The sequence below is a fragment of the Bradyrhizobium oligotrophicum genome (assembly GCF_051168495.1).
Lineage (GTDB): Bacteria > Pseudomonadota > Alphaproteobacteria > Rhizobiales > Xanthobacteraceae > Bradyrhizobium > Bradyrhizobium oligotrophicum_A.
Window position 1 is genome coordinate 166,292 of the sequence record NZ_JBNPVB010000009.1, and the last position, 109,716, is coordinate 276,007.

Sequence of the window (109,716 nt, forward strand, 5' to 3'; positions counted from 1 at the left end):
AGGCCGACGAGCCGATGACGTCGCTGAGACTGGGCGCGGCCGGGCCGCCGCCGCCCTTCTGCATCTGCTCCGCCACAGTGCAGACCTTCTGCTGAATGCCTTCGGTGCCCTTGTGGTTGGTCTTCAACTGCTCGGCGATCTGGCTGGGGATGCCACACTTCGTCGCGTTGGCCTCGACATATTTGATCATCTTGATCTCGGCCTGGCCGAAGCTCTTGAACAGCTTGCAGGCCTCGACCGGCGTGGCTTTGCGCTTGCTCGCGGCCTGGATCAATTTGCCGCGCCGCTCGGCTTCCTCGCGCAGTGGCACGAATTCCTTCATGCAGTTTTCCCCAGGACCACCCTGGGGAGGTGCCGCTGCGAAGCCACCCCCGCCGCCGCCGAAAGCCGCCGGACCGGGGCTGGGAAACGCATTGGCCGGCGGGGCCGAGTTGCCGTTGATGGGCGGAAACGGCGACGCGTTCGACTGGGTCTGGGTCTGCGTCTGGCCCGGCAGCGGCGCTGGAAATGCGCTCTGCGCCGACGCTTGGCCTGCGGTCATCATGACGGCGGCGACGATGAGCGGCGCGATGCGATGGCGGACGATCAAGGCTGGTTCTCCGGCAAGACCAAGAATGCTCAACACTTCCGGACGAAAGCACGATCCGATCCGGGGCTTTTACGATTCCCGCCCGCCAGGCACAACCGGGGATTTGGGCAGCCGCGGCGGAGAGACGCAGCCGCCCGTCGGATAAGGTCCGTCTCGGGACTCGAATCATGCGGTCCACATCTGAGGATGCAACCAGCCGCAAATTCTGCCGATCAAATCCTGGTCATCACGCTCGCAGCCGGCCGGTTCCCGCTACCGCCAATCATTCCGATATGCGGTTCCAGACTCAGGTGGCGGTACAGACCTTCCGCATCACCGTCAGGGTGTTCTCGTGATTCGCCTTCAGCTGATCGGTGATCTTGGCCGGAATCCCGCACATCGAGGCATGCGCCACGGCGTAGTCGAGCATTTTCGTCTGGGCGAGCTCGTAGTCATGCACCAGCTGGCAGGCCTCTCCCGGCGCAAAGCGGCGCTCGGTCGCCGCCTTGAGCAGCTTGGCGCGGCGGGCGGCTTCGTCCCGCAGCGGCGTGAATTCCTTCAGGCAGCTTTCGGGCGGGCGAAAGCCGGGGGCGGCGATGGCCGCCCCGGACGCCGCACCGGGGTTGGACGTCTGGGGTGCCGCGCTCTTGTCGTCGGCCCGCGCGGATCCCGCGGCCGTTCCCGCGATCACCACAGCGAGCCCCCAAAGGCGCCAGGTCCGATGTCTGCAGATCACGGCTGTTCTCCTCATCAAGGCTTCCGACGCCGTCCGGAATCCCGCCCGATTGGATGGCCGCCATTCCGGCCGGCATCCAATCGGTAAAATCTGTCGACAGCGCGACCAAAAGGCGCCACGCCAGGGCAGCCCGCCTGACGGGGCTCCGGCGTTCCGCGCCGGCGCCTCGTTCAGCCGGCAACGTCCATCATCCACACCTCGTCGCGCCATGCCCGAATACGACTTCACCGCCCCGCGCCTGTTCGTCGATGCGCCCCTGCAGGAAGGGGGCGCCGTCGCGCTGGAGCGCCAACAGAGCAATTATCTCGGCAACGTGCTGCGGCTCGGCGCAGGCGATCACGTGCTGGTCTTCAACGGCCGAGACGGGGAGTGGCAGGCCGCGATCGGCGGCCGCAAGCGGCCGGACGGCCTGACCATCGAGCAGCGGACCCGGCCGCAGGACCGCCTCCCCGACATCGCCTACGTGTTTGCGCCGCTCAAGCATGCCCGGCTCGATTACATCGTGCAGAAGGCGGTCGAGATGGGCGCGGCGCGGCTGGAACCCGTGCTCACCCGACATACCCAGGTCTCACGGGTCAACGGCGAGCGGATGCGCGCCAACGTGATCGAGGCGGCCGAGCAATGCGGTATTCTGAGCCTGGCCGAGGTCAGGGATCCGGTGCCGCTGGAGCGCTTCCTCGGTCAGCGCGCGGCGTCACGGCTGTTGGTGTTCTGCGACGAGGCCACCGACCTCGCCGACCCCGTACAGGCGCTGCGCGACGATATGCATGCCGGCATCGACGTGCTGATCGGCCCGGAGGGCGGCTTTGCCGCCGACGAACGCGAGCTGCTGCTGCGCCAGCCGCGCGTGATCAGGCTGGCCCTCGGGCCTCGGATCCTGCGCGCCGATACGGCCGGCGTTGCCGCCCTCGCCCTGGTGCAGGCCACGCTCGGCGACTGGGCGGCACGCGGTTAAGCCATCCGGCCAATTGTGGCTGATCCCGGCCATTGCCAGTCGAAACCGCCGGACGGCCATGCTAAGGGGCTGCCGCCGCCCTTCTGGGGCGCCAATCCAGCTTGGAACCTGATCGACATGACCGGACCCGCTCCGACCGGACCCGCCGCGTGGGCGGACACGCTGCTGCAGTCGTTCGCCGAGGCCGGCTATCAGCGAGCCCAGCCGGCCATCCTGCAGCCGGCCGAACCGTTCCTCGACCTCTCGGGCGAGGACATCCGCAAGAGCCTGTATCTGACGACGGATGCCGGCGGCGAGGAGCTGTGCCTGCGGCCCGACCTGACCATTCCCGTCGCCCGCGACTATCTGGCTTCGCCCCGTGCCGGGCAGCCGGCCGGTTTCAGCTATCTCGGTCCCGTATTTCGCTACCGCGGCGGTCGGCCCAGTGAGTTCCTGCAGGCGGGCATCGAATCGTTCGGGCGCAAGGATCATCCGGCGGCGGACGCCGAAATGCTGGCGCTGGCGATCGAGGCGACCGCGGCCGCGGGCCTCGCCGAGGTCGACATCCGCACCGGCGACGTCGCGCTGTACACCGCCCTGATCGACGCGCTCGATCTCTACCCGGTCTGGCGGCGGCGGCTGATCAAGGACTTCAACCGCAAGCGCACGCTGGCCCAGGACCTGGAGCGGCTGGCGATCGCCGCGGTGGCGCCGCGCAACGAATATGAGGGCGTGCTCGCCGCGCTGGCCGGCTCCGACCGCAAGGCGGCGCTCGCCCTCGTCACCGACCTGATGTCGATCGCCGGCGCCACCGCCGTCGGCGGCCGCACCGTGGCCGAGATCGCCGATCGCTTCCTGGAGCAATCGACCTTGAAGAGCGGCGCGCTGCCGCGCGACGCGCTCGACCGTATCAAGCGTTTCCTGGCCATCACCGGCAGTCCGACCGAGGCGATCCAGCAGCTTCGCGCCCTCGCCGCCGACGCCAGGCTCGACATTTCGGCGGCCATCGACGCGCTGGAGGCGCGCACCGGCTTCATGGCCCAGCGCGGCATCGACATCGCCAAGGTGCGCTTCGCCACGGCGTTCGGCCGCGGCCTCGACTACTACACCGGCTTCGAATTCGAGCTGCATCGTCCTGACAATGGCGACGAGCCGCTGGTCGCGGGCGGCCGCTATGACGGTCTGCTGAGCCAGCTCGGCGCCGCCTCGTCCATTCCCGCCGTCGGCTTCTCGATCTGGATCGAGGGCCTGGCCCAGAGCAGCGCCGCGGGCCAGAGCCCGCGCGGGAGAGCATCATGAGCGGCCCCCTCGTCCTCGCCGTTCCCTCCAAGGGCCGCCTGCAGGAGAATGCCGAGGCGTTCTTCGGCCGCGCCGGCCTGACGCTGTCCAAGCCCGGCGGCGCGCGCGACTATCGCGGCACCATTGCGGGCCTCGACAATGTCGAGATCGCCTATCTCTCCGCGAGCGAGATCGCCTCGCAATTGGCGCGCGGCACCGTGCATCTCGGCGTCACCGGCGAGGACCTGGTGCGCGAGAGCATCACCGATGCCGACCAGCGGGTGCTGCTGATCGATACGCTCGGCTTCGGCGGCGCCAACGTCGTGGTCGCCGTGCCGCAGGCCTGGATCGACGTCCGCACCATGGCCGATCTCGACGACGTCACCACCGGCTTCCGCGCCCAGCACAATCGCCGCATGCGGGTCGCGACAAAGTACATCAACCTGACGCGCAGCTTCTTCGCGACCCACGGCATCGTCGACTACCGCATCGTCGAGAGCGCCGGCGCTACCGAGGGTGCGCCCGCGGTCGGCACCGCCGAACTGATCGTGGACATCACCAGCACGGGATCGACGCTCGTCGCCAACGGGCTGAAGGTGCTGGACGACGGCGTGATCCTGCGCAGCCAGGCCAATCTGGTCGCCTCCCGCGACGCCGACTGGTCGGACGGTCCGCGCGAGAGCGCCCGAATCATTCTCGACCACATTCACGCCCGTGCCCGCGCCAGCAAATACCGCGAGGTCCGCACGCGATTCAAAGGATGCGACGCAGCAATGCTGACCGAGGCGCACAACCGGTTCGGCGTCGTGGCGCCGTTCGGCGGCCCGACCTCGTCGGGCATGCTGACCCTGCACTGCCCGCCGGCGCAGATCTACGCGCTCGGCAGTTTTCTGCGCGGACATGGCGCCGAGACGGTATCGGTGGCCTCCCTGGACTATGTGCTCGACCGCGAGAATCCGCTGTTTGCCCGCCTCGAGGCCTTCCTGCGATCATAAATCGCCGTTCATCGTAGCGACAGGTGAACGGGACTACCCTATGTTGGCAGGAGAACGAGGACTCTGAGCGATGCTGGGAACTGACGTGTCCGACCTGACCACGACCGCGGCCGACGCCGCGTCGCAGGGGCTGTCGATCGTTATCCCCGTCTACAACGAGGGCGCGGGACTGACGGCGCTGCACGAGCGGCTGAACGGCCTCGCCCACACTTTACGGCAGCGCTTCGGCCTCGCCTGCGAGCTCGTCTATGTCGACGACGGCAGCCGCGACAACACGCTCGCGATCGCCCGCGCCTTGCAGGCCGATGCGCTCGACGTCCAGGTGGTGTCGCTGTCGCGCAATTTCGGCAAGGAGGCGGCGCTGATGGCCGGCCTCGATCACGCCCGGCGCGGCGCCGTGCTGTTCATGGACGGCGACGGCCAGCATCCGCCGGCGCTGGTCGAGCAGCTCGTCTCGCATTGGATCAAGGACGGCTATGACGTCGTCTATACCGCGAAGGCGCATCGCGACAACGAGCCGTTTCTGCGCCGCGTCGCGGTGCGCGGCTTCTATTCGCTGATCAACTGGGGTGCGCGGCAGAAGATCCCCGAGGATGCCGGCGACTTCCGCCTGCTGTCGCCGCGCGCCGTGGCCGCGCTGCGCCAGCTGCCGGAGCGCAACCGCTTCTTCAAGGGGCTGGCGAGCTGGATCGGCTTCCGCCAGATCCGCGTCGACTACGAACCCGCGGCCCGTGCCCACGGCGTCACGACCTTCAACGTGACGAGCCTGCTCGGCCTGTCGATCGAGGGGCTGACGTCGTTCTCGGTGGCGCCGCTGCGCGTCGCCAGCCTGCTCGGCATCCTCTTGGCGTCGGGCGCGTTCCTGTTCGGCCTCTCGATTCTGTGGGAGACCTTCACCACCGGAAAATCGGTGCCGGGCTATCCCTCGCTGATGGTCGGCCTGATGACGATCGGCGGCGTGCAGCTGATCATGATCGGCATCATGGGCGAGTATATCGGCAAGATCCTTTCCGAGCTGAAGGCGCGGCCGATCTACTTCGTCGCCGAGCACAGCGAGAAGCGCGCCGCGCTCGACGCGCGCAGCGACGGCACCGAGAGGAATGCCGCCGAATGAGCGAGGCGCCGCACCGGCGCATCTGGCTGTGCGCCGATGATTACGGCATCAGTCCCGGGGTCAACAGCGCCATCCGCGACCTGATCGCGCGCGGCCGCTTGAACGCGACCTCGGTGATGACGGTGGGCGCCGCGATCGGACGCGACGAGGTCAGCGAACTGACCAAGGTCGCGGCCGACAGCCCGCGCTGCGCCATCGGTCTGCACGTCACGCTGACCGCGCCGTTCCGGCCGCTGACGATGCACTTCCGTCCCGCTGAAGGCGGCATGTTCCTGCCGTTTCCCAAGCTGCTGCGCGCCGGGATGACCCGCCGGCTCGACCCCGAGATGATCCGCGCCGAGGTGATGGTGCAACTGGCGGCGTTCGGCGAGCTGTTCGGCCGCGCGCCCGATTTCGTCGACGGCCACCAGCATGCCCAGCTGTATCCGCAGGTGCGCGAGGGCTTCCTCGCCGCCGTCAAGGAAGCGGCCCCGTCGGCCTGGGTGCGCCAGGGCGGCCGCAACGTGCCGCTGACGGAGCGGCTGCGGGCGCCGAAGGCGCTGCTGCTCGACGTGCTCAGCGCGCAATTCCGCCGTCACGCCAGCCGCGCCGGGATCGCCTTCAATCCCGCCTTCGCCGGCGCCTACGACTTCACCAGGGCGTCCGACTTCGGCAGCCTGATGGACGGTTTCCTGAACGAACTGCCCGAACATGGGCTCGTGATGTGCCATCCCGGCTTCGTCGACGACGTCCTCGTCGCGCTCGATCCGTTGACCGCGCAGCGCGAGCATGAGCACGCCTATCTCGCAGGCGAGCACTTCCCCGCACTGCTGGACCGGCGCCGGATGACACTCGCCTGAGCCGATCTTTTGCCCCGGTGACGAACAAACGCCTGTCGGCGACGTTTCATCCTGAACGCAGCCGGCGTGAAGCTCGAAAGTGCCTCGCAAACTCACTGACGCTTTGTCGCATACGGAAATTTAATCCGCGGCCCGACTGGCCGGACCACAAAGTCCCCCTAAATCTTGGCCGCGCTTCGCCGGAACAAGGCAAGCGGCAGGAGAACCACATGACACCGCAAGAACGCCAACTCATCGACGATCTGTTCGACCGGCTCGCCAAGTTGGAGAGTGCGCCGCGTGATCCCGAGGCTGCCGCCGCCATCTCCCAGGGGCTGCAGCAGGCACCCCATGCCGTCTACGCGCTGGTGCAGACGGTGCTGGTGCAGGACGAGGCCCTGAAGCGCGCCAACGCCCGCATTGAGGAGCTGCAGCACGCTCAGGCCCCGCAGCAGGCCCCCTCCGGCGGCTTCCTCGATTCGATGCGGGACAGCATCTTCGGCTCGAACAGCCGCGGCTCGGTTCCCAACGTGCCGCCGCCATCGGCCAGCCGGCCGGTGTGGAACAGCGGCCAGGCCATGCCGCCGGCCTATCAGGGCCAGCCCGGTTATCCCGCTCAGCCCGGCCCTTATGATCAAGGCGGCTCCGGCCAGCCGCGCGGCGGCATGTTCGGCGGCGGAGGTGGCTCGTTCCTCGGAACGGCGGCAGCGGCGGCGGCCGGCATGGTCGGCGGTTCGCTGCTGCTCGGCGGCATCCGCTCCATGATGGGCGGCGGTCAGCACCAGGCCTTCGGCGACACCACGATCATCGAAGAGCGGGGCGGCGGCGCCAGCCCGTGGAGCGGCGACCAGTCCGGCGGCTCGCTGGCGCAGGATGCGGGCCTCGGCGATATCGGCCGCTCCGGCGACGGCGGCGGCCGTGCCGGCCTGTTCGACCAGGCCTCGTCCGACAATAGCGGCAATGACGGCGACGATGCCGATTTCGACGCCGACGACGGCTATGGCAACGATGACGACGGCGGCAGCGACTACGCCTGACGCATCGTCCTCATCACGCCCGAAAATCGCGCAGGCCGCCCGGTGGGCGGCCTTCTTGCGTGAGGATCACCGTCGGGCCGGCGGTCGTCAGAGCACGATCACCCGGGCGCCGACGTTCACGCGTCCATAGAGGTCGATCACGTCCTCGTTGCGCATCCGGATGCAGCCCGACGAGACGTTGGTCCCGATCGTCCAGGGCTCGTTGGAGCCGTGGATCCGGTAGAGCGACGAGCCCAGATACATGGCGCGGGCGCCGAGCGGATTCTGCGGTCCCCCTTCCATGTGCCGCGGCAAATCGGGCCGGCGAGCGAGCATCTCGGCGGGCGGCGTCCAGTCCGGCCATTCGCGCTTGGCGGAGATCGTCTTCACGCCCGACCAGGTGAAGCCGGGACGGCCGACGCCGATACCATAGCGCAGCGCCCGGCCCTCGCCCTGCACCAGGTAGAGGAACTTGTTCGGTGTATCGATGACGATGGTGCCCGGCCTTTCTTTGCCGTCATAGTCAACGATCTGTTTCTCGTATTTCGGATCGAGCGGCCGCTGCGTCTGCTCATAGGCCTCCTCGTCCGGATATCCCTGCGGGGCTGCTGCGCCCGGCATCGACGGCTGCGGCCCGTAATAGGACGGCTGCTGCTGGTACATCGGCTGTCCCGACTGCGGCACGGCGCGCCCGCCTTGCGGATCGCCGAACAGGAATTCGATGAAGCCGCCGCCCATGCGCGAGCGCTCGACATAGGCGGTGCGCACCGGCGCCGTCTGCTGCGGCGGGCCGCTATAGATCACGGTCGGCTGCTGAAAACCCTGGGCCTCGGCCCGAGCCAGACCTGCATAATAAACGCATGCGCCGGCCAGCAGCGCTGTGGAGAATGATCTGAACATCGACGTACTCTGTACTGTTTCGTCTGAAGACTGTTCGTCGCGCGAGGCTTCGAGGCCGCCGCGTATCGTCAATAAAGAGCAAAACCCGATCGCTTTGGTAAACGCAGACCGCCGCGGGATTCACCATCGCTCCGGATGGGGGCGGATTCGGTCGCTAGCGTTTATTTTGCATGAAGGCCCGGGCCGCATGGTTAATCGTCGATGCACGGCGCACGCGGGCGTTGTGCAACCGCGGTTCCCGGGCGTGAACGCGATGTTAAATAGCCTCCGAGTAGAACTGACGTCAGTAAAAGGTCAGGGACACTCTCATGCCGGTTCGCAAGCGTTTCCGTATCGAAGAAGCCATCGTCGGCCATATGCCGGAGCCCGAGTTCGTGGGCGGCGAGATCGGCCCCAACCACAAGGAAATCATGGACGAGCTCCGCGCGATCCGCGCCCAGATGGCCAACGCCATCCGCAGCGGCGGAAACAGCAATGCCAACGCCGCCATCGAAGAATCGGCGGCACGTGAGGTCGCCGAGGCGCGCGCTCTGCTCGAGACCTATCGCGCTCAGATCGAGCAGTGCGAGAAGCTGAAGGTCGAGCTGGACCTGATCCATGACGCGATCAACCGCACCAAGGGCGAGATCGCGACGCTCCATGCCAAGAGCTTCAACGGCGAGGAGATGGCCAAGGTCAACGGCGAACTCGGCGCGGTCGTCGGTGGCACCGAGCAGGCCACCCAGCAGATTTTGGAGGCCGCCGAAGCGATCGACAATGCCGCCAGCGCGCTTGCCAAGGTGGACTCGGCCGATCAGCAGAAGATCCTGAGCGAGGACATCCAGGAGCGCGTCGTCTCGATCTTCGAGGCCTGCAACTTCCAGGACCTGACCGGCCAGCGCATCAACAAGGTCATGACCACGATGAAGTTCATCGAGCACCACATCGTGGTGATGATGGACATCTGGGGCGGCGTCGACGCCATCAAGGCGCATGTGCCGCCGATCGTCGACACCCGCGAGGGCGACGCCAGGCTGCTGAACGGTCCGAAGGCGGAAGGCGACATCGGCCACGCCTCACAGGACGACATCGACGCGATGTTCAACTGAGGCCAATTCAGCGGCCGAGGCAATGCCTCCGTCAAGCCAATCAGAGCATATGAAGCGCCGGCGTCACCGCCGGCGTTTTTCGTTCATCCTGTGAGGGAGTGGACGATGCGCCTGGATCTCAGGCGCGCGGTCCGCAGCGGACATAGACCATCGTCTGGTAGCGGGTCGCCGCGTCCTTGTCGATGAAACGGGTGATCAGCACCCGGCCGTCGAACGACACGACCTCGCGATCCTGCTCACCGCCCGGAGGGCCGGCGGGACCGATGTAGTTCTTGCCGCTGGCGGAACCCTTCAGCCGCAGTTCCTGCGGCGTTGCCTGGTCGGCCAGATGCATCACGACACCGCCGGACGAGCCGGCGCCGATCGTATACGGCTGTCTGCACTGTGCCAGCGCCATCTTCTCGGTTCGCGCGCGGTCGTTCGGATTGTTGTAGGCGGCAAGGCCCCATTTGCCCACGAGATCTTCAGCCCGGATCGTCGCCGGCACCTCCGGCTCGACCGGGGCCTCGGTTTGCGTAGGCGTCGACGGCGACAGGTTGAAGCCGCCGGCGCACGCCCCCAGGAAGATCGTGAGCGTCGACGCGATACCGAGATTGGCGATCGGCCGCGCGCACCGTGGACTCGTCATGGCATCCCCTTAGGAACAAGATCGTGGCTGCCCCCGTCCGGCAACCAAGCGCAAAAAGCGCGTCGGAGCAACGACGTCGGATGGCGACGCCGCTCCACTAACATGTCTGGCCCGGGACAACATCCCCTAACAGCCTCAAGAAGGGCTTAACCGCCGGCCTTTGCTTGACAGGATCGGCGCCAAGCCATATTTCCGGCAGCGGTCTTTAGCACTCGGAGGGCATGATTGCTAAGGCCGCGAGTCAGTTGGTGTCACGTGGGCGCCAAATGTGGCCGGATTCAGATTTCCTCCGACAGCAACCTACCGAAACACCCCCAAAGGGATCCGTCATGGCTAAATCGAAGTTTCGTCCCCTGCACGATCGCGTCGTGGTTAAGCGCATCGACGCCGAAGAGAAGACCAAGGGCGGCATCATCATTCCCGACTCCGCCAAGGAAAAGCCCTCGCAGGGCGAAGTCGTCGCCGTCGGCCCGGGCGGCCGCGACGAGAGCGGCAAGCTGATCCCGATCGACGTCAAGGTCGGCGACCGCGTGCTGTTCGGCAAGTGGTCCGGCACCGAGGTCAAGCTGGACGGCGAGGAGCTCCTCATCATGAAGGAGTCCGACATCATGGGCGTGGTCGCCTGATCCCAACCGTCCAGGGCGGCGCCCTGCCGCCTTGGACGATAGCGCTCTGCAACCTCGTCGAGGCTACAGACGGGCGGTCACGCCCCTGGCCTTCGTGGTCCACTCCAGGAGAAATTTGAAATGGCAGCCAAGGACGTCAAATTCGCCGGCGACGCACGCGACCGCATGCTGCGCGGCGTCGACATTCTCGCCAACGCCGTCAAGGTGACGCTCGGCCCGAAGGGCCGCAACGTCGTCATCGAGAAGAGCTTCGGCGCTCCCCGCATCACCAAGGACGGCGTCACCGTCGCCAAGGAGATCGAGCTCGAGGACAAGTTCGAGAACATGGGCGCGCAGATGCTGCGCGAGGTCGCTTCCAAGACCAACGACCTGGCCGGCGACGGCACCACCACCGCGACCGTGCTCGCCCAGGCCATCGTCCGTGAGGGCGCCAAGGCGGTTGCGGCCGGCATGAACCCGATGGACCTCAAGCGCGGCATCGACACCGCGGTGGCCGCGGTCATCAAGGACATCGAGAAGCGCGCCAAGCCGGTCGCCTCCTCCGCCGAGGTCGCCCAGGTCGGCACCATCTCCGCCAACGGCGACGCCGCGATCGGCAAGATGATCGCCCAGGCGATGCAGAAGGTCGGCAACGAGGGCGTGATCACGGTCGAGGAGAACAAGTCGCTCGAGACCGAGGTCGACATCGTCGAGGGCATGAAGTTCGACCGCGGCTATCTGTCGCCGTACTTCGTCACCAACGCCGAGAAGATGACCGCCGAGCTCGACGACGTCTACGTGCTGCTGCACGAGAAGAAGCTGTCGGGCCTGCAGGCCATGCTGCCGGTGCTCGAAGCCGTCGTGCAGTCGGGCCGTCCGCTGCTGATCATCGCCGAGGACGTCGAGGGCGAGGCCCTGGCCACGCTGGTCGTCAACCGCCTGCGCGGCGGCCTCAAGGTCGCGGCCGTCAAGGCGCCGGGCTTCGGTGACCGCCGCAAGGCCATGCTGGAAGACATCGCGATCCTGACCGGCGGTCAGCTGATCTCGGAAGACCTCGGCATGAAGCTCGAGAACGTCACGATCAAGATGCTCGGCCGCGCCAAGAAGGTCGTGATCGACAAGGAGAACACCACGATCGTCAACGGCGCCGGCAAGAAGGCCGACATCGAGGCGCGCGTCGGCCAGATCAAGGCGCAGATCGAGGAGACCACCTCGGACTACGACCGCGAGAAGCTGCAGGAGCGGCTGGCCAAGCTCGCCGGCGGCGTCGCGGTGATCCGCGTCGGCGGTGCGACCGAGATCGAGGTCAAGGAGAAGAAGGACCGCGTCGAGGACGCCCTCAACGCGACCCGCGCCGCGGTTCAGGAAGGCATCGTCCCCGGCGGCGGCGTGGCCCTGCTGCGCGCCAAGAAGGCGGTCGGCCGCATCACCAACGCCAATTCGGACGTCCAGGCCGGCATCAACATCGTGCTGAAGGCGCTCGAGGCTCCGGTGCGCCAGATCTCCGAGAACGCCGGCGTCGAGGGCTCGATCGTGGTCGGCAAGATCCTGGACGAGAAGTCCGAGACCTTCGGCTTCGACGCCCAGACCGAGGACTATGTCGACATGGTCGCCAAGGGCATCATCGACCCGGCCAAGGTCGTCCGGACCGCGCTGCAGGACGCCTCGTCGGTCGCCGGCCTGCTGGTCACCACCGAGGCGATGGTCGCCGAGCTGCCGAAGGAAGCAGCTCCCGCGATGCCGGCCGGCGGCGGCATGGGTGGCATGGGCGGTATGGGCTTCTGAGGTCCATCGATACCACCTGACGCATTCAGAAGGCCGCCTCCGGGCGGCCTTCTTTTTGGCCGAGTGTCCGCACCGGGGGTGCAGCAAGGGCAAATCGGCGCTACAGCTTGAGGCCGATTCAGTCCCACGAGGATTTTTAGATGCGCGTGATTTTGCTTGCGCTGGCCGTCATTGCAGTGGCCGCGCCGGAACTCGGTTGGGCCCAGACCAAGAGCGGGACTAAGCCCCCCGCCAACGAGATACGCTATTTCACCGCGATCGACGGCCTGATGGACGGCAATGCCGACGTGATCCTCAAGGAGACGCGCCAGGGCAAGGCCGTGACCGCGGCCACGCTGGACGTCTGCTATCCCGTGGCGAAGAATTCGGACCGCAAGGACCGGTTCGTCGTCACCCTCACCGCCAACGGCCAGACCTTGACCGGCGCGACCCAGAGCAACGGCGCCAAGGAGCCGGTCACGGTGAAGCTGACCCGCAAGCCGAACGGCGACACGTTCGAGTTCCGCGGCCAGATCACGATCGGCAAGAGCGTGACCGAGGTGGCGTCGACCGACAATTCGGACGTCAGCGAAAAGGAGTTCCTGGAGAGCCAGTCGACCGACGACGGCATCAGCGCCCAGCCGAAGGACTTCACCGACGTCTCGCCGGAGGCGGTGTCGGTGCGCCTGAAGCTGGAGGCGGTGACAGACTTCCTCAAGAGCCTGAAGGGCCAGGATGTCGAGGTGTCGCTCTCCAGCCTGATCGTGACCTGCGATGCCTTGCGCGCGGGCGAGCAGACCGTCAGCGTGACCGTCGATCCCGAGCGCGCCGGCGCGTTGATCGCGAAGGCGCGGGCCATGAACGGGGTGGTCACGGCGGGCTGGACCGCCGGCACCGTCGAAATGGACCGCACCATCCGCTTCGCCGCGACCGACTGGCGCGACGGCGACAAGATCAACCGGGAGAAGCTGGCGGGCGCGATCTCCGACGTGCTGGCCAAGACCTACAGCGCCAAACCGACGAGCGCGGTGTGGAACCCGATCACCGGCAAGCTGAAGCTGAGCCTGAAGCGGCCGAGCCAGTTGATGCCGGCGCTCGAACTCACCGACGTCATCGAGGTCACCGGCCTCGTCTCGGCCGACAAGCCGGGCGGCGCGGACGCGTTGATGCTGTGGATCAGCAGCCCGACGACGACCACCATCGACGAGGCCTCCGCGGCCAAGCTGGTCCTGTCGGACGAATCGTCAGGCGACGAGGAAGGCGATACGCGCGACGATGGCGGCGCCATCGACGAGCTGGCCAAGGTCTTCAAGGCCAAGCGCTGGGACGCAGACAACTCGGTCTGGAAGTGAAGCCGCCCAATCCCAGCGCCGTTGCAAACAATGCTGGGAGTGCCTAGCGGCCAGCACGCTCGAGATAAGCGTCAACGCGTGCCTGAATCAGGGCATCGAGGGCGCTTTGCCCGGCCGAAGACATTGTCACACTGTCCTTTTGCAGCGCTGAACGTGATGCAAAGCCGGGAAGCGCCGCCGCGCCGGTGATCGCTTTGTCCTTCGGCTCGTCGAGGGACAAGGCAACGATGAGCCGGTCCAGAACGTTCGTCGTCCCGCATGAGAAACAGCAATCGCCCGTTTCGCACCCACACCTCACGCGCTTACTGTGATGTTTTTGCCCGCGCCCACCGGATGCAGACGGCTCGCGCCTGTCTCGGCTGAGCACATCACGACCATGCCGTCGAAGATTTCCGGTTAGTCGAGCGCCGCTTCAAGGCGAGCGAGTTCGCGCTCGTTGCCGCAGTCATCGAGTATCGCTGGGAACTTATCCCGCAGCGGCTTCGACAGAACCCAGCCCAATGGCGGCACGATCGATGGTTTGGGGCGGCCGGCCGGGTCCACGTTGTCCGAGATCGCGCACATCGCAAGATGTGAAAAATGCGGCGCCTCCGCGGCGGTGAGATCAGGCTCCGATTTTGTCTGGCTTGCGCTGTCGCTCGCGGCCTGGCTGGCCCTGGCTGTCAGGCTTGAGTTCGGGCGCGCGTTCGAACCCGTAACCTGCGGGTCTCGCGTGAACCAAATCGTGTTGCGCTCGGCGCAGATGGCGGAGGCCAACGCCGCGGCGGCCAGCCGGCCGCGTGCCTCGCGCACAGCGGCGATCCCGATCAGCGGCGCGGTCAGTTCGTTGATGAACGAGACGACCGGGCCCTCGCCATCATTGGTGTTCCATCGAGGCGGAAAAAGACCAATCTGGGCATCGTTGAAGCGTAGGACCGACTCGTTTGCCGCCGCAACTCCTCCAGCCCTTTCGGTGCTGAGGAAGCAGGCCCCATCTTCCTCCAACGTCCGCACTCGCGTCCGGCCTTTGGTGAGTTCGGGATCGCTGCTGATCTGCAGCACCACGAGCTTGACCTCATGGCCTTTCCGCCTGATAGCGCTGCGCGCATTTCGCGCGAGCTCCAGCGCAGTCGCTGCACCGTAGTTCTCGAAATATCCGCCGTCGATCACATAGCCACGATTGATCGTCTCGGTGGCTTTCCCCTGACCGGTCCGGACGAGAAGCTTACCGGCCGGAGACACATAGGTGAAGCGCGCGCTGTTATGCGCGGCAGTGCTGGCGCGAATGTCGGAGGCCAGCACGCTCAGTTCGTCGAAGCTGTCCAGGAAGGTGTCCTTCTCGATCATGAGATTGCTCGTGATGATGCGACGGCCCGTTTCCTGATGCGTGGCGTTCAGGAAAAGCGCCGGCCGCCAGTTCGTCTGCAGATCCTCGCGGCGCGGAAAAAAGCTGAGGAAGGAATGGTTGAGCCGCCCCTTGCTGCCGCGCTCGAAAGCGAGCTCCAGCGCGGCGCCGCGATCGAACTGCCCGAAATCGGGCAGGAAATTGGAGGGCGCATCGGTGAATACGAGGCTGGCGATGGCGGGGGCGAGAAAGTCGTCGTGCAAATGGCCGGTCGGCTGTTCGCCGAAGTGCCGCGCAGCGATGTAGTTCATTGCGCCGACACTGCCGCCGGAGACGCCGCTGATGGCGAAGACGAACTTGTCCAGCGGCAAGCCCTTCGTAGCAAGGTCGGCCTCCAAACGACCGAGCACGGTTGCCGTCCAATAGGCCGCTCGGATGCCGCCGCCCGCGGTTGCAATGATGAGCATCGGCACCGGCTTGCCGGCGTTCTTGCCGCCCTCGTGATAAAGCCGGTCGGCCTGCTCATACCAGGCGAGCGCGGCCTCGGCGATGCCCGGCCTCGCGGCGACGTCGGGGATCGGCTGCCAGCCCTTCGACGGGGCGGGAGCCGCCGCGCATGGGCTCGTCGCGCACAGGCGGACGCGATGATACGAGCGCATCATCGAAGTGAGCGAAGCCAGCAGCAGCAAGAACAGCATGCATTGCCCGGCAAACTTGAAACGCTGGGCCCTGTCGTTCATATCCTCCACCACGAACGTGCCGAACCAACCGATGCCGTTGATCGTCGCCAGCACTGCGCCAAAGGCAAGGAAGCAGACGTTGAGCGAGCCAAGCGCACTGCCAACCACGGTCGGGGCGAACCACACGACAGGCAGGATCAGCACTGTGGGGATGATGAGATAGAGGGTGAGATCGGCATGACTTTCGGCAGCCGCATTGAACGTGCGGCGTCCACGGCTGACGCAAAACAGGAAGATCGCCGCCGATGCAGAGATCGATAGCGTTGCCAAGGTAAGGCCAGTCACTGCTTCGGTGACGTATTCAAAAATGGCGACGACGCCCAGCAGGACGACCACAAGGACCATGATCCACAACAAATGCCGCTTGGCGCGGTCCGGCTTGATCAGCTTCTTGCGCTTGGAGAGGTAGGCGACGTCGACGGTCCACATCGCCCAAGTCACGAGCGCAATGATGATCGGCGCCGCGAATACGAGGCAGTTCACCAGGCTGGGCATGTTTGTGCCTGGACCGGTGACGATGCTCCACGCAGCGAGTGCCAGACTGAGCGCGGCCGCCATGTGCGCGCAGACGCCCAGCACTCGCGGCGGCCAGAACACCCAGAATTCCTCGCCCGTGAGTTCACCGAATTCGTAGTTCAACCCGAGGCGCGCGGAATGCCAGTTGTTGAGCGCCCAATAGATCAGGATCGGGCAGAGCATGAAGATCTGGAAATAGCGCTCCCCCAGCAGCCCGACGCCTAGATCCCGGCCTTGTCCCTGATAGAACAGCAGCGCGGCTGCACCGATGGTGACAGCGAGTGGCATCCACATCGCCCGCATTGCCCGCGCAAACTCGCTGCGGAACCAGGGCCCAAGCTTGAGAAGCAGCAGGCAGATCGCAAGCAGTGTGACGAAATTGATGAGACTGACGATGGCATTGTCGATACCCAGGCCGCGCAGCACCGCGCTCAGCGCGAAACAAGCCAGTGCGATGCCGGCGATCTGCCGGGTGGGGATCTTGTCATAACGCTGCTTTAGCCAGCCGCTCGTGGCCTGCTCAGCAACAAAATCACGGCCGCGCGCGACGAAGGCGCGGCCGCGCTGGGCCTGCCTTGCGACAAACGCGCCGGCGGCGGTCTCGCGCGGCGGCTGGCCGCCACCGCGGTTGTCCTGGTCTTTGAAAGGCCCGTGGAGATCCGCGGTTTGGCGTTCGTTGATTTGCGGATCTGTGACCTGCGGATCAGCAAACCGCGAATCCGACCCATCCGGATTTCTGTGCTCGCCGTCTTCATTGGCCATGGCAGGCCTCAAAAATTGACGATCTGCCAGCGCCTCTGGCTGATCAGGACGACTAATTTGCTATCTGTAATTGCATCTCTTTATCATGCCGACGCGATCGGCGGGAGAGCATTCATAGGAAAAACGTCTTCGTAAATTGACGGACGCGCCGAATGGTAGATCGGTGGTGTCCTGGTATGCAAAATCTCGGAGTCGGTTCGCGCAAAGATATGCGTCGAACGAGAGTTGGAGCTCTCTCCGATTCGACCGAACGCATGATCACGAAGATCGGAAATCCGTTTTCCCGACGGATCATGCTCCGGCGTTGTCAGATCATGCTGCGATTTCGACAATCTGCAGCACGATCCCGCCGCCTCTCAATTGGTGTTGAGCCGGAAGCGCAGCGTCTTCGGCCCGCTGAAGGTGATCAGGTCACCCTGGCGCTTCCAGTTCGTCGCCGCGCTCAGCGCTGCGATCAGTTCGTCATCCGCCTGGGCGCGCGCCGCGGGGCAGTTGCGATCCTCGATCTTGCCGGCGATGAACACGATGGTGTTGCCGGCGACCGAAAACTGGCCCTTGCCGCCCTTGCACCAGAGCTCCAGCACGGTGTCGCCCTTGTCGCCGATGTCGAGATCGGGCACCCGCTTCGAGCCCGGCTGCGGCAGCGCATCGAGCGTCATCTCCATGCCGAACGGAAAGTCCTCTGCCGCCGAAGCCGGCCGGAGCGCCGGTGGTGCCAGCAGAAGAACCGCGGTGCAGCCGGCCGCGAAATGTCTGAACGTGAGCATGCCCCCTCATCAAGCTGTCGGAACGCGATCGGCGACGATTCGCGCTGGCCCTGCACGGCTCTCCCACAAATGTGACGCAAACATAGCAATCTCCGCGTCGCTGCCGCGACGCGGGGATTTTGTTTCAGACGACGGCGCTACTTCAGCACCATGGCCGTGAACGGGTAGACATAGGCCTGCAACGTGACGAACAGGCCGACCAGACAGGCCAGCACGATCGAATGCAGGAAGACGTAGCGCAGGATCGAGCTCTCGTGGCCGTACCAGTTGGTGGCGGTCGAGGCGACCACGATCGATTGCGCATCGATCATCTTGCCCATGACGCCGCCGGAGGAGTTGGCCGCGGCCATCAGGATCGGCGACAGGCCGAGCTGCTCGGAGGTGATCTTCTGCAGATTGCCGAACAGCACGTTCGACGCCGTATCCGATCCCGTCAGCGCGACGCCCAGCCAGCCGAGCAAGGTGCCGAAGAACGGATAGAACACGCCGGTCGCCGCGAAAGCGAGGCCGAGGGTGGCGTCGACGCCGGACAGACGGGTCAGCGTGCCGATTGCGAGCATCGCCGAGATCGTGATCAGCGAGATCGCGCAGAGCCGGATGGTGCGGCCATATTCGGCGATCAGCCGGCCGGGTCCGACGCCCATCAGCACACCGGAGATGATCGCGGCGATCAGCATGCCGGTTCCGGTGAAGGTCAGATAGGTGAACGAGAACACCGCGCCCTCCGGCGTCGGCTTCGCGGCCACCGGCGGCATCTTGTTGATCAGCTTGTCGAGCTCGGGCACCGGATAGCTCCAGGTGAAGATCGAGTTCGCCCAGCTCTTGAAGGCGCCGTTGCCCCAGATCAGCATGATGACGCAGACGATGATCCAGGGCAGCAGCGCGCCCCACAGTTCGCCTTGCGTCAGCGGCGTACGGTCCAGCGGCTTCGCAGCCGCCATCGTGGACGCCGACTCGTCACGGCCGCGCAGTGCCGGCGACAGCCAGAGCTGACGAGGCTGCCACACTTTCAGGAACAGGATCAGCGCGCCCATCGAGATCAGCGAGGCGCCGATGTCGACGATCCACGGATTGATGTAGTTCGAGATCAGGAATTGCGGCACCGCGAAGGTGACGCCGGTGACCAGGATCGCCGGCCAGACGTCCTTCATGCCTTTCCAGCCGGCAAACGCCCACACCACCCAGAACGGCACGATCAGCGAGAATACCGGCAACTGGCGGCCGACCATCGCGCCGAGGATGTAGGGATCCAGCCCCGTCACCGAGGCGAGGCCCTGGATCGGCGTGCCCAGCGCGCCATAGGCCACCGGCGCGGTGTTGGCGATCAGCGACAGGCCGGAGGCCGCGAGCGGCGAGAAGCCGAGACCGATCAGCACGGCGCCGGTGATCGCCACCGGGGTGCCGAAGCCGGAGGCACCTTCGAAGAAGGCACCGAAGGAGAAGGCGACCAGCAGCAGCTGCAGGCGCCGGTCTTCGGTGACGCCGCCGATGGCCCGCTTAAGGAGTTCGAAGCGGCCGGTCGAGACCGTGACCTGGTAGAGGAAGATGACGTTCAGCACGATCCAGCCGATCGGGAAGAAGCCGGTGACGACGCCGAGCACCGTGGCGCGCAGCGACATGTTGGCCGGCATCGTGAAGACGAAGATCGTAATCAGGTTGGTCAGGATCACAGCGATGATCGCCGCGATATGCGCCTTCACTTTGCCGCTGGCGATCAGCACCAGCAGCGTCACCACCGGGATGGCAGCCGCCAGCGTCGACAGCGCCGAACTCCCCAGCGGGTCGTAGATTTGATTCCACATCGTCACTTCTCCCCCCACGTTCTTGTTGTTGGACCCGGTCCGGCGGGGCGGACCAGATCTGCCTCGCCCCGGGCCCAGCCGGGCAAGAAGCCGAGAAAGGAGATCACGAAACCGGCAATGCCCAACTCTGCTCAAATTCTCGCGAAATCTGGCAAGGCCGCGGGTCCCTCTCCTCGGCCGCATGCTACGGTTTGCCACAGGCGACCGACAAGCAGGTGGTCGCCGGGCATCTTACGACTTTAGTCTAGACAGCCGACCAAGACTGAGAAATTCTCTCATACATTCAAACTGTTAAGACCTTCGCTCAGGAGCAGCCTCTCTGTGAACAATCTGCGCTCGACCGTCGCCATCGTCTGGCGCATCGCCATTCCCTACTTCCGCTCCGAGGACAAGGTCGCCGGCCGCACCCTGCTCGCCGCCGTGATCGCTATCGAACTGGCGCGGGTCGCGATCGACGTGCTGGTGAACCAGTGGCAGAACCGTTTCTACAACGCGTTGCAGGAATACAATTGGGACAGCTTCATCTGGGAGATCGGCGTCTTCGTGGTGCTCGCCACGAGCTTCATCGTCCTGTCGATCTATCAGCTTTATCTTAACCAGTGGCTGCAGATCCGTTGGCGGCAGTGGATGACCGAGACCTATCTCCGCCGCTGGCTCAGCGGCGCCAATCACTACCGCATGCAGCTCAAGGGCGACGCCGCAGACAATCCGGACCAGCGTATTGCCGAGGACGTCAAGCAGTTCATCGAACAGACGCTCGCCATCACCGTCGGCCTGCTGAGCTCGATCGTGACGCTGGGCTCGTTCGTCGTCATTCTCTGGGGCCTGTCCGAAGCGGCGCCGCTCACGCTGTTCGGCCTCGAATATCAAATTCCCGGCTATCTGGTCTGGGCCGCCCTGCTCTATGCGATCCTCGGCACCGCGCTGACGCATTGGATCGGCTCGCCGCTGGTCAATCTCAATTTCGAACAGCAGCGCTTCGAGGCCGATTTCCGCTTCAGCCTGGTCCGGGTCCGCGAGAACTCCGAGCAGATCGCCGTGTTGCGCGGTGAAGGCGCCGAGCAGAGCCTGCTGTTGAACCGGTTCGGCAGCGTGGTCGGCAACTGGTATCAGATCATGAGCCGGACAAAACGGCTGACGGCGTTCACGAGCAGCTATTCGCAGGCCGCCGTGATCTTTCCCTATCTCCTGGTCGCGCCGGCCTATTTCAGCAAGAAGGTCCAGCTGGGCAGCCTGATGCAGACGGCCTCGGCCTTCTCGAGCGTCCAGGGCGCGCTGTCGTTCTTCATCTCGGCCTATCGCACGCTCGCCGACTGGCGCTCGACGGTCGCCCGGCTCGACGGTTTCGAGATGTCGATCGACAGTGCCATGTCGCTCTCCAGCGAGCCGCAGACGATCGACGTCGTCAGCCATGCAGGAGACACGATCAATCTGGGCCAGCTGCTGCTGAAGCTGCCGAATGGCCTGCCGCTGATCGCGGCCGAGGATTTCCGGATCGGCAACGGCGAGCGGACCCTGTTCACCGGGCCGTCCGGCGCCGGCAAGTCGACGCTGTTCCGCGCTATCGCCGGGGTGTGGCCATTCGGCAGCGGCGCGATCAGCGTTCCCGCCCATGCCAAGCTGATGATGCTGCCGCAGCGGCCCTATTTCCCGATCGGCCCGCTCAGGGCGGCGATCGTGTATCCCGCGGCGGCGGACGCCTACGGTGTCGAGCAGGTCAAGGAGGCGCTAGTGGCCGTCGGCCTGCCGCAGCTGGCCGACCGGCTGGACGAGGACGGGCATTGGAACAGGATGCTGTCGCTCGGCGAGCAGCAGCGGCTGGGGATCGCTCGCGCGCTGCTGCATCAGCCTCAATTCCTGTTCCTCGACGAGGCCACCGCCTCGCTCGACGAGCCCAGCGAGGCCCGGCTCTACCGCGTCATCGCCGAGCGGCTGCCGCAGACCACCGTGGTCTCGATCGGCCACCGCTCGACCCTGCACGAGTTCCATGACCGCAAGGTCGAGCTGATTGGGGACGGCGACCGGTTCTCGCTGCGGCCGACCGGAACGACCGCGGAGGCTCCGGCCGGCGGTGCCGAGTAGCCGAGCGGACCGACCTCCGTTGGCCGGCGCCCTGGCCCGATCGTATCGATGACACCGGCACGCGGACGGCCCGATGAGCGACTGCGCACAAGCAAAAGGGCGGCAGATCGCTCTGCCGCCCTTGCTCGGAAATGTCGATCCGCCCCGGCGATGATTACTTCAGGTTGGTCATCGCGGTCAGGTCGAAGGAAAGCTTGGCGATGCCGGTCGCACCGCACCACTTCGAGCCGACGCCGGTCGGGTTGATCGGCGAGAAGCTGTTGTTGGCGGTTGCCGTGTAGTCGCTGGTGAAGGCATTGCAGTTGGCCTTCGACAGGTTGGTGTCGGAGTAGCGCAGGTCCAGCGTCATGACCTTGTAGGTGAAACCGACACCGATGTTCCAGGTGTTGTAGTCGGCGTACTTGATGCCGTTCGGGAACGGTCCGCCGCCGGTCGGGCTGGCAAAGCCGGTGCCGTAGAACGAGTCTGACGTGCCCAGCCACTGACGGCCGAACTCACCCGACACGTACATGCCGACGCCGCTGGATCCGAAGGTGGTGCTCGGCGCGGTCCACTTGCCGGTGACCGAGGTGTAGTTGCCCCAGGCGCCGGAGTTCAGGTAGCTCGGGGTATAGAACTCGGTGACGCCGAACGTCCAGTTGTCGTTCACCGTATAGTTCATCTTGCCGTAGACTTCGAAGAACGACAGGTCCTTCTTGATCACGTTGCCGTTCAGCAGAGCGTTGGTGGCACACTCGGCGCTGAGCGGGCGGCCGGCCGTATCGACGGCAGCGCCGTAGTAGCAGGTGCCGCCCGGATACAGGTAGCCCCAGACGCCGATGTCGAAGGCGAAGGCGCCGAAGGTCGGGCGGATACCGCCGTAGATGTCGATCTCGGCTGCGGCGCGATTCGGGAACGAGATGCTCTCGCCGGCGACGCCGATGTAGAACTGCAGGTCCTTGTTGACGTTGAAGCGCGGCTCGAAATAGGCGGCGACCGACGCCTTGTGGTTCGACTGAGTGATGCCGCGGAAGACGTAGTCGTTCATGATCGCGGCGCCGAACGCGATGTCCCAGGGGTCGAACGCCGGAGCCGGGGGCGCCTTCAAGGCCTTGACCGCCATGTCCGCCGCTGAAGCCGATCCCGAAACCATTGCCAGCGCCGTTGCCAACAAAGCCCACTTTTTCATGACGTTCCCCATTGCCTATTTCAAATAGAGCCTGCCTTGCATTGAGGCCCCTCAGGGCGTGCACAAGACTAGCTGCGTCATCCCGACGCAATTTGTGACAGGGTCTCGCCACAGGTGAAGCAAAAAAGCGTGGCATGTGCCGCCTTTTTGGGCGATTAAGTAATTCTACGGCAGGTTGTCGGTGCGTGTTGCATTTGAACAACAAATATTCGTGTTGGAAACCGTTCGGACGACCGCAAAGCCACGCTCCGCCGGCCATCTGCGCCGGATCATACCGCCGAATCCCATCCTGCATCCGCCCGCCCCGAAGACGGATTCGCCCGGCCGGAGATCTGCGGAGGCCGGGACGCGAACAGGCCTTCAAGAATCCCCTTCGACAAACGAAGAGGCCGCAGCGTCGCCGCTACGGCCTCGCCGGTCATCCGTTCGGTGACCGCAACCTCGACGCGACGATCAGCTCGCCGAGCCGGTCTCTTCGTCGCCCTCATGGGCTTCGGACGCCGCGTCAGGCATCGCCCAGCTGGTCTCCGGCGCCGTCTCGATCTCGTGCATTTCGGGGGCCTCGACCAGCGGCGCCTTCTTCGGGGCCCGCTTCTTCGCAGCCTTCTTCGGCGCAGCCGGAGCCTTCGCAGATGACTTGGCGGGCAACTTGGCAGGCGACTTCGCCGCAGCCTTCGCCGGCCCCTTGGCGGCCTTCTTCGCAGCAGCCTTCTTGGCCGGCGCTTTCTTGGCGGTGGCCTTCTTCGCCGAGCCCTTGCCGGCTTTCTTCGGGGCCTTCTTCGCCGCCTTCTTCACGGTCTTCTTGGCGGGAGACTTCGCGGCTTTCTTGGCAGCCTTCTTGGCGGCCTTCGCGGCTTTCTTGGCCTTCTTCGCAGACGTCTTGGCCGAGCCCTTGGCCGACTTGGCCTGCGCCATCACCTTGCTCTTGTCCTTCTTGTCGTCCTTGGCCGTCTTGTCCTTGGCCTTCTTGTCCTTCGCCATCCGAAACCCTCCAGTTGCCGCCGGTCGATCACCCACCCGGCGGGACGGGCCGGCAGTCCGCACGCGCCCGTCTCTCAATTCAATCCTGGCCGCGGACCACCCGTCGCCCAGTCGAGAAGCTCAACGGTGTGGACGACGGGGGTGCTGGTGCCGCTGGCAATCTGCATCATGCAGCCGATATTGCCTGCGGCGATCACATCCGGCTTGACGGTCGCGATGTTGGCGACCTTGCGATCGCGCAGCTTCATCGCGATGTCAGGCTGGAGAATGTTGTAGGTCCCCGCCGAACCGCAACACAAATGACTCTCCGGTATATCTTTCACCACGAATCCGAACTTGGAAAGCAATTCTTTCGGAATGCTGGTGATTTTCTGTCCGTGTTGCAGCGAGCATGCGGAGTGATAGGCCACGACGATGTCGTCGCGCGCCGCACTGGTGTTCAGTTCGAGGCCCGCGAGATACTCGCTGATGTCCTTGGCCATCGCCGAGACGGTTGCCGCAGACGCTGCGAATTGCGGGTCCTCGCGCAGCATGTGGCCGTAGTCCTTGATGACGGTGCCGCAGCCCGACGTCGTCACCAGGATGGCATCGAGACCGCCGCGTTGGTCCTCGGCGGTCCACACACGGACATTGGCCCGCGCGCGCGCCAGCGCGTTGGCGTCCTGCCCCATGTGATGGGTCAGCGCACCGCAGCATTGCTCGTCCCTGACCAGCACGACCTCGATGCCATGCCGCGTCAGCACGTTGATCGCAGCCTGGTTGATGCGCGGCGCCAGCGCCGCCTGCGCGCAGCCCTGCAGCAGCGCCACGCGGCCGCGCCGCGCGCCCTGCGCCGGAAACACGCTGCCGCCCGCCGGCCCCGGCGGCGGCAGAGCCGCCGCGGGCGCGAGATCCAGCATCGCCCGCAGCCGCCGCAGCAGGCCCGGCACCGGTCCGGACGAGGACGAAGGGAGCAGCGCCTTGAACGGCCGGGCCAGCCGCGCCAGCGTCATGGCGATGCGAAACTCGCGCGGCCGCGGCAGCACATAGCCGAGCACGGCGCGGAGCCACCGCTCGGTCAGCGGCCGCTGATAGGTCTCCTCGATCCGCGCCCGCGCCTGATCGACCAGGTGCATGTAGTGGACGCCGGACGGACAGGTCGTCATGCAGGCCAGGCACGACAGGCAGCGGTCGATATGCTTGACCACCTCGGCGGTCGGCGCCTGGTCCTTCTCCAGCATCTGCTTGATCAGGTAGATGCGGCCGCGCGGGCTGTCGAGCTCGTCGCCGAGCAGCACATAGGTCGGACAGGTCGCGGTGCAGAAGCCGCAATGGACGCAGGCGCGCAGGATCTTGTCGGCGACCGCGATATCCGGATCGGCGAGCTGCGCCAGAGAGAATTCGGTCTTCATGACGCAACGCTCCGACGCATGCGGCCGCGGTTGAGGATGGTCTTCGGATCGAACGACACGCGCACCCGCTCCTCCAGCGCGGCCACGCCGGGCGCCTGCGGCTGGAACACCTCCACGGCATGGCGCATCTCGTCCCAGGCGCGCAGCAGCATCGCGTGGCCGCCGGCGGCCGCGACCTCCTTGCGGACGAGGCCCGCGGAGGCGTCGGGCTGCGGCGGCAGCGCCGCCCAGATCAAGCCGCCGCCCCAGTCGTAGATCACCTCGCCGCCGGTCGGACGCGTCAGCGCCTGGCCGAGAGCGCCGCCCGACACCGGTGGGCAGACGATCCGCCATACCGGCCAGGCGCCGAGCGGACCATTGGCCGCGAACGGCAGCACGTCCCGCACCGCGGCCCAGACGCGGGCCGAAGCGTCATCCGCGATGATCTCGACCGCGCCGAACGTCGCGAGCTGCTTGGCCAGCGAGGCCGCGCGATGCGCGGCTGAGGCCGTGATGCCCTCGAGCCTGAGCACGGTGACCGCCTCGCGCGGCGAGCCGATCAGGCCGAGCCCCTCGACCTCGGGCCGCAGCGCCGAGGCCGGAACATGCGCGGCGCCGGAGACGTCGAACGGCGAGCCCAGCGCCGCCGTCATCGCCCGGTTCGCCCTGAGGTCATCGAGCCCGCGCAGCACCAGGCTGCGCTCGGATTCCGGCCGCGGCATCACCTTCAGGGTCGCCTCGGTCATGACCGCCAGCGTGCCCCAGGACCCCGCCAGCAGCTTGCAGAGATCGTAGCCGGTGACGTTCTTGACCACCTTGCCGCCGGTCTTGAAGCTGTCGCCGAAGCCGGAGACGGCATGCGCCCCGAGCAGATGATCGCGCACCCCGCCGGCCCGGATGCGCCGCGGCCCCGCGAGCCCGGCCGCGATCATGCCGCCCAGCGTGCCGCGCCCCGTGGTTCCGAGCAGCGGCCCGGTGTCCATCGGCTCGAACGCGAATTGCTGGCTCTTCGAATCGATCAGCGACAGCAGGTCGGCCAGCGGCGCGCCGGCCTGCGCCGTGATGATGAGCTCGTTCGGCTCGTAACCGACGACCGCGTTCAGCGCCGACAGGTCGAGCACGGCGTTGGTCGCCGTGAGCTGGCCGATCCGGCGCTTCGAGCCGTGGCCGATCACATCCAGCGGCTGCTCGCTCGCGATGGCCGCGCGGACCACCTCCTCCACGTCGGCCGCGTTACGTACCTTGAGGGCGTCCACCACTGCTCGCCTTGCTCGTTGATGATGACAGGCAGCCAGCGCACCGCGCAGCCACCGGCGTTGGAGTCCTTCTAAAGCCTTGCGGGCCGGACACAAGGGCGGGCGGGATGGAACGTTCCAAGCGATCAGCAGGGCGCGTCGGCTGTGAGGGGAGCGATGTCGCAGACGGCAGTACCCTCCCTCCCCCCGTTCTTACGGGGAGAGGGTCGGGGTGAGGGGCAGCCACACGGGAAGTGCGCGTAGTGAGCCCTCCCCCCTTCACCCGCAAGGCAATCGCATCTGATGAAATGCGGCAATCGCAGCACGAACGCCTGCCAATGAGTGACTCCGTCATGCCCGGGCTTGTCCCGCCTGCGCGGCCGAAGCCGCTTCGGCGCGGCGAAGGCCCGGGCATCCACGTCGTTCCCCGGGCGCCGGCCGACGTGGATGGCCGGGACAAGCCCGGCCATGACGACGTGGAAACAGACGGGCGCAACACGTGGACCGCCACGCGCGATCGCCCTACGCCTCATCGATGCATCCATCCTTCGTCCGCTATCGAAGGATCGATCCCGCGAACCGCGCTATCAATCCCCTCTCAGACCAATACCGAGAGGACCACTCCCCATGACCGGATACGCCATCGCAACGAAAACCGTGAACGAGGCCGTCAGCGGCGGCAGCCTGCTGGTGGTGGCGCAATGGGAGGCCAAACCCGGCGAAGCCGACCGCGTCGCCGAGATCCTGTCGCGCTTCCTGCCCGAAGCGCAGCGCGAGCCCGGCGCAAAACTATTCCTGATCTCCCGCGCCAAGGACAACCCGGCGCAGTTCCTGTTCTACGAACTGTTCCGCGACGAAGCCGCCTTCAAGGCCCACCAGGAGAGTGAGCATTTCAAGACCTATATCGCGGGACAGGCCCTGCCGCTGCTGGCCCGGCGCGAGCGGGTGCAGTACGGGCTGATCTAGCCGAGCATTTACCTGAATCGCGCTCTTGCATGGGTCGAACTCTCGCCCCCAATGCTGTCATGCTCCGCGCAGGCGGAGCATCAAGTACTCCGCGGCGGAAGCGATCGAGCAGAGACGCCGCGAGGCGCTGGAAGTCGCAATGCCTTCATTTTGTGGGAGGAGATCGCTCACCTGAGGCATTCCTTTACGGCTTCCAAGTCACGCTCGCCGATCTCCTATTTTCTCGTCGTGCGACATCGCCCTACCTGTGCTAGTGTTCCGTCATGGCCCCAAAGAAACCCTCTGCAAAAAAGACCAAAGCCGGTGGCTTCGTGATCGGCAGCGCCCGGTTTCGGAAGATCAGCGCCGTCGAGGGAATCGCGTATTCTCCCAAGATGAAGGGGGCCTCGTCTTCGGCCGGCAAGGCCCTGTCTCCCGAGGAGCGCCGGAAGTCGATCATCGAAGCCTACCGCAAGGCTTAGGCCGCCATGTACGACGCGGTCGCCGACGAGTATTGCTATCCCGGCACGACCGTCCTGAAGAACAGGCTCGACATCCGGGACGCCGAGGACCTGAAAGCCTTCGAGGCAGAGGTCAGCGATGCCAGGGCCGATGAAGAAATCCCGGCCGGCGATCTCGATTTCGAGCACTTCAAGGCGGTCCACCGCCATCTCTTTCAGGATGTCTACGACTGGGCGGGAGAGCCTCGCACGGTCCGCATCTCAAAAGGCGAGAGCACGTTCTGCTACCCCGAGAATATCGAGAGGGAGGCGAAGCGGCTCTTCACGAAACTCAAGAACGATAACCTCCTGCAGGACCTTTCGCAGGCGGGATTTGCCCGAAAATCGGCAGAGTTTCTCGCAACCCTCAACGTGATCCACGCCTTCAGGGAAGGCAACGGCCGCACGCAGCTCTCGTTCTTTCTTCTGCTGGCAGATCAGGCCGGGCACGCCATCGACCTCGAAGCGCTCGATCCGGACGCCTTTCTGCAGGCGATGATTGCGAGCTTCGACGGGGACGAGACGCTCCTCGCCGCAGCCATTGAAAGGCTCATTGAAGACGAGGATCCGCGAGAGTGGTCGTAACCGGCAAGCCTTCCGTCAGGTGAAAGCGACGCAATTTAGTGCAGCGTCAACTTAATCTCTGCGGGCCGGACACAAGGGCGGGCGGGATGGAACGTTCCAAGCGATAGCAGAGCGATTCGCCGTCGTGCTGAGCGGCTTCGGAGCCTCGCTGCGTTGCAGGGCTATCGCATGTGACGCGGCCAGAGGTGGGCCAAACTGATCCCGCATCGTCGTGGCCGGGCTTGTCCCGGCCATCCACGCCGTCCGGCGCCCTCCGACAGACGTGGAAGCCCGGGCCTTCGCCGCCGATCGCATCTCCCGAATGCGATCACTCTGCCGCCAGGCCGCAGGGCGGGTCAGCGAAGCGTAACCCGCCGACCTGTCGAGCGACCGGGTATCACCCCATGACTTCTCCGTCATCGCTGGTGCGGAGCGCAGTCACGCCGGCGAGGGCGTGGCTGCGTTCAAGGCCTGGGCAATGTCGGCGATCAGGTCGGTGGGATGCTCGATGCCGATCGACAATCGGATCGTCGAATCCAGGATGCCGATCTTCTGCCTGACGGCAGCCGGCACCCCGGAATGGGTCATGCTGGCGGGCAGGCTCGCGAGCGACTCCGTGCCGCCCAGGCTGACGGCCAGCTTGAAGATCTGCAGCGCGTTGAGGAATTTGAAGGCGGCGGCCTGGCCGCCTTCGATGTCGAACGAGAAGGTCGAGCCGGCGCCGGTGCACTGGCGCCGGAAGACGCCGCCTGCGGCCGAGGCCTGCGCGAGATGGCCGAGGTAATGAACCTTGGCCGCCCTGGGGTGGTCGCGCAGATAGTCCGCGACGATGCGCGCGTTGGCATCGGCTTTCTCCATCCGGATGCTCAAGGTCTCGAGCGAGCGGCTCAGCATCCAGCAGGAGTGCGGGTCGAGCTGGGTCCCGATGGCGCCGCGCAACGCCTTCACGTCCTTCATGATGGACGTGGCGCCGAGCGCGGCGCCGGCGATCAGGTCGGAATGACCGCCGATATATTTGGTCAGCGAGTAGAGCGAGATGTCCGCGCCGTGCTCGATCGGCCGCTGAAACACCGGGCCGAGCAGCGTGTTGTCGCAGGCGACCAGCGGCGTATGTCCCTGCGCCCGGCCGATCGTGTCGGCGACACGGCGCACCATCGCGATGTCGACCAGGCCGTTGGTGGGATTGGCCGGGGTCTCGATGAAGATCATCGCGACCCGCCCCTTGCGCATCGCATCCTGCGCCGCCGCGTCGACCGCGGCTTCGTCGACGCCGTCGGCGAAGCCGACCGCGCCGATGGACAGGCCGGCCAGCGTCTTGCTGAACAGCGTCTCGGTGCCGCCATAGAGCGGCTGCGAGTGCAGGATCACGTCGCCCGGACGCACGAAAGCGAGGATCGTGGTCGCGATCGCCGACATGCCGGACGAGAACAGCGCGCATTTGTCGGTGCGTTCGTAGATGGCGAGCCGGTCCTCGACGATCTCGCTGTTGGGGTGGTTGAACCGCGAATAGACCAGGCCCGCGCCGCCCTCGGGCGGCTCGCGGCGGCCCGAGACGAAATCGAAGAAATCCTGTCCATCCTCCGCGCTCTTGAACACGAAGGTCGAAGTCAGGAACACCGGCGGCTTGACCGCGCCTTCCGACAGCTGCGGATCGTAGCCGTAGTTCAGCATCAGCGTTTCCGGATGCAGCGCATGGTTGCCGATGTGGGTTTTTGACGGAAACGGCTTTGTCATGGTTCACCCCGCTGTGCGAATGATCGGACCGCAGCCACGAACATCGCGCCGCCGCCACCATGTCGTATTCTATCAGATGATGGGCGGCGCGCGTGCAGCGCCGTCAAGGTTCCGCGAGCGCTGAGCGGACGCGTTTTCACGGTCACTCCGGGACGACGTCAATGCAAAGACGCGAAGCGGCTCCGCGTGGGTGATTGAACGCGGAATAGCCGTGACAGGATTTGATATGGCCCGAAAAATCGGACAATGCGATAGGGCAACCGCTCCCATGAACTACCACAATTAAATGCACGGTTACCGTAGAACCGGCGCTCCCCGTAACTCTCACCTAACTCGAAGCGGTTCACGATAGAGCAGTTCTTTGAGTTCGCGGTGCAGCATGCACTCGCGCCCAAGCACTTCAGGAAGTGATGCTGTTCCTCAAGGTGCTTCCCGATGAGCATCGTACAGAAAGACGCCAAGCGCGATAGCAGCGTTGACGCTCAACCGCGCGACATAAGGTGCAGGCTTGCCGGTGCCCGGGTGATGACCGTGACCACTTCCAAGTTGCCCCCTTAACTCTGCAAGTCCTTGAGTGACCGACGCCAAGCCGCTCAAGGTTTGCTTCAGGGTGTCGCTTGTCTTGGTAGAAACCGACAGGTCAAGCGCCTCCCGCACGGCTTTAACGAGTTGCGGCAGCGTCTCTGATCCCATTGGAGGCAGCTTACGCGCGGTCAAGATCCCTTTGCAAATCGACTCGACGAACTCCTTAGCCGAGCCGATTGCTAAGGCCGGGTCGCGCGTGATGGCTGTCTCCATCCGAGTAATGAGGCCGGTGATGTATTCCGACGAGAGTTCCTCTGCCACTTTCCGCGCGGTAGCGACCTGCGATATTCCCGCGTGCCGCAACCGCGCAGCGTAAATCGGCTTGCCCGATATGTAGGTGCTAGGCGTGAGCTCGAAGCCGTCCGCGGCTAGATGACGATTGAATACATCAAGAAGGTCCGCGATTTCTTTCTCGTCAGAACGCACAACCGGATGGAGCATCTCGCACAAAAACGAGAGGAACGTTTCGTCCTTGCAATGCATCAGGTCAAGGCGGCCATCATCATAGACCCAATCATCGGCCCAATCGACGAAATGCTCCCGGTGCATCCAAATATCGCCCATCATGTTGCTTTGGCGATGATCATACGAAGGCAAGTCCTTCAGCGGGAAAATGCGGTCGAGAAAGTCGGATTCGCCGAGGCGTCCCGCCCATGTGGTATTGCGCACACGCAATTCGTCGAACAAATTGCGACGCGCAAGTTCGGTTATACTTGTATAGCTCATGACGGCTCAAAACCCCATCCGGCCAGCACGCGGCACGCGAATGGACAACGGCAGGCCATCGATGGGCGCGATGATGATATAGGCCGCCGTAACGCGTAGAGGCTCTTTATTTGCCCATTGGTCATTTACGAACCGCAGTTGGCGCGTTCCGCCGCCGAGTACAAATCCAGCCTTCTGCAACGCTTCAATGATCTCAAGAAAGCTCCTGTTCATGTCGAGCTTTTGGGTGGCCGAGTAGCAGTCCTTTACATCGCCATAGTCATTGAAGTTGTCCTGCAAGGCGGCAAAGTGCTCTTCCGCTTCATCGTCGATGGTGCCACACCGATCGAAGGCCGCTGCATTGCAGATCTCGGCAAGCTCCCGAACCTGCAATCCTGTGATCAGCGGCTTTATCGCAACCTCGACGGTTTCCCGGTCGAGGCGTTCTGTCTCCTGTTTCATCTTCTCTGGGTTCGGCAGGGCCAGCGGCTTATTGAAGAAGTCAATGTCAGGGAATTCAAACGCACGTGCGAGGGCCCGGCGGGTGTCGGGGCTGCTGGGATCGCCTTTTTCGACCCGTTGCACCGTCCGCACCGTGACCCTGGCGATTTCGGCCAAGGTCTCCTGTGTCCAGCCGTGGTCACTTCGATGCACGGCAACCATAGCGCCGACCTCCCTATCGGTCAGCGGCCGGATGTCGCAGACATTCTCGAACTCCATCATTCACCTCGCTTGTTGATGACGACAGACTTAGTGTGTTTCGGCCCGAATTCACCACGACAGGAGGCCGACAGGGCTCCGACCGGCCCCAAGTATACCACACTGGAGCCGCAGAAAAGATTGAGAACCGTTCAGCCGCCAATCGCGCTAAGGGGACAACGAGAAGGATACCGCGTTCGCAAACGGTCGGACAGTGATACGTGCAGCAGTCCGTTGAGCGGGTTAGCTAATCCACCCCAAGCGCTTAACCTGAGACCAAATCAAAGAGCGCGACCTAACGACTTTACTAGCTTCCATAGCTTGGCATTCACCTTCTCAAGTTCGTCTGCCGTTGACTTGATATCGAACACGCGAAGGGGCTTGCCCTTGCTGCTGTGGAATAGCGGCATCAACAAAACGTCTGCGAGAGGCGTCTCAGTGCTTAAGGTCACCATCATCCTTTGATGCGCAATGAGATTGCGCATGCCCTTATGGGTGTTGAACTCCTTGTATATCTCGGACCACAGCGCGACCTCTTCAGGTTTGTTCGCGTGCAGGATCATGAAGTTGACCAGTTGCGCTTTCCTATCCAGGCTGCCTTGCGAGGCGAACATCTTCTTGGCCTCCTCGATGGACACCGGAACAGCCAGTATGCAAAAAATGACAGCCAGCAGGTTTTCCGCATTCGACAGCTCGATAATGGACCGACCTGCCTGTTCGTAGACCTCTTTCTTTTCGGTTTCGCCAGGCGGCGGCGGCATGAGAGCCCGAGCGATGGCTTCAAAAGGGGAGCTAACCTTTTCGGACATGCTATCCTCAGTGCCTGAAGATTAGACCGATGACCGCTAAGCCAAACCCCATGCACCATTGCCAGTACTTCAGCCAGAAGCCGGCCAGGGCATGGGCGACCTTTGAGGTCCAATGCTTATCGTAGTCCCCTTGCAGGATGAATACGGAGTCGTTGGGGTCATTGCGGGGCGGCACATAATTGCCTTCCCACCAGCGTTTCAGCAATTGCTTCATGCGAATCACTCCGTTTTTTAAACGGAGACCATTTATCATCCTCGAATTCGCCGAAGCGCAAGCTTCAGGGCCCTATCCACCGATGAAACATAGTGGTTGAGGGCGAAGGGTCAAAATGCCGATTTCGCTTGACCACTTAGCTCGACGCCCGATCCGCAAATCAGATTCGATGGACAATTACAGCCACAGCAAGATCGCTCGCACGGAAAAACTAATTTCGCCAGCGATCTCAACCTCGAACCGTCGCCCAGTTCTCAGCTCCCAAATTTTCCTATTTCTTTTTTACAGAAATCATGTATGACTCCCCCCATCCCGCCTCACCGAGAGGGGCGTACGCGCGGTCGTCACGATATGCGAGGTGGGGATGCGGTGGCCGTGTCGGGTCGCAGCGTGGCTTCGGTCATGCCGACGAACGATGTCGACGCGGACGTGAAATCGTGTGGTCCTGGTCTCCCGGTGCTGAGACCAAGCCTTGCAATGCTCGGAGACGGGCATGCGGGCGACGGGGGCAATCAAGCCGGTCCCCGGGGAGAGCACGTATAAGCGTTAAGACCATCGCGCAGGGAATGCCGGTTGATCGGCTGAACCTGTGGTACCTGCCGCCTGCATTTTTTTCGCAGGCGGGCCATGGGTGAGGCCTTCACCCGGCATTCCCTGCGCCCTCTCGATGGTTTTGGAGGGCGGTGTCGATGGCATGGTCCGGGCGTCAGGCGCCGCGGGGATGCGGACGTGTGTCTGCTGATCGGGGATGCGATGAGGACGACTCTCTCCCTGCCACGACCGGAACGATCTCACGGGGCGCCGCGGTGCTGTCGCAACGAACAGTGCCGCCAGTTAGTTACTCCGTCATGCCCGGGCTTGTCCCGGGCATCCACGTCGTTCTCAGCGCGCCGGACGACGTGGATGGCCGGGACAAGCCCGGCCATGACGATGGGGAGGAAGTTGCGTGCAACACATCGAGCGCCACGTGCGGTGGCCGAGCCAGGAAACGCCTCAGAACCGCGGCAGGTCCGGAAACGCCAGCTTGCCCGCATGCACGTGCATCCGCCCGAGCTCCGCGCAGCGGTGCAGGGTGGGAAACACCTTGCCGGGGTTGAGCAGGCCCAAATGATCGAACGCGCACTTCACGCGCTGCTGCTGGTTGAGGTCGATCTCGGAGAACATCTCGGGCATCAGGTCGCGCTTCTCGATGCCGACGCCGTGCTCGCCGGTCAGGACGCCGCCGAGCTCGACGCAGCAGCGCAGGATGTCGGCGCCGAAGGCTTCGGCGCGCTCCATCTCGCCGGGCTTGTTGGCATCGTAGAGGATGAGCGGATGCAGATTGCCGTCGCCGGCATGGAAGACGTTGGCGCAGCCGAGCTGGTACTTCTCCGACAGTTCGCGGATGCGCGCCAATGCCTTCGGCAGCGCGCCGCGCGGGATGGTGCCGTCCATGCAGAGGTAGTCCGGCGAGATGCGGCCCACCGCGGGGAACGCCGCCTTGCGGCCGGCCCAGAACAAGTTCCGTTCGGCCTCGGAGGTCGAGATCCGGCAGGTGGTCGAGCCGCAGGCGTTGGCAATCGTTTCGACACGGCCGATCAGCTCGTCAACCTCGACGCCGGGGCCGTCGAGCTCGATGATCAGGAGCGCCTCGACGTCGAGCGGGTAGCCGGCATGAACGAAGGCCTCGGCGGCGTGGATCGCCGGCTTGTCCATCATCTCCATGCCGCCGGGAATGATGCCGGCGCCGATGATGCGCGCGACGCATTCGCCGGCCGCCTCGACCTGCGCGAAGCCGACCATCAGCGCACGCGCCGTCTCGGGCTTCTGCAGGATGCGGACGGTGACCTCGGTGACGACGCCGAGCAGACCCTCGGAGCCGGTGATCAGACCCATCAGATCATAGCCGGCGTTCTCGGTGCACTTGCCTCCGATGCGCAAGACCTCGCCGGTCATCAGCACGATCTCGCAGCCGAGCACGTTGTTGGTGGTCATGCCGTATTTCAGGCAGTGCACGCCGCCGGAATTCTCCGCGACGTTGCCGCCGATCGAGCAGGCGATCTGCGACGACGGATCGGGCGCGTAGTAGAAGCCGGCATGCGCCACCGCCTGGCTGATGGCGAGGTTGGTGACCCCCGGCTCGGTGACGACGACGCGGTTGTCGAAGTCGATGTCGCGGATGCGCTTGAACTTGCCGAGCCCGAGCAGCACGCCGTCGGCGAGCGGCAGCGCGCCGCCCGACAGCGACGTGCCGGAGCCGCGCGGAACCACCTTGATGCCTTGTTCGTGGCAGTATTTCAGCACCTTGGAGACCTGCGCGGTGGTCTCCGGCAAGACCACGACCATCGGCGGCTGCCGGTAGGCCATCAATCCGTCGGACTCGTAGGGGAGCATTTCTGCCGCGCTGTCGATGACGCCCTCGCCGGGCACGATGCTGCGCAGTGCAGCAACGATCTCGCGGCGGCGCGCCAGCACCGCCTGATCTGCTTCCGGCATCATGATCGCCATCGCGTGTCTCCCGAACCGATTTGTCCCACCATATCAACCACAACCGATCCGCTTTGGATAGCAGGCCGATGCGGCGCCGCGCCGTGCCGCGATGCAAAAAGCCCGGCCATCGTGATGTCCGCAACGACCGCATCGACGCTTGTGCAGAGGGAAACGCCATGCAACAAACTTCCCGCAATCTCGTCTCGAAAAACACAGAGCCCGATCCATGAACAAACTGACTTTGAGTGCGCTGATCGTCATTGCCTCCTCGTCGCTGGCATCTGCTGCGCTGGCGCAGGACGCCGCTGCCGGCAAGACCTCCTTCAACAAGTGCCTGCCGTGCCACGCGATCGGCGAAGGTGCGAAGAACAAGGTCGGCCCGGAACTGAACGGCCTCGACGGCCGCAAGTCGGGCAGCGCGCCGGACTACAATTATTCCGAAGCCAACAAGAACTCGGGCATCACTTGGAACGAGGCGGTCTTCAAGGAATACATCAAGGACCCGAAGGCCAAGATCCCCGGCACCAAGATGACCTTCGCCGGCATCAAGAACGAAACCGAGATCAACAATCTCTGGGCCTACGTGTCGTCGTTCGACAAGGACGGCAAGCAGAAGCAGTAAGCGGCGGCGCGACGTCCGCTCCGCCTTCGAAGCCCCGGCCGCGCGCCGGGGCTTTTGCGTTTTCAAGGCGCGGCGGCCGCGGCCGCGGAGAGCGCGCCGACCATGCGGTCGACCTCGCTGGCGACGAGCTCCGGCACCGCGTTCTGCACCATGTGGCCGAGATCGGGCACGACGAGCAGGCGGGTCTGCGGCAGCACCTGCGCCAGCCGTCGCGCATGAATGTCGGTGTAGACGGTCTTGTCGGCGTCGCCGGCCAGGATCGTCACGGGGACCTTGATCTCGGCATAGCGCGGCGCCTGCTCGATCACCGCCTGCTTGAGCGTGACGAGGTCGAAGGCATTGGCCAGGAATTCGCGCGGCCGCAGCAGCAGCGGCGTCGCACTCTGGTCGACGAAATCGTCCGGCATCTCTTGCGGTGCAAACACGCCGCGGGCGCCGGGGCCCATCAGCGCCAGGCCGAGCGGCAGAGTGATGGTGTGGGCGAGCAGCGGGCCGATTACCGGAGTCGTGACGGCAGCGTTGTACTGCCCGACGCCGCCGCGCCAGGGGTAGGCGACCGGCGCGAGCATCACGAGGCCGGCCACCCGGTCCGGAAAGTCGAGCGCCATGCGCAGGCCGAGCGCACCGCTCCAGGAGTGGACCACCAGGATCACCGGGCCGACGCCGAGCCGGCCGAGCGCCTCGTCCAGCATCCGCGCCTGCGCAGCCGGAGTGGAGTCCTCAGCCCGCGTTCTCGGACTCCAGCCATGACCGGGACGGTCGACCAGCAGCACCCGGTGGCGCTGCGCCAGCAAGTCGCCGAGCGGCCGGCGCATCGCCGCGAGGTTCGAGCTGGCGCCGTGCAGCAGCAACAAAGGCGGCGTCCGGCTATCGCGAGGCCCGATATCCACAAGATTGATGCGGCCACCATTGACATCGATGGCCTGTCCCTGGGCCGGATAGCGGCGCTCGACGAGCGCGACGCCAGCCCGGGTGAGCAGCGCGAGCAACGCCAATGCGCCCACTAAGAACATTGAAATCATTGATAGTTTTCTGCCTGTCACAAACACAGTTACGGGCGGAAAAGGCGAGAGTTGCAGATCCAGCGGCGGTGCTGGACCGTTTTGCCAGGGAATCCTGTCATCACCGCGTCGTCGGCCATTTTATAACCATGGTCGGGACTTTTCCTCGCAATCGGCTGATGACCGTGAATTACTTCCGGTTGGGTCATTGCACGAAGTCACCTGCGATGACCGGCCCTGCGTTTAGTTTGGTGTTTTGGGAGGGGGTTACCGATGAGCTTTCGTTCGAGCGATTCAGCGATCGACGAGATCGTCGCGAGCTGCAATGGCGATATTCGCGGCGCGCTGAAGGCGCTGCTGCTGGTCAACGAGCATCTCGAGGCCGAGATTGCGCAGCTGTATGCCGCAGCCGCGCAGTATGGCATGCCGGAGCGCCGCAGCACCGCGTTTCACTGATTGGACGGACCGGCGAGACGAGCGCCGATCAGTCCTCCTGCGTCACGTCCTTGTTCGGGCACGCGTTGATCGTCGATCGCGCCAGCTTGGCGTCGTCTTTCGACTTGAAGGGCCCGGACGCAAACCAGATGTCCCCGATGATGACGGGGTTGCTGGTCACGATCTCGCAGCGATCGGTGGCGCGATTGCCCACCACCCAGAACAGATCGTCCGCCCACGCGGCCGTCGCCGTCATTCCCAGACCCGTCATTCCCACAAGCGCTGCCGTCAGCACTGCACGCCGCATTGCGCCGTCTCCTGGCCAAGTTTTGTCCGGTCAACGGCAATTGGGATCGCGCGGATCGTCCGGCAAGGACGGCCATCCGGATAGCGTTAACCGGCCGTTGAGCCTAGATGTCGCGCCCCTCGACCTTCTCGGTCAGCGTCTTGACCAGGTCCGGCACCTTGTCCAGGTGCGGATTGACCTCGAGCGCCTTGCGGAAAGCATCCAGGGCCCGTTTCTCCTCGCCCAGGTCCTGCATGATCATGCCGAGACCGGCGAGTGCGCCGAAATGCCGGTGCTCGCGGACCAGCACCTGCTGGATGTCGGCGAGCGACCGGCCATAGTCGTTCTGCAGGTAATAGATGGTCGCGCGGCGGTTCCAGGCCTCGATATAGTCGGGCCGAAGCTTGATGACCGAATCGAGCAGCTTGAGCGCCACCTCGTTCTGCCGCGCATCCATGGCGGCTTTCGACCGCGACATCAGGAGGGCGACGGTATCGCTCGGCGACTGCAGCCACACGGCCCAGATCCGGGCCTCGACATGCTTGGCGCTGACCTCATCCGGCGCGGCTTTCAGCGCACCGAACAGGAAATCCAGGCCCTTGGTCTTGTCGGCGCCGACCTTCGGCAGCTTCGCGGGGGCCTCGGGCGGCTTCGGCTTGGGCGCGGACCGCTCGCCCTGCGCGGACGCAAGGTGCGGCATGGAAAGGACTGACGCGGCGATCAGGATCGTCCAGGAAAAGCGCTTGGCCATGGCCAAGTGTAGACACAGCCGGCCGCCCTGCAAAGTAGCAAGCGCGTCAAAGACCTGTGAGCGAGCCCTTTTTTTATCGGGGTCCGCCGTCTCGTGGATCAGCCCTGGCGCGCCTTGAAGCGGCGCTGGACCTTGTTGATCACGTAGACGCGGCCCTTGCGGCGGACCAGACGGTTGGCGCGATGGCGGCCACGCAGCGACTTCAGCGAGTTACGGACCTTCATGGGACATCCTGATGCGTTGAAAGGCCGTGTTGGACAGGCCGGAAGTGGCAAATAGGAATGGATTTCCGCTGGCGACCCAGTCGCCCGGAGTGGCCGGTTTCTAACCACCGACTTGGGCGATGTCAACGATTGTGGCGCCGACTTCAACAACGCCGGCCGTTTTAAGGGGACCGAGGACCCCAGCCGTCGCCCGAATTGCCGATTGCCAAATTTGTTATATCGTATAATCAATTTCACAAAGCCAAGAACCAAACGCCGGGAACGCCCATGCCCAAGCTCGCTCTGCCCAAGATCGACGACGTCGTCGCCATCGACATCCACACCCATGCCGAGGAGCCCTGCGGCATGCATGCGGATGACGGCTACGACGATTTCCAGGCCCAGATGGCCGACTATTTCAAGTCGCCCCACAAGCATCCGCCGACGGTCCCGGAGACGGCCGCCTATTATCGCTCCAAGAACATCGCCGCCGTGATCTTCCCGGTCGACGCCGAGCGCGAGACCGGCTTCCGCCGCTACAAGAACGAGGAGATGCTGGAGATCGCTTCCGAGCATCTCGATGTGCTGATCCCGTTCGTCAGCATTGATCCGCACAAGGGCAAGCTCGGCGTACGCGAGGCGCGCAGGCTGATCGAGGAGTATGGCGTCCGCGGCTTCAAATTCCATCCGACCATGCAGGGCTTCTACGCCAACGACCGCCTCGCCTACCCGCTCTACGAGGTGATCAATGACGGCGGCGCGATCGCGCTGTTCCACACCGGCCAGACCGGCGTCGGCTCGGGCATGCCGGGCGGCATGGGAATGCGGCTGAAGTACTCCAACCCGATGTACATGGACGACGTCGCGGCCGATTTCCCCGACCTCAAGATCATCCTCGCCCACCCCTCCTTCCCCTGGCAGGAGGAGGCGCTGTCGGTCGCCACCCACAAGCCGAACGTCTACATCGACCTCTCGGGCTGGTCGCCGAAATACTTCCCGCCGATCCTGGTGCGCTACATCAACTCGATCCTGCAGGACAAGATGCTGTTCGGCTCGGACTGGCCAGTCATCACGCCCGACCGCTGGCTCGCCGATTTCGCCAAGCTCGATATCCGTGAGGAGATCCGCCCGAAGGTGCTGAAGGCCAACGCGCGCAAGCTGCTGGGCATCTGAGCAAGGCTCGGGCTGCCGAGAGAAGCGCGATGGCACGGGTTCGGCCGGACGCAGGAACGGGGCGCAGGCGTTGGGATTTGCCCCCGATTATCGTATTGCTGCGCTATCCGAACTGCCCGAGATCGTAAGCCAGCATGAGCCTTGAATCCGTCCGCGCCTTCTTCGCCGAAAGAGCCCCCGACATCGACGTCCTCGTCTCCAGCCAGAGCTCCGCGACCGTGGCGCTCGCGGCGCAAGCCCATGGCGTCGAGCCGGCCCGCATCGCCAAGACGCTGTCCCTGCGCGTCGGCGACCGCGTCATCCTGATCGTGGCCGCCGGCCATGCCCGGATGGACAACAAGAAGGTCAAGGCGCTGTTCGGCGGCAAGCCGAAGATGCTCGGCCTCGACGAGGTGGCCGACATCACCGGGCACGAGGTCGGCGGCGTGTGCCCGTTCGGGCTGAAGTCGCCGCTCCCAGTCTATTGCGACGTTTCGCTGAAGGCCTTCGACATCGTCGTGCCCGCCGCAGGGTCCACCCACAGCGCGGTGAAGATCACGCCGGAGCGGATGGCGGAGCTGACGGCGGCCGAATGGGTCGATGTCTGCGAGACACCGCCGTCTGACACCGGCGTTCATTCGCCGTCGTCGACCTCATAGGCGGGCGGCCGCGGCGCGACGGGACGCGGCGCTCCCCGGCGCGCCGAGCGGCTCTGCTGCGGGGCCGGATTGCTGGTGTCGAACACGGCCCGGCAGGGGCCGGACAGCTGCGACGTATTCTGTCTAAGGCACGACACGATGCTGTCCCGATCGGGGACATATTGGCTGCACAGGCGCCAGACGTCGGGCGTACAGGCCATCTGCTGGTCCGCTGTCCCCTGATTGCCCTGGGACGCGGCGGGTTGAACCCCCAGACCACTCGCGAGCATCGTTGAGAGGATGAGAACAAACTGCTGCGCGCGCATGCTGCCTTCCTGCGTTCGATCGGTCCATCCGGACGCGTACCAATATACCGGCCTAATCGATGGCAAACCGGAAGGTTCGCTCCAACAAGCAGACGTGATCGTCCAGCGCGAATCTACCTCCGTTTCCCCTTTGCCAGCTCCCGAACCAGAAACTCCGCCAGCACCTCAACCCGCGCCGGGCGCGGACCGCCGGGTGGCATCACCAGATGCATCGCCCCCTCGGGCTGGCTCCAGCCCTCGAGCACGACCTCAACCTCGCCGGACGCGATCGCGTCGCCGACGATGAAGTCCGGCAGGTCGGCAATGCCGAGACCTGCGAGCACCGCAGGCAACAGGGCCTCGCCATTGTTGACGCGCAACTGCCCTGCCGGCCGCACGCTGGCCTGCTCACCGGCCGCGTTGGTGTAGTGCCAGACGCCGGCGGTCGACAGATAAGCGTAGCCGAAGCATTTGTGCTCGGCGAGATGCATCGGATGCGTCGGCCGTCCGTGGCGCTCCAGATAGGATGGCGCCGCCACCGTGTAGCGCGGCATCGCGCAGAGCCGGCGCGCCACGAGCGATGAATCCGGCAACCGCGCAATGCGCAGCGCGAGATCGAAACCCTCGCCGATGAGATCGACGGTGGCATCGCTCATGTGCAGGTCGATCGAGACCTCCGGATACTGCTCCAGGAAGGCCGGCAGCAACGGCGCGATCTTCTTGACCCCGAACGTCATCGGCACGGCGAAGCGCACCAGGCCGCGCGGCGTCAGCGACTGCGCCAGCGCCTCGGTCTCGGCCGCTTCGCCATCGGCGAGCAACTGCGCGGCGCGTTCCGACAGGCGCTGCCCGGCATCGGTCAGCGCCAGGCGGCGCGAGGTGCGATTGAACAGCCGCGTACCCAGCCGCTCCTCCAGCCGGCTCACCGCCTTGGAGACGGACGCCTTGGACAGGCTCAGCTCCTGCGCGGCGCCGGCGAAGGAGCGCAGCTCGACGACTTTCGCGAAGATCGCCATCGCCTCGAAATCGGGAAGTCGCGCCACCAGCTCAGATCTCGCTTTAGGAAACAATGGGTTTCAATAGTTTCTATTTATATACCCTGGCAATCCCCCTATTCCAATGCCGAACAGCGCGGCGGGTGACGGCCGACCGTCGCAATCTGAAGGAGCAGACCCATGATCGAATTGAAGCCCTTTGCGGCGCTGGGCGGCGCCGACCACGGCTGGCTGAAGGCCAAGCACCATTTCTCGTTCGCGAGCTATTACGATCCGAAGAACATGGGCCACGGCGCCCTGCGGGTGTGGAACGACGACGAGATCGCGCCGAATACCGGCTTTCCCGCCCATCCGCATCGCGACATGGAGATCATCACCTATGTCCGCGAGGGCGCGATCACCCATCAGGACAGCCTCGGCAACAAGGGCCGGACCGAAGCCGGCGACGTCCAGGTGATGAGCGCCGGCAGCGGCATCCGCCACTCCGAATACAATCTCGAGCCGACCACGACGCGGATCTTCCAGATCTGGATCGAGCCCGCCACCGAGGGCGGCCAGCCGACCTGGGGCGCCAAGCCGTTCCCGAAGTCGGACCGCTCCGGCAAGCTGGTGACGCTGGCCTCGGGCTTCGCAGATGACGGCGACGCGCTGCCGATCCGCGCCAAGGCGCGCGTCCTCGGCACCACGCTCAAGGCCGGTGAGACCGCCGAGTACAGCGCCGACAAGGCCCGCCATCTCTATCTTGTGCCTGCCGCCGGCAGCGTCGAGGTCAACGGCGTCCGTATCAACGCCCGCGACGGCGCGGCCATCCGCGACGAGGCCACGCTCAAGATCACCGCGCTCGAGGATTCCGAGCTGGTGCTGGTCGACGCTGCCTGACCCTCTCACGCGATCCCGGCCAGCCATCCGGCCGGGACGCTCTTCCCGATCACTCGCATCACCACGGAGACTACAATGACCAAGGTTCTCGTTCTCTACTACTCCGCCTACGGCCACATCGAAGCGATGGCCAACGCGGTCGCCGAAGGCGCCCGCGAAGCCGGCGCCACCGTGGATATCAAGCGGGTGCCGGAGCTGGTGCCGGCCGATGTCGCCAAGGCCTCCTACTACAAGCTCGACCAGGCCGCCCCGATCGCCAAGATCGAGGAACTCGCCGACTACGACGCGATCATCGTCGGCACCGGCACCCGCTTCGGCCGCATGGCCTCGCAGATGGCCAACTTCCTCGACCAGGCTGGCGGCCTCTGGGCCAAGGGCGCGCTGAACGGCAAGGTCGGCGGCGCCTTCACCTCGACCGCGACCCAGCATGGCGGCCAGGAAGTGACGCTGTTCTCGATCATCACCAACCTGCTGCATTTCGGCATGACCATCGTCGGCCTCAACTACGGCTTCGCCGGCCAGATGAAGCTCGACGAGGTCACCGGCGGCTCGCCCTATGGCGCGACCACCATCACCGGTGGCGACGGCAGCCGGCAGCCGAGCGAGAACGAGCTGGCGGGAGCGCGCTATCAGGGGCGCGTGATCGCTGAGACCGCCAAGAAGCTGCATGGCTGATGCGATCGGGGCGGCACTTCTGAAAACGAAGTGCCGCCCCATTTCGCAAACATTGGAAAGATGTCGAGGAGTCCGCAATGCCCGCCATGCTTGAACTGGTGACGCTGGCCCGGCTGGCCCGCCATCCCCTGCAGATGATGGCGCGCCATTGGTACTGCAAGGGCCTCTATCGTGCGAGCCGCGGCCAGCGCCGCTGTCCGGAATGCACGGCCGCTACAGCGGCTTGATCTGCACCTTCTTGAATTTCACGATACCAGAGCCGTACTGCAGGGCGATCGGTCCCGCCGCGTGCTTGCTGTCATCGACATCGGCGGTCTTCTCGCCGTTGAGGATCACGGTCAGCCGCGTGCCCTTGGCGGTGATCTCGTAGGTGTTCCACTTGCCACCCGCCTTCGGCATCGGGTCGACCTTCGACACGTCGACGATCGCGCCGGTGCCATATTTCGGATCGGGGCGCTTGTCGAAGATGTTGACCTCGTAGCAGATGTTCGAGTCGATCTTCTCCGCTTGGTCGCAGCGGATGAAGATGCCGCTGTTGGCGGCGTCGTCGACCCAGAACTCGGCCTTGATCTGGAAATCCTTGTAGCTGGTCTTGGTGACCAGATAGGACGGATCCTTGCCGTCGAGCTTGTCGGCCATCAAGGTACCGTCCTTGGCCTCCCAATTGGCCTTACCAACCTCGGTGAACTCGACCTTCTTGTCGCCGTCGACCAGGGTCACCCAGCCGTCATCGGCCGACGCCGTCCTAATCATCGTCAACGCCGCGCCCGTCATCATCAATCCAGCCGCGAGCACGCCCCAGCGATATCGCATCGAAACTCCTCCCTGCAGTTTTCGTGTTGCTCCGCCACGATAGCAAAGCGCCGGAGAATGCAAACGAGTTTCGATGCTGCACCTGCTCTCTCTCGCCGAACTACACCGCCGTGGCGCGCGCAAAATCGACATAGATCTCGCGCAGCCGCGTCGCCACCGGCCCCACCTTGCCGCCGCCGACCGGCTTGCCGTCGATCGTGACCACCGGCTGCACGAACGAGCTCGCGCTGGTGATGAACGCCTCCTTGGCCGCGAGCGCTTCGTCGACGGTGAACAGCCGTTCCTCGACCTTGAGCTGGCGCTCCTCGGCGAGCTTCACCACCGCCTTGCGGGTGCAGCCCGGCAGGATCGCGGTCGAGTTCGGCCTGGTGACGATGACGTCGTCCTGGGTCAGGATGAAGGTCGACGACGAGCCGCCTTCGGTGACATGGCCGTCCTCGACCATCCAGGCCTCGCCCGCGCCGGCCGCGGCCGCCGCCTGCTTGGCCAGCACCTGCGCCAACAGCGCGACGCTCTTGATGTCGCGCCGCGCCCAGCGGATGTCGGGGACCGTGATCACGCCGATGCCCGTCTTCGCGGAGGGCGCGTCGACGATGTTTTTCGACGTGACGAACATCACCAGCGTCGGCTTGACGTCGCCTTTCGGAAACGGGAAGTCGCGGCCCTTGTCGGCGCCGCGCGTGACCTGCAGATAGACCATGCCTTGGTCGAGCATGTTGCGGGCGACCAGTTCCTTCTGCAGCTCCTCGATACGGGCGAGGCTTTCCGGCAGCGCCAGGCCGATCTCGCCGACCGAGCGCTCCAGACGGGCAAGGTGCGGGGCACTGTCGACCAGCTTGCCGTCGAGCACGGCGGCCACCTCATAGATGCCGTCCGCGAACAGAAAGCCGCGGTCGAGCACCGAGACGTTGGCCTCGGACAGAGGCACGAAGGCGCCGTTGACGTAAGCGATGGGGTCCAAGGACATGTCTCCTAGTCGTTCGCGTTCGAACTATGAATTGTCGGATATCGGGCCAAAAGAGCATATGCCAATGAATTACTCGTCATGCCCGGGCTTGTCCCGGGCATCCACGTCGCTCCTCCGGGCCGGTCGACGTGGATGGCCGGGACAAGCCCGGCCATGACGACGCGGAGAGACGTGGGCACGAATTCCATACACTTATGCGGCAACAGAGCCACGGCCCGCAAACAACAACTCCCTCAATGCGACAGGATCTTCGACAGGAACTGCTGCGCGCGTTCGCTGCGGGGCTGGCCGAAGAAATCCTCCTTCTTGGCGTCCTCGACGATCTCGCCGCGGTCCATGAAGATGACGCGGTGGGCGACCTTGCGGGCGAAGCCCATCTCGTGGGTCACGACCATCATGGTCATGCCCTCGCGGGCGAGATCGACCATGACGTCGAGCACCTCGCTGATCATCTCCGGATCCAGCGCGGAGGTCGGCTCGTCGAACAGCATCGCGATCGGGTCCATGGCGAGGGCGCGCGCAATCGCGACGCGCTGTTGCTGGCCGCCGGAGAGTTGCGCCGGAAACTTCTGCGCCTGCTCCTTCAGCCCGACGCGCTCCAGCAGCTTCATGCCCTTGGCGGTCGCTTCCTCCTGGCCGCGCCCCAGCACCTTCTGCTGCGCGAGGCAGAGATTGTCGATGATCTTCAGATGCGGAAACAGCTCGAAATGCTGGAACACCATGCCGACGCGCGAGCGCAGCTTCGGCAGGTTGGTCTTGGGATCGTTGACCTTGAGGCCGTCGATGGTGATCGATCCGTCCTGGAACGGCTCGAGCGCGTTGACGCATTTGATCAGGGTCGACTTGCCGGAGCCGGAGGGGCCGCAGACCACGACGACCTCGCCCTTGGCGACCGAGGTCGTGCAGTCCTTCAGCACCTGGAAGCTCGGGCTGTACCATTTGTTGACGTGGCTGATTTCGATCATGGGAGGTTCGTCGCCTGCTTCAACGAAGACGGTGCGCTCCCTCTCCCCGCTTGCGGGGAGAGGGTCGGGGTGAGTGGGAGTCTCCGCGAGTGGTCTCGTGGAGAGTCCCCCTCACCCGGATTGCATCTTCGATGCAATCCGACCTCTCCCCGCAAGCGAGGAGAGGTGAATGAAGGTGTACTTGTCGGCTTGCTCATCCTGCCCACTATCTGATGATGGAGATGCGCGACTGCAGGCGGCGGACGCCGTAGGACGCGACACAGGAGATGGTGAAGTAGACCAGGGCCGCGAACAGGTACATCTCGACCAGGCGCCCGTCGCGCTGGGCGACCTTCGACGCCGCGCCGAGGAAGTCCGGGATCGACAGCACGTAGACCAGCGAGGTGTCCTGGAACAGCACGATGGTCTGGGTCAGCAGCACCGGCAGCATGTTGCGGAACGCCTGCGGCAGCACGACGTAGCGCATGGTCTGCGCATAGGTCAGGCCGAGCGCCGAGGCCGCAGCCGGCTGCCCGCGTGAGATCGACTGGATGCCCGCACGCATGATCTCGGAGAAATACGCCGCCTCGAACAGGATGAAGGTGATCAGCGACGACGCGAACGCGCCGACCTTGATCGGCCGCGACGAGCCGGTGATCCACTGCCCGATATAGGGGACCAGGAAGTAGAACCAAAAGATCACCAGCACCAGCGGCAGCGAGCGCATGAAGTCGACATAGAGCCCGGCGATCCAGCCCATCACGCGATAACCGGACAACCGCATCAGCGCGATCAGGGTGCCGAACACGAGACCGCCCGTCGCCGACAGCGCGGTCAGGGTCAGCGTGAAGGTCATGCCGTCGATGAACAGGTAGCTCAGCGAGCGGCGGATGACGTCGAAATCGAAATTGGCCAGCATCTCATTTGCCCGTGATGTAGCCAGGGATCGCTACGGCGCGCTCGAGCAGCCGCATGCCGATCACGACGATGACGTTGATGACGAGATACATCAGGGTGGCGGCGCTGAAGGCCTCGAACACCTGGAACGAGAATTCCTGCATCGCGCGCGCAGCACCCGTCAGCTCGATCAGGCCGATGGTGATCGCCACCGCACTGTTCTTGACCGTGTTGAGAAACTCAGAGGTCAAAGGCGGCAGGATGATCCGGAAGGCCATCGGCAGCAGCACGTAGCGATAGGCCTGCAAGGTGGTGAGGCCGAGCGCGGTCGCCGCCATCTTCTGGCCGCGCGGCAGCGAGCCGATGCCGGCCGCCAATTGCACCGCGACACGTGCTGACATGAACAGGCCGATGCCGACAGCCGCGGTATAGAACGGCGCATTCGGCATCTGCTTCAGCCACAGGCCGATGGTGGGCGGCAACAGCTCCGGCAGCACGAAGAACCACAGGAACAGCTGCACCAAGAGCGGCATGTTGCGGAAGAACTCGACATAGGCGAAGCCGACCCAGTTCGCGGGCTTCGACGGCAGGCTGCGCAGGATGCCGACGATCGTGCCGAAGATCAGCGCGATCACCCAGGCCGACAGCGAGGTCACGATCGTGACCTTCAGCCCCGCCAGCAGCATGTCGAAATAGGTGCCGGCCCCGGTCGGGTTCGGCTCCAGAAAGATGTGCCAGTTCCAGGTGTAGTTCACGGGGACATCCAGAAAAGAGTTCGTTTCGGAGCACGGCTGCGATCGAGCTGATCCGATCGGTCCCGTTCATTCAAGCTCAATCCACGATACCAGAGCAATCCTCGGGCCAAGTGTGGCTGGGTTACCTCGAATGGGAGCCAAGCTGTCACCGCGTTGACGGTGGGCTCCCTCGCCCCGCTAGCGGGGAGAGGGTTGGGGTGAGGGGGACTCTCCACGCGCCGCGCTCATGGAGAGTCCCCCTCACCCGGATCGCATCTTCGATGCGATCCGACCTCTCCCCGCGAGCGGGGAGAGGTGAAGGCGATCACGGCTTGTACGAATCCGGATCCGGCGAGTCCGACGGCTTGGCGAATTCGGCCTTCAGTTCGGCGGACAGCGGGGTGTTGAGGTTCAGGCCCTTCGGCGGGATCTTCTGCATGAACCACTTGTCGTACAGCTTGGCGCCCTCGCCGCTGGTGTAGATCTTGGCGGTCGCGGCATCGACGACCTTCTTGAACTGCGGATCGTCCTTGCGCAGCATGATGCCGTAGGGCTCGGGCTTGGAGAACGCGTCCTTGGAGACGACGTAGGCGGCCGGATCCTTCGAGCCGGCGACGAGGCTGGCCAGAAGAATGTCGTCCATCACGAAGGCGACGGCGCGGTCGGTCTCGACCATCAGGAACGCTTCGGCATGATCCTTGGCCGGGATGATGTTGATGCCGAGATTGCGTGCGGCATTGGCCTCGGTCAGCTGCTTGATGTTGGTGGTTCCGGCGGTAGACACCACCGCCTTGCCCTTCAGATCATCGATGGCGTTGATCTTGCTCGTCTTCTTCGAGACGTAGCGGCTCGCGGTCAGGAAGTGGGTGTTGGTGAAGGAGATCTGCTTCTGGCGGTCGGCATTGTTGGTGGTCGAGCCGCATTCCAGATCGATGGTGCCGTTGGCGAGCAGCGGGATGCGCGTCGACGACGTCACCGGGTTGAGCTTGACCTCGAGCTTATCGAGCTTGAGCTCCTTCTTCACCGCATCGACGATGCCCATGCAGATGTCGATGGCGAAGCCGATCGGCTTCTGGTTGTCGTCGAGATAGGAGAACGGAATCGAGGAATCGCGAACGCCGAGCGTGATGGCGCCGGTCTCCTTGATGTTCTTCAGGGTCCCCGTCAGGTCCTCGGCCTGCGCCTGGCCGGCGCAGAGCGCGGCGGCAAAGGCCAGACCAAATAGGCGAAGCTGCTTCATCTGTATCTCCTCAATCCGGCTGAGTGCCGGATGCTTGCATAAACCTGAGCCAAGTCAAAATCATCCCGCCCGGCCTCGGACGATCTCCGGCCGGACGGGCGCGGGCACCATAGACCGCCCCGCGGCGGGAAGTTCTCGGACGCTTGCGACAAATTGCCTGTGCCGCGTACCGTTGGACAAGAGATTCGGCCTGAGAGTGCAGCGCCGAACGTCGGGATGGTAAACTACGAGGGGCGCACGGCTGCGGCGACCCAACGAAAGTCTGAAGCGGGCACCGCATCTGCTCATCAGCTTGCGCTTCGGTTCCCTTTGCTCGCGAGTATATCTCTCGTGAAAGACGAAACTATTGCCACGCTGACGGTGCGCTCCCTCTCCCCGTTCTTCACGGGGGCGCGACGAGCTACGCTCGCGCTGAGAGGGTTGGGGTGAGGGGCAGCCACAGGCACCAGTTGAGCTGAGAGCCCCCCTCACCCGGATTGCATCTGGCGATGCAATCCGGCCTCTCCCCGCACGCGGGCAGAGGCGAGGACCGCCCGCGCGGCCGGGGGTGTGGCTCACAAGGTCCCAACTCACAACGGCTTCCGTAACTCACCCAGATCCCAGAACAGGCCGGCCATCAGGCCTAGCGCCTCTTCCGTGACATCCCGAAGAATGTGCTCGTCCGGCGCATGCTGCGAGCAGCCGGGATAGGAATGCGGCAGCCACATCGTCGGCATCTTGAGTACGTCGGCAAACACGTCGTTCGGCAGCGAGCCGCCGAAGTTCGGCAGCACGGCGGGGGCCTTGCCGGTGCTCATCTTGATGGAGTCCGCCGCCCATTTGATCCACGGGCTGTCGATGTCGGCGCGCGACGCCATGAAACCTTGCGTCATGCTGACCTCGATCATCGGAAGGCCGTGCGCGGCGAGATGCGTCTTCACATCCTCGACGATCGTATCGACCTTGGTGCCGACCACGAAGCGCAGCTGCAGCACGGCGCGGGCGGCGCCGGGAATCGCGTTCGCCGGCTTGTCGATGTTGCCGGAAGAGAGCGCGAGCACCTCCAGCGTGTTCCAGGCAAACAGCCGCTCCGCCGGGGTCAGCCCCTCCTCACCCCAATCGTCCGACAGCGCCGGCTCGTCGGCGGTCGGCTCGACCTTCACGTCGGCGAGGATGGCGCGGATCGCGTTGGTGAGACGCGGCGGCTTCATCGAGTCCAGCTTGATGCGGCCATGGCCGTCGACCAGCGTGGCAATGGCATTGGCGAGGATGGTGGCGGGATTGGCGAGCACGCCGCCCCAATTGCCGGAGTGATTGCCGCCCTCGCGCAGGTTGACGTCGAGATGCAGCCGGATGCCGCCGCGGCAGCCGAGAAAGATGGTGGGACGCGCGGTCGACAGCCGCGGGCCGTCGGAGCCGATGAAGACGTCGGCTTTCAAGGCGTCGCGCTTGAGGTCGGCCACCTTGGCAAGATCCGGCGAGCCGATCTCCTCGCCCATCTCGATGATGAACTTCGCATTGAAGCCGAGCTTGCCGCCGCGCGCCTCGCGCACCGCGCGCAGCGCGGCCATGTTGATGCTGTGCTGGCCCTTGTTGTCGGCGGTGCCGCGGCCATAGAGGCGGTTGCCGGCCGGCGTCACCGCCCAGGGATCGCGGCCGTCGCGCCATTCCCCGGCCATACCGTCGACGGTGTCGCCGTGGCCATAGCTCAGCACCGTCGGCGCGCTGTCGCTCTCATGATAGGTCGCGATCAGGAACGGCGAGCGGCCGCTCGGCGAGGGCACGATCTCGGAGGAGAAACCGAGCGCAGCGAAAGACGGCGTCAGCTCGTTCGTCAGATACGCGGCGAGTTCGTCCTTGCGCTCCGGATTGAGGCTCTCCGTGCGGTAGGCGACGCGGCGGCCGAGTTCGGCGAGAAAGTCACCGCTCGTCAAGGCCTGACGGGCACGGGCGATTGCATCAATCCTGGTCATGGCGCTTTTCCAGTCACAACGAAGGCGGCGTCATATCGGGATCGAGGTCGAAGCGGAAGGGGTCGCTTTGAATTCAGTGCTGATATCAAGCAAGTCCCGGATTTCGGAACTTGGTAGCAGGGATCGATGATATCAGTGTGCCGCAATGCGATTCCGTTCTCGCGGCGCAATCAGCGCCCGAGGTTTCCCGGTGCGGTGCCCTCGTCAAGGCGGAGGGCGCGGGGAATGCCGGGTGAAGGCCTCACCCATGGCCCGCCTGCAGAAAGAATAGCAGGCGGCAGTCACCACAGGTTCAGCCGAACATCCGGCATTCCCCGCGCGACGGTTTTCACGTGTATAGCGCGCTCTCCCCGGTGTCCGGCTTGATAGCCACCGTCGCCAGCGGGATCATCACCCGCAGACTTGACGCCAGCATCGGGGCGCCAGGACCACACGCCTTTACGTCCGCAACACACCGTTCGTCGGCGCAGGTCTCCCCACGCTGCGGCACATCAGCGGCCATCGCTCCCCGCCCCGCGTGTCGTGACGATCGCGCGCAACGCCCCTCCGTGTCGAGGCGGGATTTCGGGAATAGAGCACATATTCGGATATTCGTAAAGTATTTTCTTGCCCGACTGACGATCCGCTGCGGGCCTCGCCCTTCGAGACGCCCGCCTTGGGGCGGGCTCCTCAGGGTGAGGGTGTGGAGGTCATGCAGGGCGACACAGAATGAGATCGAAGCGACGCCTGCACTCCTCTCCATGAGGTTGCTGTGGGAAGCCGGCAACGACTTCATGATCAATGTGCCGCGCCGCGCACGGCGCCAAATCCTCTCCATGAGGACGCCGCCCATGGTCAATCTGCAACTCCGGTCGCGGAGCGCACTCCTCATGGTGAGGAGCGCCGCGCCGCACCCGGCCTGATGCCAGGCGAGACGGCCACGGGCGCGGCGCGTCTCGAACCATGAGGCCCGGCTGCTCAATTCACCGCGTTGCTCACCATTACCTCGATCAGCTTGGCGCCGGGGCGGCGGAACGCTTCAGATAGCGTCGGCTTCAACTGCCGGGGATCGCTGACGCGCAGCGCCTCGCAGCCGAGCGACCGCGCCAGTCCTGCAAAATCAACCGGCGGATCGGCAAAGTCCATGCCGATGTAGTTGTCGTCGCCGTGGAAGGACAACAGCCGCTGCTTGATGATGCGGTAGCCGCCATTGTTGACGATGACGACCGAGAGCGGCAGCTTGTGGTGAACCGCGGTCCACAGCGCCTGGATCGAATACATCGCGCTGCCGTCGCCGGAGTAGCACACCACGGGACGGTCCGGATTGGCGAGGCTGACGCCGACCGAGGCCGGCAGGCCCCAGCCGATGCCGCCGGAGGCGAGGGCGTGATAATTGTAGCGGTCGCGATAGGGCCACAGCGCGGTCATGTAGCGCGCGGATGTGAGGCCCTCGTCGACCAGGATGCCGTGCTCGGGCATGGCCTCGGCCACCTGCAGCGCCAGATAGTCCGGGTCGATTGGCGTCCGCTCGCGCACCGCTTCGATCTGCGTCGTCAACGTCCGGCGCCGCGCGCTCCAGTTCTTCGACGACAGCTCGGCGATGCGCTCCTGCGCGCGGGCCTGCAGGGCCGCACCGCCGAGGTCGCGCAGCAGCGGCGTCAGTTGCTGGAGCGTCTCGCGGACGTCGGCCTTGAGCGCGATCTCGGCGCCGAAATTCTTAGCCAATTCCCAGTCGACCAGACCGATCTGCACGATCGGCAGGCCGTCGGGCAGCGGCAGGGTCTCGCTGTGCACGGACATCCGCAGGGGATCGGCGCCGAGCACGATCAGCAGATCATGCGGCGCCAGCAGGTCGCGCACCTGCTTCTGCGCGCGCGACAGCGAGCCGATATAGCAGGGATGCTCGGAGAGAAAATGCGAGCCATAGGGCGCAGACTGCTGATGCACCGGCGCGCCGAGCGCCGATGCGAAGTCGGCCGCCGCCTGCAGCGCATCGCTCTTGACGATCTCGTCGCCGGTGATGATGACCGGCCGTTGCGCCTTCAGAATGCGCTGGGCGAGCGCCTGCAGCGCGTCGGCGGACGGCCGCACGCGCGCATCGACGCGGGTGGAGCGGCCGAGATCGATGCCAGCCTCGGCATTGAGGATGTCGCCGGGCAGCGAGATGAAGACGGGCCCGGTCGGCGGCGTGGTCGCGACCTTGGCGGCGCGCCTGATGATGCGCGGCAGGTCCTCCAGCCGCGTCACCTCGACCGCCCATTTCACCAGCGGCTCGGCCATGCGGACCAGGGGACCATAGAGCAGCGGCTCCATCAGGCCGTGGCCCTGCTCCTGCTGGCCGGCGGTCAGGATCATCGGCGTGCCCGTGAACTGCGCGTTGTAGAGCGCGCCCATCGCATTGCCGAGGCCGGGCGCGACATGGACGTTGCAGGCGACGAGGCGGCCGGAGGCACGGCTGAAGCCGTCGGCGATCGCCACCACCAGGCTCTCCTGCATCGCCATGACATAGGTGAGATCGGGATGATCCTTCAGCGCATGCATGATCGGCAACTCGGTGGTGCCGGGATTGCCGAACAGATGCGTGATGCCCTCGTCCTTGAGCAGCGCGAGGAAGGCCGAGCGACCGGTCGTGCGGTTTTTCATGATGCGGTTCCTCCGGCGACGCAGTGTTGTTTGTTGTTGCAAGCCCTGACCGCGTCATGGCCGGGCTTGTCCCGGCCATCCACGTCGATCGGCACGCGCGGGAGGACGTGGATGCCCGGGACAAGCCCGGGCATGACGATGGGGAGAGAGACGAGCAAAAAGCGCCAATCGTTGCACGCTGCGCTCCTCGCAATGACGTGGAGAGAGCGAAGGCTACGCCTCGGCTGTCTCCTGATACACGGGATAATCCGTGTAGCCCTTCTCCTCGCCGCCGTAGAAGGTGGGACGATTGTATGGCGTCAGCGGCCAGCCGTGCTGCAGGCGGACGGGCAGGTCCGGATTGGAGATGAAGTAGCGGCCGAAGGCGATGGCGTCGGCGTGGCCGGCCTGAATCGCCGCTTCCGCGGGCTCGCCGGTGAAGCCGCCGGCGCCGATCAGCACGCCCTTCCAGACCGGCCGGAACAGCGCGAGCGCCGACGGCACGTTCTGCCAATTGACATCGGCGCGGCCGGCGCCGGAAGAGCGCGGTTCGATCAGGTGCAGATAGGCGATGCCGAGGCCGTTCAGCGCCTCGATCGCATGGGTGTAGAGCGGCATCGGCTCGGCCTCGCCGGAGCCGTTGGCGATGCCGTAGGGCGACAGCCGGATGCCGACCTTGTCGGCGCCACAGGCATCGATCACCGCCTGCATGACCTCGAGCAGGAAGCGGCAGCGGTTCTCGATGGAGCCGCCGTAGCGGTCGGTGCGCTGGTTGGTGCGGGTCTGCAGGAACTGCTCGATCAGATAGCCGTTCGCGCCGTGCACCTCGACGCCGTCGAAGCCGGCGGCGATCGCATTGCGCGCGGCCTGGCGATAGGCGGCGACGAGGCCGGGGATCTCGTCGGTCTGCAGCGCACGCGGCGTCTCGTAGGCCGCGGCCTTGCCGTCCGCGGTCATCGCCTTGAGATCGTCGCCGATCGCGATCGCCGACGGGGCCACCGGCAGCGCACCGCCGGGCTGGAACGAGGAATGCGAGACGCGGCCGACATGCCAGAGCTGCAGGAAGATCACGCCGCCCTTCGCATGCACGGCATCGACGACATGCTTCCAGCCGGCGATCTGCGCCGCGCTGTAGATGCCGGGCACGTTCGGACTGCCGGTCCCGGTCGGCAGCACCGGCGTCGCCTCGGCGATGACCAGCCCGCCCGGCGTCGCGCGCTGCGCATAGTATTCGACGTTGAGCGGCCGCGGCGCGAGCGTCGCCCGATCGGCGCGCATGCGCGTCAAGGGCGCCATCACGACGCGATGCTTGAGATGATATGGACCGATGGTCAGCGGTGAAAACAGCTCAGGCAGCATTTCGTCCCCAGATGTCGTTGTGATTGTCGGTTGGGATCATCTTGTTCGCAAAACATGATGGTGGCAATGTCCGCCCCACGTCAGTATGAGCAGACCCTCCATGCCGAAAGCGAACGCCCTGCCCTCTCTCAGCCTGCGCATCGATCTCGATGACGGCAGCCGTATCGGGCCGGGCAAGATCGCGCTGCTCGAGCACATCGACCGCCACGGCTCGATCTCGGCCGCGGGCCGCGCCATGGACATGTCGTACAAGCGCGCCTGGGACCTCGTCGACGAGATCAACCGGGTGTGCCGGCAGCCCGCGGTGGCGCGGCAGACCGGCGGCCGGAACGGCGGCGGCGCCGCTCTGACGGCGTTCGGCGAGCAATTGGTCGAACGCTACCGCCGCATCGAGCGCGATGCGGCGAACGCCGTCAGGAAGGACCTCGCCGCGCTGCGCGGCGACATCGAGAAGCCGAAGAAGGCGCGCGGCGCCAAGGCCGCGTCGTAGCCGGATGCGCCGGAGCGCCTCGCCTGCAACCGGACGGAGGCGTCCCGCGTTGCAGCCGAATACCTTGTCATGCGGCCGGCCGATCCTGCGGCCACGCCCAGACGTCATCGATCGATATTTCATCGCCCTGCCGGAGAACCCGCCGTGTCCCACCCTGCCTTGTCCGCCGACCACACCGCCGTCGTCACCGGAGGCGCCTCCGGCATCGGCCTCGCCGCCGCGATGCGCTTCGCCCAACTCGGCATGAACGTCTGCATCGCCGATGTCGACGAGACGCGGCTGCGTGAGGCGGCTGCGACGCTCACCGCTGTCGCCAAGCGTGGCGGGGCCGCGGTCATGACCGCCAAGGTCGATGTCAGCAGCCGCGACAGCGTGGTCGCGCTGGAGCGTGCGGTGCGCGCGCGGTTCGGCGCAATCGACGTGCTGATGAACAATGCCGGCATCCAGCCGGGCAGCAAGATCTTCGGCCCGGAAGACAACTGGCAGCGCATTCTCGGCGTCAATCTGTGGGGCATCATCCACGGCGCGCAGGTGTTCGCAGCCGGCATGATCGCGCAAGAGGGGCCAGCGCTGATCATCAACACCGGCTCCAAGCAGGGCATCACTACGCCGCCGGGCGATCCGGCCTACAACGTGTCGAAGGCCGGCGTGAAGGCGTTCACCGAGGCGCTGCAGCACGAGCTGCGCAACACGCCCGGCTGCAAGGTCACGGCGCATCTGTTCATCCCCGGCTTCGTGTTCACGCCGCTGACCGCCAATGGCCGCGTCGAGAAGCCGGCCGCGGCATGGACGCCGGAGCAGACCGTGGACTTCATGCTGGAGCGTGTGGCGGCCGGCGACTTCTACGTGCTGTGCCCCGACAACGACGTGCCGCGCGCGCTCGACGCGCGGCGCATCCTGTGGGCGGCCGGCGACATCGTCGAGAACCGGCCGCCGCTGTCGCGCTGGCATGCCGACTACGCCGACGCGTTCGCCGCCTTCGTAAAGAAATCGCCATGATCCCGCCACGCCGGCGCAGCGGTCCGTAGCGGCGGGCGATCATCATCGAAGTCCACGGCGCGTCGGATCGTCGCAAGCCGACCGGCGCCGCCATGGCCACGATCACGATCGAACGAATCGTGCCGGTGAAACTTCTTGCGACTCACTTGTTTGCTGCGGGTACGGCGCCGCCGCTGATCATCGACGCCTCGACCGAGCGGCCCGCCGTCAAGCGCCGGGATGTCGCAGCGCTGCGTGCACGCCGCACGACAATCTGACGCAGACGCATTCCACAAACTCTGCGCGAAGCTGCCACGAAGCAAGGCGCAGATGGCCTCATCATCCGCACCCGATCAGCCGCGCCCGCGAAGGTCGGCCGGCACGCGCTGGTGCGCAGCCATGGGAGTCTGTCGGACATGACGCGCCATCACCGTCACCATCACGACAATCACCACCATCACGATCAGCATCATCACGGTCATCATCATCATCACCACCATCATCATCACAATCACTGCCAGCCGGCGCCGCCTCCCACGCCTACGCCGCCGCCGACACCAACACCGCCTGCGCTCGGCTTCGCCGATCTCGGCGTGGTCTTCAACGACGCCACGCGCTTTCTCGAAGGCGGGCTGTGGCGCAACGTGGTCGACGAAGGCGGCCAGGGGCTCGGCAGCGTCTACAACTACACCGGCGATCTCACCGTGATTCAGGACGGGCTGAAGGCGATGGTCGCCGCCGGCCAGTTCACCGGGCAGACCCTCGCCAACGTCAACAAGATCCTCGCCGACATCACCGTCGCGCAGGATGCCGCGATGGCCTCGGTCACCGGCGGCGGCGCGTTCGGCAGCATCGCCGCGGCAGAGACCGCGCTGCGCAACGCGCATCTCGACATTCTCAACGTCGTCAACAACGATCCGAAGCTCGCGGGCCAGGCGACCAATGCCGACGGCGTCACCGGCTTCCTCGAGGCGCCGGCGCTGCTGCCGGAGGGCGTGACGGCGGCGACCGCGGCCAAGGGCACGCTGGCCGAGCTCGGCCTCATCTTCAACGATGCCGCCAACCGCCTGCTCGGCGGCGTCAACGACAGCAATGTCGATATCATCCAGGATGACGTCGACGCGCTGATTGCCGGGCTGAATGCGCTGGTCGCGGCCAACCCGCTGCAGTTCGGCGGCCTCACCGGCGTGCATGCGCTCGCCATCATCGACCAGCTCGCGCTCGTCAACACCCACATCAACGGCGCGGCCGGCAATGTCGACATCGGCCGGGCGCTGAACGACGACTTCCTCGACATCATCGACATCGTCGCCGGCGACACCAACCTCGCCAACATGGCGCAGCAGAACGGTCTCAACGGCTGGACCGGCTTCGGCGACTTCCTCAATGCGACGCCGGCCTATCAGGACAACCAGGCGCAGACCGATTTCTGGGCGATGTTCATCGCGCAGTCGAACGCGCTGGGCCAGGCTGCGATCTCAGCCGTCAATGCTGGCGACGCCGCGGCGATGGCGAAAGTCACCGCCGACCTGATGACGTTCAAGAAGGACGTCACCGATTTCGACGCGGCGCAGGGCGGCATCTTCCAGGCCCGCTTCGACAACGAGCTGCTCGGCGACCAGAGCACGCTCGGCGCCGAGATCGCCAAGATCCTGGAGGGCTTCCAGACCGGCAACAAGGCGCTGGTCGCCGCGGCCGCCGACCAGATGCACCAGAACGCCGCCGATGTCGGCGGCAACAACATCCCGGTCAACGGCGGCGCCTATGATGTCAACGGCACCACGATCGCGCAGGTGCTGGCGACCACCGGCGGCGCCAACAGCAACGCCGATGCCGCCGCCGTGCTGGCGGCGATCACGGCGGCCCCGGATTCCAATGTGATCATGCTGGCGAATGCCGCGCCGGCCTCACAGGACGGCGCCGTTCCCGCGACCGTCGCCATCGAGGGGCCGATCATGGACATGTCGCACCATCAGCATCATCACATGTGGGCGTGATCGGATGCGTCGGGCGCCTGCACCAGCAGGCGCCTGACGAGCGCGAGCGCGGTTTCCGTCGCCTGGTCGGCCGCGATCACGGAGACCGCGAGCACAATCAGATCGACCGGCTCATGCGACAGCACGATCACATGCGTTGCATGACGTGCCGCCATCAGCGCCATCATCCGCTCGACCGCGGGATCGGTCGCAATTAGTCCCCAGGGCGCATCGGCGCGGCGCAGCACGCGCCGTGACGCGAGAAACGTCCGCAGCAGCGGCGGGTCATAGGCCGCGAGCTCAGCCTCGCGACAGCGACGCGCGCTCTCGAAGATCGGCTGCCGCGCCAGCTCGGCGATCAATTCGTCGCGCGTGACGGCGGTGGATGCGCCGATCGAATCCAGCACGCCCGGCTCGCGGGCCTCGAGCACCGCGCGCAGGGCATCGCCCATCAGGCCGATCGTGAGCACGCCGGCCATCGCCACCGCGCAGAAGCGCATCATTTGCGCCGCATCGACATCCGGGGACAGCGCGGCCGCGGCGGCGCCGAGCAGGGCCGCACCTGATATCCGCAACGACGTCAACACCACGCCCTGCCGCTGCGACTCCGCGCTCGCGCCCGCGATCAGGATCGCCGTGACCGCGAGCAGCGCGCCGAGCGCGCCGAGCCGCACCGGCATGTTCGGCGCCAGCACGCGGAAATCGGTGACGATGAAGGGAATGACCATGATGGCGCCGAACGCGACGCGATCGATGGCGCGGTTCTCCCAGGCCAGCAGGCTGCTGCGGTCACGGCGGAGCAGCAGCGACGCGCAGACGGCAAAGCCTGCGAGCTGAAATACCGACAGCATCACCGTGTGGTGATTTTCGAACGCGACCGGACCGAACGCGCCGGCGAGCGCGAGCACGATGCCGCCGATCAGCGCGGCCGCCTTCAGCCGGCGATGCGCGTGCCGGCGCAACAGGCCCTCGGTCACGATCAGCGCGCCGAGCGGGACCAGCGCCGCCGGGATCAGCGAGATGCGGTCGAGCGTGGCGCTGCCCGTCCACCAGGCGATGCCACGCAGCAGGAACAGCGCGGCCACCAGCACGAGCAGAGCAACGAGCCGTGCCGTCAGCGGTCCGTGGGAATCGCGCCGGTGCAGCATCGCCGCAGCGACGGCGAGGCCGATCGCACCGCAGAGATTGACGACGGAATCGGCGACGATGCCGGGCATCATGGTGCGGCCTCGCCGGATGGCCGGCGCGGACGCAAGCTGCCGAACGCTCTGGTGTCGTCGAGCCAATGCACCAGCGGCAGGATCATCCGCTGCAGCGCCAGCACCGCGGATGTCGCCAGCAGCGCCGGCAGCGAGCCCGAGGGGATCGCGCGCAAGAGATAGCGGCGGGCGGCGGCGAGATCGATGCGGCCGAGCTGCAGCAGGTCGTCGCCCCTGGCATAGTCGAGTTCACGCGCGCAAAACCCGTTGTAGAGGTCGTCGCGATGCTTGGGCGCGGCGTCATACGTCTTCTTCAGCGCATCCGAGCCGCCGGTATAGGCATTGGTGATGACGAAGCGCGTCTCGTCGAAGCCGGCGTCGTCGCCGACGCCGAACACCGCGCGATGCGCCCGCATGATGCCGCGCGCAAGCTCGAGATGCGCGAAGCTCGCGCGCGCTTCGGGCTGCGGCGACGGAAAGACGTCGGAGAACGTCTCGCAGACCATGCCGGCCACCGCCGGAACCTGCGTGACGTTGGAGATCCATTTCGGCCGCAGGCCATCGCGGATGAACAGCAGCAAGGTGGTGAGACCATAGAGCACGCCGGACAGGCCCTTGCCGCGCGCCTCGGGATCGACCATCACCAGGCCGAGATGGATCACCTGCTGCGTCTCGCCGTCGCGCGCGACCTGCATCACCGCGAGCGCATTGAAGGCGATCGGCCGGCCGTTCGCGTCCGAGACCAGCGTGATGATGGCGCGCGCGAGCGCCTCGCGAGCCCCCGAGAAGATGCCATACGTCAGGTCGCCCGCGGGCAGCGTCTTGCCGGCGATGGTGCGGAGATCGGCAACCAGCGCGGCCAGCGCCGCATCGTCCAGCGTCGTGCCCGGGCTCTCGACGATGCGCGTGCGCAGGTCGGCATGGGTGCGCAGCGACAGATCCATCGCCTCCTGGCCCAGCGCGGTGAGCCAGAAGCCGAGCGTGTCCCTGATGCGCCTGGCGGCTGCGACGATGCTCATTCCCCTCAATCCGCCCGGCGTATCAGCAAACGGCTCGGTCGCAGAGACATATGCCAGCGCTGGCGTTAATTCGTGACCATGACCAGCGACGAAGTCGCAGTCACGGTAAACGCGCGTTGAAAGACGGCAAGCGGCGGATGCCGCCGCATGCACCGCCTGCTTTCACTCGCCTCATGGCTCGTGGGGCGCCGTCAGCGGCGCTCCTCACCATCAGCCTCCAGCACGTCGCGTTCTGCACCCTCACCTGAACACGCCAACGGCGTAAGGAGGAGAAAGCCGAGACCGTGGCTGCATGTTGGACGATGGCAACGTACTCATGGAGACGGGCAGAGAATTCGCCTCCCTCTCTGTTTTCTATCGTCGAGTCCGACTTTGAACCCTCACCCTGAGGAGACCGCCCCCAAGGCGGTCGTCTCGAAGGGCGAGGCCCCGGTGTGGCCTCATGGTTCGAGACGCGCCGCGGACGGCGACCTTGCCTGGCATTGCCCAGGTCGGCGCGGCGCTCCTCACCATGAGGTTCGGGTTCCGAGATCGGCGCAGCAGGTTGGTCATCAGCAGCGAGTTCATGGAGAGGGGCAAAAGCCGAGGGCGGCGCTGCACACCGGACCATGAACACGCCAGGAGCGTGTTCATGGAGAGAGTTCATAGCTCACGCCGCCTTTGACACTTCCATCAGCAGGCGCTCGGCGCGGGCGTCCTCGATGCGGTTGACGAGCTTGCTGCTCTCGTGGCGGTCGCGCATGGTCTTGGTCAGGGTGACGCAGGTCTGCACCAGCATGACGATGCCCATGGTCAGGTAGCCCTTCATCCAGAGATCGATCGGCATGAAGAACACGCCGAGCGCGACGAGGAAGGCGGACGCGCCGAACGAGGCATAAGTGAAGGTGACGAAAGCGCCGGAGTGAGGCTGGACGTTCTGGTTCATGGTCGGCTCCTATGATGTGGAATGATGGGTTGGATGCGTTGAGATCGGTGGTGACGAAAATCAGTTGGCAGGGGAAGATCAGTTGGTCGGGGCGGTGCGGCCGGCCTTCAGCCGGGCCAGCACGTCATCGGCCGTGGTCTTGATGCGGGGGCCAAAGCCCTGTTCGGCGAGCTTCTCCGCGGTCGTGATCGGGCCGGTCGCGGCGTCGAGCTCCATCAGCGCCTCGTCGGCGGCCTGCGCCTCGATCTGGCGCTCGCGCAGCCGCTTCAGGGTCGCCTCCGCCTCCGGCAGCGTGCATTCGTAGGGACGCGCCGCCTCGATGCCGCCGCGGCGCAGGTTGCGCACGGCTTCCGAGGCGCGGGCGATGCGCCGGCCGCGGTCGAGCTCGGCGATGCGCGCCTCGGCGCCCGACACGTGCTTCTTCAAGCGCGCGATCTCGGTGGCGAACAGCGCCCGCGCCGTCTTGGCCGCATCGCGCTCGGCCTCGAGACCGGCGATCGCCTGCGCCGCCTCGCGGGCCAGATCCTCGCGGCCGCCGTCGAGCGCGGCGGTGGCGCGCACTTCGAGGTCGGCGATCCGCGTCAAGGTGGCCTCGAGCCGCCTGCCCTCCTGCTGGTCCTGCGCGATGGCCAGAGCCAGCGCGCGCTTGCTGCGCTCGACGGCGGCCGCGGCGTCGCGCATCTGCTGATCCAGGATCACCAGCGCGGTCCGATCCTGCAATTCCTCCTCCGCGACGGCCACGGTGCCCCGAAACAGCGTCAGAACGGTCTTGAACATTGTGAACTCCCTGCTATGAGCATCGCTCATGAGCAGTCTTGTAGCGCAAATATGAGCGACGCTCAAGACTTATTTTGAACGCCGCTCAAGATTTTGGTTAGCGATGTCTAAAACCCTGGAACGACGCGCGAAACACCGCGAAGCCCTGATCGAGGCCGCCGAGCGGATGATCAAGGAGAGGGGGTTGGCCGGCCTGAAGACGCGGGATCTCGCCCAGGAGATCGGCGTCGCCAATGGCGCGGTCTACAACCTCGTCGCCGATGTCGACGAACTGGTGCTGATGGTCGGATCACGCACCCTTGCCCGCCTCGACGCCGAGTTGTCGGCGGCCGAGAGCGCCGGCGCCCCCGGTCCCGAGGCGGCGCTGGTGCGCATCGCGATCGCCTATTGCGACTTCGCCGCCCACAATCTGGAGCTTTGGCGCGCGCTGTTCGAACATCGCATGGCGCCGGAGAAGCCGCTGCCGGATTGGGCCGTCGCCGACCAGATGCACCTGTTCCGCCACATCCACCAGCCGCTCGCCGCGCTGTTTCCGCAGCGAACCTTTGACGACATCAGCGTCACCGCGCGCAGCCTGTTCTCGGCCGTGCACGGCATGGTCGCGCTCGGACTCGAGCAGAAGCTGATCGCCGTGCCGCTCGCCGCCCTGCGCCAGCAGATCGCGACCATGGTGCAGGCGATGGTCACGGGACTCAGCGCACGCTCCGACGCCACCGCCCTGTGACAAGGATCGGCGCAGCGCGCGTTCCCCCGCGACAGATGCGAAGCGTAAGACCGGCTGACCTCGCGCGAAGCGGTCGGCGGACTATCAAATGCAATCGTTTGTTCGTCTGCAGAGAAACCTCGTCGAAGGCTCGACTTGAGAGATGTCGCAAAGTCGAGCTGCCGATTGATGTCGCGTGGAAGGCGGCGATGACAGCGCCACGGCAGAGGTCAACTTCACTTCTTTGTTCCAAGATCAATCGCTCGTCATTCAGCCGCAGTTTCATCGGACTCCGGTCAAGATCGGCGAACAGAACAAATAACCGCCTCATTGCACCTTGATAGTAAAATGATCGGCCTTCGCTTGGAGCGCCGATCATGAGAGCCTGTCGGACGACAAGGGCAACGACGCATGTTCCGGCGCCGACATTCGCTGCCTCCCGGCTTTCGGCGAATGGCGCGGCCGCCCAAGAAACTTCAGCCAAGATGGCGTTGCTGGTACCGCCGACCTGACGTCCCTGACCTTGCTCGTGCCGGATCAGGAGATTCAAGTCGAAGGCGGCTCGATCGATGGGATTTGCTGCGACCGCAAGCGTTCCGAAGTTCGTGAGAATGCGTGGACGATGAACGGACTTCGGCAGGTGGATCGTGATCGGTAGCCCCAGCGGACGCGAGGGGATGCGCGCGCGATCGCGCATCGCCTCGTCCGGTTCGCGGCGTCCCTGATGCCGCGGCCTCACGATCCAAGACGACGATCCATCCGCGATCCCTCCAAGAAAATCCAACGACAACGGGGCGCGTGACGTGTGACCTAGGGGGAAACATGAGACCTTCGCAAGAGCCTTTTGACGACGATGAGGCGTCGCCTTTTCCATTCGGCCCCGACGACGAGCGCGACGAATTGCGCAATCGTCCGTGGCCGACCCAGCATGAGCGGGTCAGGCCGGCGGAATTCATGTCGCGGTTCGGCATGCTCGAAAATCAATCTCCGCCGCGAGCGCGGCGACCGCGGCGCTGGCTGAGCACCGCAGGGCTGCTGGCAGCGGCCGCCACGATATTCGGCTATGCCGCCCTGAAGCTTCCGGCGCAGTGGCCCGGGGCGATGTCCGCCGACAGCCGCGCAGAGGCGCCGGTGACCGCCCCACCGGCGTCCCCGTCCCGACCGCCACAGCCGGTCGCGGCATCATCCGATTTCGGAGTTGCGGCGAACGCAGCACCGGCAACTGCACCCAATCCGGGCACGCTGTCTCGCGAGGACGTCCGTGCGGCGAGCCTCAAGGCCTGGATGGCCAATGCCGCCCCGGCGGCGGCAGAGGCGACGCAGCCGCGGAGCCCGGTTCAGGGCGTGACGGACAGCGAAATCCGCTTCGGCATGGTCGCGCCGTTCGCAGGGCCGGGCAAGGAAATGGGCCATCAGCTCAAGCTCGGCGTCGACACCGCGTTCGCGCAAGCCAACGACAACGGCGGCATACATGGCCGGCAGATCAAGCTGTTGACCGCGGATGACGGCTATGAGCCGACCCGGACGCTGAACGCCATGAAGCAGCTCTACGAGCAGGACAAGGTGTTCGGCTTCGTCGAGAACTATGGCAGCCCGACTGCTCTGATCTCCGTCCCGTACGCGCTCGAACATGGGGCACTGTATTTCGGCGCCTTCACCGGCGCTCCCTCGCTGCGGCGCGATCCGCCGGATCGCTACGTCTTCAACTACCGCGCCGGCTATGCCGAGGAGGCCGACGCCATCGTGCACTATCTCGTCAAGATCCGAGGGCTGCGTCCGGAGGAAATCGGGGTTCTCACCCAGCAGGACGCCTATGGCGATGCGGGATGGGAAGGCGTCGTCAAGGCCATGCGCACCCTTCGCGGCGGCGTCTCGGGCCATATCTTCCGCATGACCTACGCCCGCAACACCGTCAATGTCGACGAGGCCATCGCGCAACTGCACCGGCAGCGGCCGGCGATCAAGGCGGTGGTGCTGGTGGCCACCTTCCGTGCGGCGGCGAAATTCATCGAGAAGACGCGCGACCTCTACCCGGACATGATCTACACGACGATCTCGGGCGTCGGCAGCACCGGCTTGGCCAGCGAACTGATGATGCTGGGGCCGCGATTCGCGGACGGCATCATCTGCACCCAGGTCACGCCGGCCGTGGACAGCTTCGCGTCCGTGACGCTGAGCTACAAGAAGGCGCTCGCCAAATACTTTCCGGGAGAGGCGGTGGACTACAGCTCGCTCGAAGCCTATCTCACCGCCAACCTCCTGATCGAGGGGCTGCGGCGGGTGGGGCCCGCGGTCGACACGGAATCACTGATCAACGTGCTGGAGAACATGCACGACTACGAACTCGGGCTCGGACCGAAGGTGAGCTTCAGCGCCTCCGACCATCAGGCGCTGCACAAGGTGTGGGGAACGCAGCTCGACAAATCCGGCCAATACCGGGCCATCGATCTGGAATAGGCGGTCCTGCCTGACACGAACCGGACGAGGTCCGCAGCGCGCGTGACTTCTTCCAGTCGTCGGTGCGCCTTCCACCAGAGCCGACGGCGCATTCAACCGGTCCCCAAGGATCCTACACGAGACCCGCAGGGATTGTCGCCGGGCCGCCCGGAATGCAATATCACCAGCCTGAACGGCTGGAGCCCCGGGGACGTGAACGACATCGGCCTGACGGCGCTGGATCTCGGGCTGCGCGGCGCGGCGAGCGGCCTGTTCGTGATGATGGTGCTGGTGCTGATCCGGCTGCGCCCGGCCACCCCTTTCGCCATTCTCGGCCTGGTGATGTCGGCCGGCGGCGCGGGGTTTGCGATCGCGACCGCGCCGTTCATCCCCACCACCACGTTCTGGTGGACGCTGCCGCCGCTGTCCGCCCAGCCGGTCGTGTTCTGGCTATGGGCGCGCGCCGCCTTCGACGATGATTTCGTGCTCCGACGCTGGCATGGCCTGATCTGGCTGGCCGTGGTCGCTCTCGGCTTCACGGCGTCGCTGAGCTGGCCGATGTGGCCCGCCGTCACCAAGGCCTGCGCCAAGACCCTGTCGGTCCTGACGCTCACCTTCGCGCTGCTCGCGATGGTGCAGACGGTGACGACCTGGCGCGACGATCTCGTCGCGCGGCGCCGGCTGCTGCGGATCGCCGTGCTGGTCCTGAACCTCGGCTTCATGGCCATGGTGACCGCCCCGACATTGCTGCCGCTGCAGATGGCGCCGCTGGGCATGGCGGCCAACACCGGCGGGCTCGGCAGCTTCGCGAGCGCGTTCACGCTGTGCGTGCTGGCGATGCTGGCGAGTTGGAACCTGTTCGGGGCGAAGGCCGCCGCGGCGCTGCCGACACCGGGTGTCCTGGCCACGGGCAGCGCCGACGAGCGCCAGAGCGCGGACCAGCGAGACGGCGAACGCCCGGCGGTGGCGCCACTGCTGCTGCGCCGGCTCGACCATCTCATGACCGTCGAGCGCATCTATCGCCAGGAAGGGCTGTCGATCGGAGGGCTCGCGGCCCAGCTCAACGTGCCGGAATATCGGCTGCGGCAGGCGATCAACGAGGGCCTCGGCCATCGCAACTTCAATGCCTTCCTCAATCGCTACCGGATCGACGACGCCAAGGCCGCATTGTCCGACCCGACCCAGGACGACGTGCCGGTGCTGACGATCGCGATCGATGCCGGCTTCCAGTCGATCGGACCGTTCAACCGCACCTTCAAGGCGGCGACGGGCGTGACGCCGACCGAGTTTCGCCGGCAGGCGCAGGCAAAGCCGGGGACAGCTGCCGAAAATGCCGGGGATCGCAGAATTCGGCAAGCCGACTGAAGAATTCGGCTGGCCGAATTCCTGATCCGGTCAGCCGGGCCTCGCGTGCGGAGGCAGAGAAGGACGTCGTCTCTCTGCTTGCGAGGAAGTCATGCCCGGCGCCATTCCCCCTGCCCCCGCCTCCGAACGGCTGCATGCGCTCGATGCGGTCAGGGCCTACGCCCTGCTGCTCGGCATCGTGCTGCATGCCGCGATGTCGTTCCTGCCCACGCCGGTGCGGTTCTGGTTCATCGAGGACAGCCATCCGAGTCAGCTTCTCGGCCTCCTCACCTTCGCCATCCACGTCTTCCGCATGACGACCTTCTTCCTGATGGCCGGCTTGTTCGCGCGCATGAGCCTTCACCGGCGCGGGGCGCCAGGATTCGTCGGGGACCGCCTGCTCAGGATCGCGCTGCCGCTGCTGATCGGCTGGCCGCTGGTGTTCGCGCCGATGGTCGTGGTGGTGATGTGGGCGAGCCAGTTTCCGCATGGCGGGCCGGTGCCGGGCATGACGGGCTGGCCGCCGGCGCTGCCGCGCTTTCCGCTGGCGCATCTCTGGTTTCTCTACATGCTGATCGAACTCTATGCCGCGGCGCTGCTGCTGCGCTGGGTCGTGACCGCGATCGACGGCGACGGCCGGCTGCGGGCGGCCGCGGATCGGCTGTTCGCTGCGGTGATGCGAAGCCGCCTCGCGCCCGCGATCCTGGCGCTGCCGATCCTGATCGCACTCAGCCTCGACCCGCACTGGGTCGGCTTCATCGGCGTGCGCACGCCGGACCAGTCGCTGGTCACCAACCTCCAGGCCTGGATCGGCTTCGGCGCCGCGTTCGCCGTCGGCTGGTTGCTGCACCGGCAGATCGCGCTGCTGCGCGTGCTCGAGCAGTGCTGGCTGCTCAACACCGGTGTCGCCATCGGACTGATCATTGTCAGCTTCGCGCTGGCGCTCACGGTCTCGCTGGTCTCGGCCCGCGTCTGGGCCGCGCCGTTCGACCTCGCGACCATCCGGCTGCTCGGCGCCGTCAGCTATGCGTTCGCGATCTGGACGGCGACGTTCGCCGCGGTCGGACTGGCGCTGCGCTTCATGGCGGGCTTCAGCCGCACCCGGCGCTATCTCGCCGACGCATCCTATTGGGTGTACCTGATCCACATGCCGGTCGTGATGGCCCTGCAGCTCGCCGTGTCGCAGTTGGACTGGCCGTGGCCGGCCAAGTTCGCGACCATTCTCGCCGTCGCGCTTCCGGTGATGCTGGCGAGCTATCACTGGCTCGTGCGCGGCACCATCATCGGGCGGCTGCTGAACGGCCGACGCGCCGAACGCAAGCCGCCGGGAATCGCCGTGCTCGGTCCGTCCGCGTTGACATGAAGCACTCCTGCACGCTGCGCGGCGCGACATCGAAAGCGATGCGCCGGCGCGGCGGCATTTACCGGGCGGAAACCGTTGCTGTCGTTCAATGCGAGCATGGCACAGTTGCGCATGGAAGTTCGCGATTCGGCCGGCACCACCCTGCCGGGCTATGGCGATGCATTCTTCGACCTCAGGCTCCCCGGCGATCATTGCCGCGTGGCGCAGAACCTGCTGCGGATGATTCGCGGCAACGATGTCCGCTCTCCGGTCTACAGCGTCCACTTCTTCCGCGACGATGCGGAGATCGGCCGCTGGTCGCTCGAGGACGAGCAGGTGGAAAGCTTCATCGACGCCTGCGCGCACACGCCGCCGGCAGCGGCGTAGCGCCACCCTCCCCACAAGATATCCTGGCGGACGGCCCTGCGCTCACACGATGCGCGGATGCGCCGTCTGGTGCCAGGCCCAGGCGGAGCGGATGGTGCCGACATCCGAGCGGCGGGGCCTCAAGCCGAGCTCGTGCTGGGCGCAGCGGGGGATCGCCCGCGCGGCGCGCGCGCGGAATGGCGTGCGCGACCTTGCTGGCGTCGGCGATGTCGCCGACGCCACGCGCGCGTCCGCTTAATACTTCGCGACCACCCGGGACGCAGCGTCCGACCGCAACGTCTGGATATCGTGGGCCGTGGTAGCGCACCGCGACATCTAGCCGTGAACGGACCTCGTACCGCGATTCGCCGCTGATTCGGACGCGGTTCGTTCCAGCCGCGTTCCGAACCTTAACGGCAGCGCGATCAGCGTCGCATTCTGAGACATCATGCGCGGATGCTTTCGACAGGCCGCGACGGCTCGTCGCCCGCGCCGGTTGCGTTCGATGCGCGACCGGTTCCCCTCCTCAAGCACATGCCTCGCAGTCCAGAGTCCAGGTGGCGCGGGGCGCAGAATGCGGTACCAGTGGTCCAACGCAGCAACGGTCGGGCGACGCAGGAGGCGAGTCTTTGAGTGAAACATCGGGCAAGCTCGACGCGGCGTCGCACACGCCGACGCCGCCACCGCCCTCGTCCGCCGCGCCGGCCGGGCTGCGGGCGCGTCTCGGCATTCCGCTGCTGGCCGTGCTCGTCGCGCTCGCATTCGTGGCGCTGGCGACCAGCCGCTGGAATGCCTGGACCGGCAACGCCACCACCCAGTCGACGAACGACGCCTATGTCCGCGCCGACCTGACCCAGTTGTCGAGTCGCGTCGCCGGCGAGGTGCTGAACGTCGCGGTCAGCGACTTCCAGCAGGTCAAGGCCGGCGACCTCCTGGTCCAGATCGATCCAGCCGATTACCAGGCCCAGGTCTCGCAAGCGGAGGCCACCGTCGAGGCGGCGCAGGCGGCGCTCGACAATCTGGGCAACCAGATCGAGTTGCAATATGCGACCATCGCCCAAGCCGAAGCGCAGCAGGTCTCGGCCGGCGCCGTCGAGGTGCAGGCGCGGCAGGAGGAGGAGCGCCAGCAGTCGCTGTCGCAGAGCGAGGCCGGCACGCGGCAGCGGCTCGAACAGGCCACCGCCGCCTATGCCAAGGCGCAGGCCGACGTGCGCGCCAGCCGCGCCCTGATCGCCGCGCAGCGCCATCAGTTGGAGGTGCTCACGGGCACCAAGAAGCAGCGCGGCGCCGACCTCGCCGGCGCCAAGGCGGCGCTCGGCGCGGCCCGGCTCAAGCTCGGTTATACCAGGATCACGGCGCCGTTCGACGGCGTCGTCGGACAGCGCCAGGTGCAGACCGGCGACTACGTCAATGTCGGCAGCAGCCTGATCGCGGTGGTGCCGCTGCCGCAGGTCTTCGTCATCGCCAACTACAAGGAGACGCAGCTCACCCATGTCGCGCCCGGCCAGCCGGTCGACGTCACCGTGGACTCGTTCCCCGGCGAGACGCTGCACGGCCGGGTCGAGCGGATCGCGCCGGCCTCCGGCTCGCAATTCGCGCTGCTGCCGCCGGACAATGCCACCGGAAATTTCACCAAGGTCGTGCAGCGCATCCCGGTGCGCATCGCCCTCGACGGCAACCAGCCGCTGCTCGCGCGGCTGCTGCCGGGCATGTCGGTGGTGACCCACATCCGCACCACGGGCGCGGCCGATGGCACCAAGTGAGGCCGATCGCGGGCCGCTGTCGCGCGGCGGTCAGGCGGCGCACCCGCTGTTCGCCGTCGTCGCCGTGCTGCTGGGTTCTTTCCTCGCCAATTTCGACAGCCGGCTGACGTCCGTCGGCCTGCCGGATCTGCGCGGCGCCTTCTCGCTCGGGTTCGACGAGGGTGCCTGGCTGTCCACGGCGGCGATCGGCTCGCAGATCTTCGTCGCGCCGGCTGTAGCGTGGCTCGCCACCGTGTTCGGCCTGCGCCGCGTGCTCGGCATTCCCAGCCTGGTCTATGCCGCGCTCTCCCTGATCATCCCGTTCGTGCACGACTACCCGACCCTGATCGCGCTGGCGATCCTGCACGGCATGCTGCTCGGCACCTTCGTGCCGGCGACCCTGATGATCATCTTCCGCAACCTGCCGATCCGCTGGTGGCTGCCGGCGATCTCGATCTATGCGATCCGCGTCGGCTTCGCGCTGGACAGCTCGACGTCGCTGGTCGGCTTCTATGTCGATCACCTCGGCTGGCAGTGGCTTTATTGGCAGGGCGCCGTGTTGGCGCCGCTGATGGCGCTGATGGTCCATCTCGGCACCCCGGCCGAGCCGGTCAATCGCGCGCTGCTCAATAATGCCGACTGGGGCGGGATGCTGCTGCTCGGCAGCGCGGTGGCGATGATCTATGCCGGGCTCGATCAGGGCAACCGGCTCGACTGGCTGCAATCCGGCACGGTGATGGCGCTGCTGGCAGGCGGCGCCGTGCTGTTCGTGCTCTTCCTCGTCAACGAGGCGCTGGCACCACAGCCCTGGGCGCATTTCAACGTGCTGTTCTCGCGCAACATCGGCCTGTCGCTGGCGGTGATCCTGCTGTACACGCTGACCAGCCTGTCGAACGCATCGCTGGTGCCGAACTTCCTCACCACGATCACGCAGCTGCGGCCCGAGCAGAGCGGCTCGCTTCTGCTGATCTACGGCGCACTGCCGATGATCGTGCTGGTGCCGCTCTCGATTGCGATGCTGCGACACCTCGATCCCCGCCTCGTCGTCGTGCTCGGCCTCGGCGCCTTCGCCGCGGCCAATCTGCTCGGCACGCAGCTCACCCACGCCTGGGCCCGCGAGGACTTCATCGTCATCGTCGTGCTGCAGTCGATCGGGCAGGCCCTGACCCTGCTGCCGATCATCATCCTCGCGCTGTCGAATTCCGATCCGGCGCGCGCGACGTCGTTCGCGGCCTACATCCAGATCATGCGGCTCGGCGGCGCTGAGATCGGCGTCGCGCTGATGGGGACGTGGCTGCGGGTGCGCGAGCAGGTGCATTCGGCCTATCTCGGCCTCAACATCCAGAGCGGCGACGGTGACGTGGCGCGCGCGCTGCAACGGCTGACCAACTATTTCGCCGCGCATGGCGCAGGCCAGGCCAAGGCCCGCGCCATCGGAACGCTGGCCGCGCAGGTCCAGCGCGAGGCCAACGTGCTCGCCTATCTCGATGCGTTCCGGCTGTGCTTCTGGATTGCGATCGCGGCCCTCGTGCTGGTCGCGCTGATCACGCGCGCGCCGCCGGGTCCGTTCTCGCCGACGCCGATCAGCCTCAAGGCGGCATGGATGCGACGGTTCGGCTCGTCGACGACCTGAGCGAGACGCCACGCTCTGCGCTTAACCTTTTGACGCAAGCCACGGCGCGCGACACGCGCGCCGGAGCTGCATCTTGCACCTCAATGCAGCGTGGCACGACATCTAGCGGTGAACAGATCCCGTACCGTGCATCGCAAGCGATTCGGACGCGGTTCGTTCCAGCCGCGTTCCGAACGTTAACGTCGCGAACAGCAGCGTCGCACTCTGGGACATCGGCCCTGCGAGCAGCGACAGGCCGCCTTAACCTTTGGCGACCGGGGCCAGACGCAGCTTTCCATCGCAACGTCTGGATATCGTGGGTCGCGGCATCACACCGCGACATCTAGCCGTGAACAGATCTCGTACCGAGCTTCGCAAGCGATTCGGGCGCGGTTCGTTCCAGCGTCGTCCCGAACGTTAACGTCGCGATCAGTACCGTCGCAATCTGAGACATCATGCGCGCGTGAGTTGCGGCAGTTCATCGAGCGGCCATTTCGGACGCTTGATCTTCTGATACGGCAATTTCGTCACGTCGCGCGCGACCACGCCTGGCGCATCGACCATGATGATGTCGGCCGCGATCGGCGCAAAGGATGCGCGAAAATGCTGCGCGGATTTCACGACGACGAGCTTGCGCGTCGCCGGATCGCAGCCGAGCTGGGTGAAGAAGTCTTTCCCGAACGCCTGGCAGCGGAACGTCGTGATCACGACCTCGACGCCACTGCTCGCGATCAGCGCGCAATCGCCGAGCTTGGCGGGCGTGCCGGCGAGCCCCGTCATCACCATGTTCTCCTTCAGCGCCTTGATCTCCCAGGTCGCATCGACGGGATCACCGGACAGCGGGCCGATCTTGCCGCCGATCCGCAAGGGAAGCTTGGCGCCGACGCCGGCATCGAAGGCGATGCGCACCGCGATCGGATCCCAGAGCGGGCCGAGGCAGGCATTGCCGATGTTGCGGTCGAGCAGCCGGCGCAGGATGAAGGTGGAATCGCCGGGCGCACCGCCGCCGGGATTGTCGCTGGCATCGCCGAGCACGATGGTGCCGTCCTTTGCCAAGGCCTGGTCGAGCGCGGCGTCGACGCCGGGCATGCGCTCGGTCACGGCCTCGCGCATGCCGATCAGCTCATCCGCCAGCTTCCGCGCCAGCGCTTGCGCCTTGGCGCCGTCGGGATCTTCAGCGGCATCGCTGTAGACCAGCACCTTGGTGCCCATCGACGGGGTATCGCCCCAGCCGAAGCCGTGCACGATCGAGGCCGAGACGATGCCGTCCCTGCCTTCGAGCGCCGTGATGCGATCGACGAAGCTGCGCACCGGCTCGCGCGTGGTGTGCAGGGTCACGATCATGTCGGTGTCGACCAGCGCCTTCCGCAGCTTCAGCCGCTTCTCGGCGATCTCAGTGCAATGCTTCACCAGATCCTGCGCCCGCTCGAGAATGTCGGTGTGCGGATATTCCTTCCAGCAGATCAGGAGATCCGCGCTTGCGACCATCCGCTCGCTCATGTGGACGTGCGGATCGAGCGTCGCGCCGATCACCACGCCGGGACCGACGATCTCGCGCACCCGCGCCAGCAGTTCGCCCTCGCAATCATCATAGCCGTCGGCGATCATCGCGCCGTGCAGGCCGATCAGCACCATGTCGACCGGCAGCGCCGCTTTGAGATCGGCGAGGATCTGGTCGCGCAGGGTCTCGAACGCCGCGCGGGTGACGAGCCCGTTCGGCACGGCGGCAGCGACCAGGCCTTCAATCAGCGTCCAGCCCTTGGACGGCCCGACCTGGCGTGCCGCCCAGAGTGGCCCACCGTGCATCTGCATCTTGTCCGGGTGCTGGCCGGCCGGGAAGTAGGCGCGCTCGTGAAAGGTCGCCAGCCCCGTGGGCATCGGCGCAAAAGTGTTGGTCTCAGTGGCAAGGGCGGCAGAGAAGACACGCATCGGGAAAGGGCTCGTTCGGTCGCGATAGGGGGAAAGCCGGGCTGCGCTCGCCGCAACGGCGAGACGCGCGGCAGGGGACCGCATCGCTACGATGAGCACAAGACGGCGATATGGAAGAGCGACCGTCGCTCAGCGCATGAGATTGATCAGTTGGCGGCGGCTGGCGTCCGCACCGACTGCTCCTCCACCGACCGGATCGCGACGGTAGCGACCTGGGCCAGCGCTTCGCGGTCGGCGCCGGAGGAGGCCATCACGCTCATGCCGGTGATGACGGCCGAGACATAGCGGGCGAGCGCGGCAGGGTCGGCGGCTCCGGCCAGATCACCCTCCTCCTTCGCGCGCTCGAAACGATGCCGGAGCTGCTCCTCGGTCTGGGCGCGGCGCGCGGCCAGCTCGAACGGCACATTGGCCGAGCCGGAGCCGCAGGCGAGACCGCCCTGCACCAGCAGGCAGCCGGGCGGATTGGACGGGTCGGTCTGCTTCTCGGCGACGCCCATCAGCATCCGCGACGTAACCTCGCGCGCGGTCGGCGCGCTGAGCACCTCCTCCATCCAGGCCTCGCGGCGGGCGGCGTAACGGTCGAGCGCGGCCTTGAGCAGGGCTTCCTTGCTGCCGAAGGCGGCATAGAGGCTGGGCGGGTTGATGCCCATGGCGTCCGTCAGCTGGGCGATGGTCGCGCCCTCATAGCCATGGCGCCAGAACACCTCCATGGCCTGCTCCAGCGCGGTGTCGCGGTCGAATGCCCGAGGCCGTCCGATGGCCATGTGCAAAACTCCTGTTCCCGTCTCCGCCCCAATCGGATTCTTATCTATTTGCGATTCCTAGATATTTCTTTGATCTGCCGCAGTGCCCAAGTTCCATCTAGGATTTTCGTAGCATCTGTTACATAAGTCTCTTGCGAACCGGTTGCCAGCGCCACATTTGTAGCGAGCACTACAAATCTGGAGCGCGACAATGCCTTCGCCTGAACTTCGTTCCCCTGGCCGCCTGAAGCGGTGGCTCAGCACCGTTGCCGTCGCCGGCCTGGTGATTGCCGCCGGCTCCTATGCCGGCTCCCACTATTTCCACCTCAGCGCCGTCCCGAATGCCGCCAGGGCGGCCGCGCCGGAACAGGCCGTTGCAGTCACCGTCGCCGTCATCGCGCCGCGCAAGGCGAGCCTCTGGGACGAGTTTTCCGGTCGCCTCGAAGCCGTCGAGCGGGTCGAGATCCGGCCACGCGTCGCCGGCGCCATCCTCACCGCCAATTTCACCGAGGGCTCGCTGGTCAAGGCCGGCGACGTGCTGTTCAAGATCGATCCGGCGCCCTACGCCGCCGAGGTCGACAAGGCGCAGGCGCAGCTCGAGGCCGCGCGCGCCCGTGCCGCGTTCGCCGCCAACGAGCTCGAGCGCGGCGCGCAGCTGGTCGGCAGTTCGATCGTGACCAAGCGCGACTTCGAGCAGCGCGACAACGGCAATCGCGAGGCCATCGCCAACGTCCGGGCGGCTGAGGCGACCTTGCAGACGGCGAGGCTCAATCTCGACTACACCCAGGTACGCGCCCCGGTCGACGGCCGGGTCGGCCGGATCGAGGTCACTGCAGGCAATCTCGTCGCCGCCGGCTCGGCCTCGCCGGTGCTGACCAATCTGGTCTCGGTCAATCCGATCTATGCGAGCTTCGATGCCACCGAGGACGTCGTGCTGCGCGCGCTGAGCGCCGTCGCCGACGCCTCGGGCAAGCGCGGCAATCTCGACCGCATTCCGGTGGAGATGACGACCTCGGGCGGCGTCACGGCGTCCGGCCACATCCAGCTGATCGACAACCAGGTCCAGGGCCAGAGCGGCACGATCCGCGTCCGCGCCGTCTTCAGGAACGAGGATGGCCGCCTGATCCCCGGCCAGTTCGCGCGCGTGCGCATGGGCCAGCCGCAGCAGCAATCGCTGGTGCTGCTCGACGAGCGCGCCATCGGCACCGACCAGGACAAGAAGTTCGTGATGGTGGTCGGCGACGACGAGCGCGCGGTGTACCGCCCGGTCACCGTCGGCGGCAGCGTCGAGGGCCTGCGCATCATCTCGGCCGGCCTCAAGCCCGGCGAGCGCGTCGTCGTCAACGGCCTGCAACGGGTGCGCCCGGGCGCGCTGCTGAAGACGCAGGTTGCTGAGATGGGCGCGCGCGATGGGGCGGACGCGACGCAGCTGGCGCAGCGCTAGTCGCGGCGAGCAGAGCTGCAGCTCAGGGGTCGGTGCACCCTCTCCCCTTGTGGGAGAGGGTGGCGGCCATGAGCGCAGCGAAATGGACGCCGGGTGAGGGGTCTGCCTCCGCGGAGACAGACCCCTCACCCGGCACGATCGAGCTTCGCTCGATCATGCCACCCTCTCCCACAAGGGGAGAGGGTGCACCGCTGCCGCGGCTGGTATCGCGTCCATAAACGCGTTTCCAGCCCAATGCGCAAATCTATGAGTTCGATACGGGGCACTCCATGAACCTCTCCAAATTCTTCATCGACCGGCCGATCTTCGCTGGCGTGCTGTCGACGCTCATTTTCCTCGGCGGACTGATCGCGCTGTTTTCGATGCCGATCTCGGAATATCCCGACGTGGTGCCGCCGTCGGTGGTCGTGCGCGCGACCTATCCCGGCGCCAATCCGAAGGTGATCGCCGAGACGGTGGCGACGCCGATCGAGGAGCAGATCAACGGCGTCGAGAACATGCTCTACATGAGCAGCCAGGCGACCACCGACGGCGCGCTGACCCTGACCGTGACCTTCAAGCTCGGCACCGATCCGGACAAGGCCACGCAGCTGGTGCAGAACCGGGTGCAGCAGGCCGAGCCGCGGTTGCCAGCCGTGGTGCGCCAGCTCGGCATCGTCACCAAGAAGAGCTCGCCCGACCTCACCATGGTCGTGCATCTGATCTCGCCGAACGGCCGCTATGACACGACTTACTTGCGCAACTATGCGGTGCTGAACGTCAAGGACCGGCTGGCGCGCATCGAAGGCGTCGGCGACGTCCAGCTGTTCGGCGCCGGCGACTATTCGATGCGGGTATGGGTCGATCCGCAGAAGGCCGCCGAGCACGGCCTGTCGGCCTCCGACATCGTCAAGGCGATCCAGGCGCAGAACGTCGAGGCCGCCGCCGGCGTGGTCGGCGCCTCGCCGAGCGTCAAGGGCCTCGATTTGCAGCTCTCCGTCAATGCCGAGGGCCGGCTGTCGAACGAGGAGCAGTTCGCCGACATCGTGGTGAAGACCGGCGCGCATGGCGAGATCACGCGATTGCGCGACGTCGCCCGTCTCGAGCTCGGCGCCTCCGAATACGGCCTGCGCTCACTGCTCGACAACAAGCAGGCGGCGGCGATTCCGATCTTCCAGGCGCCCGGCTCCAACGCGCTGCAGATCTCCGACAACGTCCGCGCCACCATGGCCGAGATCAAGAAGACGATGCCGGAGGGCGTCGAGTATCAGATCGTCTACGATCCGACCCAGTTCGTGCGCTCCTCGATCGAGGCCGTCGTGCACACGCTGTTCGAGGCCATCGTGCTGGTCGTGATCGTGGTGATCCTGTTCCTGCAGACCTGGCGGGCCTCGATCATCCCGCTCTTGGCGGTCCCCGTGTCGATCGTCGGCACCTTCGCGGTGATGCATCTGTTCGGGTTCTCGATCAACGCGCTCAGCCTGTTCGGCCTTGTGCTTGCGATCGGTATCGTCGTCGACGACGCCATCGTCGTGGTCGAGAACGTCGAGCGCAACATCGAGGGCGGATTGTCGCCGCGCGATGCCACCTACCAGGCGATGCGCGAGGTGTCGGGACCGATCATCGCGATTGCGTTGGTGCTGGTCGCCGTGTTCGTGCCGCTCGCCTTCATCTCCGGCCTGACCGGGCAGTTCTACAAGCAGTTCGCACTGACGATCGCGATCTCCACCGTGATCTCGGCCGTCAACTCGCTGACACTGTCACCGGCGCTGTCGGCGCTGCTGCTCAAGGGCCATCATGAGCCGAAGGACCGTCTCACCCGCATCCTCGACCGCTCACTCGGCTGGTTCTTCCGCGGCTTCAACCGCGCCTTCGTGCGCGCCTCGGACAATTACAGCGGCAGCGTCTCCAGGGTGATCACGGCCAAGGCCGGCGTGATGATCCTCTATGTGCTGCTGGTCGGCGCCACCGTGGTGCTGTTCAAGCAGGTGCCCGGCGGCTTCGTGCCGGGCCAGGACAAGCAGTATCTCGTCGGCTTCGCAAGACTGCCCGACGGCGCGACGCTCGATCGCTCCGAGGAGGTGATCCGCAAGATGAGCGACATCGCGCTGACACAACCCGGTATCGAGAGCTCGATCGCGTTTCCGGGCCTGTCGATCTCCGGCTTCACCAACTCCTCCAATGCCGGCATCGTCTTCTCCAGCCTGAAGCCGTTCGACGAGCGCAAGGATCCGTCATTGTCGGGCGGTGCGCTGGCGATGGAGCTCAACAAGAAATACGCCGGCATCCAGGACGCCTTCATCGCGATGTTCCCGCCGCCGCCGGTCAATGGCCTCGGCACCATCGGCGGCTTCAAGCTGCAGATCGAGGACCGCGCCGGCCGCGGCTACGACGCGCTGAACGACGTCACCACGGCGTTCATGGGCGCCTTGCAGAAATCGCCGGAGATCGCCGGCGCGTTCTCGAGCTTCCAGGTCAATGTGCCGCAATTGTTCGCCGACATCGACCGCACCAAGGCGCTGCAGCTCGGCGTTCCCGTCACCGAGGTGTTCAATACGCTGCAGATCTACCTCGGCTCGTACTACGTGAACGACTTCAACAAGTTCGGCCGCACCTATTCGGTGCGCGTGCAGGCCGACGCGGCGTTCCGTGCCCGTGCCGACGACATCCGCCAGCTCAAGGTGCGCGCCGCCTCCGGCGACATGGTGCCGTTGTCGGCGCTGCTCACGGTGCGGCAGAGCGCCGGGCCCGAGCGCGCCATCCGCTACAACGGCTTCCTGTCGTCGGACATCAACGCCGCGGCGGCGCCCGGCTTCTCGTCGGGCCAGGCGCAGGCGGCGGCCGAGCGGGTCGCGGCCGAGGTGCTGCCGCCGGGCTTCGCGTTCGAATGGACCGACCTGACCTATCAGGAGTTCATCGCCGGCAATTCGGGCCTCTGGGTGTTTCCGCTCGCGATCCTGCTGGTGTTCCTGGTGCTGGCCGCGCTGTATGAAAGCCTCACCCTGCCGCTGGCGATCCTGATGATCGTGCCGATGGCGCTGCTCGCGGCGATGGCCGGCGTCTACCTGTCGAAGGGCGACAACAACATCTTCACGCAGATCGGCCTGATCGTGCTCGTCGGCCTCTCCGCCAAGAACGCGATCCTGATCGTCGAATTCGCCCGCGAGCTCGAATTCGCCGGCCGCACGCCGCTGCGGGCGGCGATCGAGGCCAGCCGCCTGCGGCTGCGGCCGATCCTGATGACGTCGATGGCCTTCATCATGGGCGTGCTGCCGCTGGTGCTTTCGACCGGCGCAGGCTCCGAGATGCGGCGCGCCATGGGCGTCGCGGTGTTCTCCGGCATGATCGGCGTCACCGTGTTCGGCCTGTTCCTGACGCCCGTGTTCTACGTGCTGCTGCGGACATTGACCGGCATGAAGCCGCTGACGCAGCACGGCGGTCACGGCACCGTCGCGGCCCAGCCTGCGGAGTAGAAATCAATTGATAATGCGTGATGTCGAACGCGCGAAACTTAATCGTCTCTTTGTCCGTAGGGGCGGAAGACGGTTCGCGCCGCGCTCGCGCTCCACGGATGATCCGACCCGGCGCGATCAAATCTGATCGACTGTGAAACGGATCACAGACCAGCGCAGCGCAATGGAGGACGCCACCTCCAGCACGTTGCGCCGACCCGGCGGCCTGTCCCGCACCAGGCCGCCGGGTCATTTGATTGAGGAGTTAGGACATGGAACTTTTGAATCACCTGGTCGCTGCGAAGCTGATGAAGACCGCCCAGGTTTTCGAGCGCATCGGCGCGCATGGCGCTGCGCGCCAGTTGCCAGCTCCCGGCCCGGTCGCGACAGCCCGGCCGATGTTGGGTCTCGTGGTGGACAATTGCGCCACGATGGCCCCCTCCCCGGCTCACCTCTGCCCCGGCGACGAGCGTTGCAGCGAGAACACCCAGACGGCCTGATGCCGGACCGATCGCGCGCAGCCAATGGTGCGCGATCCTGCCGGGGACAGCGGCTCATGGACGCTTGCATCCTGCGCGATCGAGCATGTCCCTGACGATCAGAGGCGTCGCCGGCGTTGCCGTCGCGTCCTGCCCCGCCGCCGCGGAGCTCAGCACCTGGCTGACATCAGCCGCACTCAAGTTCAACGATGTCCGGCAGGTGGCGCGCCCCATGCTGGCCACTGCACCAGCCGCCTCGCCGACGCCGGCAAGGTAGGCGGTCAAAACCTGCTGCGCCGTCCGGTCGGCCGGCGCTTTCTCCAGCATCTGCATCACCTGGGCGACCGAGATCAGACCGCGGGAGGTCGATGGCGCGGCGGTGGATGGGGACGTCGTGGCGACAGCAGACGCGAAGGTGACGAGAGTGATGGCCAGTTTGGTCGGGCAGCGAGACATGAGAAGGCTCCTGAGCTAACGGCCAATCTGTCGAACGAAAATAAATTATTGTCAAACGATAATTTTTGCAGCATTGTCGAATGTGTCGACAGACCGCAAGGCGATCCATCAACTTTGGGCGTTTCAACCATGACGCAATCAGCTGCGACGCTCGGTACCACTGCCGCGCGCGACCACGACAGACGCAGGACTCGTATTCGCCGGCTCAGCCAATTGATGGCGACGGGCTGTCTCGTGACATCCGGGCTGCTCGCTGCGGCCATGGTGCTCTATTGGGCGTTGACGCCCACGCCCACGCTGTTCAGCCAAGCGGGAATTCCGCATGCTCCCGCGATCGAGATCGGCTTCTCCGCGCGGGCATGCGCGTTCGGCATCTCCATGATCCCTTTGGCGACGCTGATCTACGGCCTGCTGAGCGGACGTCGTTGCTTCGACGCCTTCGCCGCCGGCCGGATCTTCTCCAGAGATTCGATCCGACAGCTCCAGGCGTTCGCGATCGCCGTCGCAGCATCAGCCCTCTTGAAACCGCTGGCCGGTGCAGCCCTTTCCGTGCTCCTGAGCTTCCACAATCCGGCGGGAGCGAAGACGCTCGCGCTGAGTCTCGGCTCGGATACGCTGATCGCCCTGATTTTCGCGGGGACGGTCGCCGTCATCGCCTGGGTGATGACCGAGGCGATCGAGATCGCCGACGAAAACGAACAGTTCGTCTGAAGGACAGTACATGCCGATCCGAGTGCGGTTGGGCGTGATGCTCGCGGAACGCAAAGTGAAGTCCAAGGACCTGGCCGAATATGTCGGGATTACCGAAGCCAACCTGTCCCTTCTCAAACAAGGCAAGGTGAAAGGTGTACGGTTCGAGACCCTCGACCGGATTTGCCGGTTTCTCGACTGCCAGCCCGGAGACCTCCTGAGATACGAGGAGGCGCCGTCGACGGAGGTTGACATCGGGTGACATCACAACTTCGATCGCGCTGCTGATCTTGGCGACGTCCCTGCTCACCAAACTGTGCTTGCCATGAGTTCGGCTTGCCGATAGCTTTTTCGTCATCGGGGGCCGCGGATCTGACGATGTGATCGTCGTCGGTGTTCGGACTGCCGACCATGGATCAACAGAGCTGTCATGGCTCGACACCGAGTGAGCGCCGATGAATGTTGTGAAGGCGACGCTTGTCGCCACCGCCACCATGATCAGCCTGGCGCTGCCGGCGCAGGCGCGTGACCTGACCGTCGTGTCCTGGGGCGGCAACTATCAGGACGCGCAGCGCAAGATCTATTTCCAGCCATTCGCCGCCAAGCTCGGCGCCACCGTGCTCGACGAGAGCTGGGACGGCGGCTATGGCGTGCTGCAGGCCAAGGTGAAGGCCGGCGTGCCGAACTGGGACGCGGTGCAGGTCGAGGCCGAGGAGCTCGAACTCGGCTGCAGCGACGGCATCTATGAGAAGATCGACTGGAGCAAGCTCGGCGGCAAGGACGGCTTCATCCCGGCCGGCGTCAGCGATTGCGGCGTCGGCGCCATCGTGTGGTCGACCGGCATTTCCTATGACGGCGACAAGATCAAGGACGCGCCGAAATCGTGGGCGGACTTTTGGGACACGGCGAAATATCCCGGCAAGCGCGGTCTGCGCAAGGGCGCCAAATACACGCTCGAATTCGCCTTGATGGCCGACGGCGTGGCGGCGACCGACGTCTACAAGGTGCTCAAGACCAAGGAGGGCGTCGAGCGCGCCTTCAAGAAGCTCGATGCGCTTAAGCCCGACATCGTGTGGTGGGAGGCCGGCGCGCAGCCGCTGCAGCTGTTGTCGTCCGGACAGGTCGCGATGACCTCGGTCTACAACGGCCGCATCAGCGCCATCAACCGCAGCGAGGGCAAGCATTTCGGCTTCGTCTTCCCGGGCAGCATCTACGCGGTCGACAGCTGGGTGGTGCTGAAGGGGTCGCCCAACAAGGACGCGGCGATGAACTTCATCACCTATGCAAGCTTGGCCGAGAACCAGGCGAAGCTGCCCGAATACATCGCCTACGGCCTGCCGAACATCGCCGCGGCCAAGCTCGTGCCGGAGAAGTTGGCTGCGGAGTTGCCGACCACGCCGGACAATCTGAAGCAGGCGATCGCGCTCGACGTCGGCTTCTGGACCGACAATTCGGAAGAGCTGTCCAAGCGCTTCAACGCCTGGCTGGCGCGCTAGGCCCGCCGATCGCTTCAGCAAACCTGGCGCGCGCCCCCTCGTCTTCGCGTCGCGCGCAGCCCTCCTCGTGCATGTGTACCGGCGTGGTCAGCGCCAAAAGCCTCCGTCATGGACACGCCCTTCATCTCGTTCCGGCAGGTGGTGAAACGTTTCGCCGCGCTGACCGTCGTCGACGACCTCGATCTCGACATCGCGCGCGGCGAGTTCGTCGCCCTGCTTGGGCCCTCCGGCTCGGGCAAGACCACGCTCCTGATGATGCTGGCCGGCTTCGAGCAGCCGAGCAGCGGCGCGATCACGGTCGATGGCCAGAGGGTCGACGGGCTGCCGCCGCACAAGCGCAACATGGGCGTCGTGTTCCAGAACTACGCGCTGTTTCCGCATATGAGCGTGCGCGACAACATCGCCTTCCCGCTCAAGATGCGCAACGTCTCGAAGGCGGAGATCGCGACCCGCGTCGCCCGCGTGCTCGACATGGTCAAGCTCTCCGCGATGGCGGAGCGCAAGCCGGCGCAGCTCTCCGGCGGCCAGCAGCAGCGCGTCGCGCTGGCCCGCGCGCTGGTGTTCGAGCCGCAGGTCGTGCTGATGGACGAGCCGCTCGGCGCGCTCGACAAGAAGCTGCGCGAGCAGATGCAGCTCGACATCCGCGATTTGCACCGCAGGCTCGGCCTCACCATCGTGTTCGTCACCCACGACCAGGACGAGGCGCTGACGATGTCCGACCGCATCGCCGTGTTCAACCACGGCAGGATCGAGCAGATCGGCCCGCCGCGGGAGATCTACGAGCTGCCGCGCACGCCGTTCGTCGCCGAGTTCATCGGCGAGACCAATCTGCTGACCTGCAAGGTCGACGCGCACGCCGGCGAAGCGGTCCGGCTGACCACGGACTCCGGCCTGTCGCTGGCGGCCCATGCCGGCGCCGGCCGCATCGACGGCGCCCATGTCCGGGTCTCGATCCGCCCCGAGGCGATCCGGATCAACAATCACGCCGCGGCCACCGCAAACCGCCTGACCGCGCGCATCATGGATGCGGTGTATTTCGGCGATCACATGCGCCTCGTGGCCGAGGTCGGCGCGCAGCGGCTGATCGTCAAGGGCGACCGCACGAGTGAGGCTGCGGACGTCGGCAGCGAGGTCACGCTGTCCTTTGCCGCGTCGGATGTCTGGGTGGTGGGATCATGCGACCAGACCTCCGCCAACGGCTGAAGGCATTTCTGCTGCTGGCGCCGCTGCTGGTGTTCATGCTGTCGTTCTTCGTCGTCCCGCTGGTGACGATGATGAAGTCGGCGGTCTCGGATCCGGTCGCGACCGAGGCGCTGCCGCGCACGGCGAAGGCGCTGGCGGGCTGGGACCGAACGGGCGCTCCGCCGGCCACGGCCCAGGCCGCCTTCGCCGACGACATCCGCACGCTGCGCAACGACGAGCAGTTCGGCGATCTCGTCCGCCGCCTGAACAGCGCGCAGTCCGGATTCCGCAGCCTGCTCGGCAAGACCCGCCGCGCGCTCGACGGCGCGTCGGGCGTCATCGATCTTGCCGCCATCGATTCGCGCTGGAGCGAGAGCAGCTATTGGGCGACGATCGCCGAGGCCGTGGCGTCACCGTGGACGGACAAGAACCTGCTCGCCGCGATCGATCTCGAACGCGATGCCACAGGCCACGTCGCCGCGATGCCGGAGGGCGCCTCGGCCAACCGCCTGATCATGATCCGGACTTTCGTGACCTCGGCCATGGTGACGCTGGCCTGTATCCTCATCGGGCTTCCATTCGCCATGGTCGCCGCCTCGGTCGAAGGCTGGCGCCGGCAGATCCTGCTCGGCGCCGTGCTGCTGCCGCTCTGGACCTCGCTGCTGGTGCGCACCGCGGCCTGGTACGTCGTGCTGCAGGACAACGGCCTGATCAATGCGACGTTGAAGGGACTCGGCCTGACGTCTGCGCCGATCCCGCTGATGTTCAACCGGCTCGGCGTCGTCATCGCGATGACGCATGTGCTGCTGCCGTTCATGGTGCTGCCGATCTTCAGCGTGCTGATCGCGATCCCGCGCAATTTGATGCCGGCGGCAGCCTCGCTCGGCGCCCATCCCTTGCGCGCGTTCTTTCACGTGCTGCTGCCGCTTGCTATGCGCGGCGTCGTCTCCGGCGCGCTGCTCGTGTTCATGGCGGCGCTCGGCTACTACATCACGCCGGCGCTGATCGGCGGCGCCAACGACCAGATGATCTCGTCCGTGATCGCCTACTACGCCACGGCCGCCGCGAACTGGGGCATGGCCGGCGCGCTCGGCCTCGTGCTGCTGGCGATGACCATCCTGCTCTACGCCGTCTACATCCGCCTGACCTCGGCCGAGGAGCAGCGCGCATGAAGCCGCTGGCGCTCATCAAGCTGTTGTTCGCGGCGGCCGTGGTGGTGTTCCTGCTCGGCCCGCTGGTCGCCGTGCTGCCGCTGTCGCTCACCGACAGCGTGTTCCTGAACTATCCCATTCCCGGTTATTCGACGCGCTGGTTCAAGGAACTCGTCACCGCCGAGTCCTGGCGGCTGTCGATCGTCAACAGCCTGCTGATCGGCTCGGGCACGACGGCGCTCGCCACCCTGCTCGGCACGCTCGCCGCACTCGGCCTGCGCGGCAGTCGCGCCTCGCTGTTGGTCTCGACGCTCCGCACCGTGTTCCTGCTGCCGATGGTCGTGCCCGCGGTCGTGCTCGGTGTCGGCATGCAGCTGATGTTCTCGCGCTACGGCCTCACCAACACCTATCTCGGCGTCATCATCGCCCACACCGTGGTGGCCGTGCCGTTCGTGCTGGTCAACGTCTCCTCGGCGCTGCAGGGCGTCGACATCCGGCTGGAGCAGGCCGCAGCCAGCCTCGGCGCCTCGCCGGCCGTGGTGCTGTCAAGCGTGACCCTGCCGATCGCTTTGCCCGGCATCATCTCCGGCGCGCTGTTCGCATTCGCGACCTCGCTCGACGAGGTCGTGCTGACCCTGTTCGTCGCCGGCCCCAACCAGCGCACTTTGGCGCGGCAGATGTTCGCCACCATCCGCGAGAACATCAGCCCGGCGATCGTCTCGGCCGCGGCCGTGTTCATCGTCGGCACCATCGTGCTGTCGCTGCTGATGCTGGCGATCCGGCGGCGGATGGCGTGAGTCTCGGTTGCCTTGAGCGCACTTGCCGCGCCATTCGGGCCTCATGGTTCGAGACGCGCCGCAAGTGCGGCGCTCCTCACCATGAGGTTCAAAAGCCGAGGCGGCACTGCACACCGGACCATGAACACGCCAAGAGGCGTGTTCATGGAGAGGGTCTGCGGCATCACCGCGACCTCAGCCCTCGTCCTGAGGAGCCCGCCGATGGCGGGCGTCTCGAAGGACGGCCGCGGGCACTGATCGCTCTGCGCCGCCCTACCCCGCCTTCACATATTTCCGCCAGTCGTGTTCTTCCTTGAACCCCAACACCTCACGCGCTTTGCGGTTCGACAGCGGCGCCTCGCGTTCGCCGAGATCGCGGGTCACAGGCACATTGGGGCAATAGCGCTGCAACAATTCCCGCGTCGGGATGTCGGCCGTGACGGTGTCGTTGACGGCGTTGAACACCTGGAAGCCGAGCCCGTCCTTCTCGATCGCCAGATGCACGATTTCGCCGAGGTCGCGGGCGTCGATGTAGGACCATGCGTTGCGCTTGCGCGACAGGGGATCGGCGAGGAAGCCCGGGAACCTGTCGTATTCATGCGGCTCGATGACATTGCCGATGCGCAAGCAATAGATGTCGATGCCATAGCGCATGGCGAAGGCGCGGGCGGTCTTCTCATTGACGACCTTGGACAGGCCATAGGAATCCATCGGGTCGGTGTCGTAGTCCTCCTCCAGCGGGAAGCTCCTGAAGTCCTTGTCGCCCTCCGCAAAGCACACGCCATAGGTGGTCTCGCTGGAGGCGATGATGATCTTGCGCACCCCGAGCTTCGCGGCGGCCTCGATGACGTTGTAGGTGCTGATGGTGTTGACCCGAAACGTCTCGTTGTCGGGTTCGATCAACACGCGCGGGATGGCCGCGAAATGCACGACGGCATCCGGCGCCTGCGGCGGCCGGCCGGCGTTGAAGCCGCCGAAACCGAAGTGCGCGGTCAGCGCATTGAAGGCCTGGCCGCTGTCCGTCAGGTCGGCGATCAGCGTGTTGATGCCGGGATGATCGAACGCCTTGAGATCCACGTTGAGCAGTTGATAGCCCTTGCTCGCGAGATGCGGCAGGGAATGGCGGCCCGCCTTGCCGGTCCCTCCGGTGAAAACCACGCGTTTTGTTGTCATTGTGTTTTTCATCCTCGTGAGGTGCGTGAACGCGATGGTCTTAACAGCATTAACCCGTCCCGCTCCATAGGAACTTGCCAGGACTTGGCGGCCGAAATCACGTCATGACCGCAACCGGGCTTCGATGAACTCAATTCGATGCCGAAGCTTTCAGGTCTCAACTGACGTATGTCCAAGCAAGGCCGAGGTGGAGGTCGGATATGACGCGGCACTTGTTTCAAAAGCATTTTCCGACTGGCTCGAGGGCACGCAGAACGCGTGGCTGAGACCTTTGACGTTATTCGGTGCCTCGGCCATTCTTGTCTAGATATTGACGCTCACTCACGGGGGGCGATCCGAACCCGCCTTGTTTTGATCGTCTCGTCAGCCGGACCCGTGCCGCGCTCGTCGGAGCCCGACATCATCAGCTCGCGGTTCACCTCGGCCCGTCCGCGACCGCGGAAGGGCCATGCGCGCGCGATCGTCCCGGTCATCGAACACAGGCGCAATCGGCGCCGACGATCTGCCCTCGCACTCTCAATTCGGATTCCTTTCACTGGTTACTAGCCAAGTTTCTTTCTATCTGATAGGTAACTAAGTGTGGTTATTTGGACGCATTGGGGCGGCCCAGCCGTCCCGGGAAAGGACGTGGTCATGAAACTGTCGTCGAGCGTTGTCACTCCGTCGGCCGCCGCTCTGCTTGCAACGATTTTGCTATGCGGCGCGGCAGCGGCCCAGGCCGTTGCGGGGCCCGCCCCGACGCTACCTGGCGTCACCGTCGAAGCCCCGAAGACGGCGGCCAAGCCCTCTCGGCCGACCGAGGCGGCAGGGACGGCGACATCACACCGGGCGGCGTCGACCCGCCGCTCAACCGCTCGCGTGGTGTCGTCGGGCAGTCAGACGCCCTCGACGACGAGCAACGAAGTTCTGGACAGAATCTCCAGGCTGGAGCGAGCAGCCAGCAGCTGTAACGGCGGCTGCGAGACCAGCTTCAGGTCCGGCAACCAGCCCTGGGTCGGCTGCAGCCTGTCCGGTCAGGAAGCGATGCCGTTCGATGGAAAGTGCTCGGACACGCTCACTTACGCCCACTACTCGGATTGCCAGCAAACCAAGGCGCTCCTGGGATGGGATCGCAACAAGATCTGGTGGCACTGCAGCAGTCTGCAGGTCGGCGGAAAGTTCAAGGTTGCCGAGATCAAGCGGTTGAAGTCCACGCGCTGAAGCGGCTCGACCAATTCATCTAACCGGCCCTCGCTGGCGCGGGCCGGTTAGATTAGTTCAGCTACCGCCCGCATCGAACACGATACACTCTTGATGCTGCTCCTAGCCTAGTCTGGGCCCATGCACCGAACAATCAAGCTCCCTGGAGCTCCAGGACGTCAAACAGGCGGGGGGTGCTGCGCAAAAATCACTTGATAAGTAGTAGCAAAATTGCGGAATTTCGGATAGGTATTTCAGTATTGTCTATTGGCGCCTCGGCATGGCCAAGCCGATGGAGGGCGCCGTAGAAGGCCTCGGCGTGGTCAGCGCGCCGCTCTGCGAAAGCGTAGCCTGCAGGTCGTCGGCAGCAAGCGCGGCATTGAGTTCGCACGCGGAAAGCCCGCCGCGAACAGCGAAGCCATATCCAAAACTCATGATGACCGCAGCATTCACCCGATACCCATCCAACGATCGGCGACGACGCGAAAGAGCGGCGCTGCAAAGCGGCTCCGGCATCCGATCGTTTTCCCTTCAAGCCCGCACGCCGATCCCTGCCCCCTCGCCGATGAGACCACAGAAGCGACGGAAGCCACTGCTGATCCGTGGCTTCGACGCGAGACATCTTCGATCATCGAGAATTCCGGCTATTTGGCGCCCTGATCCCAAATGGGAATCCTCAGCGGCACCCGCACCAAAAAGGGTGAGCTAGGCTAGAACGACGTCAGTCATCCTTTGCGGAGGCTCAGCGGACAGGGGCGGCGCGGAACCATCCCGAGCTCCGCGACATTGATGCCTTACGAACGAACGAGCCCACTCCGTAAGATGAGAAAAGATTATGAGCGACGATCCGGCCTTGCCGCCGTTCACCTATGAGGGGTTCTACCCCGCCGAGGACAAGAAATCCGCCATCGAATCCTTTGCCGATGTCGTCAGACGGGCTGCCAAGCAGGCGCACAACGTCCTGGAGTCCGGTCGCAAGCCGGGAATGCCGCTCAGCGTCCTAAGCAACGTCGCCCGCGAGGCCCCGCTTGCTTCTCTGCTGATCGCGTTCCTTTTGGGCGCTTCAATAGCACGGCGAAGGTAAATGCCGTCGACGGAGGGCCTTCCCGAGGCGCTCGGGGGAAAAGTGACGCGTAGCCTTCCGCTGCATTTGACCAAGCCGAGGGCCGGCCGACGATCTGGACGTCGGCCTGCTTCGCCGCCAGCATCTTGCGCGCGTCGCTACGCACCGATTGGCGGTCATATCGTTTGTTCCGCCATGTCGGACAGCGCTGCGTAGGTTCCGCTCTGGAAGACGGGAAGAGCACGGCGGCCCGCAGCGCCGCGGCCGGTGGCGATCGTGGCCCCTACGCCTGCAGAGACCGGCACCTGATGCTGAATCAGATAGATCATGATCAGATCGTTGACGGGATCGGCCTGCCACCACGTGCCGAAGATGCCCGGCCAGGTCATCGATCCCGGCGCGCCACAGGCATAGGGATTCCCGACCGATGTCTCGGCAATCGCAAGTCCGAGCCCGAACCCACAAGCCTGCCACAGCGGCATGCCTGCGAAAGGGACCTGCCGCTGCGCGGGGGTCAGGCGGTTGGTCCGCATCAGCTCGATGGTCTCACGCCGCAGCAGCCTGACGCCGTTCAGTTCCCCTCCTCCGAGCAACATGCGCGCGAACCTGTGATAGTCCGGCGCGGACGAGATCAAGCCGCCGCCGCCCGGCGTATAGGCGGGCGGAGCGTCGTACATCACCGGCTCCAGCTTCACGAGCCGGCCCGCCGCCTCGTCATAGCTGTAAAGGCTCGCGAGACGATCGCGCTTGGCGTGCGGCAACCAGAAATCGGTCTCGGCCATGCCGAGCGGGGTGAAGATGCGCTCTCGCAGCACCTCCCGGAACGGCTTGCCTTCGACCCGGCCGATCAGGAAGCCGAGCACGTCGGTCGAATGGCCGTAGTGGAATCGGTCGCCGGGCTGATAGGCGAGCGGCAGCGTGCCGAGCGCGGCAAGCCATTCGTCCGGCGTCGACCGGTTCATGGCGGGATCGCCGAGCGTGCGCTCGTAGGCGAGCTTGAGCGGACCTTCTGAAAAGAACGCGTAGGCGATCCCCGAGCGATGCGTCAGCAGATCCTCGATCGTGATCGCGCGATTGACGGGCACGGTGTCATCGAGCGGGCCAGCGGCATTGCGCAGCACCCTGACATCGGCGAGTTCCGGAACCCAGCGCGAGATCGGGTCCACCAAATCGATCCGGCCTTCCTCGACCAGCATCATCGCCGCCACCGAAGTGATCGGCTTGGTCATCGACGCGATCCGGAACAGCGTGTCCGGGCACATCGGGCTCTTGGTTTCGACATCGCGCCAGCCGATGGTCTCGGCGTGAACGACCTCACCGCCCCGCGACGTCAGAGACACGATGCCTGCGAGCTCGCCGCGATCGACGAATTCGGTGAGCGCAGGGCCGAGCGCTGCGAGCGCCGCGGCATCGAAGCCCCGACGGCGGTGAACGGCTTCATTGGTCATGCGCGGCGATCCGATGGAGAGAGTTCGGTGTGTGGACGTCGGCGCAGGATGGCCGGCGTCAAGACTCGCAAGCGGCGCCCGGCCGAGGCCATAACCAGGCGAGATGACCTAGTCCGCCTTGAAGTCGTCGGTGAGGATCGGCCCCGAAATGATCCAGCGCTGACCGTCGAACTTCATCATCTGGAATTGCTTGTTGATGCGGTAGTCATCGGACGACGTCGTGATCGACATCCCCGGCAGCCCCAGATCCGGCACGAAGCCCTTGATGTTGGTCGCCTGCTTCATGATGTTGGCCCGCGTCAGCTCGTCGCCGCATTGCTTGAGGATCTGGACGAGCAGCGCCGCCGTCGAGTAGCCATAGGTCGCGTAGCCGCTGTTGGCGTCCTCGCCCGGGGCGTATTTCGCCATGAACGCCTTGTAGCGCTTCATGCCCTCGTCGTCGGCCCATTGCGGATCCAGCGGATCCTTGCCGTAGGCGACGGAGATGATGTCCTTGGCGTTCTCTAAGCCAGCAGGGACCAGCACCTGACCGACACCTGTCGCATTGACTTCGAGGATGTGCACAGGTTTCCAGCCGAGCTCGGCGGCCTTCCTGATCGATTGCGCAGCGAATTTCGGCGTCGACATGTTGTAGAACAGGTCGGCACCTGACGCCTTCAACGTCACCAGCTGGGAATCGACCGTCGGGTCGGACACTTCGTAAGACAGTTCCTTGACGATCATGCCGGCCTTGGCGCCGAGCCCATCCTTCAGACCCTTGACGTAATCTTTGCCCAAATCGTCGTTCTGATAGAGGATGCCGATCTTGGCGTTCGGATAGTTCTCGAGAATGTACTTCGCGTAGATGTGCGCTTCCGACTGGTAGTTCGGGTTGGCGGAGATCGTCCACGGGAAGTTCTTGGGATCTGTGAAGCGGGACGCGCCGCTTCCCGCCAGCAGCTGCGGCACACCCTTGCCGTTGAGATATTTCTGGACCGCGGCGTTCGGCGGCGTGCCGATGATCTGGAACGTGGTCAGCACCTCGTCGCTTTCAACCAGCTTACGCACCTGCTCCACCGTCTTCGGCGGACTGTAGGCGTCGTCGTATTGAATCAGGTTGATCTTGCGTCCGTTGACGCCACCCTGCTCGTTGATCATCCGGATATAGGCGGCCTCCGCCCTGCCGATGGCACCGAAGGTGGACGCCGGCCCGCTCGAAGGATTGGTCTGACCGATCTTGATCTCGGTATCCGTGGCGCCGACGTCGTATTTCTTTTGCGCAAACGCCGGGGTTGAAAGGGCCACGCCGAGCACCAGCAGGGCAGCCCCCGTCGACTTGATCCGTCTCATGTGTCCTCCCGTGAGCGGCTGATCGATCGCCAGCCGATTGTTGATGACGTCAGCGCCCGTCGAGACCGGCAGCTCACGCTGCCACCTGCTCGGCGATCACATCCGTCACGCTGCGAGACCTACCGTCCGGACGCTCCCCGGTCAAGTTCATTCATTTAGCACTAAATGAAATTGTCGGAACGCCGAAGTCCCGCTTGACCGGGAGCGCCCGTCCCCGCATCGTCGAGACAGCAATGGCGCCGCGTGCGCCGATCAGGGATCAGGGAGAGCATGGCAGCACAGCCGAAGCCTGGGGGGCGCCGCACGCGCGCGGAACAGCGCGCGACGACGGTGAAGCTGATCCTCGACACCAGCGAGGAGCTGTTCGCGCAACTCGGCTATTACGGCGTGACGATCAAGGATGTGGCCGACAAAATGGGCATCCATCCCGCGCTGATCCATTATTACTTCGAGGGCAAGAGGGCGTTGTTCGACGCCGTGTTCGAGCGCCGCATGGAATACGCGGTCACGGTGCGCACGGCCGGCTTGGATGCCTACGAGGCCAAGGTCGGAGATCGTCCGACCGTGGAAGGCGCGCTGCGCGCCTATTACGACGGCGCGTTCGACGTCTATGTCAACGAAGAGGACAACTGGCGGCACTTCGGCCGCATCTTCGCGCAGGTCGCCAACGCGCCGGGATATGGCGTGGAGATGTTGGACGCCTATCTCGATCCGATGGTGCTGCGTCTCATCGGCCTGCTCCAGAAGGCGTTGCCCGATGCCGCGCCCGAAGACCTGTTCTGGAGCTTCCAGTTCACCTCCGGCGCCTACTCGCTGATCCTGTCACGGACCGGCCGCATCGACCGCCTGTCCGGCGGTCTGTGCAAGTCCGACGATTTCGTAGCCGTCCGCGAGCGGTTCGTGACCTTCATGGCCGGAGGCTTCAACGCGCTGTACAAGCGGCGGAAGCAAAAATCGAAATGAGTGCCCTTGGCTCTCGTGGTCGTACGATGCAAACAAGCCGGAACGAATGATGACAGCTCCCTACGTCCCGCAAATGGCTCTCTATCGGCAATGGCTGAGGGACAATCGCGGTCTCCACTTCGAGACCTTCGAGGAGATGCGACAATGGTCCATCCGCGACCTCGATAGCTTCTGGCGCAGCATCTGGGACTATTTCGACCTGCAATCGCCGACCGCGTTTTCGACCGTGCTGGCCAAGCGCGCGATGCCGGGAGCGGTCTGGTTTCCAGGCGCGTCGGTCAACTACGCAAGGCAGGTGTTCCGGCACGTCGAGGCAGCCGAGGCCGCGGGCCTTCCGGCGATCATCAGCAGCCACGAGGACGGCAGGCTGACCGAGACGCCCTGGCCGGAGCTGCGGCGAAAGGCGGCCGCGCTGGCGCTGCATCTGCGCGAGCAAGGCGTCGCGCCCGGCGACAGGGTCGCCGCCTATCTGCCGAACACCCCCGAAGCCATGATCGCGTTTCTGGCGGCCGCCAGCATCGGCGCGATCTGGAGCGTCTGCGCGCCCGACATGGCCGCCCCCGCCGTGATCGACCGGTTCAAGCAGATCGAGCCCAAGGTGCTGATCGCCTGCGATGCCGTCACTTACGCCGGCCGCAGACACGATCGCCGCGATGTCGTCGAGGAGCTGCGCCGGTCTTTGCCGACGGTGAACCACGTCGTCCTGCACACGGACGATGGCAACACGCAAGCCGTCGCGGACGTCCGTCTCTCCGACGTCCTGTCGAATGCGAGCGCAAGCATCGACGCCTTCGAGCCGGAATGGCTCGCCTTCGATCATCCGCTCTGGATCGTCTATTCGAGCGGTACCACCGGGCTGCCGAAGCCGATCGTGCATGGCCACGGCGGCATCATCGTCGTCACGCTTGCTTTGCTTGGACTGCACAACGACATCGGCTGCTCCTATCAGCCCAATTCGTTCGGCGAGCGTTATCACTGGTACAGCTCGACAGGCTGGATCATGTGGAACAACCAGGTCGGCGCGCTCCTGAACGGCACCACCTGCTGCATCTTCAATGGCAGTCCGGCGGGGCCGAAGGATCGACCGGACTGGACCACGCTGTGGCGCTTCGTCGCGAACTCGCGATCGACCTTCTTCGGCGCCGGCGCGGCGTTCTTCGCGAGTTGCGTCAAGGCGGACATCGATCTGGCGGACGCAGGCGATCTGTCGCATCTGCGCTGCCTCGGCTCCACCGGCTCGCCGCTGAGCGCCGATACGCAAGCCTGGTTCGACCAGCGCTTTGCGGAGCTCGCAAAGGTCAATGGCAGCCGCGCGCAGGCGCAGATGTGGTGGTCGAACATCTCGGGCGGCACCGACTTTGCCGGCGCCTTCATCTGTGGCAATCGCGAATTGCCGCAGAAGCCCGGAACGATGCAGTGCCGCGCACTCGGCGCGGCGGTCGAAGCCTTCAACGACCAGGGCGAGCCCGTCATCGGCGAGGTCGGAGAGCTCGTCTGCACCGAGCCGATGCCGTCGATGCCGCTGCGGTTCTGGAACGACAAAGGGAATGCGCGCTATCGCGCCAGCTATTTCGACTCCTTCAAAGCGGGGGACGGCGCGCCGGTCTGGCGGCACGGCGACTGGCTCAAGGTCGATCCGGACGGCTCCTGCGTGATCTATGGCCGCAGCGACGCCACCATCAACCGCCATGGCTTGCGCATGGGAACGAGCGAATTGTACTCGGCCATCGAGGCGCTGCCGGAGATCCTGGATTCGCTGGCGGTCGATCTCGAATATCTCGGCCGCGACAGCTACATGCCGCTGTTCGTGGTGCTGCGCGACGGCGTCGCGCTCGACGCGGCGATGAAGCGCAAGATCAACATGGCGATCGAATCCGGCCTGTCGCGGCGCTTCGTACCCGACGAGATCTTTGCAGTGGACGAGATCCCGCGCACGCTGTCCGGCAAGAAGCAGGAGCTCCCGATCAAGAAGCTTCTGCTCGGACAGCCGCTCGACAAGGTCATCAACCGCGACGCCATGGCCAATCCCGGCTGCCTCGATTGGTACATCGCGTTCGCCCGCGCTCGGTTGCAGAGCACGTCAGGCGGAGCGTGACCTGCCGCTGACGTTTCATCCAGCAGCTTCTAGAATTCGAGTGCGGAAAATCGAGCCAAAAGCTCAATCGAATCAGACGGGGGTCTGAAGGGTGGTGGGCACGACAGGGGCGAAAACACGGACCAAGATCAATGATTTAGGCACCCGCACCAGCTTTCCAGGGCTCTTGATTTCAAAAGGGAATTTCTGCCGAGGCCCGCACCATCCAAGGGTTAGGCTGGAAGCCAGAATCGTCTGAAAGTTGCCAAGACTTCAGAAAAGTTGATTGGCTGCCCTTTGGGCACGGCGCCCAAAGGTGAAGTTCGGATCTGTAGCGCGCCGATCAAGATGAGAACTCGTTCCCATCTTGATTGTCGCCGCGTACGGATCCCTCGTTCGCCCCATAAGGCGGCTCATAACGGTCTGGTTGCAGGTTCGAGTCCTGCCGGGCCCACCAGCAAACTCAATAGTTTACGGCTTGCGCGCCAAGTGCTTCTCGAGGTCAACCACCGTGTCGACCACCGATACGTTCTGCTTGCGACCCTTTGACGTAATCGCAGCTGCGGCCTCGCGCATGTAGTCCGGATGATGATGGCCGTAGGTGTCGAGCAGCACCTTGACCGACATGCCGAGAAAGCCCGAGGCCTGCCAAGGATCGGCGCGCCGCTGCATAAGCCATGTCGCCGCCGTGTGGCGGAGCGTGTGCGGCGAGATATTCCCTTCCTTCAGCGACAACCCTGACAGCCGGACCGCGGTCGCGAATCCGGTCTTGACGGATTTGACCGGCTGGCCGTTCCATTCGGCGAAGTGCGAACGCACGATGCCGCGACGCGCCCAGCGCCGCATGTGCGCCAGGAGTCGTTCGGGTATCGGTACCGGAGGCTGCCGTTTGTTGGTCGCCCGCTTGCCCTCAGCCACGGCCGCGATGGACGGTCTGTGTCTCGCGGGCGCGCCAGCAGGTCCAGATCAGGCGCGCAGCTTCTTCGCGGGTCAGCCAGCGCTCGCGCGGGGCGCCCTTCTCCGGCAGCGTCACATGGATCACGGCATGGTGCAGGTTCTCACGGGCATGATGCCCGATCGCCGCCCGCAAATCCTCGAGATCGCGCCGCGCGCCGCCGGAGTTGCCCCGCGCCTTGACATAAGCGGCGCAAAGCGCGGAGTTGATCTCTCCCAGCATCTTGCCGCCGAAGAAGTCGTTCAGCCGTTCGATCCTTCCGTCGAACTTCTTGGGTGACGCTTGCCGATCGCGGTGGTCCTGGCGATAGATCGACAACACATCGGCGATGTCGATCACGTCCACGTCGCGCGTCTTCCTTGGCGGCTGGTACTTGTCGGCAATATACGCCGCTTAGGCATGCTCGGCTTTGGCCGGCGGTCGTTTTCCAGACGGTTCCGCAAGGCATCCTGTGGCGATATGTTTGCCTCCGTCCTTGATGATCCAGACGGAGGCGGCAACGATCCTCCCGTTTCTGCGGCGGGCTGGCCGCTTCCAGAGTCGAGGTCCCTTGCTTGTACGCGGCATAGCCGTCGCATCTCCTCGATTGCGGCCAGCGTCGTGAACTGCTTCCCGGCCATAACATCAATGGTAAGCCTTTTTCGGCGGATTTCCTTGCGCAGGCCTGAGACCGTCATCCCGCCCATAGGAAATGCGATCTTGACGGCATCGGCAAGGCGCAGCGGAGTATCTGGTGCAATTTGAGGCTGCGCTCGATTGGTCATCGACGCTCATGGTGCTCTTAATGGAAGACCTGACCCTGTGGGCTGCGGCTCCTTCGGAGTAAAGCTGCGCCTTCCTTTGATCGCAGGATTGGCCGTCTCTTCGTACTATAGAATAGATGCGCAGTATCGCGATGCGAGGAGGCGTCAGGCTCTGGACACTGGTCCTGCGCTCGACAGAATTTTACGAAGAATCTACCTCCGGTTCAGCGCAGCCTTGTCGAAGGCGCAGGCCATCATGTTGAATGGATGTTTTTCCACGGCCCCGTCGAGAAGTTCACCGCGGGCCGATGGCATCGGTTCGCATCAGGCACTCTTCACTACCGGGCCGTCAGCAGCCGACAGGCGAGCTCCCGCTCCCCCAGCGGATCGAGACGGAATCTGAGACCTCGAACCAGCTGCCGGCGCTGCCAATGCCATGGTTGGCGCCCATGCAAGAGCACTGGCATTCGTGGCCCTGCTCATCCCGCCACGCCCGCGCGCAGATATCCTGCTCGCGGAATGAAAGGATAATGTAGACCCTGTCGTACCGCTGTAGCAAGCGATTGACGAAGCCGTTGAACCGGGACCTTGGCAGCTCCCAATAGGCACGATTCCCGCCAGTCCATTCGCGTGCCGTTCACCGGTCGTTCTGCAGCCATTGCCGATTGTCATTGGCACAGGCGCGCCCGAAGCTTCTCGCCACGCCCGTTCCGGCGTAGCACGACCGGCGTTGCCTTCTTCCATACGAAAACGGGTGAGCCGCTCCATGGACATCTTCCGCTGACCGCCAATCGAGGGCACATTTAGAAACCGTACCCAGACGAGAACGGGCCAGAGCTGAAGAGATTACCCTTCCGAGCGACTCCAGAACGAACTAGGCGGCAAATCGGAGGACTCAATGCGGCTCAGACGAGTAACGATCGAGAATTTCGAGGCGTCGCGTACGGAGTCGTCGATCTCCCGGGACATACTCTGCTGGTTGGCGGAAACAACGTCGGCAATTCACCGTCTGTGAGGCCCTCGATCTGGCTCTAGGCGCGGGACGCCTCTTGTCTCCTCTAATTGTCGACGAACACAACTTTCATAACGGTCGATATTCTGACAATACGCGGCGACATGAGCCCGTTGTGCAAAATCACCAGACGCTCGCACCACGCCGAGTCCTCGCTGTGCTACGCCGCTCTGCGATCGGGCTGTCCGCGTCCAGTCAGGGGACGGCATCCACGCTTTGAAGGCTGCTGGCGGTGCGTAGAAGGTCAGCGGCCAGGCTAACAGCCGCGTCCGTATCCGGACGAGCCTAGCTTCCGCGCCACGCTCCACAGCTTTCGGCGGATCACTCCTGCACCCCTGCGGAACTGTTGATCGGGCGACGCCCGCCCGGGAAACTGGTGAGCAGTAACATTTCCTCTAAGGGCTGCGCCTCTCTCAATTCCTTTCCTTAACTCTCCAGGGCTCGCTCCGTCACCACCGATAGCATCTACCATATCGGCGCGAGCAAAAACCAAGAAATACAACTGACACTAACCCATGCATAGTTATTCCCTTGCTTCGCCAAGTAAGCCAACATTCCCTGCGGCATCTGCGGTCCACACTTGAATGTCTTTCCCCGTTCGCGCTCCATTTACGGAGATCCGCGCACAATCGAAGAGAGGCCTCAGTAACCGATATTTGAACGCTACCAAAGGCTTGGTCAATACGCCGCGCAACAACTCCAAAAGTAAAATGGCCTGCAGCGGACCATGTATTACAAGACCCGGATATCCCTCGACCTCTGTCGCGTAACGTCTATCATAGTGGATCCGATGCGGGTTGAACGTAAGAGCTGAGAAGCGAAACAGAAGCACCGCATCCGGCACGACTTCCTTGCTCCAGTCGGGATTTCGCGGAGCAGGCCTGCAATCAGTACGTTGACCTGACGCTAGTGGCGAGCGGAACGCCAGAATTTGCTCCTCCCTAATCGCAAGATCCGACTCTCCAAATATTTCGTGACGCAATGTCACAAAGATGAGCGGCCCTTGTTTTCCTGACTTCTCATCTATGGCTTGAATGGTCGATACACGCTTGATCGGCTCTCCAATATGAAGCGCTCGATAAAATTCAAAAGTGCCGCCCGCCCACATTCGCTGGGATAACGCAAATTGCGGCAGAAACTCTCCTCCTGTTTCAGCTCCGTCGGGGCCAAGGGCACTTCGTGGTACCGTGGGTAAGAAGTACAACCAATGCCACCCCGGCGGAATCGGCTCGCCTACTCTCGCAGATGTAAGCTGGGCATCGAGCAATGCGGCCAACCCCCGCAACGGAGCAAACGTCACAACATCCGTCGATGTCCGGCTGCGGCCAATGCATTGCTGAATCTCGGCTAACGACACTCCGATCATCTGCCAGATCCCAGCCCAAATTGTTCAGCACATGGCGTGCTTCGTCGTACCTCCCGCACCATAATTAGCTCCTCCAACCAAACGTCAATTCATGAGAAGAACGACAGCTCGTCAGCACGCAAGACCGATCTAGTTACGTCGACCTCGGGCATGTTTAATGAAGAGCGCGAGTCGCCTAACCCCCTCTTCTATCTGTTCTGGCGTCAAGTAGCTGCAGGATAACCTAAGCTCATAGCTACAACTTTTATCTATATAGAAATGCTTCATGGGCGTCCAGAGCACACCGAACTCGCTCGCTGACAATTCTACCAACGCTTCATCCACTACAACTGGTAGCCGCAATCGAATGAAAAACCCCCCTAACGGTCTGTTCCAAACTACATCATCGCCACCCTGAACGTAACAAGTCAGCGCGTCCAGCATTAGCTTGAGATTTCGCCTATAGATCGGCGTCTTTTCCGAAATTACACGCCGCAGTGACCCGCCGTTTTCGACGATAATGCCGCCTACAATCGCTTGACATATCGGTGACGTGTTTACTGTTACCATCGTTTTCAGTGCAGAGAGTTCATCGGCTAAAATCCGTCCCTTTGCCGCACCCGTGACCGGCTGATCTGCGACAACAAACCCAACGCGCACGCCAGGCAAACAGACTTTCGAAAACGTTCCGATGTAAATCACGCGGTGCTTACGGTCGAGCTTCTTCAGCGAAGGCAAATACGTTTCAACGGACGTAAATCCATAGGTACTATCCTCGAGTATATAAAAATCCTCGATCGCAGCCAATTCAAGCAGCGCCTCTCTGGAGGGAAGATCCATCAGTGTACCTGATGGATTTGCGAAATCCGGAGCAACGTAAACCGCTCGGATCCGACGCCCACTGTCCCTGGCAGACTGACATGCCTCTCTTAATTGTGACAGATCAATCCCGCCCACTCCCTCATCGATCGAACGCATTTCCATATCGAGCAGGCGCGCCGCCCCGACGATTCCGACGAAGCATGGCACTACGGCCGCAAGCAAATCGCAGGAGCTCGTCTTCAGGGCGCGTAAAATCAGTAGCATCGCTTCTTGCGCCCCTACCGTGATTACCATCTCACGATCTGCGACGGCTATTCCCTCATCAACAGACAGGGCGCGAGCAACTAGGCCGCAGATCTGGCCGCGGCTCGGGCCATATTGATACAATCGTCGACGCACCTGAGCTGGTGTGAGGGACATTTCCTGAGCTACATAGCCAGCATATCGGTCGATATAGTAGCTGACGTCCAACTCATCAAAAAATTGTGGATGCGGAGCACCTGGTGCGAATGATATTGCGTCAGGAAATCGATCGATCACCTCGTTCAAAAAATTCACTGCCTCAAACGCATCCCCAGCTAACGACGCATGAAGGTGAGAGCGATGTATTGAAGTTGTCGCGTTTAAGTCCGGTTGCATGGCGATCCATACCCATTAGAAAGCACAAGGGAAACGATTGACAATGAGCGTGTGACGATCGCGCCGACGCACTGTTGACGCCCACAGTACGACCTGCGCTCGCTTCGCCTGTCTCATTCTGTGTCCCGACGGTCGAGAGGTGACGTATTGTTGAATGCCTCCACGGCATCGATCACGTCCTTGCTATGCATTCGAACCGCCTGAAGCACCGCGAACTCGCCCAAATAGCGACGAAGATCGGCAGGCGACTCCTCTGCCCTGATCAAAGCGTGTCTATTGGCGAGCGCCGCCTCGGAGCTGAGCTGTATCGCCACCTCCGAAATTGCGCTGTCCATCTCACCAGCAGGAACGACAATGTCGCAGAGCAAAGCTGCGTCCGGCTCACTGGCGCTTATGATTGTGCCGCCCAATATGAGTTTTCTGGCTAACCGCGCGCCTACGAATCTGGCAAGCCGCATGTTCGCGGCTCCCGGCACAAACCCTTCTCGACTTGCGGGGAGGCTAAAAGTCGAGTCTTGGGACGCCACCACGCTATCCACCGCTAGCAGAAGTTGCATGCCGCCACCAATCGCAAAGCCGTCGACGGCAGCGATCCAAGGCTTCTCAATGTACGAGCGGCTCAACCCGCACCGATCAGGAACCACGAGTCCACAGCGCAACTTGTTAATCAGTCCGAGCTCGCGCGCCACGAGGAACCCAACCACTGGAATTCGGCCGTCTCGCAGAGCTTTTAGGTTAAGTCCGGAGCTGAACACCCGACGACCAACGTATCTGGGGTGGGTCATCGCCGCCCCACGCAACACGCCAACTTTGATCTTAGGATCAAGAATTGCAAGATCCACCGCAGTCTCCATGTCCCGCAGAAGCGGCACATCCTCAGCATTTAGACAATCGAGATTGGCGATCGTTACGTGTCCGACGCAGTCTCGGCGCTCAAGGACGACGGTTTCAAGCACGACTCGGCCATTGCGCTGAAACTCACCTAACAACTCCAGCGCATGCGTGACGGGCGTCAACATGGACTCAATAAGATGGTTGCCGGCGGGCTCTGAGTTGATGATTGCCCGGACGAAAATCGCTTGGTCGATTTCGAGACCACGCTTCTCCGATTGTCGTCGACAGGAATCCCTTAGGACCTCTGTAGATCCGGGCACGAGACTGGGATACCGCTCAGCTGCCGCCAACAAGAGGTCGCCCAGCTTTACCCATCGGCGCCGTCCTTCGGTAAGAGCGTCATATATGGCATTCACGTGCTGCGCTAGGAAGCGCTCACGAGCCTTACGAACAGACGCGATATGAATCGCATGGTCTGTTGCCTTGTCCGCGCTCGCGCGGACAAATGCAGTAAGCAAGACAACATCATTCTCTAGCTCGCCGGTCGTGACATACTCCGGGCTTCGCGTACCGCTATGAACGAGACGCGTGTCGTCGGGTGGATTAGTGGCGGTCATCGCTTGCCTCGCTAGTCCTTCGCAGCTCGCGGTCGCAGGCTGCGAGGTGTGTGCCAAGTGCATCTTCATAAGACGTAGAGAGGGCTTCCGCGAGCAAACGGCGGCGCACGGATAGATCGGTCGTGGCTCCACGTCTTATGGCGCTTATGAGACCCGGCTGCCATCCTGCGGCGCTGTCGACCAGTCCAATTCTTGTACATTGTTCGACGGAGAGCACATCGTGCGCAAAAAGCAGGCGGCGGGTTGCCGCCAGCCCGATCTGTTGTACCAGTCGATACAGAGTCATGCCGGGCCAGAACCGGCCGTCACGGATTGGAAGGCCAAGCATGAAGTCCGCCGTGGCGACCCGGTAGTCGCATGCGAGAATTAGGTCGAGCGCAGCGCCACCGCAATGCCCCGCGAGGTCTACAACCGTCGCCGCCTGGAGCCGTTCGAGACGGCGAACAGCTCGCTCCCAGTGATTCACCTCCTGAGTCGTTCTCGCTCCGGGCGACGCCCGTTCCGTTGCTCCACTGAGTCGGATAAGGACGACACGGTCGATAGCGGAATCAGCTACGACTGAGGGCAGATCACTAAGCTTCGACACGATTTCAGAAAGCGGCGCTTCAAGGCTGATCGAGACCTCTAGAACTTTAACCGATGCCGCCGTCGATGCTTCCTGCTCAAGGCGGGCGATTCCATTACTATCGACGATTGAGGAGGTATGGTTCAGTATCGTCATTCTATCACCACTGCAGGAGGGCTGTTTCGATGGAAGTGCCGGGTCCCATCGTCATCATAACACCGATGTCTCCGGGTTCTGCGACGCTCTCAATTAGTAGCTGTTCGTAGGAAAACAGAAACGACGCGCTTGAGACGTTGCCATGGTCACGCAGTATATTGAGCGTGTGACGCACGTCTGCGCGCGTTAGTCCCAGATTTATCCTGACTGCGTCTATAACTTTTCGTCCGCCTGAGTGGACAATCCAGTGGTTCACGTCCGGCACATTAATGCCGGCCGCGCCCAATAGCCGCCCCACTGCGGCGGGCGAGTGCTCGCCGACCACATACGGCACCTGCGCGTCTAGGCAGAACTTAAATTTACCCTGAGCCTCGCTCCATTCAACGCGCATTGCCTGCGACGCCTCTGGAACAAGATGGCTCGCGAACCGCATTAGCTGCGGTCCAGCGCGCTTGTTAGCCCCTCCTTCGGCAATTATCGCGATAGCAGCCGCGCCATCACCGAATAAGCTATTTACAACAGCCGATGCGATGTCATCCTCTAGCACATACATCGCAGAGCACACCTCGATGCAAACCATAACAGCCAACTCATCGGGGTGATCGGATGCCCACGCCGCGGTCGAATTGAGTGCATTGAGCCCAGCGTTGCAACCCATTCCAACCACGTCGAGTCTGCTGCAATCAATAGAAAGCCCGAGCGCCTTTACCAGCAACGCGCTCAACCCTGGAATTACAAATCCAGTCGATGATACGCAGCAGAGGTGACGAATATCGGCGTAGTTAGCCTCGGCTCTCGCCAGACAGGCGTCGATCGCTTGTCGGCCGATCTGAAGCCCCACTGTGAGGTGCTTCTTAAGGAGCTGCGCCTGACTTTCCTCAAGCCTCGCCTTGCCGTCGCCACGATGAGGGAAGCTCAGATTACGCCGCTCGATGCCTCCGCGAAGGAATATCGAGCGTACGCGTGGGTCGGCGATCTCAAGATCCGCGAGCAGATCGCTCTGGCTTATTGAATGTGCCGGTACAGCCGTTCCCACCCCAACTATAGCTGGCCGATGTGGGTGGATCGGGGCGTTACGCGATATTGCGTGGCTGTGGTTTGGAGCAGAGGCGTGCGTCATTCTTGATCTCCAATCTTTGACTGGTTGAGCGTATACTCCGCACTTCGAACACAGTCGGTTTTTAGTCGAGGTAGGTTTCGGGACCCCCGGCACGGACCGTATCGAGCGTGAAGCAGTGAAAGCCGCCTCCAAAAAGGCGTCTATGACGATGTCGGATAGGTACAACTTGAAAATGGCGTGCCTCAAGAACGCGGATCAATTCGGGGCATGCCTCATTGACCACCACGGTGTCGGGAGCGAGGGAGAGAACGTTCAGATCGATGTAAAGGCTCGTAAGGATGAGATCGTCGTCCTCGTACTTCGGAAAATTGTTCTCGATCGGATCGGGAGCGACGATCAACTCCCAGTTTTTCATAGACGCAGGCAAGTAGTCGACAACGTCACGTGACCGCACGAGCAACCGACCTGGAGCAAGCGCCAGCAGCTTGCTGTCAATATGGCTGTCACTCAGCTTATATACGCGATGAACTCTAAAGCGCCCGTCAAGGTGCCGTTCCAACCAATCGCAAGCCGTAGCATGGTTGTCGGTCGATATGTTGACGATCAAGTCTCGGCCAAGTCGAAGACACTGCGCGCCGTCCCACATCATTTCCAGGCCGACGTCGTACAAATGCGGCTTGGCCTCAAATATTGGTTCCATCGGCCCACCAGCAGACGATAGAGCGTATGACGGATCGAACGACCGGTCGGTCATCAGTGGGCGAGGCATGACGGTCCAGCGAGATCCGCCATCGAAGTACGATTGTAAGACCGGCTTCAGAAATTGAGTTTCGAAGTACCGCGATCTAAGCATCGGAGGCGTTTCAATCACCTCGTCTCCAACAACCAAAGCGATGTCCCGAAGATTTAGCGGCGGAACGACCGCTGATGACCACGCGAGGGTCGTTACCTCCGAGGTCGACGAGTGTAGTTCCATCGGACGATGAACAACCACGCCAAGCGATCGCAGCGATTCTGCGAGACCTTCTACGTCCTCGTTCAATTCATCTAGATAGCGGTCCTTAATTTTATGAGTAGTGCGGACGCGGGGAGTGCCCTCTCGGTTCCTGTCTGACGCCGAAGTCAGTCGTGGGTAATACCATTCGGATTTCGATTGCAAATTGTCGTGAAAAAACAGGTCAAACGACAGCTCTCTATCGTGTGACGTATAGTTTGCGGCGCTGCCGACGATGATCTCCTTTAATGGCGACCACTCGTCGTAAGAGTTTAGCTTCATCAGGAACTCCTGTTCAAAGTTATTATTCGCGCCTGCCTCGAAGAGATCCGGTATCGGACAGCGTGCGGAGAGCGGGCAACTCGGACCACTTCTTTCCAACTAATGACCCATCGGCGACGTTAGGGAAAACTGGGTCGACGTCACTACGGGATGTCGTGTTGTCGCGCGCCCGCGAGCGGATATGGTCCGACTGACGATGGAAGTTCTAGGCGGAACCGTAATCCCGCCAAAGCTTCAGTCGTCCGCCGAGTGGGCGAGGTGAGGCGCGGTAGCCTACGGCTATCGTTTGCTTGGACACCTTCGTGCCTTCGTCGCCTGATGTTCGAACATAAAGGAGGCCACTATGGGCTACACGCACATCCTCTAAGGACTACCGGGCCAGGAAGCCTATGGGCGGCCTGGCCCCCCCCACCTTTTCCCTCCACCCAGTCCAACAGAAATTAGGAGGCTTCGTCGTGAGCATCGCCGATAGCTACGATCCAATCGACCGCAACACGATTGCGGATCCTTTTTCCGTCTTCTCCCGGTTGCGCGAGGCCCGTCCGGTCGCTTGGCATAATCGCTTAAATTCATGGGTGGTCTCAAGCCACGCAGAGTGTCAGGAGGTGCTCCGGAATCACCACGCGTATGCCCGGGATCCTCGACGCGTCGGCATCTCAATGCGTGAAGATCGACGGAACATCCAAACCGAGGATCCGCCGGAGCAGAAGGAGCTTCGTCGAATTGTTATACGTGCACTCCACCGCCAGGACATCGATGGGATCTGTGCCAACGCACGAAACAGGCTCCAGAATGCTGTGCTAATTCGGGCTGGTTCGGGTCCGTTCAACCTCATGAGCCTGGCCGCAATCACGGCGATCGACATTGTAAACAATATAGTCGGATGCGTGCAGTATGAGGCTGAATCCTATTATCCGATATTCAGAGACCTGACGCGCGCAATGGACAGTGGTCTAGATCGGTCTCGGCTTGATGCTGGCTTAGCCGCGGGAACCGAGCTGAGTGAAGCTGTTGGTTCATGGTTTACGGCATCTCCCGATGCAGGAATGCTTGCAGAGCTGTGCTGCAATGACGCGATCAAGAATATGCCGGCGTATTACGTCAACTACACGCTTGGCGGCGTGTTCAATGCAGGATTCAGCACGCTCTACGCCGCAATCGGGTCAATCTCACTCCTTCTTCTCCAGCGGCGAGACTTACTCGACCAACTGCGCGGAAATACCTTGGTGGCGACCGGTGTCGACGAATTGCTCCGTTTCACGAGCCCGGCTCAAGCGACGTCGCGCTTCGCCGTTAACGACACGGTGTTAAGGGGGGTTAAGATCAAAGCTGGAGAAACGATTGTCACTTTGATGGCGGCGGCAAATCGGGACCCCAGTGTCTTTGAGTACCCAGATGAATTGCAGGTCGATAGGGATCCGAATCCTCACCTAGCCTTTGCGTGGGGGCCGCACATTTGCTTGGGCGCGCAGCTTGCGCGGGTCTGGACTGCGGAGATTGTTCGCTTTCTGCAGGAGACGCAAGCCAGAATACGGTTGGTCGCGGATCCGATCTACATGGACTCGGCCACGCTGCGCAACATTGTCGACCTCAGGATCGAGGTCGTACGGTCGAACTGAACGAGGCCGGGGAAGATCATGTTCTCCATTGGGCCAGTTCGTCGACGCGCAGCGGCGGCAGGCTCGCAGCTGCTTGAAACGTCCATCAGACGGAACCTGATACAATGCGGCTGATTATAGCAAACGATCTTGACGATTGGATTGTCAAAAAGACGGACATTCGTGCTTGGGCGTTGAGGATCCTCTGGTTCGCCGAAGCGGGTGACGTAATAATCGCGATGGATCAGCCCGATCGTGACTTTGTCAACTACGTGGCAAAGATGAAAGGGTTCGATCCTTGCGAACTTACCTTTTATATTCCGGGTGGAAATCGATATGACGGAAGACTCTTCGATCACCTGAGTCTCAATAATCCGGAATTTGTTCGCGCCGTTACCGTCGATGTGGCGAACGCAACGGATGTATTAGTGAACTGGTCATCGCCGCTTGTCGCGGTGTTCTTGGATCAGGTTGGTCTTGCTGACCGGTGGCCGGGTTGTCTGGTGTTTGCTCAAGGAGGGGCGGAGTTATTCAACAGTAAAGCCACGTTCCGCGCTCTTGCTGCTACAGCGGACGTCCCGATACGAAGCGGAATGGTATGTAGGTCGGTGGAAGCAGCCGCGCAGGCGACAAGTGCTCTGTTGGCTCGCAATCTCGCTGTGGTGATAAAGACTGCTCTCGGCTCGGCTGGTGCTGGAAACCATATTTTGACAGTTGAGCCAGGCCTGGATGCTGCGGGCGCCGGATGCAAATACATGTCAGTGGTCGATAACGATATCAGCGCGATTGTTGAGTTCTGGAGACAGCATTGGAGCTGGGCGTCCTCGTCTGGCGCATACCCCGCTATTGTAGAGGCATTCCTTCCCGATGCCCGTACAATTTACGCCGAATACCTGTGTGATCAGGACGGTGCCCGATTGGGGGTGGTTGGCGAGCTGGAGTTTCGCAGCCGGATTGCTGCCGGCGATACCGTTCCGGTCAGGAATATCAAGCCAGATGTACATGCAAGATTGGTATGCGAGAGCCAGAGGCTGGCTAACGTCTATTGGTCGCTGGGTTATCGGGGACCGATAAGCGTCGATGCGCTTCTATCCATCAATGATGAGGTGGTGTTCACTGAAGCTAATGCGCAAATTACTGGCTCAACCCATTTGTATCGCGTCATTCTCCAGACGATTGCCGGCGATGGACGGCATATAAGCCAGATGTTCTCTCCGGAGAGCTGGGCTATCAACAGTACGGATCATTTCCTACAGATACTTCGGAACTCTGGATGTGAGTACGATCCGAAGATACGCCGCGGCATCATCATTACGACGCCCCGGATTGGAGCCGGAACGGCAGGCCCAATTACGTTTTCGATTGTCTACGGGCACACCAGTGAGCGCGAAGACATCATGCTCTCGTTGCAGAGAGAGTTCGACCGTCAATAGCTATCTTGCCAGCTATTTATAACCTGGCTTTGGTCTGCTGGGCGCTGTGTTAAGGCGCGCTAGTCGACGGGCCAGACCAGCGCGGATGATCTGAGTAACACGACAAATCGACGACATCCAAGGAGGACCGCAATATGCCACGAATTTTCATAGACATTTCTCCTCTTCGAGATTCGTCGCCATTTCGCCGTCTGTGGTTCAGCTCGCTAATCTCCGGCCTTGGAGGTCAGATGAGCGTGTTTGCAGTCGCGTTCGAGGTATTCAGCATTAGTAAAAGTTCACTCGCGGTAGGCGCGGTAGGATTATTCGTGGCAGTACCCTCCATCGTATTTGCCATGTTCGGCGGAACAGTGGCCGACGCGGTGGATCGACGACGGCTAATGATTTTCGTCTCTTTGGGCCAGCTACTTGTCGCTGGAGGATTGTATATGCAGGCGGCCGCATCGGTCGGGAAGCTTTGGATAATATACCTACTTGTGGGATCTCAAGCGACTTTAGGTGCATTCATCGTGCCAGCCAGGCGTGCGTTTTTGCGTCGCCTTCTATCAGCCGATGCAATGCCGGCAGCCCTCGCGCTTAACCTGTTTTCAATGCACGGCGCTCAGATCGTCGGTCCGGCACTTGGTGGCGTAGCTGTGGCAGCTCTTGGGCTGAAGGTGTGCTTTATGGTTCAGATGATTGGATTTCTCGCTTCGTTCCTGGCAGCCCTGAGTCTGCCGAGTGTGCCTCCTGACGAGGCTGCGCCGCGCATCGGTGTCGCAGCGATCGCCGAAGCTCTAGAGTTTCTCTGGAGTGCACCATTACTGCGTGGAGCGTTCCTCGCCGACTTAAGCATGACAGTGCTTGGTACTCCAATGGCGTTGTTCCCAGCCATCAACTCCGAGCGGTTTGGCGGCCTGCCAGAGACGCTGGGCTTCTTGACCACCGCCGTTGCGATTGGAGGAGTGGTGGGCACATTGTGTTCTGGTCCGCTGACCGGCGTGGTCCACAAAGGTCGAGCTCTCTTGTTCATATGTGCAGCCTGGGGTCTGCTAATCGTGCTTTTCGGGTTTTCTTCCAACCTATGGCTAGCTCTATGGTTTCTTGCGCTTGCTGGCGCAGCTGACGCATTAGCCGTCACGCTTGGACAGACGATCGTTCAGAATAGTACACCCGATTCCCTACGGGGCCGCGCGTCAGCAGCAGAGCACATGGTGATGATGGGAGGGCCTCAGTTGGGCGGAGCGCGTGCTGGGCTCGTCGGAGCGTGGGCGGGGCCGACCCTTGGGGTTGTTGCTGGAGGACTTACGACAATTGGAATGATTGCGTTAATCTTCTTGGCAGTGCCAGCGCTTGCAAAGCATGCGGATGGCCGACGCAGCTAGACGTCGGTCGGGACTGAGAGTGATATTGGCTCCCACTGACCTTGCCCCTCGGGCTTAATCCAGTTTGAAGTTCGTTCTGGCCCCAACGGGGACCAGAGCATGAAGCGCAGCCGCTTTACGGAAGAGCAGATCATCGGGATTTTGAAGGAGCACGAGGCTGGCGTTC

The 109,716-nt window shown here is 64.2% G+C and carries 101 protein-coding genes (1 of these 101 running past the window's edge); 48 read left to right on the forward strand and 53 right to left on the reverse strand.

The annotated features are described in order from the left end of the window. Nucleotides 1-589, reverse strand: partial view of a hypothetical protein gene (locus tag ACQR1B_RS18805; protein ID WP_434836083.1) — the 5' portion only. It extends 77 nt beyond the left edge of the window; 589 of the gene's 666 nt are visible here — the first part of the coding sequence; it begins with the start codon at nucleotides 587-589; the stop codon falls past the left edge of the window. 286 nt (nucleotides 590-875) lie between these two features. Then, on the reverse strand, nucleotides 876-1,304 hold the full coding sequence (locus ACQR1B_RS18810) for a hypothetical protein (RefSeq protein WP_434836082.1): 429 nt from the start codon (nucleotides 1,302-1,304) through the stop codon (nucleotides 876-878). 208 nt (nucleotides 1,305-1,512) lie between these two features. Between ACQR1B_RS18810 and ACQR1B_RS18815 the strand changes: the two genes are divergently transcribed. From ACQR1B_RS18815 to ACQR1B_RS18840, 6 genes are all read left to right on the forward strand, one after another. Beyond that, on the forward strand, nucleotides 1,513-2,259 hold the full coding sequence (locus tag ACQR1B_RS18815) for a 16S rRNA (uracil(1498)-N(3))-methyltransferase (RefSeq protein WP_434836081.1): 747 nt from the start codon (nucleotides 1,513-1,515) through the stop codon (nucleotides 2,257-2,259). Between the two features lie 117 nt (nucleotides 2,260-2,376). Further along, entirely contained in the window at nucleotides 2,377-3,537 is a 1,161-nt protein-coding gene (locus ACQR1B_RS18820; RefSeq protein ID WP_434836080.1) for an ATP phosphoribosyltransferase regulatory subunit, read from the forward strand. Further along, nucleotides 3,534-4,511, forward strand: a complete 978-nt coding sequence (gene hisG, locus ACQR1B_RS18825; protein ID WP_434836079.1) for an ATP phosphoribosyltransferase — start codon at nucleotides 3,534-3,536, stop codon at nucleotides 4,509-4,511. The genes ACQR1B_RS18820 and hisG overlap by 4 nt, the downstream gene beginning before the upstream one ends. 70 nt (nucleotides 4,512-4,581) lie before the next feature. Next, nucleotides 4,582-5,625: a glycosyltransferase family 2 protein gene (locus ACQR1B_RS18830; protein ID WP_434836078.1), complete on the forward strand. Its 1,044-nt coding sequence runs from the start codon at nucleotides 4,582-4,584 to the stop codon at nucleotides 5,623-5,625. After that, nucleotides 5,622-6,464 carry a ChbG/HpnK family deacetylase gene (locus ACQR1B_RS18835; RefSeq protein ID WP_434836077.1) on the forward strand — a complete coding sequence of 281 codons (843 nt, stop codon included), beginning with the start codon at nucleotides 5,622-5,624 and terminating at the stop codon, nucleotides 6,462-6,464. The genes ACQR1B_RS18830 and ACQR1B_RS18835 overlap by 4 nt, the downstream gene beginning before the upstream one ends. 209 nt (nucleotides 6,465-6,673) lie before the next feature. Further along, a complete protein-coding gene (locus ACQR1B_RS18840; protein WP_434836076.1) occupies nucleotides 6,674-7,480 on the forward strand; it encodes a DUF2076 domain-containing protein in 807 nt (268 codons plus the stop codon). Between the two features lie 87 nt (nucleotides 7,481-7,567). Here ACQR1B_RS18840 and ACQR1B_RS18845 read toward each other — a convergent pair whose 3' ends face one another. Next, on the reverse strand, nucleotides 7,568-8,359 hold the full coding sequence (locus tag ACQR1B_RS18845; RefSeq protein WP_434836075.1) for a L,D-transpeptidase: 792 nt from the start codon (nucleotides 8,357-8,359) through the stop codon (nucleotides 7,568-7,570). Nucleotides 8,360-8,667: 308 nt separating this feature from the next. Between ACQR1B_RS18845 and ACQR1B_RS18850 the strand changes: the two genes are divergently transcribed. Continuing rightward, on the forward strand, nucleotides 8,668-9,447 hold the full coding sequence (locus tag ACQR1B_RS18850; protein WP_434836074.1) for a protein phosphatase CheZ: 780 nt from the start codon (nucleotides 8,668-8,670) through the stop codon (nucleotides 9,445-9,447). Between the two features lie 118 nt (nucleotides 9,448-9,565). On the opposite strand, the gene ACQR1B_RS18855 is transcribed toward ACQR1B_RS18850, so the two are convergent. Further along, nucleotides 9,566-10,075, reverse strand: a complete 510-nt coding sequence (locus tag ACQR1B_RS18855; protein WP_434836073.1) for a hypothetical protein — start codon at nucleotides 10,073-10,075, stop codon at nucleotides 9,566-9,568. A 329-nt stretch (nucleotides 10,076-10,404) separates the two neighbouring features. On the opposite strand from ACQR1B_RS18855, the gene groES reads away from it, so the two are divergent. The 3 genes from groES (at nucleotide 10,405) to ACQR1B_RS18870 (ending at nucleotide 13,796) form a co-directional block, all read left to right on the forward strand. Beyond that, nucleotides 10,405-10,701 (forward strand): co-chaperone GroES, encoded by a 297-nt coding sequence (gene groES / locus ACQR1B_RS18860; RefSeq protein ID WP_008961387.1) that lies wholly within the window; start codon nucleotides 10,405-10,407, stop codon nucleotides 10,699-10,701. 120 nt (nucleotides 10,702-10,821) lie between these two features. Beyond that, nucleotides 10,822-12,465 (forward strand): chaperonin GroEL, encoded by a 1,644-nt coding sequence (gene groL, locus ACQR1B_RS18865; RefSeq protein WP_434836072.1) that lies wholly within the window; start codon nucleotides 10,822-10,824, stop codon nucleotides 12,463-12,465. Nucleotides 12,466-12,605: 140 nt separating this feature from the next. Continuing rightward, nucleotides 12,606-13,796, forward strand: coding sequence for a hypothetical protein (locus ACQR1B_RS18870; RefSeq protein WP_434836071.1), 1,191 nt, complete (start codon nucleotides 12,606-12,608; stop codon nucleotides 13,794-13,796). A 43-nt stretch (nucleotides 13,797-13,839) separates the two neighbouring features. Here the strand turns inward: ACQR1B_RS18870 and ACQR1B_RS18875 are convergent, their stop codons facing one another. The 4 genes from ACQR1B_RS18875 to ACQR1B_RS18890 form a co-directional block, all read right to left on the reverse strand. Further along, nucleotides 13,840-14,016 (reverse strand): hypothetical protein, encoded by a 177-nt coding sequence (locus ACQR1B_RS18875; RefSeq protein WP_434836070.1) that lies wholly within the window; start codon nucleotides 14,014-14,016, stop codon nucleotides 13,840-13,842. A gap of 176 nt (nucleotides 14,017-14,192) precedes the next feature. Beyond that, the gene (locus ACQR1B_RS18880) at nucleotides 14,193-17,138 is read right to left on the reverse strand and encodes a hypothetical protein (RefSeq protein ID WP_434836069.1); all 2,946 of its coding nucleotides are present in this window, start codon (nucleotides 17,136-17,138) and stop codon (nucleotides 14,193-14,195) included. 356 nt (nucleotides 17,139-17,494) lie between these two features. After that, entirely contained in the window at nucleotides 17,495-17,905 is a 411-nt protein-coding gene (locus tag ACQR1B_RS18885; RefSeq protein ID WP_434836068.1) for an META domain-containing protein, read from the reverse strand. Between the two features lie 137 nt (nucleotides 17,906-18,042). Next, nucleotides 18,043-19,707 carry an L-lactate permease gene (locus tag ACQR1B_RS18890; RefSeq protein WP_434836067.1) on the reverse strand — a complete coding sequence of 555 codons (1,665 nt, stop codon included), beginning with the start codon at nucleotides 19,705-19,707 and terminating at the stop codon, nucleotides 18,043-18,045. A 321-nt stretch (nucleotides 19,708-20,028) separates the two neighbouring features. Between ACQR1B_RS18890 and ACQR1B_RS18895 the strand changes: the two genes are divergently transcribed. Then, the gene (locus tag ACQR1B_RS18895) at nucleotides 20,029-21,789 is read left to right on the forward strand and encodes an ABC transporter ATP-binding protein/permease (RefSeq protein ID WP_434836066.1); all 1,761 of its coding nucleotides are present in this window, start codon (nucleotides 20,029-20,031) and stop codon (nucleotides 21,787-21,789) included. A gap of 154 nt (nucleotides 21,790-21,943) precedes the next feature. On the opposite strand, the gene ACQR1B_RS18900 is transcribed toward ACQR1B_RS18895, so the two are convergent. From ACQR1B_RS18900 to ACQR1B_RS18915, 4 genes are all read right to left on the reverse strand, one after another. Further along, a complete protein-coding gene (locus tag ACQR1B_RS18900; protein ID WP_434836065.1) occupies nucleotides 21,944-22,957 on the reverse strand; it encodes a TorF family putative porin in 1,014 nt (337 codons plus the stop codon). A gap of 453 nt (nucleotides 22,958-23,410) precedes the next feature. Next, nucleotides 23,411-23,938: a hypothetical protein gene (locus tag ACQR1B_RS18905; RefSeq protein WP_434836064.1), complete on the reverse strand. Its 528-nt coding sequence runs from the start codon at nucleotides 23,936-23,938 to the stop codon at nucleotides 23,411-23,413. Between the two features lie 74 nt (nucleotides 23,939-24,012). Next, a complete protein-coding gene (glcF, locus tag ACQR1B_RS18910) occupies nucleotides 24,013-25,329 on the reverse strand; it encodes a glycolate oxidase subunit GlcF (protein ID WP_434836063.1) in 1,317 nt (438 codons plus the stop codon). Then, nucleotides 25,326-26,564: an FAD-binding protein gene (locus tag ACQR1B_RS18915; protein WP_434836062.1), complete on the reverse strand. Its 1,239-nt coding sequence runs from the start codon at nucleotides 26,562-26,564 to the stop codon at nucleotides 25,326-25,328. The genes glcF and ACQR1B_RS18915 overlap by 4 nt, the downstream gene beginning before the upstream one ends. A 606-nt stretch (nucleotides 26,565-27,170) precedes the next feature. Between ACQR1B_RS18915 and ACQR1B_RS18920 the strand changes: the two genes are divergently transcribed. From ACQR1B_RS18920 to ACQR1B_RS18930, 3 genes are all read left to right on the forward strand, one after another. Further along, the gene (locus tag ACQR1B_RS18920) at nucleotides 27,171-27,509 is read left to right on the forward strand and encodes a putative quinol monooxygenase (RefSeq protein ID WP_434836061.1); all 339 of its coding nucleotides are present in this window, start codon (nucleotides 27,171-27,173) and stop codon (nucleotides 27,507-27,509) included. A 263-nt stretch (nucleotides 27,510-27,772) separates the two neighbouring features. Further along, nucleotides 27,773-27,970, forward strand: coding sequence for a hypothetical protein (locus ACQR1B_RS18925; RefSeq protein ID WP_434836060.1), 198 nt, complete (start codon nucleotides 27,773-27,775; stop codon nucleotides 27,968-27,970). A gap of 6 nt (nucleotides 27,971-27,976) precedes the next feature. After that, on the forward strand, nucleotides 27,977-28,573 hold the full coding sequence (locus ACQR1B_RS18930; RefSeq protein ID WP_434836059.1) for a Fic/DOC family protein: 597 nt from the start codon (nucleotides 27,977-27,979) through the stop codon (nucleotides 28,571-28,573). 417 nt (nucleotides 28,574-28,990) lie between these two features. Here the strand turns inward: ACQR1B_RS18930 and ACQR1B_RS18935 are convergent, their stop codons facing one another. The 6 genes from ACQR1B_RS18935 to ACQR1B_RS18960 form a co-directional block, all read right to left on the reverse strand. Then, the gene (locus ACQR1B_RS18935) at nucleotides 28,991-30,286 is read right to left on the reverse strand and encodes a cystathionine gamma-synthase family protein (RefSeq protein ID WP_434836058.1); all 1,296 of its coding nucleotides are present in this window, start codon (nucleotides 30,284-30,286) and stop codon (nucleotides 28,991-28,993) included. A 420-nt stretch (nucleotides 30,287-30,706) separates the two neighbouring features. Continuing rightward, a complete protein-coding gene (locus ACQR1B_RS18940; RefSeq protein ID WP_434836057.1) occupies nucleotides 30,707-31,597 on the reverse strand; it encodes an abortive infection family protein in 891 nt (296 codons plus the stop codon). 6 nt (nucleotides 31,598-31,603) lie between these two features. Continuing rightward, nucleotides 31,604-32,299, reverse strand: coding sequence for a helix-turn-helix transcriptional regulator (locus tag ACQR1B_RS18945; RefSeq protein WP_434836056.1), 696 nt, complete (start codon nucleotides 32,297-32,299; stop codon nucleotides 31,604-31,606). A gap of 257 nt (nucleotides 32,300-32,556) precedes the next feature. After that, on the reverse strand, nucleotides 32,557-33,084 hold the full coding sequence (locus tag ACQR1B_RS18950) for a hypothetical protein (RefSeq protein ID WP_434836055.1): 528 nt from the start codon (nucleotides 33,082-33,084) through the stop codon (nucleotides 32,557-32,559). Between the two features lie 7 nt (nucleotides 33,085-33,091). Then, nucleotides 33,092-33,298 carry a hypothetical protein gene (locus ACQR1B_RS18955; RefSeq protein ID WP_434836054.1) on the reverse strand — a complete coding sequence of 69 codons (207 nt, stop codon included), beginning with the start codon at nucleotides 33,296-33,298 and terminating at the stop codon, nucleotides 33,092-33,094. Between the two features lie 993 nt (nucleotides 33,299-34,291). Further along, nucleotides 34,292-35,785 (reverse strand): FAD-linked oxidase C-terminal domain-containing protein, encoded by a 1,494-nt coding sequence (locus ACQR1B_RS18960; protein ID WP_434836053.1) that lies wholly within the window; start codon nucleotides 35,783-35,785, stop codon nucleotides 34,292-34,294. Nucleotides 35,786-35,993: 208 nt separating this feature from the next. Here ACQR1B_RS18960 and cycA point away from each other — a divergent pair, with 208 nt between their 5' ends. After that, entirely contained in the window at nucleotides 35,994-36,389 is a 396-nt protein-coding gene (gene cycA, locus ACQR1B_RS18965; protein ID WP_434836052.1) for a cytochrome c-550 CycA, read from the forward strand. 62 nt (nucleotides 36,390-36,451) lie between these two features. Here the strand turns inward: cycA and ACQR1B_RS18970 are convergent, their stop codons facing one another. Continuing rightward, nucleotides 36,452-37,411, reverse strand: coding sequence for an alpha/beta fold hydrolase (locus ACQR1B_RS18970; RefSeq protein ID WP_434836051.1), 960 nt, complete (start codon nucleotides 37,409-37,411; stop codon nucleotides 36,452-36,454). Between the two features lie 252 nt (nucleotides 37,412-37,663). Here ACQR1B_RS18970 and ACQR1B_RS18975 point away from each other — a divergent pair, with 252 nt between their 5' ends. After that, on the forward strand, nucleotides 37,664-37,846 hold the full coding sequence (locus ACQR1B_RS18975) for a hypothetical protein (protein ID WP_434836050.1): 183 nt from the start codon (nucleotides 37,664-37,666) through the stop codon (nucleotides 37,844-37,846). A gap of 28 nt (nucleotides 37,847-37,874) precedes the next feature. Here ACQR1B_RS18975 and ACQR1B_RS18980 read toward each other — a convergent pair whose 3' ends face one another. The 3 genes from ACQR1B_RS18980 to ykgO form a co-directional block, all read right to left on the reverse strand. Continuing rightward, nucleotides 37,875-38,132, reverse strand: a complete 258-nt coding sequence (locus tag ACQR1B_RS18980; protein ID WP_434836049.1) for a hypothetical protein — start codon at nucleotides 38,130-38,132, stop codon at nucleotides 37,875-37,877. A gap of 103 nt (nucleotides 38,133-38,235) precedes the next feature. Then, on the reverse strand, nucleotides 38,236-38,862 hold the full coding sequence (locus ACQR1B_RS18985) for a tetratricopeptide repeat protein (RefSeq protein ID WP_434836048.1): 627 nt from the start codon (nucleotides 38,860-38,862) through the stop codon (nucleotides 38,236-38,238). 98 nt (nucleotides 38,863-38,960) lie between these two features. Next, complete coding sequence (ykgO, locus tag ACQR1B_RS18990) at nucleotides 38,961-39,086, reverse strand: type B 50S ribosomal protein L36 (RefSeq protein ID WP_006611362.1); 126 nt, start codon at nucleotides 39,084-39,086, stop codon at nucleotides 38,961-38,963. A 267-nt stretch (nucleotides 39,087-39,353) separates the two neighbouring features. On the opposite strand from ykgO, the gene ACQR1B_RS18995 reads away from it, so the two are divergent. Beyond that, the gene (locus tag ACQR1B_RS18995) at nucleotides 39,354-40,238 is read left to right on the forward strand and encodes an amidohydrolase family protein (RefSeq protein ID WP_434836047.1); all 885 of its coding nucleotides are present in this window, start codon (nucleotides 39,354-39,356) and stop codon (nucleotides 40,236-40,238) included. Nucleotides 40,239-40,372: 134 nt separating this feature from the next. Continuing rightward, nucleotides 40,373-40,876: a YbaK/EbsC family protein gene (locus ACQR1B_RS19000; protein WP_434836046.1), complete on the forward strand. Its 504-nt coding sequence runs from the start codon at nucleotides 40,373-40,375 to the stop codon at nucleotides 40,874-40,876. On the opposite strand, the gene ACQR1B_RS19005 is transcribed toward ACQR1B_RS19000, so the two are convergent. Both ACQR1B_RS19005 and ACQR1B_RS19010 read right to left on the reverse strand, forming a co-directional pair. Further along, entirely contained in the window at nucleotides 40,852-41,181 is a 330-nt protein-coding gene (locus ACQR1B_RS19005; protein WP_434836045.1) for a hypothetical protein, read from the reverse strand. The two genes, ACQR1B_RS19000 and ACQR1B_RS19005, sit on opposite strands and share 25 nt — an antisense overlap. 113 nt (nucleotides 41,182-41,294) lie before the next feature. Then, on the reverse strand, nucleotides 41,295-42,203 hold the full coding sequence (locus ACQR1B_RS19010) for a LysR family transcriptional regulator (RefSeq protein ID WP_434836044.1): 909 nt from the start codon (nucleotides 42,201-42,203) through the stop codon (nucleotides 41,295-41,297). A 132-nt stretch (nucleotides 42,204-42,335) separates the two neighbouring features. On the opposite strand from ACQR1B_RS19010, the gene ACQR1B_RS19015 reads away from it, so the two are divergent. From ACQR1B_RS19015 to ACQR1B_RS19025, 3 genes are all read left to right on the forward strand, one after another. Further along, nucleotides 42,336-43,034 carry a pirin family protein gene (locus tag ACQR1B_RS19015; protein WP_434836043.1) on the forward strand — a complete coding sequence of 233 codons (699 nt, stop codon included), beginning with the start codon at nucleotides 42,336-42,338 and terminating at the stop codon, nucleotides 43,032-43,034. A 75-nt stretch (nucleotides 43,035-43,109) separates the two neighbouring features. Then, a complete protein-coding gene (gene wrbA, locus ACQR1B_RS19020; RefSeq protein WP_434836042.1) occupies nucleotides 43,110-43,709 on the forward strand; it encodes an NAD(P)H:quinone oxidoreductase in 600 nt (199 codons plus the stop codon). 77 nt (nucleotides 43,710-43,786) lie between these two features. Continuing rightward, nucleotides 43,787-43,936: a hypothetical protein gene (locus ACQR1B_RS19025; protein WP_434836041.1), complete on the forward strand. Its 150-nt coding sequence runs from the start codon at nucleotides 43,787-43,789 to the stop codon at nucleotides 43,934-43,936. Here ACQR1B_RS19025 and ACQR1B_RS19030 read toward each other — a convergent pair. From ACQR1B_RS19030 to ACQR1B_RS19070, 9 genes are all read right to left on the reverse strand, one after another. Then, a complete protein-coding gene (locus ACQR1B_RS19030; RefSeq protein WP_434836040.1) occupies nucleotides 43,923-44,522 on the reverse strand; it encodes a 3-keto-disaccharide hydrolase in 600 nt (199 codons plus the stop codon). The two genes, ACQR1B_RS19025 and ACQR1B_RS19030, sit on opposite strands and share 14 nt — an antisense overlap. A gap of 100 nt (nucleotides 44,523-44,622) precedes the next feature. Continuing rightward, complete coding sequence (locus tag ACQR1B_RS19035; RefSeq protein WP_434836039.1) at nucleotides 44,623-45,483, reverse strand: D-amino-acid transaminase; 861 nt, start codon at nucleotides 45,481-45,483, stop codon at nucleotides 44,623-44,625. A gap of 239 nt (nucleotides 45,484-45,722) precedes the next feature. Then, on the reverse strand, nucleotides 45,723-46,454 hold the full coding sequence (locus ACQR1B_RS19040) for an amino acid ABC transporter ATP-binding protein (RefSeq protein ID WP_434836038.1): 732 nt from the start codon (nucleotides 46,452-46,454) through the stop codon (nucleotides 45,723-45,725). A 205-nt stretch (nucleotides 46,455-46,659) separates the two neighbouring features. Next, complete coding sequence (locus tag ACQR1B_RS19045; RefSeq protein WP_434836037.1) at nucleotides 46,660-47,352, reverse strand: amino acid ABC transporter permease; 693 nt, start codon at nucleotides 47,350-47,352, stop codon at nucleotides 46,660-46,662. A 1-nt stretch (nucleotide 47,353) separates the two neighbouring features. Beyond that, nucleotides 47,354-48,085, reverse strand: coding sequence for an amino acid ABC transporter permease (locus tag ACQR1B_RS19050; RefSeq protein WP_434836036.1), 732 nt, complete (start codon nucleotides 48,083-48,085; stop codon nucleotides 47,354-47,356). A 304-nt stretch (nucleotides 48,086-48,389) separates the two neighbouring features. Then, a complete protein-coding gene (locus tag ACQR1B_RS19055) occupies nucleotides 48,390-49,304 on the reverse strand; it encodes an amino acid ABC transporter substrate-binding protein (RefSeq protein WP_434836035.1) in 915 nt (304 codons plus the stop codon). A 569-nt stretch (nucleotides 49,305-49,873) separates the two neighbouring features. Continuing rightward, on the reverse strand, nucleotides 49,874-51,256 hold the full coding sequence (locus tag ACQR1B_RS19060; protein ID WP_434836034.1) for a M20 family metallopeptidase: 1,383 nt from the start codon (nucleotides 51,254-51,256) through the stop codon (nucleotides 49,874-49,876). Between the two features lie 957 nt (nucleotides 51,257-52,213). After that, a complete protein-coding gene (locus ACQR1B_RS19065; protein WP_434836033.1) occupies nucleotides 52,214-53,878 on the reverse strand; it encodes a thiamine pyrophosphate-binding protein in 1,665 nt (554 codons plus the stop codon). Between the two features lie 213 nt (nucleotides 53,879-54,091). Continuing rightward, nucleotides 54,092-55,216 carry an alkene reductase gene (locus tag ACQR1B_RS19070; RefSeq protein ID WP_434836032.1) on the reverse strand — a complete coding sequence of 375 codons (1,125 nt, stop codon included), beginning with the start codon at nucleotides 55,214-55,216 and terminating at the stop codon, nucleotides 54,092-54,094. A gap of 100 nt (nucleotides 55,217-55,316) precedes the next feature. On the opposite strand from ACQR1B_RS19070, the gene ACQR1B_RS19075 reads away from it, so the two are divergent. The 3 genes from ACQR1B_RS19075 (at nucleotide 55,317) to ACQR1B_RS19085 (ending at nucleotide 56,962) form a co-directional block, all read left to right on the forward strand. After that, nucleotides 55,317-55,706: a winged helix-turn-helix domain-containing protein gene (locus tag ACQR1B_RS19075; protein WP_434836031.1), complete on the forward strand. Its 390-nt coding sequence runs from the start codon at nucleotides 55,317-55,319 to the stop codon at nucleotides 55,704-55,706. Nucleotides 55,707-55,850: 144 nt separating this feature from the next. Next, nucleotides 55,851-56,705, forward strand: a complete 855-nt coding sequence (locus ACQR1B_RS19080) for an SDR family NAD(P)-dependent oxidoreductase (RefSeq protein WP_434836030.1) — start codon at nucleotides 55,851-55,853, stop codon at nucleotides 56,703-56,705. A 92-nt stretch (nucleotides 56,706-56,797) separates the two neighbouring features. Beyond that, the gene (locus tag ACQR1B_RS19085) at nucleotides 56,798-56,962 is read left to right on the forward strand and encodes a hypothetical protein (RefSeq protein ID WP_434836029.1); all 165 of its coding nucleotides are present in this window, start codon (nucleotides 56,798-56,800) and stop codon (nucleotides 56,960-56,962) included. Nucleotides 56,963-57,037: 75 nt separating this feature from the next. On the opposite strand, the gene ACQR1B_RS19090 is transcribed toward ACQR1B_RS19085, so the two are convergent. Further along, the gene (locus ACQR1B_RS19090; RefSeq protein WP_434836028.1) at nucleotides 57,038-57,190 is read right to left on the reverse strand and encodes a hypothetical protein; all 153 of its coding nucleotides are present in this window, start codon (nucleotides 57,188-57,190) and stop codon (nucleotides 57,038-57,040) included. Nucleotides 57,191-57,277: 87 nt separating this feature from the next. Here ACQR1B_RS19090 and ACQR1B_RS19095 point away from each other — a divergent pair, with 87 nt between their 5' ends. Continuing rightward, nucleotides 57,278-58,681 carry a hypothetical protein gene (locus ACQR1B_RS19095; RefSeq protein WP_434836027.1) on the forward strand — a complete coding sequence of 468 codons (1,404 nt, stop codon included), beginning with the start codon at nucleotides 57,278-57,280 and terminating at the stop codon, nucleotides 58,679-58,681. Here the strand turns inward: ACQR1B_RS19095 and ACQR1B_RS19100 are convergent. From ACQR1B_RS19100 to ACQR1B_RS19115, 4 genes are all read right to left on the reverse strand, one after another. After that, nucleotides 58,666-59,877 (reverse strand): hypothetical protein, encoded by a 1,212-nt coding sequence (locus ACQR1B_RS19100; protein WP_434836112.1) that lies wholly within the window; start codon nucleotides 59,875-59,877, stop codon nucleotides 58,666-58,668. The genes ACQR1B_RS19095 and ACQR1B_RS19100 overlap by 16 nt on opposite strands. Further along, nucleotides 59,877-60,878 carry a hypothetical protein gene (locus tag ACQR1B_RS19105; RefSeq protein WP_434836026.1) on the reverse strand — a complete coding sequence of 334 codons (1,002 nt, stop codon included), beginning with the start codon at nucleotides 60,876-60,878 and terminating at the stop codon, nucleotides 59,877-59,879. Before ACQR1B_RS19105 ends, ACQR1B_RS19100 begins: the two co-directional genes overlap by 1 nt. A 649-nt stretch (nucleotides 60,879-61,527) precedes the next feature. Further along, on the reverse strand, nucleotides 61,528-61,803 hold the full coding sequence (locus ACQR1B_RS19110; RefSeq protein ID WP_434836025.1) for a YiaA/YiaB family inner membrane protein: 276 nt from the start codon (nucleotides 61,801-61,803) through the stop codon (nucleotides 61,528-61,530). A gap of 78 nt (nucleotides 61,804-61,881) precedes the next feature. Beyond that, the gene (locus ACQR1B_RS19115) at nucleotides 61,882-62,580 is read right to left on the reverse strand and encodes a PspA/IM30 family protein (RefSeq protein ID WP_434836024.1); all 699 of its coding nucleotides are present in this window, start codon (nucleotides 62,578-62,580) and stop codon (nucleotides 61,882-61,884) included. A gap of 103 nt (nucleotides 62,581-62,683) precedes the next feature. Here ACQR1B_RS19115 and ACQR1B_RS19120 point away from each other — a divergent pair, with 103 nt between their 5' ends. Continuing rightward, nucleotides 62,684-63,304, forward strand: coding sequence for a TetR/AcrR family transcriptional regulator (locus tag ACQR1B_RS19120; RefSeq protein WP_434836023.1), 621 nt, complete (start codon nucleotides 62,684-62,686; stop codon nucleotides 63,302-63,304). Here ACQR1B_RS19120 and ACQR1B_RS19125 read toward each other — a convergent pair. Continuing rightward, the gene (locus tag ACQR1B_RS19125) at nucleotides 63,273-63,980 is read right to left on the reverse strand and encodes a hypothetical protein (RefSeq protein WP_434836022.1); all 708 of its coding nucleotides are present in this window, start codon (nucleotides 63,978-63,980) and stop codon (nucleotides 63,273-63,275) included. The genes ACQR1B_RS19120 and ACQR1B_RS19125 overlap by 32 nt on opposite strands. Nucleotides 63,981-64,105: 125 nt before the next feature. On the opposite strand from ACQR1B_RS19125, the gene ACQR1B_RS19130 reads away from it, so the two are divergent. From ACQR1B_RS19130 to ACQR1B_RS19145, 4 genes are all read left to right on the forward strand, one after another. Next, a complete protein-coding gene (locus ACQR1B_RS19130; protein WP_434836021.1) occupies nucleotides 64,106-65,740 on the forward strand; it encodes an ABC transporter substrate-binding protein in 1,635 nt (544 codons plus the stop codon). Between the two features lie 192 nt (nucleotides 65,741-65,932). Next, nucleotides 65,933-67,084 carry a helix-turn-helix domain-containing protein gene (locus ACQR1B_RS19135; protein ID WP_434836020.1) on the forward strand — a complete coding sequence of 384 codons (1,152 nt, stop codon included), beginning with the start codon at nucleotides 65,933-65,935 and terminating at the stop codon, nucleotides 67,082-67,084. 91 nt (nucleotides 67,085-67,175) lie between these two features. Then, nucleotides 67,176-68,426 (forward strand): acyltransferase family protein, encoded by a 1,251-nt coding sequence (locus ACQR1B_RS19140; protein ID WP_434836019.1) that lies wholly within the window; start codon nucleotides 67,176-67,178, stop codon nucleotides 68,424-68,426. A 111-nt stretch (nucleotides 68,427-68,537) separates the two neighbouring features. Beyond that, a complete protein-coding gene (locus ACQR1B_RS19145; RefSeq protein ID WP_434836018.1) occupies nucleotides 68,538-68,792 on the forward strand; it encodes a hypothetical protein in 255 nt (84 codons plus the stop codon). A gap of 42 nt (nucleotides 68,793-68,834) precedes the next feature. On the opposite strand, the gene ACQR1B_RS19150 is transcribed toward ACQR1B_RS19145, so the two are convergent. After that, the gene (locus ACQR1B_RS19150) at nucleotides 68,835-69,014 is read right to left on the reverse strand and encodes a hypothetical protein (RefSeq protein ID WP_434836017.1); all 180 of its coding nucleotides are present in this window, start codon (nucleotides 69,012-69,014) and stop codon (nucleotides 68,835-68,837) included. Between the two features lie 386 nt (nucleotides 69,015-69,400). Between ACQR1B_RS19150 and ACQR1B_RS19155 the strand changes: the two genes are divergently transcribed. Together ACQR1B_RS19155 and ACQR1B_RS19160 are read left to right on the forward strand one after the other, a co-directional pair. Further along, nucleotides 69,401-70,534: an HlyD family secretion protein gene (locus ACQR1B_RS19155; protein WP_434836016.1), complete on the forward strand. Its 1,134-nt coding sequence runs from the start codon at nucleotides 69,401-69,403 to the stop codon at nucleotides 70,532-70,534. Further along, on the forward strand, nucleotides 70,521-72,146 hold the full coding sequence (locus ACQR1B_RS19160) for an MFS transporter (protein WP_434836015.1): 1,626 nt from the start codon (nucleotides 70,521-70,523) through the stop codon (nucleotides 72,144-72,146). The genes ACQR1B_RS19155 and ACQR1B_RS19160 overlap by 14 nt, the downstream gene beginning before the upstream one ends. A 432-nt stretch (nucleotides 72,147-72,578) precedes the next feature. Here ACQR1B_RS19160 and ACQR1B_RS19165 read toward each other — a convergent pair whose 3' ends face one another. Beyond that, nucleotides 72,579-74,054, reverse strand: coding sequence for a M81 family metallopeptidase (locus tag ACQR1B_RS19165; RefSeq protein WP_434836014.1), 1,476 nt, complete (start codon nucleotides 74,052-74,054; stop codon nucleotides 72,579-72,581). Nucleotides 74,055-74,200: 146 nt separating this feature from the next. After that, entirely contained in the window at nucleotides 74,201-74,818 is a 618-nt protein-coding gene (locus tag ACQR1B_RS19170) for a TetR/AcrR family transcriptional regulator (RefSeq protein ID WP_434836013.1), read from the reverse strand. Between the two features lie 190 nt (nucleotides 74,819-75,008). Here ACQR1B_RS19170 and ACQR1B_RS19175 point away from each other — a divergent pair, with 190 nt between their 5' ends. The 9 genes from ACQR1B_RS19175 (at nucleotide 75,009) to ACQR1B_RS19215 (ending at nucleotide 85,923) form a co-directional block, all read left to right on the forward strand. Next, entirely contained in the window at nucleotides 75,009-76,241 is a 1,233-nt protein-coding gene (locus ACQR1B_RS19175; RefSeq protein WP_434836012.1) for an efflux RND transporter periplasmic adaptor subunit, read from the forward strand. A 269-nt stretch (nucleotides 76,242-76,510) separates the two neighbouring features. Continuing rightward, nucleotides 76,511-79,693, forward strand: a complete 3,183-nt coding sequence (locus tag ACQR1B_RS19180; RefSeq protein WP_434836011.1) for an efflux RND transporter permease subunit — start codon at nucleotides 76,511-76,513, stop codon at nucleotides 79,691-79,693. A gap of 251 nt (nucleotides 79,694-79,944) precedes the next feature. Next, nucleotides 79,945-80,172: a hypothetical protein gene (locus ACQR1B_RS19185; protein ID WP_434836010.1), complete on the forward strand. Its 228-nt coding sequence runs from the start codon at nucleotides 79,945-79,947 to the stop codon at nucleotides 80,170-80,172. 24 nt (nucleotides 80,173-80,196) lie between these two features. Continuing rightward, the gene (locus tag ACQR1B_RS19190) at nucleotides 80,197-81,318 is read left to right on the forward strand and encodes a DUF2975 domain-containing protein (protein WP_434836009.1); all 1,122 of its coding nucleotides are present in this window, start codon (nucleotides 80,197-80,199) and stop codon (nucleotides 81,316-81,318) included. A 10-nt stretch (nucleotides 81,319-81,328) separates the two neighbouring features. After that, entirely contained in the window at nucleotides 81,329-81,559 is a 231-nt protein-coding gene (locus tag ACQR1B_RS19195) for a helix-turn-helix domain-containing protein (protein WP_434836008.1), read from the forward strand. 193 nt (nucleotides 81,560-81,752) lie between these two features. Further along, complete coding sequence (locus ACQR1B_RS19200; RefSeq protein ID WP_434836007.1) at nucleotides 81,753-82,793, forward strand: ABC transporter substrate-binding protein; 1,041 nt, start codon at nucleotides 81,753-81,755, stop codon at nucleotides 82,791-82,793. A gap of 108 nt (nucleotides 82,794-82,901) precedes the next feature. Continuing rightward, nucleotides 82,902-83,996 (forward strand): ABC transporter ATP-binding protein, encoded by a 1,095-nt coding sequence (locus tag ACQR1B_RS19205; protein WP_434836006.1) that lies wholly within the window; start codon nucleotides 82,902-82,904, stop codon nucleotides 83,994-83,996. Nucleotides 83,997-84,031: 35 nt separating this feature from the next. Next, entirely contained in the window at nucleotides 84,032-85,147 is a 1,116-nt protein-coding gene (locus ACQR1B_RS19210; RefSeq protein WP_434836111.1) for an ABC transporter permease, read from the forward strand. Beyond that, nucleotides 85,144-85,923 carry an ABC transporter permease gene (locus tag ACQR1B_RS19215; protein ID WP_434836005.1) on the forward strand — a complete coding sequence of 260 codons (780 nt, stop codon included), beginning with the start codon at nucleotides 85,144-85,146 and terminating at the stop codon, nucleotides 85,921-85,923. Before ACQR1B_RS19210 ends, ACQR1B_RS19215 begins: the two co-directional genes overlap by 4 nt. 252 nt (nucleotides 85,924-86,175) lie before the next feature. Here the strand turns inward: ACQR1B_RS19215 and ACQR1B_RS19220 are convergent, their stop codons facing one another. Then, the gene (locus ACQR1B_RS19220; protein WP_434836004.1) at nucleotides 86,176-87,075 is read right to left on the reverse strand and encodes an NAD-dependent epimerase/dehydratase family protein; all 900 of its coding nucleotides are present in this window, start codon (nucleotides 87,073-87,075) and stop codon (nucleotides 86,176-86,178) included. 633 nt (nucleotides 87,076-87,708) lie between these two features. Between ACQR1B_RS19220 and ACQR1B_RS19225 the strand changes: the two genes are divergently transcribed. Both ACQR1B_RS19225 and ACQR1B_RS19230 read left to right on the forward strand, forming a co-directional pair. Then, nucleotides 87,709-88,275, forward strand: a complete 567-nt coding sequence (locus tag ACQR1B_RS19225) for a hypothetical protein (protein ID WP_434836003.1) — start codon at nucleotides 87,709-87,711, stop codon at nucleotides 88,273-88,275. A gap of 814 nt (nucleotides 88,276-89,089) precedes the next feature. Beyond that, the gene (locus tag ACQR1B_RS19230) at nucleotides 89,090-89,338 is read left to right on the forward strand and encodes a hypothetical protein (RefSeq protein WP_434836002.1); all 249 of its coding nucleotides are present in this window, start codon (nucleotides 89,090-89,092) and stop codon (nucleotides 89,336-89,338) included. Between the two features lie 155 nt (nucleotides 89,339-89,493). Here ACQR1B_RS19230 and ACQR1B_RS19235 read toward each other — a convergent pair whose 3' ends face one another. After that, nucleotides 89,494-90,765: a serine hydrolase domain-containing protein gene (locus tag ACQR1B_RS19235; RefSeq protein ID WP_434836001.1), complete on the reverse strand. Its 1,272-nt coding sequence runs from the start codon at nucleotides 90,763-90,765 to the stop codon at nucleotides 89,494-89,496. Between the two features lie 108 nt (nucleotides 90,766-90,873). Further along, nucleotides 90,874-92,094: an ABC transporter substrate-binding protein gene (locus tag ACQR1B_RS19240; RefSeq protein ID WP_434836000.1), complete on the reverse strand. Its 1,221-nt coding sequence runs from the start codon at nucleotides 92,092-92,094 to the stop codon at nucleotides 90,874-90,876. Between the two features lie 270 nt (nucleotides 92,095-92,364). On the opposite strand from ACQR1B_RS19240, the gene ACQR1B_RS19245 reads away from it, so the two are divergent. Beyond that, entirely contained in the window at nucleotides 92,365-93,057 is a 693-nt protein-coding gene (locus tag ACQR1B_RS19245; RefSeq protein ID WP_434835999.1) for a TetR/AcrR family transcriptional regulator, read from the forward strand. Nucleotides 93,058-93,106: 49 nt separating this feature from the next. Then, nucleotides 93,107-95,152: an acetoacetate--CoA ligase gene (locus ACQR1B_RS19250; protein ID WP_434835998.1), complete on the forward strand. Its 2,046-nt coding sequence runs from the start codon at nucleotides 93,107-93,109 to the stop codon at nucleotides 95,150-95,152. Between the two features lie 450 nt (nucleotides 95,153-95,602). Here the strand turns inward: ACQR1B_RS19250 and ACQR1B_RS19255 are convergent, their stop codons facing one another. From ACQR1B_RS19255 to ACQR1B_RS19290, 8 genes are all read right to left on the reverse strand, one after another. Then, nucleotides 95,603-95,977, reverse strand: coding sequence for a tyrosine-type recombinase/integrase (locus tag ACQR1B_RS19255; RefSeq protein WP_434835997.1), 375 nt, complete (start codon nucleotides 95,975-95,977; stop codon nucleotides 95,603-95,605). A 64-nt stretch (nucleotides 95,978-96,041) separates the two neighbouring features. After that, on the reverse strand, nucleotides 96,042-96,425 hold the full coding sequence (locus ACQR1B_RS19260) for a hypothetical protein (protein WP_434835996.1): 384 nt from the start codon (nucleotides 96,423-96,425) through the stop codon (nucleotides 96,042-96,044). Nucleotides 96,426-98,364: 1,939 nt separating this feature from the next. After that, complete coding sequence (locus ACQR1B_RS19265; protein ID WP_434835995.1) at nucleotides 98,365-99,207, reverse strand: FAS1-like dehydratase domain-containing protein; 843 nt, start codon at nucleotides 99,205-99,207, stop codon at nucleotides 98,365-98,367. A 129-nt stretch (nucleotides 99,208-99,336) separates the two neighbouring features. Continuing rightward, entirely contained in the window at nucleotides 99,337-100,566 is a 1,230-nt protein-coding gene (locus ACQR1B_RS19270; protein ID WP_434835994.1) for a PLP-dependent aminotransferase family protein, read from the reverse strand. A 194-nt stretch (nucleotides 100,567-100,760) separates the two neighbouring features. Next, nucleotides 100,761-102,098 (reverse strand): enoyl-CoA hydratase/isomerase family protein, encoded by a 1,338-nt coding sequence (locus tag ACQR1B_RS19275; protein WP_434835993.1) that lies wholly within the window; start codon nucleotides 102,096-102,098, stop codon nucleotides 100,761-100,763. After that, on the reverse strand, nucleotides 102,085-102,819 hold the full coding sequence (dpgB, locus tag ACQR1B_RS19280) for an enoyl-CoA-hydratase DpgB (RefSeq protein WP_434835992.1): 735 nt from the start codon (nucleotides 102,817-102,819) through the stop codon (nucleotides 102,085-102,087). The genes ACQR1B_RS19275 and dpgB overlap by 14 nt, the downstream gene beginning before the upstream one ends. Before the next feature lie 4 nt (nucleotides 102,820-102,823). Next, nucleotides 102,824-103,939, reverse strand: a complete 1,116-nt coding sequence (dpgA, locus tag ACQR1B_RS19285) for a 3,5-dihydroxyphenylacetyl-CoA synthase DpgA (RefSeq protein WP_434835991.1) — start codon at nucleotides 103,937-103,939, stop codon at nucleotides 102,824-102,826. Between the two features lie 61 nt (nucleotides 103,940-104,000). Next, on the reverse strand, nucleotides 104,001-105,155 hold the full coding sequence (locus tag ACQR1B_RS19290; protein ID WP_434835990.1) for a hypothetical protein: 1,155 nt from the start codon (nucleotides 105,153-105,155) through the stop codon (nucleotides 104,001-104,003). 455 nt (nucleotides 105,156-105,610) lie between these two features. Between ACQR1B_RS19290 and ACQR1B_RS19295 the strand changes: the two genes are divergently transcribed. The 3 genes from ACQR1B_RS19295 (at nucleotide 105,611) to ACQR1B_RS19305 (ending at nucleotide 109,550) form a co-directional block, all read left to right on the forward strand. Then, nucleotides 105,611-106,774: a cytochrome P450 gene (locus ACQR1B_RS19295; RefSeq protein WP_434835989.1), complete on the forward strand. Its 1,164-nt coding sequence runs from the start codon at nucleotides 105,611-105,613 to the stop codon at nucleotides 106,772-106,774. Nucleotides 106,775-106,878: 104 nt separating this feature from the next. Continuing rightward, nucleotides 106,879-108,186: a hypothetical protein gene (locus tag ACQR1B_RS19300; RefSeq protein WP_434835988.1), complete on the forward strand. Its 1,308-nt coding sequence runs from the start codon at nucleotides 106,879-106,881 to the stop codon at nucleotides 108,184-108,186. Nucleotides 108,187-108,320: 134 nt separating this feature from the next. Beyond that, nucleotides 108,321-109,550 carry an MFS transporter gene (locus ACQR1B_RS19305; RefSeq protein ID WP_434835987.1) on the forward strand — a complete coding sequence of 410 codons (1,230 nt, stop codon included), beginning with the start codon at nucleotides 108,321-108,323 and terminating at the stop codon, nucleotides 109,548-109,550. Nucleotides 109,551-109,716: the final 166 nt, after the last annotated feature.

Excerpts from the sequence above, each read along its gene's own strand:
- ACQR1B_RS18815 (WP_434836081.1), top strand. The coding sequence starts at position 1,513 with ATGCCCGAATACGACTTCACCGCCCCGCGCCTGTTCGTCGATGCGCCC.
- ACQR1B_RS18820 (WP_434836080.1), top strand. The coding sequence starts at position 2,377 with ATGACCGGACCCGCTCCGACCGGACCCGCCGCGTGGGCGGACACGCTG.
- hisG (WP_434836079.1), top strand. The coding sequence starts at position 3,534 with ATGAGCGGCCCCCTCGTCCTCGCCGTTCCCTCCAAGGGCCGCCTGCAG.
- ACQR1B_RS18830 (WP_434836078.1), top strand. The coding sequence starts at position 4,582 with ATGCTGGGAACTGACGTGTCCGACCTGACCACGACCGCGGCCGACGCC.
- ACQR1B_RS18835 (WP_434836077.1), top strand. The coding sequence starts at position 5,622 with ATGAGCGAGGCGCCGCACCGGCGCATCTGGCTGTGCGCCGATGATTAC.
- ACQR1B_RS18840 (WP_434836076.1), top strand. The coding sequence starts at position 6,674 with ATGACACCGCAAGAACGCCAACTCATCGACGATCTGTTCGACCGGCTC.
- ACQR1B_RS18845 (WP_434836075.1), bottom strand. The coding sequence starts at position 8,359 with ATGTTCAGATCATTCTCCACAGCGCTGCTGGCCGGCGCATGCGTTTAT.
- ACQR1B_RS18850 (WP_434836074.1), top strand. The coding sequence starts at position 8,668 with ATGCCGGTTCGCAAGCGTTTCCGTATCGAAGAAGCCATCGTCGGCCAT.
- ACQR1B_RS18855 (WP_434836073.1), bottom strand. The coding sequence starts at position 10,075 with ATGACGAGTCCACGGTGCGCGCGGCCGATCGCCAATCTCGGTATCGCG.
- groES (WP_008961387.1), top strand. The coding sequence starts at position 10,405 with ATGGCTAAATCGAAGTTTCGTCCCCTGCACGATCGCGTCGTGGTTAAG.
- groL (WP_434836072.1), top strand. The coding sequence starts at position 10,822 with ATGGCAGCCAAGGACGTCAAATTCGCCGGCGACGCACGCGACCGCATG.
- ACQR1B_RS18870 (WP_434836071.1), top strand. The coding sequence starts at position 12,606 with ATGCGCGTGATTTTGCTTGCGCTGGCCGTCATTGCAGTGGCCGCGCCG.
- ACQR1B_RS18880 (WP_434836069.1), bottom strand. The coding sequence starts at position 17,138 with ATGGCCAATGAAGACGGCGAGCACAGAAATCCGGATGGGTCGGATTCG.
- ACQR1B_RS18885 (WP_434836068.1), bottom strand. The coding sequence starts at position 17,905 with ATGCTCACGTTCAGACATTTCGCGGCCGGCTGCACCGCGGTTCTTCTG.
- ACQR1B_RS18890 (WP_434836067.1), bottom strand. The coding sequence starts at position 19,707 with ATGTGGAATCAAATCTACGACCCGCTGGGGAGTTCGGCGCTGTCGACG.
- ACQR1B_RS18900 (WP_434836065.1), bottom strand. The coding sequence starts at position 22,957 with ATGAAAAAGTGGGCTTTGTTGGCAACGGCGCTGGCAATGGTTTCGGGA.
- ACQR1B_RS18905 (WP_434836064.1), bottom strand. The coding sequence starts at position 23,938 with ATGGCGAAGGACAAGAAGGCCAAGGACAAGACGGCCAAGGACGACAAG.
- glcF (WP_434836063.1), bottom strand. The coding sequence starts at position 25,329 with ATGAAGACCGAATTCTCTCTGGCGCAGCTCGCCGATCCGGATATCGCG.
- ACQR1B_RS18920 (WP_434836061.1), top strand. The coding sequence starts at position 27,171 with ATGACCGGATACGCCATCGCAACGAAAACCGTGAACGAGGCCGTCAGC.
- ACQR1B_RS18925 (WP_434836060.1), top strand. The coding sequence starts at position 27,773 with ATGGCCCCAAAGAAACCCTCTGCAAAAAAGACCAAAGCCGGTGGCTTC.
- ACQR1B_RS18930 (WP_434836059.1), top strand. The coding sequence starts at position 27,977 with ATGTACGACGCGGTCGCCGACGAGTATTGCTATCCCGGCACGACCGTC.
- ACQR1B_RS18935 (WP_434836058.1), bottom strand. The coding sequence starts at position 30,286 with ATGACAAAGCCGTTTCCGTCAAAAACCCACATCGGCAACCATGCGCTG.
- ACQR1B_RS18940 (WP_434836057.1), bottom strand. The coding sequence starts at position 31,597 with ATGAGCTATACAAGTATAACCGAACTTGCGCGTCGCAATTTGTTCGAC.
- ACQR1B_RS18945 (WP_434836056.1), bottom strand. The coding sequence starts at position 32,299 with ATGATGGAGTTCGAGAATGTCTGCGACATCCGGCCGCTGACCGATAGG.
- ACQR1B_RS18950 (WP_434836055.1), bottom strand. The coding sequence starts at position 33,084 with ATGTCCGAAAAGGTTAGCTCCCCTTTTGAAGCCATCGCTCGGGCTCTC.
- ACQR1B_RS18955 (WP_434836054.1), bottom strand. The coding sequence starts at position 33,298 with ATGAAGCAATTGCTGAAACGCTGGTGGGAAGGCAATTATGTGCCGCCC.
- ACQR1B_RS18960 (WP_434836053.1), bottom strand. The coding sequence starts at position 35,785 with ATGGCGATCATGATGCCGGAAGCAGATCAGGCGGTGCTGGCGCGCCGC.
- cycA (WP_434836052.1), top strand. The coding sequence starts at position 35,994 with ATGAACAAACTGACTTTGAGTGCGCTGATCGTCATTGCCTCCTCGTCG.
- ACQR1B_RS18970 (WP_434836051.1), bottom strand. The coding sequence starts at position 37,411 with ATGATTTCAATGTTCTTAGTGGGCGCATTGGCGTTGCTCGCGCTGCTC.
- ACQR1B_RS18975 (WP_434836050.1), top strand. The coding sequence starts at position 37,664 with ATGAGCTTTCGTTCGAGCGATTCAGCGATCGACGAGATCGTCGCGAGC.
- ACQR1B_RS18980 (WP_434836049.1), bottom strand. The coding sequence starts at position 38,132 with ATGCGGCGTGCAGTGCTGACGGCAGCGCTTGTGGGAATGACGGGTCTG.
- ACQR1B_RS18985 (WP_434836048.1), bottom strand. The coding sequence starts at position 38,862 with ATGGCCAAGCGCTTTTCCTGGACGATCCTGATCGCCGCGTCAGTCCTT.
- ykgO (WP_006611362.1), bottom strand. The coding sequence starts at position 39,086 with ATGAAGGTCCGTAACTCGCTGAAGTCGCTGCGTGGCCGCCATCGCGCC.
- ACQR1B_RS18995 (WP_434836047.1), top strand. The coding sequence starts at position 39,354 with ATGCCCAAGCTCGCTCTGCCCAAGATCGACGACGTCGTCGCCATCGAC.
- ACQR1B_RS19000 (WP_434836046.1), top strand. The coding sequence starts at position 40,373 with ATGAGCCTTGAATCCGTCCGCGCCTTCTTCGCCGAAAGAGCCCCCGAC.
- ACQR1B_RS19005 (WP_434836045.1), bottom strand. The coding sequence starts at position 41,181 with ATGCGCGCGCAGCAGTTTGTTCTCATCCTCTCAACGATGCTCGCGAGT.
- ACQR1B_RS19015 (WP_434836043.1), top strand. The coding sequence starts at position 42,336 with ATGATCGAATTGAAGCCCTTTGCGGCGCTGGGCGGCGCCGACCACGGC.
- wrbA (WP_434836042.1), top strand. The coding sequence starts at position 43,110 with ATGACCAAGGTTCTCGTTCTCTACTACTCCGCCTACGGCCACATCGAA.
- ACQR1B_RS19025 (WP_434836041.1), top strand. The coding sequence starts at position 43,787 with ATGCCCGCCATGCTTGAACTGGTGACGCTGGCCCGGCTGGCCCGCCAT.
- ACQR1B_RS19030 (WP_434836040.1), bottom strand. The coding sequence starts at position 44,522 with ATGCGATATCGCTGGGGCGTGCTCGCGGCTGGATTGATGATGACGGGC.
- ACQR1B_RS19040 (WP_434836038.1), bottom strand. The coding sequence starts at position 46,454 with ATGATCGAAATCAGCCACGTCAACAAATGGTACAGCCCGAGCTTCCAG.
- ACQR1B_RS19045 (WP_434836037.1), bottom strand. The coding sequence starts at position 47,352 with ATGCTGGCCAATTTCGATTTCGACGTCATCCGCCGCTCGCTGAGCTAC.
- ACQR1B_RS19055 (WP_434836035.1), bottom strand. The coding sequence starts at position 49,304 with ATGAAGCAGCTTCGCCTATTTGGTCTGGCCTTTGCCGCCGCGCTCTGC.
- ACQR1B_RS19060 (WP_434836034.1), bottom strand. The coding sequence starts at position 51,256 with ATGACCAGGATTGATGCAATCGCCCGTGCCCGTCAGGCCTTGACGAGC.
- ACQR1B_RS19065 (WP_434836033.1), bottom strand. The coding sequence starts at position 53,878 with ATGAAAAACCGCACGACCGGTCGCTCGGCCTTCCTCGCGCTGCTCAAG.
- ACQR1B_RS19070 (WP_434836032.1), bottom strand. The coding sequence starts at position 55,216 with ATGCTGCCTGAGCTGTTTTCACCGCTGACCATCGGTCCATATCATCTC.
- ACQR1B_RS19075 (WP_434836031.1), top strand. The coding sequence starts at position 55,317 with ATGCCGAAAGCGAACGCCCTGCCCTCTCTCAGCCTGCGCATCGATCTC.
- ACQR1B_RS19085 (WP_434836029.1), top strand. The coding sequence starts at position 56,798 with ATGGCCACGATCACGATCGAACGAATCGTGCCGGTGAAACTTCTTGCG.
- ACQR1B_RS19090 (WP_434836028.1), bottom strand. The coding sequence starts at position 57,190 with ATGATGATGGTGGTGATGATGATGATGACCGTGATGATGCTGATCGTG.
- ACQR1B_RS19100 (WP_434836112.1), bottom strand. The coding sequence starts at position 59,877 with ATGCCCGGCATCGTCGCCGATTCCGTCGTCAATCTCTGCGGTGCGATC.
- ACQR1B_RS19105 (WP_434836026.1), bottom strand. The coding sequence starts at position 60,878 with ATGAGCATCGTCGCAGCCGCCAGGCGCATCAGGGACACGCTCGGCTTC.
- ACQR1B_RS19110 (WP_434836025.1), bottom strand. The coding sequence starts at position 61,803 with ATGAACCAGAACGTCCAGCCTCACTCCGGCGCTTTCGTCACCTTCACT.
- ACQR1B_RS19115 (WP_434836024.1), bottom strand. The coding sequence starts at position 62,580 with ATGTTCAAGACCGTTCTGACGCTGTTTCGGGGCACCGTGGCCGTCGCG.
- ACQR1B_RS19120 (WP_434836023.1), top strand. The coding sequence starts at position 62,684 with ATGTCTAAAACCCTGGAACGACGCGCGAAACACCGCGAAGCCCTGATC.
- ACQR1B_RS19125 (WP_434836022.1), bottom strand. The coding sequence starts at position 63,980 with ATGCGCGATCGCGCGCGCATCCCCTCGCGTCCGCTGGGGCTACCGATC.
- ACQR1B_RS19130 (WP_434836021.1), top strand. The coding sequence starts at position 64,106 with ATGAGACCTTCGCAAGAGCCTTTTGACGACGATGAGGCGTCGCCTTTT.
- ACQR1B_RS19140 (WP_434836019.1), top strand. The coding sequence starts at position 67,176 with ATGCCCGGCGCCATTCCCCCTGCCCCCGCCTCCGAACGGCTGCATGCG.
- ACQR1B_RS19145 (WP_434836018.1), top strand. The coding sequence starts at position 68,538 with ATGGAAGTTCGCGATTCGGCCGGCACCACCCTGCCGGGCTATGGCGAT.
- ACQR1B_RS19160 (WP_434836015.1), top strand. The coding sequence starts at position 70,521 with ATGGCACCAAGTGAGGCCGATCGCGGGCCGCTGTCGCGCGGCGGTCAG.
- ACQR1B_RS19165 (WP_434836014.1), bottom strand. The coding sequence starts at position 74,054 with ATGCGTGTCTTCTCTGCCGCCCTTGCCACTGAGACCAACACTTTTGCG.
- ACQR1B_RS19170 (WP_434836013.1), bottom strand. The coding sequence starts at position 74,818 with ATGGCCATCGGACGGCCTCGGGCATTCGACCGCGACACCGCGCTGGAG.
- ACQR1B_RS19175 (WP_434836012.1), top strand. The coding sequence starts at position 75,009 with ATGCCTTCGCCTGAACTTCGTTCCCCTGGCCGCCTGAAGCGGTGGCTC.
- ACQR1B_RS19180 (WP_434836011.1), top strand. The coding sequence starts at position 76,511 with ATGAACCTCTCCAAATTCTTCATCGACCGGCCGATCTTCGCTGGCGTG.
- ACQR1B_RS19185 (WP_434836010.1), top strand. The coding sequence starts at position 79,945 with ATGGAACTTTTGAATCACCTGGTCGCTGCGAAGCTGATGAAGACCGCC.
- ACQR1B_RS19190 (WP_434836009.1), top strand. The coding sequence starts at position 80,197 with ATGGTGCGCGATCCTGCCGGGGACAGCGGCTCATGGACGCTTGCATCC.
- ACQR1B_RS19195 (WP_434836008.1), top strand. The coding sequence starts at position 81,329 with ATGCCGATCCGAGTGCGGTTGGGCGTGATGCTCGCGGAACGCAAAGTG.
- ACQR1B_RS19200 (WP_434836007.1), top strand. The coding sequence starts at position 81,753 with ATGAATGTTGTGAAGGCGACGCTTGTCGCCACCGCCACCATGATCAGC.
- ACQR1B_RS19205 (WP_434836006.1), top strand. The coding sequence starts at position 82,902 with ATGGACACGCCCTTCATCTCGTTCCGGCAGGTGGTGAAACGTTTCGCC.
- ACQR1B_RS19210 (WP_434836111.1), top strand. The coding sequence starts at position 84,032 with ATGCTGTCGTTCTTCGTCGTCCCGCTGGTGACGATGATGAAGTCGGCG.
- ACQR1B_RS19215 (WP_434836005.1), top strand. The coding sequence starts at position 85,144 with ATGAAGCCGCTGGCGCTCATCAAGCTGTTGTTCGCGGCGGCCGTGGTG.
- ACQR1B_RS19220 (WP_434836004.1), bottom strand. The coding sequence starts at position 87,075 with ATGACAACAAAACGCGTGGTTTTCACCGGAGGGACCGGCAAGGCGGGC.
- ACQR1B_RS19225 (WP_434836003.1), top strand. The coding sequence starts at position 87,709 with ATGAAACTGTCGTCGAGCGTTGTCACTCCGTCGGCCGCCGCTCTGCTT.
- ACQR1B_RS19230 (WP_434836002.1), top strand. The coding sequence starts at position 89,090 with ATGAGCGACGATCCGGCCTTGCCGCCGTTCACCTATGAGGGGTTCTAC.
- ACQR1B_RS19235 (WP_434836001.1), bottom strand. The coding sequence starts at position 90,765 with ATGACCAATGAAGCCGTTCACCGCCGTCGGGGCTTCGATGCCGCGGCG.
- ACQR1B_RS19240 (WP_434836000.1), bottom strand. The coding sequence starts at position 92,094 with ATGAGACGGATCAAGTCGACGGGGGCTGCCCTGCTGGTGCTCGGCGTG.
- ACQR1B_RS19245 (WP_434835999.1), top strand. The coding sequence starts at position 92,365 with ATGGCAGCACAGCCGAAGCCTGGGGGGCGCCGCACGCGCGCGGAACAG.
- ACQR1B_RS19250 (WP_434835998.1), top strand. The coding sequence starts at position 93,107 with ATGACAGCTCCCTACGTCCCGCAAATGGCTCTCTATCGGCAATGGCTG.
- ACQR1B_RS19255 (WP_434835997.1), bottom strand. The coding sequence starts at position 95,977 with ATGCGGCGCTGGGCGCGTCGCGGCATCGTGCGTTCGCACTTCGCCGAA.
- ACQR1B_RS19265 (WP_434835995.1), bottom strand. The coding sequence starts at position 99,207 with ATGATCGGAGTGTCGTTAGCCGAGATTCAGCAATGCATTGGCCGCAGC.
- ACQR1B_RS19275 (WP_434835993.1), bottom strand. The coding sequence starts at position 102,098 with ATGACCGCCACTAATCCACCCGACGACACGCGTCTCGTTCATAGCGGT.
- dpgB (WP_434835992.1), bottom strand. The coding sequence starts at position 102,819 with ATGACGATACTGAACCATACCTCCTCAATCGTCGATAGTAATGGAATC.
- dpgA (WP_434835991.1), bottom strand. The coding sequence starts at position 103,939 with ATGACGCACGCCTCTGCTCCAAACCACAGCCACGCAATATCGCGTAAC.
- ACQR1B_RS19290 (WP_434835990.1), bottom strand. The coding sequence starts at position 105,155 with ATGAAGCTAAACTCTTACGACGAGTGGTCGCCATTAAAGGAGATCATC.
- ACQR1B_RS19300 (WP_434835988.1), top strand. The coding sequence starts at position 106,879 with ATGCGGCTGATTATAGCAAACGATCTTGACGATTGGATTGTCAAAAAG.
- ACQR1B_RS19305 (WP_434835987.1), top strand. The coding sequence starts at position 108,321 with ATGCCACGAATTTTCATAGACATTTCTCCTCTTCGAGATTCGTCGCCA.